General features: G+C 72.3%; 88 protein-coding genes and 1 pseudogene. 51 read left to right on the forward strand and 38 right to left on the reverse strand.

The genetic code is table 11. From position 1 onward, the window contains the following. Positions 1–21 precede the first annotated feature (21 nt). Positions 22–444, forward strand: coding sequence for an MAPEG family protein (locus K7C98_RS21595; protein ID WP_224193609.1), 423 nt, complete (start codon positions 22–24; stop codon positions 442–444). Between the two features lie 191 nt (positions 445–635). Here the strand turns inward: K7C98_RS21595 and K7C98_RS21600 are convergent, their stop codons facing one another. After that, entirely contained in the window at positions 636–1022 is a 387-nt protein-coding gene (locus K7C98_RS21600) for a hypothetical protein (protein WP_224193610.1), read from the reverse strand. A gap of 380 nt (positions 1023–1402) precedes the next feature. Between K7C98_RS21600 and K7C98_RS21605 the strand changes: the two genes are divergently transcribed. From K7C98_RS21605 to K7C98_RS21625, 5 genes are all read left to right on the forward strand, one after another. Continuing rightward, complete coding sequence (locus tag K7C98_RS21605) at positions 1403–3151, forward strand: DUF1592 domain-containing protein (RefSeq protein WP_224193611.1); 1749 nt, start codon at positions 1403–1405, stop codon at positions 3149–3151. Then, positions 3148–4491: a DUF1552 domain-containing protein gene (locus K7C98_RS21610; protein WP_224193612.1), complete on the forward strand. Its 1344-nt coding sequence runs from the start codon at positions 3148–3150 to the stop codon at positions 4489–4491. Before K7C98_RS21605 ends, K7C98_RS21610 begins: the two co-directional genes overlap by 4 nt. Before the next feature lie 143 nt (positions 4492–4634). Continuing rightward, on the forward strand, positions 4635–6182 hold the full coding sequence (locus K7C98_RS21615; RefSeq protein ID WP_224193613.1) for a carboxypeptidase-like regulatory domain-containing protein: 1548 nt from the start codon (positions 4635–4637) through the stop codon (positions 6180–6182). 90 nt (positions 6183–6272) lie between these two features. Next, complete coding sequence (locus K7C98_RS21620) at positions 6273–8126, forward strand: WD40 repeat domain-containing protein (protein ID WP_224193614.1); 1854 nt, start codon at positions 6273–6275, stop codon at positions 8124–8126. 273 nt (positions 8127–8399) lie between these two features. Next, a complete protein-coding gene (locus K7C98_RS21625; RefSeq protein ID WP_224193615.1) occupies positions 8400–9368 on the forward strand; it encodes an STAS domain-containing protein in 969 nt (322 codons plus the stop codon). A gap of 264 nt (positions 9369–9632) precedes the next feature. Here the strand turns inward: K7C98_RS21625 and K7C98_RS21630 are convergent, their stop codons facing one another. After that, positions 9633–10508 (reverse strand): AraC family transcriptional regulator, encoded by an 876-nt coding sequence (locus tag K7C98_RS21630; RefSeq protein WP_224193616.1) that lies wholly within the window; start codon positions 10506–10508, stop codon positions 9633–9635. Between the two features lie 123 nt (positions 10509–10631). On the opposite strand from K7C98_RS21630, the gene K7C98_RS21635 reads away from it, so the two are divergent. From K7C98_RS21635 to K7C98_RS21645, 3 genes are all read left to right on the forward strand, one after another. After that, complete coding sequence (locus K7C98_RS21635) at positions 10632–11234, forward strand: ATP-dependent Clp protease proteolytic subunit (RefSeq protein WP_224193617.1); 603 nt, start codon at positions 10632–10634, stop codon at positions 11232–11234. A 299-nt stretch (positions 11235–11533) separates the two neighbouring features. Next, positions 11534–12787 (forward strand): polyhydroxyalkanoate depolymerase, encoded by a 1254-nt coding sequence (gene phaZ / locus K7C98_RS21640; RefSeq protein ID WP_224193618.1) that lies wholly within the window; start codon positions 11534–11536, stop codon positions 12785–12787. Beyond that, positions 12784–13572, forward strand: coding sequence for a 3-hydroxybutyrate dehydrogenase (locus tag K7C98_RS21645; protein WP_224193619.1), 789 nt, complete (start codon positions 12784–12786; stop codon positions 13570–13572). The genes phaZ and K7C98_RS21645 overlap by 4 nt, the downstream gene beginning before the upstream one ends. Positions 13573–13625: 53 nt before the next feature. Here K7C98_RS21645 and K7C98_RS21650 read toward each other — a convergent pair whose 3' ends face one another. Continuing rightward, complete coding sequence (locus tag K7C98_RS21650; RefSeq protein ID WP_224193620.1) at positions 13626–14165, reverse strand: hypothetical protein; 540 nt, start codon at positions 14163–14165, stop codon at positions 13626–13628. Between the two features lie 1013 nt (positions 14166–15178). Here K7C98_RS21650 and K7C98_RS21655 point away from each other — a divergent pair. Together K7C98_RS21655 and K7C98_RS21660 are read left to right on the forward strand one after the other, a co-directional pair. Further along, complete coding sequence (locus K7C98_RS21655; RefSeq protein WP_224193621.1) at positions 15179–15607, forward strand: hypothetical protein; 429 nt, start codon at positions 15179–15181, stop codon at positions 15605–15607. 209 nt (positions 15608–15816) lie between these two features. Further along, positions 15817–17298: a hydroxymethylglutaryl-CoA synthase gene (locus K7C98_RS21660; protein ID WP_224193622.1), complete on the forward strand. Its 1482-nt coding sequence runs from the start codon at positions 15817–15819 to the stop codon at positions 17296–17298. A gap of 92 nt (positions 17299–17390) precedes the next feature. Here K7C98_RS21660 and K7C98_RS21665 read toward each other — a convergent pair whose 3' ends face one another. After that, the gene (locus K7C98_RS21665) at positions 17391–18635 is read right to left on the reverse strand and encodes a PQQ-binding-like beta-propeller repeat protein (RefSeq protein ID WP_224193623.1); all 1245 of its coding nucleotides are present in this window, start codon (positions 18633–18635) and stop codon (positions 17391–17393) included. Between the two features lie 389 nt (positions 18636–19024). Here K7C98_RS21665 and K7C98_RS21670 point away from each other — a divergent pair, with 389 nt between their 5' ends. After that, a complete protein-coding gene (locus K7C98_RS21670) occupies positions 19025–20605 on the forward strand; it encodes a DUF4419 domain-containing protein (RefSeq protein WP_224193624.1) in 1581 nt (526 codons plus the stop codon). A 60-nt stretch (positions 20606–20665) separates the two neighbouring features. Here the strand turns inward: K7C98_RS21670 and K7C98_RS21675 are convergent, their stop codons facing one another. From K7C98_RS21675 to K7C98_RS21690, 4 genes are all read right to left on the reverse strand, one after another. Then, positions 20666–21076, reverse strand: a complete 411-nt coding sequence (locus K7C98_RS21675; RefSeq protein WP_224193625.1) for a VOC family protein — start codon at positions 21074–21076, stop codon at positions 20666–20668. A gap of 156 nt (positions 21077–21232) precedes the next feature. After that, positions 21233–22168 carry a MopE-related protein gene (locus K7C98_RS21680; protein ID WP_224193626.1) on the reverse strand — a complete coding sequence of 312 codons (936 nt, stop codon included), beginning with the start codon at positions 22166–22168 and terminating at the stop codon, positions 21233–21235. 71 nt (positions 22169–22239) lie between these two features. Then, a complete protein-coding gene (locus tag K7C98_RS21685; protein ID WP_224193627.1) occupies positions 22240–24015 on the reverse strand; it encodes a hypothetical protein in 1776 nt (591 codons plus the stop codon). A 221-nt stretch (positions 24016–24236) separates the two neighbouring features. Then, a complete protein-coding gene (locus tag K7C98_RS21690) occupies positions 24237–26453 on the reverse strand; it encodes an ATP-binding protein (RefSeq protein ID WP_224193628.1) in 2217 nt (738 codons plus the stop codon). A gap of 532 nt (positions 26454–26985) precedes the next feature. Between K7C98_RS21690 and K7C98_RS21695 the strand changes: the two genes are divergently transcribed. The 5 genes from K7C98_RS21695 to K7C98_RS21715 all read left to right on the forward strand — a co-directional run bounded on the left by K7C98_RS21695 (position 26986) and on the right by K7C98_RS21715 (position 32695). Continuing rightward, the gene (locus K7C98_RS21695) at positions 26986–27345 is read left to right on the forward strand and encodes a hypothetical protein (RefSeq protein WP_224193629.1); all 360 of its coding nucleotides are present in this window, start codon (positions 26986–26988) and stop codon (positions 27343–27345) included. A gap of 401 nt (positions 27346–27746) precedes the next feature. Further along, complete coding sequence (locus K7C98_RS21700; protein WP_224193630.1) at positions 27747–29000, forward strand: PAS domain-containing protein; 1254 nt, start codon at positions 27747–27749, stop codon at positions 28998–29000. A 30-nt stretch (positions 29001–29030) separates the two neighbouring features. Then, the gene (locus K7C98_RS21705) at positions 29031–30032 is read left to right on the forward strand and encodes an isopenicillin N synthase family dioxygenase (RefSeq protein WP_224193631.1); all 1002 of its coding nucleotides are present in this window, start codon (positions 29031–29033) and stop codon (positions 30030–30032) included. Positions 30033–30220: 188 nt separating this feature from the next. After that, positions 30221–31435, forward strand: a complete 1215-nt coding sequence (locus K7C98_RS21710) for a patatin-like phospholipase family protein (protein ID WP_224193632.1) — start codon at positions 30221–30223, stop codon at positions 31433–31435. 285 nt (positions 31436–31720) lie between these two features. Beyond that, complete coding sequence (locus tag K7C98_RS21715) at positions 31721–32695, forward strand: Na/Pi cotransporter family protein (RefSeq protein ID WP_224193633.1); 975 nt, start codon at positions 31721–31723, stop codon at positions 32693–32695. Between the two features lie 113 nt (positions 32696–32808). Here K7C98_RS21715 and K7C98_RS21720 read toward each other — a convergent pair whose 3' ends face one another. The 3 genes from K7C98_RS21720 to K7C98_RS21730 all read right to left on the reverse strand — a co-directional run bounded on the left by K7C98_RS21720 (position 32809) and on the right by K7C98_RS21730 (position 35964). Then, positions 32809–34458 (reverse strand): hypothetical protein, encoded by a 1650-nt coding sequence (locus tag K7C98_RS21720; protein ID WP_224193634.1) that lies wholly within the window; start codon positions 34456–34458, stop codon positions 32809–32811. Positions 34459–34722: 264 nt separating this feature from the next. Then, positions 34723–35148 (reverse strand): hypothetical protein, encoded by a 426-nt coding sequence (locus K7C98_RS21725; RefSeq protein ID WP_224193635.1) that lies wholly within the window; start codon positions 35146–35148, stop codon positions 34723–34725. A 267-nt stretch (positions 35149–35415) separates the two neighbouring features. Next, complete coding sequence (locus K7C98_RS21730) at positions 35416–35964, reverse strand: hypothetical protein (protein WP_224193636.1); 549 nt, start codon at positions 35962–35964, stop codon at positions 35416–35418. A 390-nt stretch (positions 35965–36354) separates the two neighbouring features. Here K7C98_RS21730 and K7C98_RS21735 point away from each other — a divergent pair, with 390 nt between their 5' ends. Further along, positions 36355–37329 carry a hypothetical protein gene (locus tag K7C98_RS21735; RefSeq protein ID WP_224193637.1) on the forward strand — a complete coding sequence of 325 codons (975 nt, stop codon included), beginning with the start codon at positions 36355–36357 and terminating at the stop codon, positions 37327–37329. Positions 37330–37387: 58 nt separating this feature from the next. Here the strand turns inward: K7C98_RS21735 and K7C98_RS21740 are convergent, their stop codons facing one another. The 4 genes from K7C98_RS21740 to K7C98_RS21755 form a co-directional block, all read right to left on the reverse strand. Next, entirely contained in the window at positions 37388–38341 is a 954-nt protein-coding gene (locus tag K7C98_RS21740; RefSeq protein ID WP_224193638.1) for a DUF4215 domain-containing protein, read from the reverse strand. Positions 38342–38358: 17 nt separating this feature from the next. Further along, positions 38359–39153, reverse strand: a complete 795-nt coding sequence (locus K7C98_RS21745; RefSeq protein WP_224193639.1) for a hypothetical protein — start codon at positions 39151–39153, stop codon at positions 38359–38361. 383 nt (positions 39154–39536) lie between these two features. Beyond that, entirely contained in the window at positions 39537–40406 is an 870-nt protein-coding gene (gene sigJ / locus K7C98_RS21750; protein WP_224193640.1) for an RNA polymerase sigma factor SigJ, read from the reverse strand. A gap of 5 nt (positions 40407–40411) precedes the next feature. Beyond that, entirely contained in the window at positions 40412–41077 is a 666-nt protein-coding gene (locus tag K7C98_RS21755; RefSeq protein ID WP_224193641.1) for an FMN-dependent NADH-azoreductase, read from the reverse strand. Positions 41078–41217: 140 nt separating this feature from the next. On the opposite strand from K7C98_RS21755, the gene K7C98_RS21760 reads away from it, so the two are divergent. Further along, positions 41218–41862, forward strand: coding sequence for a hypothetical protein (locus tag K7C98_RS21760; protein WP_224193642.1), 645 nt, complete (start codon positions 41218–41220; stop codon positions 41860–41862). An 81-nt stretch (positions 41863–41943) separates the two neighbouring features. On the opposite strand, the gene K7C98_RS21765 is transcribed toward K7C98_RS21760, so the two are convergent. Beyond that, entirely contained in the window at positions 41944–42699 is a 756-nt protein-coding gene (locus K7C98_RS21765; protein ID WP_224193643.1) for a dienelactone hydrolase family protein, read from the reverse strand. Positions 42700–43330: 631 nt separating this feature from the next. Between K7C98_RS21765 and K7C98_RS21770 the strand changes: the two genes are divergently transcribed. The 3 genes from K7C98_RS21770 (at position 43331) to K7C98_RS21780 (ending at position 46506) form a co-directional block, all read left to right on the forward strand. Further along, complete coding sequence (locus K7C98_RS21770; RefSeq protein WP_224193644.1) at positions 43331–44362, forward strand: GNAT family N-acetyltransferase; 1032 nt, start codon at positions 43331–43333, stop codon at positions 44360–44362. Positions 44363–44565: 203 nt separating this feature from the next. Continuing rightward, complete coding sequence (locus K7C98_RS21775) at positions 44566–45432, forward strand: hypothetical protein (RefSeq protein ID WP_224193645.1); 867 nt, start codon at positions 44566–44568, stop codon at positions 45430–45432. A 63-nt stretch (positions 45433–45495) separates the two neighbouring features. Next, positions 45496–46506 (forward strand): DUF2804 domain-containing protein, encoded by a 1011-nt coding sequence (locus K7C98_RS21780; RefSeq protein ID WP_224193646.1) that lies wholly within the window; start codon positions 45496–45498, stop codon positions 46504–46506. Positions 46507–46527: 21 nt separating this feature from the next. Here K7C98_RS21780 and K7C98_RS21785 read toward each other — a convergent pair whose 3' ends face one another. The 4 genes from K7C98_RS21785 to K7C98_RS21800 form a co-directional block, all read right to left on the reverse strand. Continuing rightward, positions 46528–49164 carry a hypothetical protein gene (locus K7C98_RS21785; protein WP_224193647.1) on the reverse strand — a complete coding sequence of 879 codons (2637 nt, stop codon included), beginning with the start codon at positions 49162–49164 and terminating at the stop codon, positions 46528–46530. Positions 49165–49715: 551 nt separating this feature from the next. Beyond that, the gene (locus K7C98_RS21790; RefSeq protein WP_224193648.1) at positions 49716–52430 is read right to left on the reverse strand and encodes a serine/threonine-protein kinase; all 2715 of its coding nucleotides are present in this window, start codon (positions 52428–52430) and stop codon (positions 49716–49718) included. 480 nt (positions 52431–52910) lie between these two features. Next, a complete protein-coding gene (locus tag K7C98_RS21795; protein ID WP_224193649.1) occupies positions 52911–53474 on the reverse strand; it encodes a hypothetical protein in 564 nt (187 codons plus the stop codon). A 592-nt stretch (positions 53475–54066) separates the two neighbouring features. Then, positions 54067–54774, reverse strand: coding sequence for a hypothetical protein (locus K7C98_RS21800; RefSeq protein WP_224193650.1), 708 nt, complete (start codon positions 54772–54774; stop codon positions 54067–54069). A 432-nt stretch (positions 54775–55206) separates the two neighbouring features. Between K7C98_RS21800 and K7C98_RS21805 the strand changes: the two genes are divergently transcribed. Beyond that, the gene (locus tag K7C98_RS21805) at positions 55207–57504 is read left to right on the forward strand and encodes a membrane dipeptidase (protein WP_224193651.1); all 2298 of its coding nucleotides are present in this window, start codon (positions 55207–55209) and stop codon (positions 57502–57504) included. A gap of 341 nt (positions 57505–57845) precedes the next feature. Next, positions 57846–60083, forward strand: a complete 2238-nt coding sequence (locus K7C98_RS44940; RefSeq protein ID WP_224193652.1) for a redoxin domain-containing protein — start codon at positions 57846–57848, stop codon at positions 60081–60083. Between the two features lie 52 nt (positions 60084–60135). Here K7C98_RS44940 and K7C98_RS21815 read toward each other — a convergent pair whose 3' ends face one another. Next, positions 60136–60618: a tetratricopeptide repeat protein gene (locus tag K7C98_RS21815; RefSeq protein ID WP_224193653.1), complete on the reverse strand. Its 483-nt coding sequence runs from the start codon at positions 60616–60618 to the stop codon at positions 60136–60138. A gap of 110 nt (positions 60619–60728) precedes the next feature. Here K7C98_RS21815 and K7C98_RS21820 point away from each other — a divergent pair, with 110 nt between their 5' ends. After that, entirely contained in the window at positions 60729–62024 is a 1296-nt protein-coding gene (locus K7C98_RS21820; RefSeq protein ID WP_224193654.1) for an FG-GAP repeat domain-containing protein, read from the forward strand. A gap of 252 nt (positions 62025–62276) precedes the next feature. After that, complete coding sequence (locus K7C98_RS21825) at positions 62277–63263, forward strand: WD40/YVTN/BNR-like repeat-containing protein (RefSeq protein WP_224193655.1); 987 nt, start codon at positions 62277–62279, stop codon at positions 63261–63263. 136 nt (positions 63264–63399) lie between these two features. On the opposite strand, the gene K7C98_RS21830 is transcribed toward K7C98_RS21825, so the two are convergent. Together K7C98_RS21830 and K7C98_RS21835 are read right to left on the reverse strand one after the other, a co-directional pair. Further along, positions 63400–66333 (reverse strand): serine/threonine-protein kinase, encoded by a 2934-nt coding sequence (locus K7C98_RS21830; RefSeq protein ID WP_224193656.1) that lies wholly within the window; start codon positions 66331–66333, stop codon positions 63400–63402. 709 nt (positions 66334–67042) lie between these two features. Then, positions 67043–67564, reverse strand: a complete 522-nt coding sequence (locus K7C98_RS21835) for a nuclear transport factor 2 family protein (RefSeq protein ID WP_224193657.1) — start codon at positions 67562–67564, stop codon at positions 67043–67045. A gap of 713 nt (positions 67565–68277) precedes the next feature. Here K7C98_RS21835 and K7C98_RS21840 point away from each other — a divergent pair. From K7C98_RS21840 to K7C98_RS21855, 4 genes are all read left to right on the forward strand, one after another. Next, positions 68278–68796 (forward strand): hypothetical protein, encoded by a 519-nt coding sequence (locus tag K7C98_RS21840; RefSeq protein WP_224193658.1) that lies wholly within the window; start codon positions 68278–68280, stop codon positions 68794–68796. A 436-nt stretch (positions 68797–69232) separates the two neighbouring features. Beyond that, the gene (locus K7C98_RS21845) at positions 69233–70573 is read left to right on the forward strand and encodes a sensor histidine kinase (protein ID WP_224193659.1); all 1341 of its coding nucleotides are present in this window, start codon (positions 69233–69235) and stop codon (positions 70571–70573) included. 235 nt (positions 70574–70808) lie between these two features. Continuing rightward, entirely contained in the window at positions 70809–72143 is a 1335-nt protein-coding gene (locus K7C98_RS21850; RefSeq protein WP_224193660.1) for a choice-of-anchor L domain-containing protein, read from the forward strand. A gap of 229 nt (positions 72144–72372) precedes the next feature. Beyond that, a complete protein-coding gene (locus K7C98_RS21855; protein WP_224193661.1) occupies positions 72373–72894 on the forward strand; it encodes a hypothetical protein in 522 nt (173 codons plus the stop codon). Between the two features lie 77 nt (positions 72895–72971). Here K7C98_RS21855 and K7C98_RS21860 read toward each other — a convergent pair whose 3' ends face one another. From K7C98_RS21860 to K7C98_RS21870, 3 genes are read right to left on the reverse strand one after another with little or no spacing between them, the layout of a single operon-like run. After that, positions 72972–73643 (reverse strand): hypothetical protein, encoded by a 672-nt coding sequence (locus K7C98_RS21860; protein WP_224193662.1) that lies wholly within the window; start codon positions 73641–73643, stop codon positions 72972–72974. Positions 73644–73689: 46 nt separating this feature from the next. Next, positions 73690–74928 carry an RNA polymerase sigma factor gene (locus K7C98_RS21865; protein ID WP_224193663.1) on the reverse strand — a complete coding sequence of 413 codons (1239 nt, stop codon included), beginning with the start codon at positions 74926–74928 and terminating at the stop codon, positions 73690–73692. 13 nt (positions 74929–74941) lie between these two features. Further along, positions 74942–76117, reverse strand: coding sequence for a hypothetical protein (locus tag K7C98_RS21870; protein ID WP_224193664.1), 1176 nt, complete (start codon positions 76115–76117; stop codon positions 74942–74944). Between the two features lie 196 nt (positions 76118–76313). On the opposite strand from K7C98_RS21870, the gene K7C98_RS21875 reads away from it, so the two are divergent. Both K7C98_RS21875 and K7C98_RS21880 read left to right on the forward strand, forming a co-directional pair. Continuing rightward, a complete protein-coding gene (locus tag K7C98_RS21875; protein ID WP_224193665.1) occupies positions 76314–77486 on the forward strand; it encodes a sigma-70 family RNA polymerase sigma factor in 1173 nt (390 codons plus the stop codon). 424 nt (positions 77487–77910) lie between these two features. Beyond that, positions 77911–78894: a hypothetical protein gene (locus tag K7C98_RS21880; RefSeq protein WP_224193666.1), complete on the forward strand. Its 984-nt coding sequence runs from the start codon at positions 77911–77913 to the stop codon at positions 78892–78894. Between the two features lie 116 nt (positions 78895–79010). On the opposite strand, the gene K7C98_RS21885 is transcribed toward K7C98_RS21880, so the two are convergent. Further along, the gene (locus K7C98_RS21885; RefSeq protein ID WP_224193667.1) at positions 79011–80060 is read right to left on the reverse strand and encodes an AraC family transcriptional regulator; all 1050 of its coding nucleotides are present in this window, start codon (positions 80058–80060) and stop codon (positions 79011–79013) included. A 55-nt stretch (positions 80061–80115) separates the two neighbouring features. Here K7C98_RS21885 and K7C98_RS21890 point away from each other — a divergent pair, with 55 nt between their 5' ends. Beyond that, positions 80116–80520, forward strand: coding sequence for a hypothetical protein (locus K7C98_RS21890; RefSeq protein ID WP_224193668.1), 405 nt, complete (start codon positions 80116–80118; stop codon positions 80518–80520). A 16-nt stretch (positions 80521–80536) separates the two neighbouring features. Next, positions 80537–81160: an antibiotic biosynthesis monooxygenase family protein gene (locus tag K7C98_RS21895; protein ID WP_224193669.1), complete on the forward strand. Its 624-nt coding sequence runs from the start codon at positions 80537–80539 to the stop codon at positions 81158–81160. Positions 81161–81232: 72 nt separating this feature from the next. Here the strand turns inward: K7C98_RS21895 and K7C98_RS21900 are convergent, their stop codons facing one another. Next, the gene (locus tag K7C98_RS21900; protein ID WP_224193670.1) at positions 81233–81676 is read right to left on the reverse strand and encodes a hypothetical protein; all 444 of its coding nucleotides are present in this window, start codon (positions 81674–81676) and stop codon (positions 81233–81235) included. A gap of 842 nt (positions 81677–82518) precedes the next feature. On the opposite strand from K7C98_RS21900, the gene K7C98_RS21905 reads away from it, so the two are divergent. From K7C98_RS21905 to K7C98_RS21915, 3 genes and pseudogenes are all read left to right on the forward strand, one after another. After that, on the forward strand, positions 82519–84429 hold the full coding sequence (locus K7C98_RS21905; RefSeq protein WP_224193671.1) for a thioester reductase domain-containing protein: 1911 nt from the start codon (positions 82519–82521) through the stop codon (positions 84427–84429). Between the two features lie 250 nt (positions 84430–84679). Next, a pseudogene (locus K7C98_RS44945) lies at positions 84680–84937 on the forward strand (molybdopterin-dependent oxidoreductase); the annotation flags it as partial. Between the two features lie 178 nt (positions 84938–85115). Then, on the forward strand, positions 85116–85403 hold the full coding sequence (locus K7C98_RS21915) for a hypothetical protein (protein WP_224193995.1): 288 nt from the start codon (positions 85116–85118) through the stop codon (positions 85401–85403). Positions 85404–85503: 100 nt separating this feature from the next. Here the strand turns inward: K7C98_RS21915 and K7C98_RS21920 are convergent, their stop codons facing one another. The 3 genes from K7C98_RS21920 to K7C98_RS21930 form a co-directional block, all read right to left on the reverse strand. Beyond that, on the reverse strand, positions 85504–87384 hold the full coding sequence (locus K7C98_RS21920) for a DUF4215 domain-containing protein (RefSeq protein ID WP_224193672.1): 1881 nt from the start codon (positions 87382–87384) through the stop codon (positions 85504–85506). 302 nt (positions 87385–87686) lie between these two features. Then, the gene (locus tag K7C98_RS21925) at positions 87687–89081 is read right to left on the reverse strand and encodes a DUF1552 domain-containing protein (protein WP_224193673.1); all 1395 of its coding nucleotides are present in this window, start codon (positions 89079–89081) and stop codon (positions 87687–87689) included. Between the two features lie 294 nt (positions 89082–89375). Next, the gene (locus K7C98_RS21930) at positions 89376–90569 is read right to left on the reverse strand and encodes a hypothetical protein (RefSeq protein ID WP_224193674.1); all 1194 of its coding nucleotides are present in this window, start codon (positions 90567–90569) and stop codon (positions 89376–89378) included. Positions 90570–90730: 161 nt separating this feature from the next. On the opposite strand from K7C98_RS21930, the gene K7C98_RS21935 reads away from it, so the two are divergent. Both K7C98_RS21935 and K7C98_RS21940 read left to right on the forward strand, forming a co-directional pair. After that, positions 90731–91168 (forward strand): nuclear transport factor 2 family protein, encoded by a 438-nt coding sequence (locus tag K7C98_RS21935; RefSeq protein ID WP_224193675.1) that lies wholly within the window; start codon positions 90731–90733, stop codon positions 91166–91168. Between the two features lie 10 nt (positions 91169–91178). After that, on the forward strand, positions 91179–91910 hold the full coding sequence (locus K7C98_RS21940; RefSeq protein ID WP_224193676.1) for a helix-turn-helix domain-containing protein: 732 nt from the start codon (positions 91179–91181) through the stop codon (positions 91908–91910). A 121-nt stretch (positions 91911–92031) separates the two neighbouring features. Here K7C98_RS21940 and polA read toward each other — a convergent pair whose 3' ends face one another. Then, complete coding sequence (gene polA / locus K7C98_RS21945) at positions 92032–94701, reverse strand: DNA polymerase I (protein ID WP_224193677.1); 2670 nt, start codon at positions 94699–94701, stop codon at positions 92032–92034. A 556-nt stretch (positions 94702–95257) separates the two neighbouring features. Between polA and K7C98_RS21950 the strand changes: the two genes are divergently transcribed. Continuing rightward, positions 95258–97525 (forward strand): MopE-related protein, encoded by a 2268-nt coding sequence (locus tag K7C98_RS21950; protein ID WP_224193678.1) that lies wholly within the window; start codon positions 95258–95260, stop codon positions 97523–97525. Between the two features lie 42 nt (positions 97526–97567). On the opposite strand, the gene K7C98_RS21955 is transcribed toward K7C98_RS21950, so the two are convergent. The 4 genes from K7C98_RS21955 to K7C98_RS21970 all read right to left on the reverse strand — a co-directional run bounded on the left by K7C98_RS21955 (position 97568) and on the right by K7C98_RS21970 (position 102574). Further along, positions 97568–98791 carry a hypothetical protein gene (locus tag K7C98_RS21955; protein WP_224193679.1) on the reverse strand — a complete coding sequence of 408 codons (1224 nt, stop codon included), beginning with the start codon at positions 98789–98791 and terminating at the stop codon, positions 97568–97570. 681 nt (positions 98792–99472) lie between these two features. After that, positions 99473–100591: a Type 1 glutamine amidotransferase-like domain-containing protein gene (locus K7C98_RS21960; RefSeq protein WP_224193680.1), complete on the reverse strand. Its 1119-nt coding sequence runs from the start codon at positions 100589–100591 to the stop codon at positions 99473–99475. Between the two features lie 159 nt (positions 100592–100750). Continuing rightward, positions 100751–101380 carry a hypothetical protein gene (locus tag K7C98_RS21965; protein ID WP_224193681.1) on the reverse strand — a complete coding sequence of 210 codons (630 nt, stop codon included), beginning with the start codon at positions 101378–101380 and terminating at the stop codon, positions 100751–100753. A 417-nt stretch (positions 101381–101797) separates the two neighbouring features. Next, entirely contained in the window at positions 101798–102574 is a 777-nt protein-coding gene (locus tag K7C98_RS21970) for an AgmX/PglI C-terminal domain-containing protein (RefSeq protein ID WP_224193682.1), read from the reverse strand. A 10-nt stretch (positions 102575–102584) separates the two neighbouring features. Here K7C98_RS21970 and K7C98_RS43820 point away from each other — a divergent pair, with 10 nt between their 5' ends. Further along, positions 102585–102713 carry a hypothetical protein gene (locus tag K7C98_RS43820; RefSeq protein ID WP_263429709.1) on the forward strand — a complete coding sequence of 43 codons (129 nt, stop codon included), beginning with the start codon at positions 102585–102587 and terminating at the stop codon, positions 102711–102713. Between the two features lie 227 nt (positions 102714–102940). Here the strand turns inward: K7C98_RS43820 and K7C98_RS21975 are convergent, their stop codons facing one another. After that, entirely contained in the window at positions 102941–103741 is an 801-nt protein-coding gene (locus K7C98_RS21975) for an OmpA/MotB family protein (protein WP_224193683.1), read from the reverse strand. Positions 103742–104440: 699 nt separating this feature from the next. Here K7C98_RS21975 and K7C98_RS21980 point away from each other — a divergent pair. The 5 genes from K7C98_RS21980 to K7C98_RS22000 all read left to right on the forward strand — a co-directional run bounded on the left by K7C98_RS21980 (position 104441) and on the right by K7C98_RS22000 (position 109799). Beyond that, entirely contained in the window at positions 104441–104662 is a 222-nt protein-coding gene (locus K7C98_RS21980) for a hypothetical protein (RefSeq protein WP_224193684.1), read from the forward strand. Between the two features lie 89 nt (positions 104663–104751). After that, positions 104752–105687, forward strand: a complete 936-nt coding sequence (locus tag K7C98_RS21985; protein WP_224193685.1) for an ATP-grasp domain-containing protein — start codon at positions 104752–104754, stop codon at positions 105685–105687. A gap of 28 nt (positions 105688–105715) precedes the next feature. Then, a complete protein-coding gene (locus K7C98_RS21990; protein ID WP_224193686.1) occupies positions 105716–106681 on the forward strand; it encodes an HlyD family efflux transporter periplasmic adaptor subunit in 966 nt (321 codons plus the stop codon). 14 nt (positions 106682–106695) lie between these two features. Next, positions 106696–108906: a peptidase domain-containing ABC transporter gene (locus tag K7C98_RS21995; protein ID WP_224193687.1), complete on the forward strand. Its 2211-nt coding sequence runs from the start codon at positions 106696–106698 to the stop codon at positions 108904–108906. 32 nt (positions 108907–108938) lie between these two features. After that, positions 108939–109799, forward strand: a complete 861-nt coding sequence (locus K7C98_RS22000) for an efflux RND transporter periplasmic adaptor subunit (RefSeq protein ID WP_224193688.1) — start codon at positions 108939–108941, stop codon at positions 109797–109799. A gap of 114 nt (positions 109800–109913) precedes the next feature. Here K7C98_RS22000 and K7C98_RS22005 read toward each other — a convergent pair whose 3' ends face one another. After that, complete coding sequence (locus K7C98_RS22005; protein WP_224193689.1) at positions 109914–110480, reverse strand: DUF4215 domain-containing protein; 567 nt, start codon at positions 110478–110480, stop codon at positions 109914–109916. 107 nt (positions 110481–110587) lie between these two features. Between K7C98_RS22005 and K7C98_RS22010 the strand changes: the two genes are divergently transcribed. The 5 genes from K7C98_RS22010 (at position 110588) to K7C98_RS22030 (ending at position 115286) form a co-directional block, all read left to right on the forward strand. Further along, the gene (locus tag K7C98_RS22010) at positions 110588–111127 is read left to right on the forward strand and encodes a HEAT repeat domain-containing protein (protein ID WP_224193690.1); all 540 of its coding nucleotides are present in this window, start codon (positions 110588–110590) and stop codon (positions 111125–111127) included. Between the two features lie 308 nt (positions 111128–111435). Next, a complete protein-coding gene (locus K7C98_RS22015) occupies positions 111436–111663 on the forward strand; it encodes a dodecin family protein (RefSeq protein WP_224193691.1) in 228 nt (75 codons plus the stop codon). Positions 111664–112031: 368 nt separating this feature from the next. Continuing rightward, positions 112032–112997 carry a hypothetical protein gene (locus K7C98_RS22020; RefSeq protein WP_224193692.1) on the forward strand — a complete coding sequence of 322 codons (966 nt, stop codon included), beginning with the start codon at positions 112032–112034 and terminating at the stop codon, positions 112995–112997. 251 nt (positions 112998–113248) lie between these two features. After that, on the forward strand, positions 113249–114238 hold the full coding sequence (locus tag K7C98_RS22025; protein ID WP_224193693.1) for a hypothetical protein: 990 nt from the start codon (positions 113249–113251) through the stop codon (positions 114236–114238). Positions 114239–114317: 79 nt separating this feature from the next. Beyond that, the gene (locus tag K7C98_RS22030) at positions 114318–115286 is read left to right on the forward strand and encodes a hypothetical protein (protein ID WP_224193694.1); all 969 of its coding nucleotides are present in this window, start codon (positions 114318–114320) and stop codon (positions 115284–115286) included. Positions 115287–115343: the final 57 nt, after the last annotated feature.

The raw sequence follows: 115343 nt of genomic DNA on the forward strand, positions 1-115343 counted from the left end.
CCCGGCGTGGTAGCATCCGGCATGGCCAACCGAGAACTGCTGCTCCCCGTCATCGCGCTGGTGGGCTGGACCTTCGTGATGTGGACGTGGATGTACGCGACCCGCATCCCGGCGATCCAGCGCTCCCGCATGAAGCTCGACCCATACGCGCCGCGCGGCCAACAGATGTCCGAGCTCCCGCCCGAGGTGCGCTGGAAGGCCGACAATTACAACCACCTGATGGAGCAGCCGACGCAGTTCTACGCGGTCGCGCTGGTGCTCGCGCTCGTCGCCGGCACGACCTCCGTCGACGTCAACCTCGCGTGGACCTACGTGGTCCTGCGAGTGGTACACAGCCTCGTGCAGTCGCTCGTCAACATCATCGAGCTGCGCTTCGCCCTGTTCCTGCTGTCGTCGCTGGTGCTGCTGGCGATGACCGTGCGCGCGGGCCTGCTGCTGTTGTGATTCGCGCGGCGTGACAGCTCGCGCCTGACCTGCGGCCCGCGGGAATGTCCCTCACGGCAGGCCCTCGCCGCAATCGACCTCCTCTGCGTGTCCCGGCCGACCGCGTGGAGCGCGGCTTGCGGACCACCCTTGCGCGTCGAGGCCCGCGCGGCGGGATCACCCGCCGTGACGGTACGTGACGTTCGCTGCGCTCAGCGCGGCTGCTGTCGCGACTCTTTGGCTTCCGCATCGGACCTCGCGGCCCCGGTCGTGTCGGTGTCCGTCGTGCCGGTGCCCGTCGTCGGCGCGGTCGTCCCGGTCGGCTCCGTGCTCGTCGCTTCCGTCGATGCCTCCGTCGTCGTCGCCTCCGTCGTCGTCGCCTCCGTCGCCGACCCGGTCGAGTCGGTCAGCGGGACGCCGTATTCAGGCTCCCCCGCGCAGCCGGCGACCGCGAACGCCGCGGCCAGCGCGACCAGCGAGGTCGCTCGCTCGGCACGCGCCCGTGGGGCCCCGCAGTGTGGGCATGCTGGATCGGCGACGCGGACCAGCTCCTCGCACGCGGGGCAGCGGGACAGGGGGGTCTCGGGGATCAAGGCCATGGGTGATCCTTCCTCGCCGGATCGGCGGTGTCAACACCGGGCCGGCGGCCGATCCTCGGAGGATCGCCGAGGACCCGGGCCCGTGGGCCGCGGCCGAGCTGTCCTTTCAGACATGCGATGGCTCCGTCATCCCGGCTCGCCGTCGATCGACATGTCCCGAGAGACAGACAACCAATACACGCACCCGTCGGCTCTACGTCCACGCGTGCGGGTCGCGGGCCCCACCGCGGGCGTGCACGGGCGAATCCCCGACCCCAAATCGCGCACCGCCGTGCCGGCCTCGTCATCGACCCGTGGGCGCATTGACGGGCGAGCGCGGCCGGGGCTACGGTGCTCGCGCGTCCTCGTTCGCGTGCGCGAAGCGGGCGCTCTGGAGGTCCATGACACGCGGCGCTCCGCAACGATTCGCTGTCCTGCTCGCGGCGCTGCTCGGCGCCTCGGCCTGTTCCCGGGGCGACAGCGCGAACGCCGACGGCAGCGCCGGCACCACCACCGAATCGGCCACCGGCGACGCCACCGGCGGCGGCGCGCCGACGACCGGCACGGGCAGCGACACCGGCGAACCCGAGGCTCCTGCGTCCGTCCCCGGGCCGATGCTGCGGCGCCTCACCGCCTCGGAATTCACGCACAGCATGCACGACCTCCTCGGGCCGGTGAAGCTCGGCGCGGTCGAGGCCGACTCGCTGCAGGACGGGTTTTTCGCCGTCGGGGCGTCGCGCGTCGCCCTGTCGCCGGCCGGCGTGGCCCAATACGAGCAGGCGATCGGCGACGCGACCGCGGAGGCGTTCGCCGACCCCGCGCGCGTGGCCCAGATCCTCCACTGCGTGCCGGCGCAGGCGACCGACGTCACATGTATCCGCGACGCCCTGGCCACCTTCGGCCGGCGGGCCTGGCGGCGGCCGCTCACCGGCGTCGAGCTCGAGCGCCACGTCGGCATCGCCGGCGCCGTCGCCGACGAGACCGGCGACGTCGTCGTCGGCCTGCGCCACGCGGTGTGGGCGTTGCTGCAGGCCCCCTACTTCCTCTACCGCGTCGAGCTCGGCCTGCCCTCGCCGGAGGACGACGGCCGCCTCAAGTTCACCTCGTACGAGATGGCCTCGCGGCTGGCCTTCACGCTGTGGAACACCTTGCCCGACGAGGCGCTGCTCGACGCCGCCGAGGCCGACCTGCTGGCCGACGGCCCCGGGGTCACCGAGCAGGCGCTGCGCATGCTCGCCGACCCGCGCGCGCGCCAGGGCGTGCACAACTTCGTCGCCGAGCTGTACGGATTGTGGGCGCTCGGCGAGAAGGTCAAGGACGACACGCTCTACCCGCAGTGGACCCCGACGCTCAAGGCGGTGATGCGCGACGAATTGCTCGCGCGCGTCGAGGACGTCGTGTTCGACCAGCCGGGCGACTTCTTCAGCCTGTACGACGGACAAAAAGTGTTCGTCAACAACGAGCTGGCGGCGATCTACGGCCTCGACCCGGTCGAGCCCGACGTCTTCCGCGCCGCCGTGCTCCCGGCCGACAGCCCGCGCCGCGGCCTCATCGGCAGCGCGCTGATGCTGGCGATGAACTCGTTGCCCGCCCGCACCTCGCCGACCGAGCGCGGGCAGTTCATCGCCGAGTCGCTGCTGTGCCGCACCGTCCCGCCGCCGCCGCCCAACGTCGACACCAACCTCGACGACGGCGTGATGGAGAACGACGGCCCGCAGACGATGCGCGAGAAGCTCGAGCCGCACCGCGCCGACCCGGCCTGCGCCGGCTGTCACGACATCACGGATCCGCTGGGCCTCGCGCTCGAGCACTTCGACACCATCGGCCGCTTCCGCGCGACCGACCAGGGTCTGACGATCGACGCCGGCGGCGACCTCGACGGCCAGCCGTTCAGCGACGCCGGCGAGCTGGCGCTGCTGCTGCGCCAGCACCCGGTCGTCGGCGCCTGCCTGGTGCGCAAGCTCTACACCTACGCCGGCGGCCGCCTGCCGCTGTCGCGCGAGGCCGACACCCTGGCCGAGATCGAGGACGAGCTCGCGCTGTCGGGCAACCGCTTCGACAGGCTGCTGATCAGCCTCGTCACCCACGACGACTTCCGCTTCGCCCACCCCGCGGGCACCGTCGTCGCCAGCGAAGGAGACAAGCCGTGAGCCGACCGATCCCGCGCCGCACCGTCCTCCGCGGCATGCTCGCCGGCGTCGCCGTGGCCCTGCCGCTGCCGCGCCTGGCCGGCATGCTCGACGGCAACGGCACCGCGTACGCCGACGGCACCCCGCTCCTGCCGCGCTACCTGACGTGGTTCTTCGGCAACGGCATCGACCCCGCGCAGTGGGTGCCGGCGGCCGTCGGTCAGGGCGCCGCGTGGAGCGTCAGCCCCTCGCTCGTGCCGCTGGCCGACTACAAGGCGTGGCTGTCGGTCCTGTCGGGCTACGAGGTCAAGATCCCCGCGCTCTACGCCCACAAGTCCGCGCCCGCCGCCGTGCTCACCGGGGCGCAGGCGGCCATGAACGGCGACGTCACCGCGCCCTCGATCGACCAGAAGATCGCCGACCTCGTCAACAAGGACACCGCCTTCCCCAGCGGGATCCACGTCGGCATCAGCAACGTCACCGGCGCCGGCGCGCTCGACTTCAACATCTCGTTCAGCGGCCCCAACGCGCCCAACCCGCCCAACTACAGCCCCGCCGCGCTGTTCGCCACCCTGCTCGGCCTCTCGGGCGCGCAGGAGCCCGACCCCGCGCTGTTCCGCCGCAAGAACATCCTCGACGCCGTCGCCGAGGAGGCCAAGGCGCTGCAGGGCCGGCTCGGCGCCGAGGACCGCATGCGCCTCGATCGCCACCTCGAGGGCATCGGCGAGCTGCAGACCCAGATCGACGCCACCATCGCGTCGGCCGACTGCGGCGTCCCGATCGATCCCGACGTCGCCTACCCCGACCGCGGCGAGGACGGCTCGATCTCGATCGCCCGCTGCCAGGCCTTCGCCGACCTGCTCGCCTTCGCCTTCTCGTGCGAGCTCACCCGCGTCGCCTCGTTCGTGTTCTCGTGCGCCGCCTGCCACGCGCCCTACACCGAGGCCGGCCTCGGCACCGTCACCTTCCACGAGGACTTCGGCCACCGCCTCAGCCCGATGGGCATCGACTACGCGACGAATGGCTTCCACACCGGCGTCGCCTACGCGATGACCGGCCTCGCCGAGCTGCTGAAGCGCTTCCGCGACACGCCCGACGGCGCCGGCAACCTGCTCGACAACGCCGTCATCTACACCACCTCCTGCGTCGCCCAGCCGTGGGACCACCGCATGGACGACTTCCCCCTGCTGGTGATTGGCAAGGGCGGCGGCCTGCTGCGCGGCGACCTGCACCACCGCGCCGCCGGCGACAACGCCAGCAAGGTGCCGTTCTCCCTGCTCAAGCTGTTCGGCAGCCAGGAGCCGTCGTTCGGGGTCACCGAGGGCCTCGTCAGCGACACGATCCCCGAGCTGCTGGCCTGAGCCTTTCTCCGGATTGTCCTTCGGACATGTCATCAAAGACATGTCCCATAAGACATTTCATCAACCGACGAGCGTGACCCGTCCGCCGCCCCGAGCGTGCGTCCGCCTTTTCACCGTCGCCCGCGTCGGGCACGATGAGCGCGATGGCGACGCCCGACGCGCGGTGGATCGGCAACCTGCTCCTCGTGGCGCTGGCGGCCTGTCCCGCGCCTGCCGGCGACGACGGCCACTCGCCGACCACGGGCGGCGTGAGCACCACGCCCGCGACCACGACCACGACCACCGGCAGCGAGCCCGAGCCCACCACCGCGAGTCTTACGAGCTCGACGACGTCGACCGCGACCACCGCGGTGCTCACGACCACGAGCACCACGAGCACCGGCGACACGACCGGCCCCGGCGACGGCCTCGTGGCCCTGCACATCGAGCCGCCGCAGCTCCACGTCCTCGTCACCAGCGGCTGGTCGTTCCCGGCCCAGTTCACGGCCACCGGGGAGGACGCCCACGGCGTGACGAACGCGGTCGAGGCCGAGTGGAGCCTCGACGATCCGGCCCTCGGCACGATCACGCGCCACGGCGGCACCTTCCAGGCCAGCAACAGCGCGGCGGGCGTCGCCACGATCACCGCCGGCGCGGCGGACCTGCAGGCCAGCGTCGAGGTCACGATCGAGATCGCCGACGATCATCCCGTCTGTCCCCCGCGTCCGCCGCTCGTCGCCGGCGAGCCGGCGCCGGGCGCGTTCGTCAAGGTCGTCGCGCCCGAGTACGAGGGCACCGGCGTCTATCACGGCCTCTACTTGCCGCCCGACTGGCAGCCCGGCCGGCGTTATCCGATGGTCGTCGAATCGCCGTGCAACAAGTACGGCGAATTCACCGGCGAGGTCGACGACGCCACTCTCGGCTATTACCTCGCCGGCTGTCGTCACCACGTCTGGTTGGTCCTGCCGTACCTCGAGAACGGCGCCAACCTCGACTACGGCTGGGGTGACGTGCCGGCGACGATCGCCTACTGGCAGACCAACCTCGCGCGGACGATCGAGACCTGGGGCATCGACCCCGGCGCGGTGGTCGTCAGCGGCTTCTCGCGCGGGGCGATCGGCGCCAGCTTCGTCGGCCTCCACGACGACGCGATCGCCGACGCCTGGCTCGGCTTCTTCATGCACAGCCACGCCGACGTGCTCACGAACCTCACTCCCGATCAGGGCGCCGGCGCGGCCACGCGGATGGGCCGCGTGCGCGGGCGGGCTGCCCTGTTGTCGTGGGGCGCGGCCGGCGACGGCGGCGCAGCCAACAGCCTCGAGGGCGTCGAGCTGCTCACCTCGTTCGGCCATCCTCCCGCCACCCTCGCGGTCCCCGGCGTCGGCCACACCGACGCCTGGCTGGCCGACGACGCGGCCTCGCGCCAGGTGGCCCAGCAGTGGCTGTTCTCGACCGTGGCCGCCCGCCCGGGCACCCACGCGATCCGCGGCCGCGTGGTCGACGGCGAGGGCCACGGCGTCGCCGACGCGCGGCTCGCCGCCGGCGCGCACGTCACCCGCACCGACGCCCACGGCTACTACGCGCTCCTCGGCCTGGTCCCCGGGGTGCGCGAGGTGGCCTGCACGCACGCGATCCTCACCTGCTCGAACGACCAGATGGTCGACCTCACCGCCGCCGACGCGCAGGGCGTCGACTTCGTCGCCTCGCCATGACCCGGCGAGGCGTCGGGTCGCCCCCTCCGCAGTCCCCGGATGTCCTTTAAAACATGTTCGCGTGGGCGGGCGGGCGGTTATCCTGCGCGCGTGGACATCACGCGGAGCACCCTCGAGCAGATCGTCGGCGACTTGAAAGGGCGGGAGGCGTTCCGCCTGCGCGGGCGCAACCTCAACGGGCCGTACGACCAGTTCGACGTGTTCCCCGCGCTCGCCGACGCCGAGGTCGCCGAGTTCTCGCCGACCGACGAGGGCGAGGCGCCGGCGTTCCTGCTGTGGAGCCGCAAGGCCGACAAGGCGTTCGCCGGCGACGGGGCGCTGACGCGGCCGTTGACGGCGTGGTGGGGCGGCGACCGCAACGCGCTGCAGATGGCGTTCGCGCGCCGCGGCCTGACGGTCCGGCTCACCCGCGACGAGGCGGCGCGCGAGCGCTACGCCGAGAGCGGGACGCTCGTGCTGAGCCCGCGCTCGGCGGCCCAGACGTGCGACCTGCGGCGCCTGCTGGCGGCCTTCGACGCGCTCGCGGAGCGCGGCGTGCTCGCCCTGGCCTGCGCCGGCTCGACCCAGAGCGCCGGCTGGGAGCAGATCACCGAGACGCAGCGCGACCCGGAGCAGACCGCCGTGTTCTGGCACGACCAGTCGCACGACGCGTTCGACGATCTCGGCCAGCTGGCGCACGCGCTGTCGCTGTACTGGCGCGGCGACGCCGGGCTGGTGTGCGACGAACTCGAGCGGGCCGGCTTCGCGGTGGTCCGCCCGCGCTCGGAGGACGTGGCGATCGAGGTGTCGCCCTCGCGTGGCCCGGCGCCCGACATCGAGGCGTTCGCGGCGGCGCACGAGGCCAACGTCGTCGCCGCCCCGCGCAAGCCTCGCAAGCCGCGCGCGCCCGCCGGGCCGTACACCGAGCTGCACCGCTTCCGCGCGCCGAATCGCGGCTTGCGGGTGCATCGCCTCGCGTTCGACCCGACCGGCCCCGCGCTGGCCGTGACGCAGGAGCCCGACCTGCGCGGCGGCCCCGAACACGCGCTGTATCGCGTCGAGTCGGCGACCGGCGCGGTGACGCGGGTCTTCACCGGCCACGGCGCCAGCGGCAGCTGCGGCGGCTGCGAGTTCCTGCCCGACGGCCGCCTGGTGTATTCGCTCTACGACTTCGACCCCGCGAAGTCGCTGATGACGGCTGGGGGGATCGTCCGCCTGCTGGTGTGGGAGCCCGAGGGCGACGTCGTGCGCGAGCTGGCGGTGCACCCGATCGAGCACATCTCCAATTATTCGCTGTCGACCCTCGACGCGGCCGGCGAGCGCGTCGCGGTGGTCACCGCCACCGGAGTGTCGCTCCTCGCGGTCGGGCCGGCCGGCGCGACGAGCTGGCAGGAGCAGGCGCGCGTCGGCGGCCCGGCCGTCAATGCCTACCCGCTGGCGGCGCTGTCGCGCGACGGTCGCCACGTCGCGTGGACGGCCACCATCGGCAACGACGTCCGCTGCGTCGACACCGGCAAGGGCACCACGCTCTGGCGCGAGGACCTCTTCCCCGACCACAGCGGCGGCCACGGCGTCCGCCGGCTCGGCTTCGACCCGCGCGGCGAGCACTTGGTCGCGCTGTGCCAGCGCAGCCTCTACGGGCCCGAGCGTGACGGCAAGATCGAGGTCCGGCAGGACCGCCGCCTGCAGTTCCTCGCGCTCGCCGACGGGAAGCGGACCCTGAGCGCGCTCGAGGACGCGACCGTCGGCCTCACGGCGATAGCCTGGCACCCCGACGGCCGGCGACTCGCCATCGGCAACGAGAGCGGCGAGCTCGAGCTGCGCGACTACCCGGGCGGCGAGCTGCTGGCGACGCACAAGGTGTTCGCCAAGGGCGGCCTGACCGCGATCGCGTTCGATCGCAGCGGCGCGCACGCGGCGGTCGGCAGCGAGAAAGGCGAGATCGCCGTGCTCGCGCTGCGTTGATCGGCGAAGCTCCCGAATCCTCCGACGATCGCGCGCCGGTGCAGACGAGAGCGAAGCGAGGTTCGCAGGTCTGCAGCGCCCATCGCCGGCGCCGACCGCGAATCGAGATCGGCCTCGGGTCTCACGATTGAGCGCGACGTGAACTCGACAGCGCTCGAGCGCATCGGCCCGCGACGCGCGGGCGCGCAGCGAGTCCCGCTCGGGATCGCGCGCTCGCCTGCACGCGTCGAGCTACCTGCGAGGACAGCGCTCGGCTATGGTCGCGCGCCCATCATGGAAGACCCGACCCTCGCCGACCTGCGCGCCGAGAACCAGCGACTCCGCGACGACATCGCCCGCCTCGAGCGCGAGGCCACGGAGGCGCAGCGAACGGTCGAGGACCGGCTCAAGCTGGCGACGGCGCTCGAGACCATCTACCGGGCCGTGCCGGACCTGTTCTTCCAGCTCCGCCTGGACGGCACGATCACGAATTACATCGCCAGCCCGACCAGCTCGCTCTACGTCCCGTCCGAGGTGTTCCTCGGCAAGCGCATGCAGGACGTCCTGCCGCCCGACGTCGCCGCGCTCACCGTCCAGGCGCTGGCGGAGACGGCGGGGCCGGCGGGCAAGGCCCGCATGGAGTACTCGCTCGACCTCGGCAGCAGCATCGAATGGTACGAGGCGCGGCTGATCCGCACCGGCGACGACGAGCTGATCATCGTCGTCCGCAACATGACCGAGCAGCACGACCACCGCGAGGCGGTGATGCGCCTCAACCACGAGCTCGAGGCGCGGGTGCACGAGCGGACCGTCGCGCTCGAGCTCGCCGCGGCCGAGACCGCCGCGCTGCAGCAGCAGGTCATCGACGCCCAGAGCGCGACGCTGCAGGCGCTGTCGACCCCGCTGGTGCCGATCGCCCGCCACGTGGTCGCCGTCCCGCTGATCGGCGACGTCGACGCCGACCGGGCCGGCCGCATGCTCGAGGCGATCCTCGCCGGCGTGCAGGAGCGGCGGGCCGCGTTCGTGCTGCTCGACGTCACCGGCGTGCCGCGGGTCGACACCGTCGCCGCGCGGGCCCTGGGGGACGTCGCCCGCGCCGTCAAGCTGCTCGGCGCGGAGCTGGTGCTCACCGGCATCGGCCCCGACGTCGCCCGCACGATCGTCGACCTCGGGGCCGACTTCGGCGGCGCGCGCACGCTGCCGAGCCTCGAGCACGGCATCGCCTACGCGATGCAGTCGGCCTCGAAGACCCGCCGCGCCTGACGTCGCCCGCATGCTCGCGTGCGCTGCGACGTGGGCGCGGCCGCGTGAATTCGTCGGCGCGAATGCTCACACCGCGCTCGCGCTCCACGTGCATCGCTGCGCGGCTCAGGGAGACGAATGTGGCGACCACGACGGTGACCGTGCAATGGGAGGCCGGCACCGCGACGACCGCGGGCAGCGTGCTCGTGCTCGCGGTCAGCACCCAGACCACGCACGACAGCTCTGGCTGCCGCCAAGCGCTGCCTGTGGCGAAGGGAGCCGGCGCTACGCCGCCGCGCAGACGACCGGGAGGGCGTGCGGCCCGCCTTGCGCGCTGCAGCGGCGGCGGAACGCGGCCGGGGCTTCGCCCATGTGGCGCTTGAAGGCGCGGCTGAACGCGAACTCCGAGTCGTATCCGACCTCGGCTGCGACGGCGGCCAGCGAGTCGTCGCTCTCGGCCAGACGTTTCGCTGCGCGCTGCATGCGGATCGCCGTCAGGTGGCGCAGCGGTGGGACGCCGAGTTCGGCGAGGAAGCGCCGGGCGAATGCCGCACGGGACAGGCCGGCCGCCTTGGCGAGCGCCGCGACGGTCCAGCGCTCGGTCGGCTTCGCCTGCATGAGCTGGAGCGCGCGGGTGATTCGCCGATCGACGGTTCGGGTGGCCGCGAGCGCGCGGCGGTGGCTGTGCAGCGTGTATGCGAGCAGCGGCTGCAGCAGCGACCGGGCCAGCGCCTCCTGCCCCGCGCCGGCGTTTGCCAGCGCAGCGCGCAGCAGGCTCACGATCGCCAGGAGGCCCGGCGAAGCGCGCGTGTCCGCGGCCGGGAGGTGGACGACGGGCGGCAGCGCCGGCAGCTCCGCGGACGCGGCGGCGTACGTGGCCGAGAGCAGCTCGGCCTGCGCGGAGCGAGCCCCGGGCGGCGACGGGAGGCAGCGCAAGCGCTGCTCGCGGGGCGCCGAGCCGGGTGGCCCGGCGCCGACGAGGACGAGGTCGCCCGGCGCGAGCTCGAGGACCCGCTGCTCATGTTGCACGAGGTGGAACGAGCCCTCCACGACGACGTGCAGGCTCGGTCGCTCGCCCGCGTCCACCTGCCAGGGCGGCTCCCCATGACGCCGGGACACCGCCACGCCGCGAGGAAGCTGCTCGTCGAGCTCGTCCGTCATGACCGGATGGTGACTCGCGCGGGGCCAGCCTGTCCAGCGGCCGCACGCGATCGAGACGATCGGGCATGACGACGCGCCTGCGGGACATGGCGGGCAGGTCGCGGCTGCCGGACGCTAGGGACCATGCTGGACCCGGATTCGGACCCGAACGAGCCGCAAGACGACCGACCGCGCGCCCCCGCCCTGGCCGACGAGGTGCGCCGGAGCCTGCTGAAGAGCCGGACGGTGCTGATCTTCGGGGAGATTACCAGCGAGCTCGCGCAGGCGACCACGGCGCAGCTGCTCGCGCTGGCGAGCGAGAGCGAGGCGCCGATCCGGATCGTCATCCACTCGCCGGGCGGCCACGTCGAGTCGGGCGACACGATCCACGACGTGATTCGCTTCATCCGTCCCGAGGTCACGATGATCGGCAGCGGGTGGGTCGCCAGCGCGGGCGCGCTGATCTTCGTCGCAGCCCGGCGAGAGAACCGCATCGCGCTGCCGAACACGCGCTTTCTCCTGCACCAGCCGAGCGGCGGCCTGCGCGGAGCCGCGGCCGACATCGAGATCGAGGCGGTGCAGATCGCGGCGATGCGGGCGCGGCTCAACCGCATCTTCGCCGCCGCGACCGGCCAGGACCTCGCCAAGCTCACGCGGGAGACCGAGCGCAACCTGTGGATGAGCGCGCGCGAGGCCCAGGCCTACGGCCTCGTGCATCGCGTGATCGAGAGCGTGGAGGAGGTTTGAGCACCCGAGAACCTACGCGGCGAAGGCCGGCATCAACCAGCGGACGCTGACGTGGTGGAAGTCGAAGCTGGTGGGCGCTGGCGAGGCGACCGCGGAGATCCAGCAAATCGCCGCCGACCTCCACGAGCTCGTCACAGGCGACATCGGCAGGCGGAGGCCCGCACTCGCGGAGGCCGTGTCGGCACCCCGCGACTTGTGCGGCGCAGCATGCCTATCCTGGCCCGCGGCTCAGGAAGGCGCCCATCTCCGACGTTCCATGTTGCAGCGCAGCAAAAGTCGCGGCATGCTCCCGAGCCTGCATGCTCTACGAGCTCCACGCCCTGCAACGCCGCTGGCTGCGACCGATCGCCGGGCTGTCCCGGTTGAACGCCGAGCTGCTCCGCCTCGCGCCCGGGGGCCTCGGGCGGCCCGCCGCGGCCGGCTGGGAATTGCTGCAGCGCATCACGAAGGACCACCCGCGGCCGGCCTTCGCCATCGACTCGGTGGTCGCGCACGGCCGGCCGGTCGCGGTCCGCGAGGAGGTCGTGACGCACACGCCGTGGTGTCGCCTGGTCCGCTTCGCCCGCCGCAGCGACGACCCGCGGGTCGCCGAGCGCCTGGCCGCCGACCCGCGCGTGCTGCTGTGCGCGCCGCTGTCGGGCCACTTCGCCACGCTGCTGCGCGACACCGTGCGCTCGCTGGCCGCCGATCACGACGTGTACGTCACCGACTGGTCCGATGCGCGTGAGGTGCCGCTGTCGGCCGGCTTCTTCGGGCTCGACGACTACGTGCTGCACCTCGAGCGATTCCTGCGCGCGCTCGGTCCCCGGCGCACGCACGTGGTCGCGGTGTGCCAGCCCGCGGTCCCGGCCCTGGCCGCGGCGGCGCGCATGGCCTCGGCCGGCCAGCCCACGCCGGCGTCGCTGGTGCTGATGGGCGGCCCCGTCGACGGGCGCATCAGTCCGACGCAGGTCAATCGCCTGGCCACCGAGCGGCCGCTGACGTGGTTCGAGAAGCACCTGATCCACCGCGTGCCCGCGGGCTTCCCCGGCGAGGGCCGGCGGGTCTACCCGGGCTTTTTGCAGCTGGCCGCGTTCGTGTCGATGAACCCGCGGCGCCACTTCGCGTCGTACCGCGACTACTGGCTCGACCGGGTGCGCGGCCGCGACGACGAGGCCGCCGCGCACGAGCGCTTCTACGACGAATACAACGCGGTCCTCGACATGGACGCGCTCTACTACCTCGAGACGGTGCGGCTGGTGTTCCAGGAGCACGCGCTCGCGCGCGGCACCTGGCAGGTCGCGGGCGAGCTCGTGCGCCCCGCCGACCTGCGCGACACGGCGCTGCTCACCGTCGAGGGCGCCGAGGACGACATCACCGGCGCCGGCCAGACCCACGCCACGCACGACCTGTGCAGCGGCCTGCCCGACGCGGCCAGGCAGCGGCTCACGGTTCCGGGCGCCGGCCACTACGGCATCTTCTCCGGCGGCCGCTGGCGCGCATCGATCTACCCGCAGATCCGCGAATTCGTGCGCGCGCACGACCCGACATCGGCAGGAGGACATTCGTCATGACGCAATTCTCGGGCAAGACGGCGCTCGTCACCGGCTCGACGAGCGGGATCGGCCTCGGCATCGCCGGCGCCCTCGCGGCCCGCGGCGCCAACGTGCTGCTCAACGGCTTCGGCGACGCCGAGAGCGCGCTGGCGGCGGTCCGCGACGCGGCCGCGAGCCGGGGCGGCCGGGTGGCCCACCACGGCGCCGACGTGTCGCAGCCGGCCGAGGTCGAGGCGATGATGCGCTACGCCGACGACGTGTTCGGCGGGGTCGACATCCTGGTCAACAACGCGGGGATCCAGCACGTGGCGCCGGTCGAAGAATTCGCGCCGGAGCGCTGGGACGCGGTGCTGGCGATCAACCTCAGCTCGGCGTTCCACACCACGCGGCTGGCGCTGCCGCGGATGCGCCGCAAGGGCTGGGGCCGGATCGTCAACGTCGCCTCGGTGCACGGCCTGGTCGCCTCGGCCCACAAGTCGGCCTACGTGGCGGCCAAGCACGGCCTGGTCGGCCTCACCAAGGTCGTGGCGCTCGAGACGGCGCGCACCAACATCACCTGCAACGCGGTCTGCCCCGGCTGGGTGCTCACGCCGCTGGTGCAGGCGCAGGTCGAGGCCCGCGCGGTCTCGGGCGGCCTCGCCCTCGACGTCGCCCGCGACGAATTGCTGGCCGAGAAGCAGCCCTCCGGCCAATTCGTCACCCCCGAGCAGCTCGCCGAGCTGGTCTGCTTCCTCAGCAGCGACGCCGCCGCCCAGGTCCGCGGCGTGGCGTGGACGATGGACGGCGCCTGGACGGCGCAATGACCCGAGATGCTCCAATCGTATGGAGCAGCCGCAGCCTTCAGGTCCTCCCGCGATCAGAACTCGAGCGCTTCGGCGTCGAGCACGTCGCCCGCCGGATCGGTCGCCAGCGTCTTGGCGGGCGGGGCCGCGACGTCGTTCTCGACCCAGTCGACCAGGTAGAGGAACGCGCGCTCGGCGTAGGGCTGCATCAGCGTGAAGCGGTCGGCGACGCCCTCCTCGCCGTTCGTGCCGTCGAAGTCGAAGTCGAGCGCGAGGCCGTCGCTGTGAGCGTCGACGTGGCCGCCATGGGCGACGACGTACAGCCGGTGCAGCGACGGCGTGCCGAACGCGGACACGGCGGCGCGGTAGCTCAGCGCGTGGGCCCCGAGGCCGTTGAGGCCGTCGCCGTCGCCGTGCACGCTGATCAGCGGGGCCGAGAATTCGCCGGTGGTCGCGTTGACCAGCGCCCACTCCACGTGCTCGGCCGTGAACCCGGCGTCCTGCGCCTGCGCCAGCCACTCGTACATGGCGGGCGGCTCGTCGTTCGGCCCGGTGTAGCACGAGTAGGCCGCGGCCTCGGCGGCGTCGTGGCCCATCAGCTCGGCGCGAAACACATAGCCGGTGAAGTTGTAATAGCCGACCCCCTTGAATTGCGGCAGGCCGAACCCCTTGAGGTAATCGAAGGCCGTGTTTGTAGGCGCCCCAGATCGGCGCCGAGGCCGGGTCGAAGCCGGCGGCCTGCATCCCCGCCTGCGCGCCCTGGTACGGCGGGATCTCGGCGAACTTCGCCGGCGTCGTCTCGGTCAGCGGATCGTACGCGTAGCGCATCGTCAGCGCCGCCGCCTCGTTGGTGCGGATCAGGTGGTCGCCCGCGGCCAGCTCGGCCGGGCTCACGACGTCGTCGGCGTCCTGGTCGAGCACCCGCGCGTCGGGCCAGTACACGCCGGCCCAGTCGAGGCCGCCGGCGAACAGCGCCGGCTCGCCCGCGAGCACGCGCAGGCGATCGAGCTCGAGCGCGCGGCGGACCTGATACCCGCCGTTCGACAGCCCCGCCGCGTAGATGGCCGCGGGCGCCTCGCCGTGGGCCGCCGCCAGCCGCTCGCCGGCCCACTGACCGAGGTCGAGCACCATCGCGCCCCAGTGCTGCGACGGGTGCTGCTTGTTGAGCATCGTCGCGTTGCCGTCGGCGCCGCCGTTGGTCATGCCCTTGTTGCCGACCACCACCGCGTAGCCGCGCGCCACCAGCCACGCCAGCAGCACGCCGTGGCTCGACCACTGGTCGCGCGTGCCCGGGGTGCCGAGCACCACCAGGCGCCCGTTGTAGTCGGTCGGCACCGCGAGCACGAGCTCCTGCGCGCGCGCCTCCACCGTCAGCGTCCCCGTCACCTCCACGCCCGGCGTCTCGCTGGTCGGCACCCGCTGCGCGCTGTGCAGGATGCTGGCCTTCATCGCGTCGACCTTCTTCTGCTCGGCCGGCGGCAGCGCGTCGTACTCGGCGCTGCCCTTCACGAGCCCCCAGTAGGTGCTGTGCTCGATGCCGCCGTCGCCGCCGCCGACGTAATCGACCCGCACCGCGCCCTCGAGGCCGACGACCAGCGCGTCGAGGTCGGGCGGCAGGTCGCCGGTCGTGCTCGTGTCGGTCGTCTCGGTCGACGTGTCGGTCGTCGTCGAAGTCGTATCCGTCGAGGTCGACGTCGTCGTCGTCTCGCCGGTGTCGCTCGTCGTGTCGGCCGGCTCGCCGGTCGTCGTCGTCGTCTCGTCGGTCGTCGTCTCGCCGGTCGTCGTCGGCTCGCCGGTGGTCGGCGGCTCGACCGTGGTCGCGGTCGTCGACGTGTCGGTCGTGCCGGTCGACGTGTCGGTGTCGGTCTCGCTGGTCGTCACGGCCGAGTCGCCGCAGGCGATCAGCAAGGCGAAGGAAGTCGGAAGCGCGCTGCGAATGTGCATAGCGGAGCTGACCACATGGACCCGTGAAAGCAAAGCGCCGATCGTCCGCGGCCGGGAGCCCGCTGCGAGAATCACCGCAGCGGCGCTCGCTCGTGCCGCCGCCGTGCATTGACGTGAGTGAGGACCGGGCCGCGCTCGCCCGATCTCCCGCGTCGTCGGCGGCGATCGTCGTGCGTGACGCCCTGCGCTCGCGATCGATCTCATGGCTCCCCCGACGTGAATCGTCGTGAGCAGCGAAATCGCCGCACGCGACGTGGCGCGGCGCACAGGGGCCGCGAGGCCGGCGGTCGCGGCGCCGCGGACTCGCGTATGGTCCGCGCCATGTCCGACGTCCTCGCTCCCGCGAATCCGGGCCTCTCGGGGCTCTCGTTGTACGTACCACGACCGCGCGTCGCCCTGACCGCCTTCGCCGGGTGGACCGGCGCCGAGCCGGCCAAGCTCGCGGCGGTGGTCGGCGACGCGTTCCGCGTGCCGCAGCCCGACGAGGACGTCTATACGATGGCGGCCGCGGCGGTGCTGCGCCTGCTGCGACAGCACGACGTCGATCCGGCGCGGGTCGGCATGCTCGCGCTCGGCACCGAGTCGAGCCTCGACAACGCCGTCGGCGCGGTGATCGTGCGCGGCATGGTCGACGACGCGCTGCGCAGCGCGGGCCGGGCCCCGCTGCCGCGCGACGTCGAGGTCCCGGAGGTCAAGCACGCCTGCCTGGGCGGGATGTACGCGCTCAAGGCGGCGCTGCGCTACGTGCAGACCGACGGCGCCGATCGGGTCGCCGTGGTGGTCGCCGCCGACATCGCGCAGTACGAGCGCGGCAGCTCGGGCGAGCCGACCCAGGGGGCCGGCGCGGTGGCGATGCTGGTCGAGCCGCGGGCGCGCCTGCTCGCGCTCGACCTGCGCACCGCCGGCAGCTCGTCCGACGAGCGCGGCTGGGACTTCCGCAAGCCGGTCGCGCGCCACTTCATGTCCGAGTACCCCGCGAGCTGCCGCGGCGAGCGCGACTTTCCGGTGTTCAACGGCAAGTACTCGACGGTCTGCTACGTCGAGGCGGTCGTGCGCGCGCTGCAGTCGGCCCACGCGCGCGGCGGCGGCGACCCGCGGGCGCTCCTGTGCGAGCCGGCGGCCCTGCTGCTGCACCGCCCCTACGACCGCATGCCGGTCGCGGCTCTCGGCGCCGCGTGGGTGTGGGCCTGCGTCCGCGCCGGCGACCGCGACGCCCTCGACGCCGCGTGTCGTGCCGCCGACGTGTCCTTCGACGCCCTCGCCGCCGAGCTCGCCGGGGACAGCCGCGCGCGCGACGGCGTGCGCGCCCACGGGCCCGAGTTCGATCCGCTGGCCCGCACCCAGGCCGTCGCCAGGCACGCGACGAAGGACCCCGCGTTCGCGCGCGTGCTCGCGGCGACCGAGCCCGGCCGCGCCGTCGTCAGGCAGCTCGGCAACCTCTACACCGCGTCGCTGCCGGCGTGGATCGCCGCCGCCTTCGCCGACGCCGGCGCGCGCGCGCTGCCGTGGGACGGCGCCGCCGTGACGCTGATCGGCTACGGCAGCGGCGACGCGGCCGAGGTGTGGTCGGGCCGCGTCGCGCCCGGCTGGCGCGAGGCCGCCGCTCGCAGCGACCTCGCCGGGGCGCTCGCCGGCGCCGTCGACCTCGCCCGCGACGAGTACGAGGCCCTGCACGACCGCCGCGCCCCCGCCCGCGAGCTGCCCGCCCCGCGCCCGTTCGCCGTCGCCGGCCGCGGCCGCACCTACGAGCGCAACTGGCAGGACGTCGGCGTCGCCCACTACCGGGTCGTCGAGCCCGGCTGAGCGCGCATGTCTGCATGATCATGTCCGATCAAACATGCCCACGCAGACATTTCATTAAGGACATGTCCCCGGCGGCATGTCCTTGAATAACATCAATCGAGCGCGAACCGCCGGACCCACCAGCGAACCACCGGATCGGTGCCGGCACCCGCGTGCGAGAAGCCGGTGACGACCAGGAAGTCGGGGCCGAAAGCGGCGCCTCTCGTGGTCTCGACATTCGCATCGTCGTGAACGAACTGTGACGACCACAGCACGACCCCGGCGCTGTCGTGGAGGCGGACGAGGCTGCCGTGCTCGATGGGCCGGCTCCCGGCCACGGCGACTCGTCCGCCGGGTCCCACGGCGAGGCGCTCGGGCTTCGAGGGCTGGGGACCCGGGGTGACGCTGGTCCACTTCTCGGTCAGGTCGGGGCCGACGCGGCGGACGAGGAGTCCGGGCGCCTCGCCGCCGTCGCCGGCGACCACGAGGCCGCCGTCATCCGCGGCGGCGGCCGCGGTCCACTGGTGGCTCATCCCGTCCTCGAGCGCGAACGGCAGCAGCTCGCCGCTCGTGGTGAACACGGCGGCCATCGCTCGCAGCGCCGGCTCCTCCGTGCTCCTGGTTCCCACCGCGTAGACCCGGTCGCCGACCACCGTGAGGTCCAGGGCGTGGAACTGTTCGCCCGCCGGCGTCAGCGTCTCCCACACGATCTCGCCGCTGTCGCCGTCGACGCCGCGCACGGTGAGCCGCTCGGAGTCCTCGTACGTGGCGATGTAGACGTGCTCCTCGTCGGCGTCGATGCCTCTGGCGTCGAGCGGCTTGCCGCCGGGGAGAAATTCCCACCGGTCGGCGCCATCGGCCTCGTACGAGAGCACGCCGTCATGGCTCGACAGCACGAAGATCCGCCCCTCCGCGTCCACGGCGATCTCGCCGAACGACTTCACGTCCCGGGTCCACAGCTCGCTGCCGTCGGGCGCGAAGGCGGTGAGGAACGGGGTCGAATCCACGCCGCAGGCGATGATGGTCCCGTCGGGCGCGACGGCGAGGTCGAGGAGTTCGCCCGGCCCCTCGACGGTCCACACGACCTCGCCGGTGACGTTGCAGTCGGCGTCGCAGCCGTCGTTCGGCTCGTCGTTGCCGTCGTCGCAGGCCTCGTCGGCGGCGACGATACCGTCACCGCACACGGCCGGCCCCGGCTCGCCGGTGGCCGTGGTGGTCGGTTCGCTCGTCGCGTCGGGCGGGCCCTCGCTCGAGCTCGGAGCCTGTCTCGTCCTGGGGCTGGTCGCCGACCACGATCGACGGGACGCAGCCAGCCAGGGCGAGGGTGGCGAGGGCGTGGTGCGGGCGGAAAAGTTCAAGGGCGGTTACCTCCACCGGGGCTCGTCCCCGCGGACCCTGGTTTCCGTCATCGCTCGCGCAGAACCCGTGCCGCGGCGACGAACCCGCGTCCAGGCGCCCCCGACCAGGGCACCGGCGTGGGGGCACGGATGCGCCCCGCCCTGCGCACCGTCCGACCGCCGTCGGACGTCCACCGGCATGTCGCGCCGATGAGCCCGCGCGTCACAGCTCCCGCCACGGATGGACCGTGAACCGGTCGCAGAAGCACACGAACTCCACGCATACGTCGTCCTCCCCTGGCGGACGTCCGCCGCCATCTCGAGGAGGCGGACGATAGGGGCCTTCGATCCGCGGCCCGGCGACCGCTCCTGAGGCGCTCGCGCGCGCCCGCGAGTGATAAGGTCAACGGATGACGAGCACCTTCGAGTTGTGCGACGTGCCACGAGCCCGGACGATGCTCGCGGAGGTCGACGCGCGAGAGGCGATCGAAACGATCACCGGCGGTGAGGTCGAGGCGTGTGGCGGGGACGTCGCGCAACTGTGCGGGGTGCGGCACAACGCGGTGCTGACCGCGGTGTGGTACGCCTTCGGCGAGCACCGGCCGCTGGTGCTGACGCCCGACGCGGTGTGGCTGTGCCTCGCGCAGGGCTTCGCGGCGCACATGAGCCTGCACGCCGAGGCATTGCGCGATCGGTTCGTCCGCCACGAGGGGAGGCAGCGGCTCGTCGTGCGGCGCGACGATCTCAGAAAGGGCTCGCCGGACAACCCGTGGCCGGAGGTGTTCGCGGAGTTCTCGCAGCAGATCGCGGGGCACATCGGCCGCCAGCGCGACCTGGTCGTGTGCGACTTCTCGACGACCGGGGCGATCGAGCGCGCGGCGTCCGAGCTGGTGTTGATGGACGCGATGCAGCAGTACTTCTCGTACGAGTTGAACACGCTGTGCGGCATCCCCGAGGTGACGCTGACCGGCACGGTCGACGACTGGGTGCGGTTGCGCCACAAGGCGCTGGCCCTCGCGGAATATGGGCTCGAATGGTGGACGAGGCTGCTGGCGCCGGTGCTCGACGAATTCGTCGCGGCGGCGCGCGGCCGGCCGGACGTCGAGTTCTGGCACCACCTGTTCAAGGAGCGTCACGGCTCCGGGGGGACGAAGATCCGCGGATGGATCCATGTACTGTTTCCGTATGTCACCGACGGGGGGCCGCAGGCGAAGCTGCGCGAGAACTGGGTGCTGCGCGCTGCGGGCGGCGTCAGCCCGATCCGCGACCGAGGGGGGCCCGCTGCGTGGGTCGTCGAACGCGAGATGTCGCCCGATTGCATCCCGCTCGGGCTCGCGCGCGCGCCGCTCTCGTGGAATTACTTCGGCGAGGTGCTGGCGATGGAGTTGGTCGGCGGATTCGTCGGCGTGGCGCAAGATCCCGCGAGCCTCGCGGTGCGGCCGGCGATCGGGTGGGCGATCCGCGAGGAGGGGCCGGCGGTCGTCCAGCACGTCGACAGGACGCCGGAGCCGCGTTCGCGGCCGATTCGGGAGGAGCTCGACAGGGAGCAGGCCGACAGGATCTTCCTGGCGTGCGAGGGGGTGCGATGCTCATGGACGAACACGCCGATCGGTCGGCTGATCCTCGCGGGCGACGGGCTGTACTTCATCCCCGCGCCGTCGTCCGGGGCGATATCTCATCACGAGGGGTGGATCGTCGCGGCGCTGCACGATGACGAGGAGGGCAGCGAACTGTCGCCGGCGATGCGGGAGTATTTGCAATTGGCGCGGATGAGCCCCTCCTATCAGGAGGGAGTGGTCGAGGGCTCGATTCATGTCACCAGCGACGAGCTCGCGGTGTTCACGGTGGAACACCGGGTGACCCGCGATGGTACGCTCATCCTGACGATCCACCAGCCGCGGCGGCAGGCGCTGGAGTTCGCGCTCGCCGACTCGTCGGCGACGATGCTGCAGGGCTGGTTGAGGCGGATGGGCAAATCCTGGAGAGCGTAGTGCCGTCGCGAGCACCCTCGACAGGAAATGTGTCGCGGCAGGCGTTCCGATCGCCCGGCCTCACCGCATGTATCGCTCCCAGAAGCCCGGCTGCGGCTCGATCTGCTCGACCACGTCGACCGCGATCCCCGACGGATCGCGGACCATGAAGCGCCGCTGGCCCCACGCGGCCTCGTGGAGCGGATGGGCGATCGCCACCCCGCGCTCGCGCAGGCGCGCGTGCCAGCGCGCGGCGTCCTCGACCTGCACGGTGAGGATCATGCCGACGCCGCCGAACACCTCGGGGCCGGGCGGGCTCGACGGGTGGTCGCTGCTCATCAGGCCGAGGGCGATGCCGTCCTTGCCTGCCGGCGCCAGCATGACGATCCAGCTGGCCTCGAAGACGACCTGCATGTCGAACTGCTCGACGAAGAATTCGCGGCTGTCCGCGAGGCGAGCGACGGTGAAGAGCGGATAGGTGTCGACGATCATGGCGGCGGAGGCTAGCCCGCCGCGCTCGCCGCGTCACCCCGGCGGGCGGCCAACGGCCCCTGCGTCCTCGCGGCCGTTCGCGGCTCGCGCAGGGCGATCCGCGAGACATGTCGATCGAGACCTGTCTTGAAAGACATCCCGATCGAGCGCGCCGCGTCAGCGGTCCGGCGCCCGCGGGGCCTTGCACACGTGCCCGACGCTGACCTCGTCGCAGAAGCGGTCGTTGTACTCGCCGGTCGCGGGGTCGGCGGCCTCGACGCAGTTCTCGCGCGGGCAAGCGGCGTCGGCGACTCCCCCGGCCGCGCACAGCGGGTCGCACATCTCGTTGTCGGGCTCGCCCGCCCGCCAGACGAGGTAGTCGATCGACCCGCCGGTGGCCGAGACCCAGTCGACGACGTCGGCGTGCAGCTCGCAGCTGTCCCACAGCGCCGGCGCGCGCTGGATGCCGAGCCAGAAGTGCAGCTCGGCCGGCACGTCGCCGAGCAGATCGAGGATCGCGTCGCGGACGTGGCCGAGCTCCGCCCCGTTGACCGGGTCGGCCAGGTGGACCGCCTCGCCGCGCGACTGACACCAGGTCTCGGCGTGGGCGAAGCTGCTGGGCAGCAGGCAGGTCCAGAACACGGCCGGGCCGAACTCCGACAGCTTGCACGGGCCGCACTCGAGGTTGGCGAGCGAGTACTCGTCGCGCAGCCCGTCGCAGTCGTCGTCGACGAGCTCGTTGCACAGCTCCGACGCGTCGGGGTTGACCTCCGGATCCGCGTCGTCGCAATCGCCGCCGACCTCGACCGCCCCCGCGGGCGCCTCGCAGCCGACGATCGCCGGCTCCGCGCCGAAGCTGTCGCCGTCGCCGTCGACGTACCAGGACTGCACCTGTCCCGTCGGACATGTCGCCGTCGTACCGGTCGTCGAGCTCGTCGGCGCCTCCTCGGCGGTCGAGCCCGCGTCCGTCCCCGTCGTCGCCGCCGTCGAGCCGGCCGCGGAGGCGTCGTCGCCGCTCGCCGCCGGGCCCGCGCCGGTCAGCTCCGGCGGGTCGTCGGAGAAGCAGCCCGCGAGGGCGCAGAACGCGAGGAGAACGCCGGCGGGGCGCACCATACGGCGAGGATACCACGAGCCCCGGGACGGGCGTCCACCTGTCCCCGGGGCCATCTCGCGCGCCTTGACGCTCACGGCGTCGGCGGGAACACGAGCATGTACGCGACGGGCTCGTCCGGCTCGGAGATCTGGACCGCCTTCTCGGGCCCGTCGTCCGGCAGCGCGGCCATGAACAGCGGGCTCGAATAGAAATCGGGGCTGGCCTGGAAGAACGCCCGCTGGCCGTCGCTGCTGAACTGGAACCACGGCAACACCTGATCGCCGGGCGCGAGCGGCGGGTTGACCTTCGCCGGCGACGTCGGCGCGCCGCCCAGGTCCTGGATTACGAACAGCTCCTCGATGTTCGCCGACTCCTGCCTGCCCACGTAGAGGAGCCGCGTCGAATCACGCGACCAGCGAGACATCGTGATCCCGCCCGAGGGCGGCAGCGGCAGGCTCACCTTCGTCGCCACGCCCGGCGCCGTCAGCTCGGCCAGGAACAGCTCGGGCTGCTCGCCCTGCACCGACGCGAGGAACGACAGCCGCGACGCGTCCGGCGCGAACTCGATCTCCTCGATCGTACCACCGGCGGGCAGCGGCCCGCTCCGCTTGACCGGCGCCTCCGCGCCCGCCCCGTCGACCACGTACAGGGCGTCCGTCCCGGGCACCTCGTGGTCGGTGACGAACGCCGCGCGGCTGCCGTCGTCCGCCCAGCGGAAGCGCCGGTTCTTGGCCCGCCCCGGCCCCGCCTCGTTGAGCCACACCGGCTCGCCCAGGCTGGTCCCTTCGAGCGGCACGAGGTACAGGTCGCCGTTCGAGCCCTGCCCGTCCCACATCAAGATCGCGTGCAGGTCGGGCGCCAGCAGGCCGTACGGCGCCTCCTCCATCGGCAGGTCGAGCGACTGGGCCACCAGCGGCTGCTGCGACAGATCGACGGCGAAGAAGTCGACGCGGTCGAGGTCCGAGTCGGCGAGGCCGACGTACAGGAACTGCTCGTCGGCGGTGAACGCCGCCACCCGCATCGTCATCGCCGGGCTCAGGAACGACAGCACCTTGCTCGCCACCCCCGGCGTGTCGACGCGCCCGACCATGATGTCGAGCCCGCCGTTGTCGCCGTCGACGCTGTACACCAGCCAGGTGTTCCCGCTCGACATCGCGAACGGCGAGTACGACTCGATCGTCCCCGCGCCCGCGAGCGGCGGGTTCATCAGCCCCGGCGTGCAGCTCGCGGGCCCGACCTCGCACACGTACATGTCCCGCTTGGACTCGGTGCCGCCGCTGATCATCAGCCGCGAGCCGTCGGGCGAGAAGCTCATCGTGTCGATCGCGTCGATCGCCGGCGGCAGCTCGAGCTCGCTCGTCTCCGCCGTCGCCGTGTCGACGAACCACATCTTCGGACCGCCCGGCCCGCCGGCGCGCAGCGCCAGCGTCTGCTGCCCGTCGGCCACCGACGTGCCGATCTCGTCCGCGGCCGGGCCCATGTCGACCACCGTCACGGGCGCGGACGCCACCCCGTCGACGACCTCCACCAGGCGGAAGAACCGCGGCAGGCCGTCCGGGCCGGCCGAATAATACACCCGCGCCGGCCCGACGGCGCTCGGCGTCCCCGTCGTCTCGGTGTCGCCGTCGGTCTCCGTCCCGGAGGTCGTCGTCTCCGTCGTCGTCGTCCCCTCGGTGGGCGTGCTCCCGTCGGTCGTCGTGTCCCCGGAGGTCGGCGTCTCGCCGCTCGTGGACGTCGTCGAGGCGTCCGACGTGTCGGTCGCCGGATCCGTCGGCCCCGGATCGGTGTCGGTCGTCGACGCCGCGGGCGGCGGACATGCGGTCATTGTGATGAGGGCGGTGACGATTGTGATGCGTGCGTATGTCATGACGATCCTGCGATGACCCCTGCGACGCCGCGCCGCCGAGCGCGCGGGCGAGCCGAGGACATGTGTGGTGGTGGAGTCGCCGCACGGACCGGAAAAATTGCGGCGTTCGACATGACCTGCTTGCGAGTCCCTGGCCCCCAGCGCTGGGGTTTGCAGACGCCGGTCCGGCGCGCGCTTGCGTCGAGGCGTGATTCGACGCCCGTGAGCACACCGGCGCCGCGTCAGGCCGCCGGCAGCGAGAAGTAGAACGTCGAGCCGCGACCGACCTCGCTGTCCACCCATGCGCGCCCGCCGTGAGCCTCGACGATGCCGCGCACGACGAACAGCCCGAGGCCCACGCCGGTCACGCCCGCGCGGTCTGCCTGCCAGTGTCGCTCGAAGATCACCGCGCGCTGGTCCTCGGGGATCCCGGGCCCCGTGTCGCGGACGAAGAACCACACCTGCTCGTCGTGCGGCGCCGCGCCGATCGTGATCGTGCCGCCCTCCGCCGTGAACTTGATCGCGTTGCCGATGAGGTTCGAGACCACCTGAAAGATCCGCTCGCGATCCATGCGCACCTGCAGGCCCGGCGCCGCGACGACCGGCGAGATCCGGATCTGCTTCGGCTCCGCGAGCGGACGGAGCATCCCGACCGACTCGTCGATGAACGACTTCGCGTCCTCGACCCGCACCGTCAGCTCGAAGCGGCCGGCCTCGATCCTGGCCACGTCGAGCAGCTCGTCGATGAGGTTGCTCATCCGTGCCACCGAGCGCTGGATCCGGTCGATCGCCGTCGTCATGCGCTCCGCCTCGCGCCCGGACCCGGACCGGCCGAGCCCGCGGCTGATCACCGCGCCTGCCATCTCGATGACGCCGAGCGGGTTACGCAGATCGTGCGACACCACCGCGACGAGGTCGTCGCGCAGGCGGACTGCCTTTTGGGCCAGCTCGACCTGGCGCGCGAGATCGATCTCGAGCGCGCGGCGTCGCAGGTCCTCCGCCGCCTCGAGCTCGTCCGCCTGCCACGGCGCCGCCGTCTCGCGCACGATCTCCTGCCACAGCGCGAACGACCGCCGCGGGTGCAGCCGCTCCGTCGGTCCGGGCTCGACCGGCTTGTCGGGGTTGCCGCCCCAGTGCACCGTGTGCACGCGCTCGGGGCGGAACCAGAGCACGTAATTCGGCTGCGGCCGGGGCAGCCGCACCGCGAGCAACCCGCTGGCGATGTCGGTGAATCCGCGGCCGCCGGGGTACGACCTCGGCAGCGACGCCGTGGCGAAGATCGGCGCGCTGCTGGTCGCGGCCAGCCAGGCGACGAGCGGCTCGATGGCGCTCAGCGGCGGCGCCCGGCCGACCGCCACGCGGCCGCCGTCGCTCCAGATCGCCGCGCCCTCGGCGAGGACCAGCTCGAGCAGGGCCGACTCGCGCGCGGCGAGACCGACGAGCACGTCGTCGCCGGCGCCGCGCATGCCCTCGTCGAGGCTGGCGAGGATCGTCTGCCGCGCCTCGCGAGAGCAGCGGGCCGCGAGCTCGACCATGGCGACGATCTGCAGCGAGGCGACGCGGCCGAGCACCTCGCACACGGCGCGCAGCGAGTACGGCAAGGGGCGCGGGCCGTGGTGGTGCGCGCAGAGCAGCCCCCACAGCTCGCCGCGATGCACCAGCGACACGCTCATCGACGCCCCGAGCCCCATGTTGTGCAGGTACTCGACGTGGATCGGCGACACGCTGCGGAGGACCGAGAAGCTGAGGTCGAGCGGCTCGCCGATGTCGGGCCGCAGCGGCGGTACGAGCGGCACGGGCCGGTAGTGCGTGTCCGGGACGATGCGCAGCCAATTCAGCGTGTAGAGGCGCCGGGCCTGGCGCGGGATGTCGGACGCGGGGTAGCGCTGGCCCATGTACGATTCGACGCCCTCGCCGCGCGACTCGGCGATGACCTCGCCGTGGCCCGCCTCGTCGAATCGATAGACCAGCACGCGATCGAAGCCGGTCAATCGCCGCACCTCGCGGGTGAGCGCATCGACGAGCACGTCGAGCGAGCGCGCGGCCTGGATCCTCGCCAGGGCGGAGCCCAGCAGGTGGCGCAACGACGGCTCGGACCGGGATGGATCGATCCGCTCGAGCTCGAGCAGGAGCACGCCCTGGTGGCGGTGGAGCAGCCCGTCGAACTCGCCGCCGTGGGTCGCCACGTGCAGCGGGCACACCTCCGGGCCGCGCAGCGAGCGGACGCAGGCGCGGAACGACAGGAACGAGGCCTCGTCGAGCAATTCGGAGACCGGACGGCCGAGCACGGCCCCGGGCGCCTCGCCCAGGAAATCGGCGGAGTTGGCGCTGACCTGCAGCACGACCAGCGCCGGCTCGTCCAGCACGAGCAACAGGCCGAACGGCTGGATCGAGCCGGGGACATGGATCGGCTCGCTATCACAGTTGTCCAGATTCACGCTCTGCGGCGGCGCCGACATCGTCGACGTCCTCTTACCACCGCGCCCGCGGTTGTAAATTCGCCCCGCCGCGCCTGCGAGCTCAGCCACGCCCGGCCGCTTCGCCGCGGTCCTCCGCCGTGCCCCTGCGCGGCGAGACGATCGTGGGGCCGACGCGGTCCGTCACCGCCGACCACGCGGCGACACTCGCCTGCGCGACGCTCTCCCGCGCCAGCGGGCCCGGCGCCGCGAGACACCGCAGCCGGCGCCGCGAACCTGGCCCTCGCGGGCCCGCACGACCTGTCCCGGGGGCATGTGCTTCACCAGCGACATGGCCCGCGCGTACCAGGCGACGGGCGGCCCTCGACGTCACGCGCGCCGACGTCCCGCGGACGCTCGTGCTCTCGCGTGCGCGATCGCGCCGCCGTATGCGACGTGTCGCGTCTATCACCGGACTGTCGGACACGCGCGACCACGAGGGCGAGGGTCCTTCTCTGGAGAGCGTTGACCCTCCGCAGTGATTTCTCTACAGTCCGAAATCGATGTCGATCGCCAAGGGCACGCGGCGCTGACCATGCCGATCGCCTTCCAGGAGCTCGTGACGCCGCGCGGCCGCCCCTACGTGCGCGTGGCCGTGTCCGGCGAATTCGATCTCGCGGAGGCCGAGGCGTTCGTAGGCAGCTTCGGTCGCGCGGGCCCTTACTTCATGAAGCCCGCGATCTCCGTGGTCCCGCGCGGCACCGAGTACACCTCCGCGGCGCGCAAGCACCTGCTCACGATGGGCGACGCCGCTCCGATGGCGACGGTGACCGGGAGCCCGCTGGTGCGCGCCGCCATCAATTTGATGCTGCGCTTCAGCGGCAAGACCGGCCAGCTGCGCATGTTCGCCAGCGAGGCCGAGGCCCTGACCTGGCTCGACACCCAGCTCGGCTGAGCCCCGCGCTCACGCCTGCAGCGGCCACGAACACTGCAGCGGGTGGAGTACGGGCAATCTGCTCTTGCCCGATTGGCATGATTTGATCGCCGACCTCGCCGCGCTCACCACCCTCGTGCTGCGCCACACCGACGCCCGCGTCATTCGGGCCGTCGATCTGCCCGTCCTGCGATTCGCGCATCAGGCGGGTCCCGGCGCGAGCCACGCCGACATCCGCACACACCGACGCGCTGGGCTGTGCGCCGCAATTCACCCGTTACTCGCATTGTTCAGGCTACTCTCGCCGATTTTATGGATTGTCGGAGAGATGGGGTCTACAACCCCCATGCAAGCTCCCATTTCCACGGACGCAGTGCGGCGATCGCTCGCCTGCACCATGTGCTCAAGTCGTTCGAACGCCGATGAGTGAGAACGCCGAAATCGCGCGCCTGCGAGCGGAGAACGCCGTCCTCCGCCGCCGCGTCGCCGAGCAGGACGTCGAGCGGGAGCGGCTCGAGCGGCTGCTGCAGGCGACCATCGATCACGTCGACGCGGTGATCTACCTGCGGGATGCCGACGGCATCTTCACGCACATCAATGACACGTACGTGCGATTGACGACGCTCTCGCGCGAATTCGTGATCGGCAAGCGCGACTCGGACGTGTTCCCGAAGGAGGTCTACGAGGCCTTCCGCGTCGCCGATCGGGAGGTCGTCGAGACCTTGAAGACCTTCACGCAGGAGGAGCTGCTCCCGCAGGACGACGGGATGCACTTCTATCGCTCGTACAAGTTCCCGGTGCTCGACGGCGAGGGCAAGCTGATCGCCCAGGGCGGCATCTCGACCGATTTGACGGCTCAGCGGCGCGCCGAGGAGACGCTGCGGGCCACCAGGTCGGTTTTGCAGGCGATCGTCGAGAACGCGCCACTGGCGATACTGGCCACCGACGCCGCGCACCGCTACGTATTGGTCAGTCACGAGGCCGCGCGCCAGGTCGGGCGCACGCCCTCGGACGTGATGGGGAAGCTGATCTCGGACATCTTGCCGCCGGGCGCGGCCGAGGCGATGGAGTCGACGACCGACCAGGTGCTGCACAGCGGCAAGACCCTGGTGCTCGAGCAGACCGTGCCGTGGGAGGGCGACAGCAAGGTGTTCCTCACCCACATGTTCCCGATCCGCGACTCCGCCGGCGACATCACCGCGGTCGGCACCATCGCCACCGACGTCACCGAGATGCGCCGCTCCGAGAACGAGTACGCGCGGCTGCAGCAGGAGGTCATCCAGGCCCAGCGCACCGCCCTGCTCGAGCTGTCGACGCCGGTCGTCCCGATCGCCGACGGCGTGCTGGCCGTGCCGCTGATCGGCGCGATCGACCACGAGCGCAACCAGCAGATCGCCAACGCCCTGCTGGAGCGGGTCGCGGCGACCCGCACCAGGGTCGTCATCCTCGACCTCACCGGCGTCCGCCAGGTCGAGCCCGAGATCGTCGACGCGCTGCTGCAGACCGTCCGGGCGGTCCGCTTGCTCGGCACCGAGGCGGTGGTCACGGGCATCTCGCCGGACGTGGCGAGCATGCTGGCCGGGCTCGACGCGCCGCTGCGCCAGCTCACCGTCCGCCAGACGCTTCAGCACGGGGTCGAGCACGCGCTCACGCGCACCCGCGCCCGCAGGTCGTAAGCCGCCGCCTCGCGGCAGGAGAGGAGTCGTATGAGTCAGTCCATCCCCTCGGAGATCCCCGTCATCGACCTGCGCCCGTTCGTCGAGGGCGACGAGGCCGGCGCGCGCGCCGTCGCGGCCGAGTTCGACCGCGCCTGCCGCGACCTCGGCTTCGTCGTCGTGGTCGGACACGGCGTGCCGCAGGAGGTGATCGAGGCGGCGCACCGGACCTCGCGCGCGTTCTTCGACCTCGACCTCGCGACCCGCGAACGCTACGCGGCCCCGCCGGGCGGCTTCGTCGGCTATCGCGGCCTGGGCGCCGAGGGCCTGGCCTATTCGCTCGACCAGGAGTCGGTCCCCGACCTCAAGGAGACCTACACCGTCGGCCGCATCGACCGCGGCGACGACCCCTACTTCACCTCGCCGGTGGGCCGCATGTACATGCCCGACCCGATCTGGCCGACCGAGGTGCCCGGGTTCGCCGACGCGTGGACCGAGTTCTATCGCGCGATGGATCGCGTGGCCACGGAGCTGATGCGCGCCTTCGCCGTCTCGCTCGCGCTCCCGCGCGGCTTCTTCGACGACAAGATCGATCGCAGCATCAGCTGCGTGCGGGCGCTGAACTACCCGCATCAGTCGACCGCGGCGCAGCCGAACCAGCTCCGCGCCGGCGCCCACACCGACTACGGCAGCCTGACGCTCCTCAGCATGGACGACGCCCCCGGCGGCCTCGAGGTCCAGCGCGGCGACGGCTCGTGGGCGGCTGTCCGCGTGCCGCCCGACGCGTTCGTGATGAACGTCGGCGACCTCATGGCCCAGTGGACCAATGACCACTGGCGCTCGACCATGCACCGGGTCACAAACCCGCCGCCCGACGCCCGGGGCAGCACGCGCCGCCAGTCGCTGGTGTTCTTTCACCAGCCCAACTACGACGCCGAGGTCGTGCCGCTGCCGAGCTGCTGCGGCCCCGACGACCCGCCCAAGTACGCCCGCACCACCTCCGGCGAGCACCTGTTCATGAAGATGACGAAGGCCAAGAACCTCAACGTCTGAGCGCCTCGATCACACCACATGCCTCTCGGGACATGTGCGTGACCGCGCGGCGACGCCCGCGCCGACTGCCATGATTCGCCGGCCGGGCCTCGCGGCGGCTCGCCGGCGCCACGCCGTTGTGACCTCGACGATCGCACGGCCGGGCGCCCCCCGCGCGAATGACATACTGTGCGCGATCGGGGGCGCTCATGCCGAAGCAAGGGAAGCAGACCGCGCTGGTCCTGACCGCCGGCGGCGTGCGAGGCGCCTACCAGGTCGGCGTGCTCGCGGGCATCGTCGACGTGCTCGGCCTGCGCGGCAAGGCCGGGCCGCCGCTGTTCGACGTGTTCGCCGGCACCTCCGTCGGGGCCCTCAACGCCGCCTTCCTGGCCGCCAACGCCGACCGCGCCGATCATGCCATCGATCGCCTGGCCGAGGTGTGGAGCGACATGCGGCTGCGCGAGACCCTGCACGTGTGGCCGCTGTCGCTGTGGGGCTGGCCGCACCTGCGCCTTCCTGGTCGCCACGAGCGGCTCGCGGCCCGGCGCTCGCGCTACGTCGGCCGCGCGCTGTTCGACTGCTCCCGCGTCGAGGCGCTCATCGAGCGGGTCGTCGCCTGGGATCGCCTGCATCAACACATCGACGCGTCGCTGGTGCGCGCGGTCGTCATCGCCGCGCTCGACGTGTGCGACGGTCGGACCACCCTGTTCGCCGAGCTGGCGCCCGGCGTCGAGCTGCGGCCGTGCCACGCCAAGCGCCGCACTCTGCTGACCCCGATCAGCGCCGCGCAGGTCATGGCCTCGGCCGCGCTGCCGTTCGTCTATCCTGCGCGCAACATCGACGGCCGCTATTACATGGACGGCGCCCTCCGCTTCGGCACCCCGATCGGCCCCGCCCTGCGCGCCGGCGCCGATCGGGTGGTCGCCATCACGCTGCTCGACCGCCCCGACAACCCGCACCCGGCCTCGGCCCCCGACTACCCCAATTTCAGGTACCTGCTCGGCAAGGTCCTCGCCGCCCTGCTGCTCGACCCGGTGTCGCACGACCTCGACAACCTGCAGCGCATCAATCGCATGTTCGAGGTGATCGAGGAGACCCTCGGCGACGCCGACGAGAAGCAGGTGAAGGCCGCCCTCGAGGCCGAGGGCGAATTGCCGTACCGCGACGTCCCGACGCTGGTGTTCCGGCCGAGCGAGGACCTCGGCGTCCTGACCGCCGCGTTCATCCGCGAGGACCTCGTCGGCGCGCCCATCGATCCGCTGCGCCGGGCCCTCATTCGCTGGATCAGCCGCTCGAGCATCGGCCGGCAGACCGAGCTCGCCTCGATCCTGCTGCTCGACGGCAGCCTCGCCCGCCGCCTCATCGACCTCGGCCGCGCCGACGCCCACGCCGCGTCCGACCGGATCGAGGCGTTCTTCGCCTGACCCCGGTCACCGCTGCTCTGGGGCCTGCGTCCGACCGTACGTCGGGCCGTCAGCGCGCGATCGACGAGCCCGTCGCCGTCGAGCTCGGCAGTGCACGTCGCTGCTCGCGCACCGGTTCAGCCGACCTGACGGCAACGCGACCCACCGCCCACGGACGGGCGCCGGACGTCATGCCCCGGACGTCGGCGATACCGGTCGCCTCCACTGTCTTTCCGACGCTGCCGGCTCGCGCGCTGCGGACGTTCCGCCGTCGTGCATCCGTCGATTCGGGTGCCATGGAGGACCATGGTCTCGACGGTCGCCTTGCAGCTCGTCGCGGCGCTGGCGCTGTTTCTTCTCGGTCTCGAGGAGCTCTCGCGGACCCTGCGCGCGCTCGAGTCGGTCCGGGTCCGCGAATGGCTCGCCCGCCTCTCGGGAGCGCCATGGCTCGCGCTGCTGACCGGCCTGTGGGTGACGGCCCTGCTCGACTCGTCGTCAGCGGTGATCGTGCTGCTGATCGCGCTCGTCGACTCGCGGACGCTCGCCTTCGAGAACGCGCTGGGCATCGTGCTCGGGACCAACATCGGGACCACGGTCTCGAGCCAGATCATCGCCCTGAACGTGGGCAGACTCGCACCGGTGCTGCTCCTCGTCGGGGTGATCGGCCAGCTGCTGGTGCGCTCGGAGCGGGCGGCGCTGCGCTTTCGCGTGGCGATCGGCGTCGGCCTGATCTTCACCGGCCTCGAGCAGCTCGAAGCCGCCCTGCAGCCGCTGCGCGAGGTCCCCGCCGTGCTCGCCTGGCTCGACTCGCTGACGGACCCCGCGCGCGGGATCTTCGCCGGCGGGCTCCTCACGCTCGTCATCCAGAGCTCGTCGGCCACGCTCGGGGTGGCGATCCAGCTGTGCATCGCCGGGCTCATGTCCCTCCCGGCCGGCGTCGCGGTCATGCTCGGCGCGGAGCTCGGCACGTGCGGCGACACCCTGATCGCCAGCCTCGGCCGGAGCCGGGCCGCCCTGCGCGTGGCCGTGTTCCACCTGCTGTTCAACGTCGTCTCCGTCGGGCTCGGGGCGCTCTGCATCGGCTCGCTCGTCGCCGCCGCGACGGCCCTCAGCCCCGCCGCCGGACCCGGCCGCCAGCTGGCCAACGCCCACACCCTGTTCAACACGGTCGCGGCCGTCCTCGTGTTGCCGCTGCTGCCGTGGGTCGCGAAGGCGCTGCGCCGCGCGATCCCCGATGGCGGCGAGCCCCAGTCCTCGTGCGCCGCATCGTCGAAATCATAATACATGTCCCTTGGGTCATGGATGACGACACGGACAACACCCGGCCGCACGACCTGCAAACCACGCGTGGAGTGACCGGGCGCAGCAATCGCCGGCGGAGCTCGTCGCCGCGCTCATCGCTCGCGCCGGCCCTCGCGCGCGTCGAGCCAGGCGTAGGCGCGCTCGAGCAGGACGCGGTGATACTGTGAATAGTTGGTCGCGGTCAGCGGCACGCGCTCGGCGACCTGCGCCGGGTTCCCCTCGAGGATCTCGCCGTTCGGGCGGATCGTGTGCCCGATCGACCACATGAACTCGACCAGCGGCCGCCGGCTGCCCGGCAGCGTCAGCACCTCCGACCACTCCCAGGTGTTGCTGTACCCGCCGGTCGGCATGCCGATCGTGTGACCGAGGTCGTTGTCGACGATGATGGCCGCGAACTGGTCGAGGTGGGAGCCGCCGCCGGGCCCGAAGAAGCACACCAGCGGCCCCTCGAAGTGGACCGGCGCCGGCTTCACCACCCCGTCGGAGTCCGCGGGCAGGTGCGCCAGCTTGAACGGCACCGCGTCGCTGTAGGAGCGCCCGGCCGCCAGGTCCGGCAGCACCGAGCCCTCGAGCCAGGCCAGGAGCCGCGCCCCGCCGTCGTCGCTCTCGACCACCCCGCCGTCGGTCAGCCCGCCCTCGGCGGCCTCGGCCCGCACCTTGACGACGAACGGCTCGACCACGTCGCTCAGGCGAATGTCGCCGAGCGTGCCCTTGAACGGCCGCCCCGTCATTCGCTGCAGCGCGTACACCCCCATCGACCCGCCGCGCGAGCCGGTCGCGTCGACCACGAGCGCGTGGCCGAGCAGCCCCTCCTTCTCCGCGTGGGCCATGAGCCGCTGCACGTCGGCCACGAGCGTCTCTTTGAAGCCGAACCAGCGCAGCAGCACCACCTTGCGCCCGCCGGTGTGGCGATAGAGCTCGTACGTCTCGGTCGCGAACTCGAGCCGCATGTCGGGGTATTCGGGCCGCCCCGGCCCGGACCAGTCAATGGTGGCAGGCGAGAGCCACGGCAGCGAGACCTCGTAGGTCGCGCCGTCCCCGGCCATCAGGCCGTAGGTGACGCGCTCCGAGTAGCGTGAGGGCGGCAGCAGCCCGCTGCGCACGCCCAGCGTGGCCGACACCTGCCACCAGAAGTTCTCGCGCGTCGAATAGGCGTAGTACGGCTCGACCGCCGCGACGTACTCGGCCAGCGGTCGCCCGTCGACCGCGATCACCCGGTCGCCGCGCCGCGGCACCCGCTGGAATCGCCCGCGCGCGAAGAACCCCTCGTCGAGGTCGGCGACGAACACCCCGTACGCCGCCCCGTCGCCGTAGTCGGTGGCGAACCGCAGCGGCGCCTCGGCGCGCTCCTGCCAGCCCGGGACCACCAACCCGCCGTCCACCGGCCGCACCCGCAGGTGCCGGTCCTTGCGCGCGTTGCTGACCTTCACCAGCGCGTAGAACAGCTCGACGTCGGTCCGCGCCGCCAGCAGCTCGGGCGCGAAGGTCTCCATCGCCGCGCGCACGTCCAGCGCCAGCCGCTGGTTCTTGACCGGCGAGAACGCCTCGCGCCGGGCCGTCTTGTCCCAGATCTCCGCGAACAGCTGCGCCCGCTCCTCGGCGGTGCCGAGGGTCGACGCCTGCGCCGGCGCGGCCGCCTCCTGCTCGGGAGTGCCGGGTGTCACGGTGGCGGCGCCCTCACGTTTGCACGCCAGCGCGACCAGAGCGAAGACGACCGTCGAAGCTGCCGGGAGACGCGACATCGCCGGCGAGCATAGAGTCGACGGTGGCAGCGCCGCGAGCCCGCGCTCCGACCGCCGAATCACGCAGCGCCGCCGCCGCCGCGCCTTTGGTCATTTCTGCGGCCGGTACCCGCAATGCCGCGCAATTCGGCGGCCGCGCCGCCCTTCTCGCCGAGCCGCGTGCCGGGGGATCTGCACCCCCGGCGACCGAACGCTGCTCCCTAGAACATGCTCCCATGGACATGCTCCATTCGCCATGTCCCTTCAGGCGCTCATGTCCGTGTCTCAGGCGTCCTCGCGCTCGGGGCTGTCGAGGCGGAAGAAGTTGCTCTGTTCGCCGCCGGCCTTGTGCTCCTGGTAGAGGAACACCAGCTGACGCTGGTCGAACGGCTCGAACCACTCGTCCCACTCGATCTCCAGCAGGTCCTCGCCGCCGAAGCCGGGGAAATTGAAGCGGAGGACCCGGACCTGCCCCTCCTCGCTGTCGACGGTCGCCGGCGTGGCCCCGCGCTCCTCCGCCCACTGGCAGATCACGTCGTGGTCGCGCGTCGCCAGCGTCTGCCCCGGCCGGTCCTCGTGTTCGTCCACCGAGTGGATCCACTTGGCCCGCTGGGTCGACTTCGACAGGCCCTCCCTGTGCTCCTCGACGAACCGTTCGTCCGCCTTCCGCGACTGTTCGGCCGCCTTGCGCTCCTTGTCTTGCCTGGGCATGGTGAGTCCTCGCTGCGAATGAGTGGAGATCCGTGGCGACGAGCGGACGCCGCCGTCCCGCCGACCGGCGGCGGGGCGACGGAGCCGATTGTCATGCGTGGATCCGTAGCATCGAGCATTCGCGCGTCAAGCAGGCGCGGCCTCGCGTCGAGGGACGAATCGCCGCAGGAGCGGCCTCCTCGGTCGCCTCGCCGTTGGGAATTACCCCGGCGCCCACGCGTGCCCGGCTCGCTGCCGGTCTCCGGCGACCGATGCCGGGCGGCATCGTCACCGGGCCCGGGCCTTGCGTCGGTCGCGGCTCTGCGTCTGGTTCGACTCCGGCGCCGGACCGCGAATGCGCGGGGCCGACGTCACCTCCTGCTCCTGCCGGTTCGTCCGACCGCGCGGCGCGACCTTCTTCGCCCGCCGCGCGGGGGCCACCTCCTTCGCCTGCCGCTTCGTCGGGCCGCCCGGAGCGGCCTTCTTCGCCGCCGCGGCGCGGGCGGCTTTCTTCTTGGCCGCGGCGGCCCGGTCGGCGTTGCGCTTGGCCGGCGGTGGGGCCTTTGCCGCCTTCCTGGCGGCGATCCGCGGGCTCGCGGCCTTCTGCTGCGCGACCGTCTCCTCGCCGCGCTTGACGCCCGAGCCGGCCTGCTTCCCCTTGGTCTTCTTGCTCACCGCCTTCTTGCTGGCCTTCTTGCGCGTGCCGGCCTCCTCGACCCGGGTGCTCGTCAGCTTGCTGGGGGCCTTCGAGCGAGTGGTCGTCGCCTTCTTCTTGGTGCTGCGACGCGGCCCGGGTTCGGCGGGTGTCGGCGCTCTCCTGGTCGTGCGAGGTGGCATGGCTCTCCGTTCCTGGCTGTCCAGACAGCCAGAGACAGTGTGGAAACCGGGCCGCGATCGACAACTCGCCCGGGTCTTTCGGCCCCGGGCGAGGCGGGCGCGACGATCGACGCCCGCAGCGACGACAGTGCGCGGCCGCCGAGTCGGGCTCTGCCGCCGGTCGCCCGGCCTGCTCGGCCCGCTCCCGCGCGATCGAGGCAGCGCACAGAGACATGTCCATCAGGACATGCCGTTATGAACATGCTGTCTATCAGGACATGTCCTTATCGCCACCCGACGGCCCCGGCGAGCGTGCCTTCTCCGGGACGCGCCGGACGCGAGCGAGATCGGGACGCGCTGGCGCACGCCGGGCCCCGGGAACGCGACGCCTGCCCGCGTGTCCGAGGCCCCATGCCCCGACGACTCGTCCTCGGCATCCTCCTGCTCGCGAGCCTCGCGGCGCCCCGTCCGGCGGCCGCCGCCCCGTGCGAGCTGCAGGGGAGCCCCCACCGCGCGCGGATCCGCGTCCCCGTCCCCGGCGGCGCGCCGCTCGAGCTCGAGCTTACCGGCGCGCCGCTCGTCGCCCGCTTCGCCGCCGGGCCGCGCGCGCAGGTCGAGACGCTGGGCGCCCTGCAGATCGCCGGGACCGCGCTCGAGCTGCCGCTCGCGCTCGCGCGACCGGTGGACGCGGCGGGCGGCGCCGTGCACCTGTCGAGCGAGGTCGAGGTCGTGCAGGCGCGGCCGCATCGGGCGGGGCTCAACCTCGTCGTCGAGCTCGCCCCGCGCACGACGACCGGCGCGGTGCTCTCCCCGGTCGTGGTCGCCTGTGACGCCATGACGCTGCGCGCCGAGGCAGCGCCCACCGGGCACGCCGCGCCGGCGAACTACCCGTCCTGGCTCGCGCGTGGTCGCTCGCTGGCCCTGCGCCAGCGCGCCGACGGGCCGCCGCGCCTGCAGCTGCGAGCAAGCGAGCCGCGGAGCCTGCACCTCGACGAGGTCGCGCGCCGCGGCGACCGGATCCGCGTGCGCGCCGAGTGGGACGACGGCTCCACGGTCGAGGGCTGGGCCGAACGCGCCGCGCTGGTGCCAGCCCCTCGCGACGGCATCGGCCACGGCGGGTGGGCGCCCGCTGGTCAGGCTGTCTGCTCGCGTACCTCAGGACATGTCCGTAAAGCCATGTTGAACACCGGCGCGAGGGTCCACGCCGCCCCGGGGCGCGGTGCATGGGCCGAGGCCCGCGAGGCCGTCGAGCTCGACGTCGAGGCGACGAGCATCGACGGGTGGGTCCGCGTCGTGCGCGTGCCCGGCGTCGCCGAGGTCGGCGCGTGCGGCCAGCTCGACCACGCCTGGGTCGCGCGCACCGACCTCACGTTCCCGGCCCCGTGACCGCGAGAGCGTCGACGCTCCTAAAAGACAAGGCCGCGTCGTTCTTCGTCTCGGAGCTTTACGCCGCACACTTGAAGGCGAGGATCGGGCAGTTCCCACTGCAACATTCGGCGCCCGACTCACAAGACACTCCATTCGCCTTACAACAGCCCGCGACATCGAACGTGCACGTGGCGGTGCATGCGAGGGCGCCACCTGCGTAAGGACCGAAATCCGTGCACTTTTTGCCGTCGAGATCGGTACCATCACAAGCTTCGCCGCCTTCGGCCAGGTTATTGCCACAACCCGGGACTGAACAGAGATTCGAGCACCCGTCTCCGTCGACATCGTTTCCGTCGTCGCACTGTTCCATCCCCTCGTGTACGATGCCGTCGCCGCAGGATGCCGGGCGGCAGCCGTTCGTGCAAGCGTCCGTGTCGATGTCGTTGCCGTCGTCGCAGGCCTCTTCGCCGGCCCACACCGCTCCGTCGCCGCAGGATGCCGGCTGGCAGCTGTTCGTGCAATCGTCCGTGTCGATGTCGTTGCCGTCGTCGCAGACCTCACCCGGGCCGATGTCGCCGTCGCCGCAAGAATTTATCACGCACGTGGCACCGCACGCGTTTCCGGGTCCGTTGTCCGGCCCGTCGTCGCACTCCTCCTCGCCGCTCCACACGATGCCGTCTCCGCAGGTCGCCCACGTGCAGGCGTTGGTACATGCGTCGGTGTCGACCCGATTTCCGTCGTCGCACGGCTCCCCCTCTTCCGTGGCCCCGTTGCCGCAGAACGGCTCGGAGCAGTCCTCGGGGCAGCTCATCATCGACTCATGCGTCCCACAGACCATGTCACCACAGACACAGGAACCGCCGTCGCACGGCTCCCCGGCCGTCACGGTGAGAACCGGGACACTCGACGCGCTCGTGCTCGACGTCGTCCCGGTCGGCGCCGCGTCCCCGTCGCTGTCCACGGGATTGAAGAAGCAGCCCGACGCGCCGAGCCAGGCGCACATCGCCGCGATGATGGTCCTCTTGGACATCAGCCCCTCCGTGTCTCCTAGAAGCGAAGCGACCAGGTGGCGCCGACCATCCGCGCGCCGAATGACGGCGTCCAGGCGTGCCGCGAGCTCTTCCGCCTCGCGGCGATCAGCAGCATGGCCATACCCGCCCCGAGCAGCAGCGGGCCGGTGATCAAGCTCGTGACGGCGAGCCGATCGCTCGTCACCCCACGCGAATAGATCTGCTCGCAGACGCCGACGGGCTGGTCCAGATCGCAACGGTTGGCCTGGAACTCGTCCTCGCGCTTGCTGGTCTGGGCGATGCTCGTCCCGAGGAGCACGAACATTCCGGCGCTCGCCGCTGTGACGATCCCTCCCGCGATCAGCAAGCCCTTCTTCTGCTCGTCTCGCCTCCGCAGCTCCGGGCCGGGCTGCGATGGCGCTGGAACGCTCGGTCCAGCGTCGGGTCGATCGGCGGCTGTCGCCCTCTGCGCCGCAGCGAGGCGAGCGCGGAGCGTCGTGCGGGCCCGCATCACGATATCCGGCAGCTTGTGGCCCGGGTCCACGGCCGCGGCGTACGCATCGAGCACCCGTAAACCTTCCTGGATGAGCTTCAGGTCGTCGTGCTCCGCGACCGCCTTCTCATAGGCGTCGGCGATGTACTCGTAGATCGCCGTGCGATTGTCGCTGTGCTCGCCGACATCGGGCAGGAGCTCGACCGCCTGTTGCCAGTGTCGCGCCGCCAGCGCAAATTCTCGCCGGTTGTATGCTTCTTGACCCTGCCGGACGTGGTCATCCACCAGCTGGAGATTGGGCTCTCCCGGACCGGCAGACGCTGCGGAGGGCACCAGCATGGAGGCGACGAGAACCCACGAAAGCGCCGGCCGAGCAGCTCTCCGCCCATTTCGCTCACATCCCCTCGCCCCGACCATGAAACGACGATACTACAGCGGAGCCGGCCTTGAACATCGGACCTCGCCGACCCGAAACCGCGCGTCAGCGCCGGCCACCGTCGACCTCAGGAGCTCACCGGCGGCGCTCTTTACGTCCATCGAGCACAGGAGCACGGGCAGATCCGCACGGGCCGCAATAACCCGGCCTATTGCAGGTGGTCGGCGAGGCGCTGCTCGCCGCGCGAAGCAGCAAGCCCGTCGGCCGCCGCGAGCTCGATGGTCTCGTCCCTGCGCCCACGATCGCGCATTCCGCGAATTCATCCACGCCGCGGCGAATCACGCCCTCACCCCGCGAACAACGCCAGCTTGTCCGGATTGCGATGCCCGTAGACCCGGCGAATCACCCCACCCTCGATGCTCAGCGCCAGCGCCGTCGCCGGCGCCCCGTCCTCGACGATGAGCACCCCGGGCGAGCCGTTGAACCACGTCGGCACCACGGTGTGAGAGCTCGTGCTCGCCAACAACCGGCGCCACACGCGGACGAGGAACGTGACCACCGCGTCCGGCCCGTGGAGCACCACCGCCACCGCATCGGCCTTGCCGCCGCCGTCGGCGTACAGCTCCACGCTCTCGGCCAGCAGCCCGCGCAGCGCGTCCGCCCTCCCCTCGCGCGCGGCGTCGACGAACGCGGTCATCAGCCGGCGGTGCTCGGCCGCCGACGCCGTGAACTTCGGCCGCGCGTCGCGGACCCGCGCCCGCGCCCGCGAGGCCAGCTTGCGGCACGCCGCCGACTGCTTGCCGAGGATCCCGGCGATCTCGTCGAAGTCGTGGCCGAACACGTCGTGCAGCAGGAACGCCGCGCGCTCGGACGGCGTCAATCGCTCGAGCGCCAGCATCAACGCCACCGACACCGTCTCGTCGGTCTGCAGGTCGTCCTCGGGCCCGGGCACGGCGACGAACGGCTCGGGCAACCACGTGCCGACATACAGCTCACGCCGAGAGCGCGCCGATTGCAGCGTGTTGAGCCCGATCCGGGTGCACACCGTGACGAGCCACGCACGAGGGTCACGGACCTGATCGATGTCGACCTGGTTCCATTTGATAAATGTCTCCTGCACCACGTCGAGGGCGTCGGCGCGGGTGCCCAGCATGCGATAGGCCAGCCCCTCGAGGATCGGGCGGTGGCTCTCGAACAGGCGCGTTCGCGGGTCCATGGTCGTCACGCGGAGTCGCTGGCGTGGAGAGTATCGCGCTCGCGCCGCGCCGGCTCGGGGGGCGTCGTCGTGAAGAGGCGATCGATCTGCGCCTGCGCCTGCGCCAGCCGCTGCGCGCGCACGGCCTCCTCCTGGGCCATCCCGTCGACCGCGATCACCTCGACGCCGGCGATGCCGATGAACGCGAGGATCGCCCGCAGGTAGGGGATCTGAAAGTCGTCGGCGAGGGTCGGCGAGGCGATGGCGCCGCGCGTGGCCACGAGGGTGGCCGAGGTGTGGCCGAGCAGTCCGACGAAGCGCCCGTCCTCGACGACGAAGGTGTGGCCGCGCCGGACCACGTGATCGACGTACGCCTTGAGCGGGGACGGCGGCCCCAGGTTGTACATCGGGCAGGCGATCAGCAGGTGATCGGCCGCGCGCAGCTCGGCGATCAGGACATCGGACAGCGCCACGCCCGCGGGCGGCGCGGCGTCGGCGGGCGCCGGCACTCCGCAAAACGCCGCCATGGTGGCGTCGTCGAGGTGCGGCACCGGGCTGTGTGCGAGGTCGCGGACGACCACGCGGCCGCGCGGGTGTTTGGCCGTCCAGCGGGCCTGAAAGCGATCTGCGAGCTGCCGCGAGCACGACCCGCGCCGGCGGGCGCTCGCGTCGATCCTGAGCAAGGTCTTCATGGTGTTCTCTCCGGCTCTTTGCCAAGGACAGGGCAGCCGCCGGAAATGTGACCGACGAAGCGAAGGAGCGTGGTTCGCCGCGCGGCGCTCGCCGCGAGTGTCGTGGCGGCCGACGTCTCCCTCATGGTCTGGCGCTGGCCTTGACCGCGCCGAAGGCTCCTGATATGCGTGGGATCGTTCTCATGTTTGTGCGCGCCGGCCGGCTCGTCGCGGTGTGTTCGGCGCTCGCTTTGGGCGCCGGGTGCATCGTCGTGGTCAAGGACGAGGCGATCGCGGCCGAGCCCGCCCATGAGATCGTCTGCACCGATCGGCTATCGGTGTTCCCGGCGCTGTCGGTGACCGTCACCGGCGTCACCGTCAGCGATCGCAAGCTGCAGGAGTCGATCGCCAGGACCCACCACGCGATCGTCAAGCGCATCGACGCCCACCCTTGCATGGAGGTGAGCCCGTACCCGGTCACCGCCGATCGCGTCCTCGACATACGGTCGCACGAGCGCGTCAATCCCCGGCTGTGGCTGGCGTTCCTGTCGGGGCTGACGCTCACGCTGCTGCCGACGGTCGCCAGCATCGAGAGCACGATGACAGTCACGGTGATGCACGGCGACCGCGTCCAGGCCTCTCGTCACTGGTACAGCCGCGCGCAGCTGTGGTTCGAACTGTTCCTCGTGTTCGCCATGCCGTCCGCCGGACCGAAGCCGTCCGACGCGAAGCAGCGCGAAGCGATGGCCGAAGCCGTCGTCGGAGTCGTCGAATCGGTCCTGCTCAATCCCATGGGCATGCAGTGATCGCTGCCCGCATCCTCGCTCCCGCGGCCGGCTGAGGCCCTCGCACGAGCGAGGGCCGCTCGACAGGGCCGGATCGGGGCGCTACGCCGGCACGACGGGCCCCAGCACCTCGGCGAGGAACGCCTCGATCGCCAGCCCCGCGCGGCGGGCCGCGTTCGGGTCGTACTGCAGGCCGCGCTCGGGCATCTGCGCCCCGGGAAAGGTGAATGCGTGCATCGCGTGGCCGTACGCGTGCAGCTGCCAGTCGGCGCCGGCGGCGGTCAGCTCGCGGGCGAGCGCGAGCACGTCCTCGGGCGGCGCGATCGGGTCTTCCCAGCCGTGCAGGACCAGGATCTTGGCCGAGATCCGCGGCAGATCGGCGAGCCCCGGCGGCCGCAGCACGCCGTGGATCGAGACCACGCCGCGCACCCCCGGGAGGGCGCTGCGAGCCGCGTCGAGGGCACACAGCCCGCCGAAGCACCAGCCGATCACGACCAGGTTGTCGGGGTCGAGCAGCGGGTGCTGGCGCGCGGCCGCGATGCCGGCGGCGAGGCGGTCGCGCAGGAGGCCGCGGTCTTGCAGCAGCGGCGCCATCAGCCGCGTGTTGTCGCCGGTCTCCTCGCCGCGCACGCCCTTGCCGTAGAGATCGAGGGCGAAGGCGACGCGCCCCTGGGCCGCGAACTGCTCGGCGTGCGCGCGCATGGAGCCGTTCTGGCCGTCCCACGCGTGGGCCAGGACCACGCCGGGGCGCGGCCGCGCCGTCGCGCCGTCATGGGCGACGTAGGCCTCGCACACCAGGTCGCCCGCGGGATAGTCGATGAACTCGGAGACGATCGATCGGCTCGATGCTGCGCTCATGCTCATCCCGTTTATTCGCACGCGCGCGCGCGATCGACAAGTCGGCAAGGATGGCACATGTCCATGCGGACAGGTTCATCGATTGCGGACGATCCGCGGGCGCCCGGTGAACGGGGCCTGTGCGAGCGATCATGACATCGGCCCTCGCCCGCCCTCGGCCCTCGCGTGCATCGTCGGCGCGTGCCTCGCCGCCCCCCGGGACCCACGCACCCGCCGCCTTCGACCTCGCAGAGGATCGGCCGTGAGCGCCGCAAGGGCTCCGTTGGGCCCACCGACGCCTACGTGTCGACCACCAAGGCGATCGCCAAAATTTGACCGGCGACCTGTGGCTCGTGACCATGCGGGCCCTGCTCGCGCGCCAGGGCGGGGCGCCGTACGGCGAGCAGATCGCGACCGTGGCCGCGCAGAAGCGGGTGTCCCGCGAGGTGCTCGCCGATGTCGGCGTGGTCGTGCGATCGGCAATGTCGACACCGCGAAATCTCGGCATCGCTGCGCGGCCGCGGCGCGGCGCCGCGTCTCGCTCCGGACGCTCATTCGCGCCCCTGCGCGCGGATGAGCATCGCGCGGTGCGGAGCGGATGCAGCGTCGCAGCCGGCTCTCCGCTATCGTGGCCCACCGAGCCGAGGCCGCCATGTCGACCGCACCCGACAGCATGGACATCGACGCCACGCGGAACCCCCGGCTCGTCCCCACCGAGCTGCTCCGGCGCGCCTATGTCCACTACGAGGAGTCCCGCAACCCCTCGGCGCGCAGCTACGTCTCCCTGGACGACGGCCTCGAGGTCGGGATCGTCTCCAGCGCCGTCCCGGCGATCGCCCGGGCGATCTCGTCGATGCTGACCCGCTCCCTCGACGACGCGCGCAACGATCGCGGCGGGCATCTCCCGTCCGACGTCGTCGAGCGCGTGCAGCGGGAGATCATCTCGCCTCACGGCGTCGCCGACCTGTGGGGGACCACCGGCCACCGCTTCGTCCTCGCGCGCCACCAGGGCGACCGGCGCAGCGAGCTCCTGGCGACGATCCTCGTCGGACAGAGCAAGGACACCCTCTTCTTCTTCACCGGCCGCTACAACAACCTGCGGCACTCGACGATCGCCGACGACGTCGACTTCTCCCAGCCCGACGCCGACGACCCCGCGCAGCGGTGGTTCGCCCGGTTCGCGTTCCCCGACCTCGTCCGCTTCAAGCCGCGGGCCTATCATCAGATCGCCAACTTCGTGGTCGCCCGCGAGCACCGCGGTCAGGGCTTCGCCAGGCTGCTCCTCGACACCATCGTCGCCAGGTACTCGCGGGACCACATCGAGCGGCGCGGCGCCGGCATCGAGCACTCGCAGCACCTGCTGTGCGGCCGCGGCCTGTGGCAGATCGGCGACCCGCCGTGGCTCTCGCGGATGCAGGGGCTCGGCTTCTACCTGCGGTGGGGCGCGGAGAGCTTCTTCATCGAGCACGACTGGGCCCCGCTGCCGCCGATCTTCGAGCGCGGCAGGCGGATCTCCAGCGTCGAATACAACGAGTCGTTCGGCCTGCCGCGGCGCTACCTCGAGGAGCAGCCCCCGCCGCACTCCCCGGAGCACCTCGTCGATCGTGTCCCCGAGGTCATTCGCCTGTCTCGCGACCCGCGTGCGAAGCTGCAGTACTTCCAGACGATGTTCGATTTCCCATGACGACCTACCTCCGACAGGCCCGGACGAGCGCGGCCCAGCAGGTCGCGCCCTTCACCGGCGAGGGCGCCTACCACGGGTCCACCCGGCCGCGCGCCGAGCCCCTGCGCCAGGCCCCCGCTCCGCCGCTCGTCGAGGAATTGCGGCCGCGGACCCTGGAGCAGTACGCCGCCGAGGACCGCCGCGAGATCGGCGAATTCGCGGCCGTGTTCCCCAACCACCACGCCGTGGTGGAGACGCTGCCGATCCCGACCCAGGAGGCGATCGAGAGCGACGGCGTATCGTTCTGCTGGTGCCCGATCGACGACGCCGTCCGCGAGGCGGGTCCGTTGACCCGACGTGTCCTCGAGGCCATGAATGCGCACGTCGGCGGCGGCAAGCGGCACGTCTATATCGACTCCAAGATCCAGTACTTCGCGCGCGGCGACGTGCCCGTCGACAGCCAGCACTGGCACGTCGACGGCTCGATCGTCGCCCGCGACGAGCGGGCGCGGCGGCTGGGCCACGCGCTCCTCCACGACATGAGGGCGCGGCTCCAGGCGCCCGCGGCGGGGCCGAGGTACCTCGCCTACCAGTCCTCCGGGCACTGCGCCACGCTGTTCGCCGCCGCACCGGTGACGCTGACGCTGCCCGAGCTGATCCCCAACTTCGACGAGCTCGATCGGCGCGTGCGCGCGCTCGCTCCCCCGGCCATGGCGCAGCCTCCCGCGTCGATCGTCCGCTTCGACGGCCTCTCCCTCCACCGGGCGGGCCGCGCTCGAGCGCTGCCCGAAGGACCTCTACGGCCAGCCCGAACCGGCGTGCGCCACCGCCGCCCGCGACCGGGCCGATCGGCAGACCGCCCACTGTCGGTTTGTGCTCAACGCCGCGTTCTCCTCCATCGCCCGGCCGTGACGGCAATCGTGACCTCGATGCGCTGTTATGAAAGACATGTCTATTCGAGCATGATTATATCAACATACCTTCTTCAGCATGTTCCATCGTTTATGTCCAATCGGACAGCCGATGGCCTCACCGCGCCTGGGCAGGACCGGCTCCGGCGAGGTCGCCTATCATCCGCCCATGCCGTGTGACCTCGTCGCGTCCCACGCCCGCGGCGCGGCGAGCCCGTCGACAATGTCGTGAGGAGCCGGTGCATGAGCAACGTCATCGAACGAGAGATCGTCGCCGCGGTCGAGCTCTGCCGGCCCGACGGGACCCTGAACCCCGCCGCGATCGGCTGGTCGCGGAGACCGCTGCTGCGCACCCGCCTGCCGCGGGGCCTCGGCGCGTGGGGCCGCAACAAGCGCTGGGAGTACTGGGGCATCACCACGCCGACGCACGTGGTCGCCCTGACCGTGTCCTCGCTCGACTACGCGGCCCTGCATCAGGTGTGGCTGCTCGACCGGGTCCGGCGGACGGCGATCGACGAGGTCGCGATCGTGCCGTTCGCCGCCGGCGTCGAGCTGCCCGAGAGCCTCGGCGACGGCCCGACGCGGGCTCGCGGTCGGCGGCTGAGCATCACCATCGACGCGGACGAGCGCGGCGCCGTGCTCACGGCGAGGACCCCGCGCGTCGCCGTCGACCTGCAGATCGATCGACCCCCCGGGCACGAGTGCCTCGCCGTCGTCGTGCCGTGGAGCGCGCGGCGCTATCAATATACGGTGAAGGACCTGGCGCTGCCGGCCAGCGGGCGGCTCGTGGTCGACGGCGAGGAGATCATCGTACCCGCGGGCGACAGCTGGGCCGTGCTCGACCACGGCCGCGGGCGCTGGCCGTATGCGATGACCTGGAACTGGGGCGTCGGCTCCGGTCGCGTGGCCGGGCAGATCGTCGGCCTGCAGGTCGGCGGCAAGTGGACCGACGGCACCGGGTCGACCGAGAACGCCCTGTTCGTCGCCGGCCAGGCCCACAAGCTCGGCGAGGCGCTGGTCTGGGACTACGATCGCCGCGACTTCACCGCGCCGTGGCGGGTCCGCGGCGAGCGTGCCGACCTGTCCTTCGAGCCATATTATGAACGCGCGGCGCGGACCGACCTCGGGCTGCTGTTCAACGAGACGCACCAGTGCTTCGGCACCTGGAGCGGCTGGGTCGCCGACGACCACGGCCAGCGCGTCCGCGTCGACGGCCTCGAGGGCTGGGCGGAAGAAGTACGCAATCGCTGGTGAGCGACCCGTCGCGACCGCGAATCACGCCAGCGTGGTGGCGACCTCGACCAATACGTCGCACGCCTGGACGAGCGCCGGCGCGCCGCCCAGCTCCTGCAGCGTGTCGAGGAACACCCCGCCGAGCCGGCCCTTGAGCGGCGGCAGCACCTCGCGCGACTCGTCGAGCGACCGGCCCAGCCAGCGCGCCCACAGCGGCACGCGCTCCTCGGCCGGCAGGCAGCGCGAGGCCAGGCACGCCGCCTCGAGCTCCTCGGCCGGCGGCGACGCTTCGGCCAGCAGATCCTTGACGACCTCGCGCACGCGCGCCACGGCCAGCGGCCCCTCGAGGTCCGCGCTCTCGAACAGCACGAGCAGGAGGCGACGCCGCGTCGCGCCGCGCGTGCCCCGGTGGATCGCCGCGGTCCACGGCGTCAGCGAGGCGCCGGCCGGCAGCGACCCGATCACGGCCGCGAGCGCCGCGGCGCGGCTGTCCTCGTCGCCGAGCATGCTGACGCGCGCCAGCAATTCGCCGGCGACGTCGGGCCGCACGATGACCTCGGAGCCGCCGAGCTCGCGCGCGAACGCCTGCACGTAGAGGAGGCGGTGCCGGTCCGTCGTGAGCGCGGTGTCCACCGGGCCGATCGCGCTCTCGCCCCGGCGCGCCGACAGACCCGCCATGCGACCGAGCTCGCGCGCGCCGGCCTCGCCGTCGTGGATCCCGCGGATCATCGCCACGGCCTCCCCGCAGTGACCGAGCTCGAGCAGCCGCCCGGCCAGCTCGCTCACCAGCTCGAGCCGCTCCTCGTGCGGGTCGTCCTGCCGCAAGACCCACGCGACGACGCGCCGGACCTGCCCCGGCTCGAGCACGCCCGCGTGGCCGGACAGCGTCTCCAGCGGCAGCGGCGGGTGGGCCATCTCGATCGCGTCCAGCCCGCGGTCGACCACCGCGCTCCGCTCGGGCTCGTCGAGCACCTTCGCGTATTGCAGCAACAATTCGCCGGGCACCTGCCCGTTGCGCCGCTCCTCGGCCTCGATCCGCTCGTTCCACAACTCGCGATCGAGCGCCCACACCGGGAAGCTCAGGATCTCCTCGGACAGCGCGAACTCGGTCCCCTGCACGCGGCGGTAGAGGTCGCGCAGCTTCTCGTCGTCTTGCCTGAACAGCGACTTGAGGTCGGCCCAGCGGGCGTCGCGATCGCGCAGCTCGAACGCCGCGTAGAGGAGGCGATCGGCGTCTTGCTGCGATGCTGCCCCCCTCGCCGCGAGCGTCGCCCGGCTCTCCTCGTCGGGCTCCTGACCCAGCGCCTCGGCCGCCCTCGCGCGCGTGCCGGGCGGCAGCGCGTCGAGGCACGCGGCCCCTCGCAGGAGCACGGCCCCGCGCTCCGACTCCGGCAGCCGCCGGGCCCAGGCCCGCAGGACGTCGACGAAGGCGCCGTGGGCGTACCCGGGGCCAGGCGGGTCGTCGATGAACGGCTGCTCGCGCAGCAACGCTGCCACGCGACCGCCGTGATCGGCCGCCGGCAACAGCAGCCGCGCCTCGAACTCGGCGCTCCAGTGGCCCTCGCAGGCGGCGAGCACCACCCCGGCTGCGGCGCTGCGCCCCGGCTCCGGCGCGCCGTGGGCCAGCTCGAGCAACGAGGACCACCCCGATTCGCCGAGCCCCGCCGCCACGTACTCCGCCAGCAGCGGCGCGAGGTCACGACCCGGGTCGTTGCAGGCCAGCCGGATGCGGGCCTGCAGCGCCTGCCCCGGCGGCATGCCCTCGACCGCCTCGGGCCACAGACTGGCCGGCACGCCCACGCTGAGGAAATGCAGGAAATACGGCCAGCGGGTGAGGCCTCGCCGCACGAGCGCGAGCCAGCGGCGCGAGTCCGCCGGCGTCACGTACGGGCCGAGGAAACGCAGGTGCACGCACAAGTACTCGAGGTCGCGACCTTCCGCCTCCTCCGCGGCCTGAAACGCGCGCTCGAGCTCGGCGTCGACCCACGCGCGCAGGTCGAGCCCGCCGTCGCCGACCGGCACGGCGAAGCGCCGCGCGAGCGCGGCTCGCTCCTCGGCGGAGCAGGCCGCGAGCAGCCCGCGCAACAGGCGGAGCTGCTCGAGCCGTCCGCCCAGCTCGAGCAGGCCCGCGTGCACTTCGGCCAGCGCCTCCTCTCGCCTCGCGGCGGTGAGCGCCGGCAGCAGCTCGACGAGCAACCGGCTGCGCGTGGGCTCGGGGGCCCGGCGGGCCTGCGCCAGCGCCTGGTCCTGCCAATCGTCGCCGGCGGCCGTCCGCAGCGCCGGGCCGAGCTCCCGGTCGTCCAGGAATATCTCCTCGCCCCACCCCAGCCGCTGCAGCGCCTCGCGCAAGGCCGCCGGCGGCAGTCGGCGCCACACGTGGCGCAGCACCTCGTGATAGCCGTGGCCCCCTGCCGCGTGCGCCAGCGCCTCCTCGGCGGTGGTCCGGCCCGTCATCACCATCAACGCCAGCAAGCCGCCGTCGACGCGTCGCGTCTGCACCCAGCGCAGGTGCCCGAGCACCAGCCCCTCGCGGAGCCGTCGCAGCAGCTGCGCGACCGGCTCCGCGTCACCCGCGGTCGCCATGGCCGCCACGACCTCGGCCTCGGCCTGTCGCAGCAGATCCAGGCGCAACGGATCGCCGCGGTACTCTCGCCAGAGCTCGCCGATGTCGCGCTGCACCGCACGATTTCATCACCGGACGCCCACGAGATCAACCGGACGCCGGGCGACGCGTGCGCGGCCGCATTGTCGCCTGCGCAAGATCGCTCACGGTGCTGAAATCGACGTACCGGCCCCGCCGGAGACGCCCGGGAACGTGTCGGGGAAATTCTCGCGCGCGCGTCGGCGTATCGGAGGTCTGCGGCGTGCCGTGCGGTTCGAGCGCGGCGCGACGCAGCGGCGAATTCGGCGATCCGCCGCTCGCGCGCGCGAGGCCGTGAACGCCGCGGAGCGTGCGCGAGCCGCAGCGCCGCGCGGGGCGATGATTCGCCCGCTCCCATCAATGACGGCAGTGTACGCCCCTGGACGAGTCGCGAGGTGCGAGGCCGGCAGGCCGCGCACGACCTCACGCCGCGCGCAGTGAACGGCGCCGCGGCCGGCGAGCGCGCGCCCGTGTGCGACGAATGGCCACCACGCGCCGCCGCGGCATCTTCACCCCGGACACGCCCGCCGCGAATCGCGGCCTCGTGATCGAATCACAACATGCACTTCAGAACATGTCCGAAGAGACATTAATCGGTCTCGGCCAGCCACGCGTCGATCTGGGCCCGGTCGGCCGCGGCGCCGAGCGCCGTCAATTCCTCCGCGGCGGCGAGGGCGAGCGCGCGGGCCTCGGCGCGGGTCGCCTTCTTGAGCCAGCGGGCGCGCGCCAGGGCGAAGCGGGCCTTGGCCGCGTCGCGCGGGCGTTCGTTGGCGGCGAACAGCTGCTCGGCGCGCTCGAACCGGCGGGTGGCCTCGGCGGCCCGGCCGCGGATCAGGGCGATCTCGCCGAGGCCGGTGATGGCCCAGGCGTTGTCGAGGTGGTCGAGCCCGCGGGAGGCCTCGAGGATCCCGAGCGCGCGGGTGTAGAAGCGCTGGGCCTTCTCGAGGTCGCGACGCTCGAGGTGCAGGTCGCCGAGGCTGAGCAGCGCGAACGCCACCTCGGGGTGCTCGGAGCCCAGCGCCTTGGCCGTGCTGACCGCCGCCCGCTCGAGCAGCTCGAGCGCCTTGGCCGCCTCGCCGCGGGCCAGGTACACGTTGCCGAGGTCCTGCTGGGCCCACGCCGCCTCGACGCTCTCGGGTCCGGCGGTCTGCTCGCGGATCGCCAGCGCCCGCAGGCTGTAGCGCTCGGCGTCGTCGAGGGCGTCGCGGCTGAGGGACACGCGCGCCAGGTTGCCGAGCGCGAGCGCCACGTCCGGGTGCTCGGGGCCGAGGATCCGCTCGAACGTGGCCAGCGCGCGCTCGTAGCTGAGGCGCGCGTCGTCGAGGCGGTCGCGGCGCGAGTACACGTTGCCGAGGTTGTTGAGCGTGCCGGCGATCGCCAGGTCGTCGGCCCCGAGCTCGCGCATGTCGATCTCGAGCATCTTCTGCAGCAGCCGCTCGGCCTCGTCGAGCTGGCCGCGGTCGAGGTTCAGCAGCGCGAGCACGTTGAGCGTCGGGGTCCCGCGGGTCGACTCGGCGTCGCCCTGCGCGACCACCATCGCCTGCGCCAGCTTGCCCCACCGCGCGCCCTCCTCGTGGCGCGCCTGCCGGACCCCGACCACGTCGGTCAGGTTGGTGACGATGCCGGCGAGCAGCGCGTCCTGGCCGGTCTCCGCCGCCAGCACCATCGCCTCCTCGAGCCAGACCCGCGCCAGCTCGAGGTCCCCGGTGTCCCCGGCGAAGCGGGCCGCGTCGAAGCGGGCCAGCGCCGCGAGCGGACGCCAGCCGAGCGTATCTGCCTCTTCGACCAGGTGACGGATCTCCGCCAGGCCCTCCTTGAAGCGCCCGGTCGCGCCGAGCGTGCGGACCTGTCGCAGCGCCTGGCGCATGCGCAGCACCTCGGCGCGCAGCTGCTCGTCGGCCGGCGGCGGCGGCTGACGGGCGAGGTACGCCGGATCGACGCACGGCCCCGGCAGCGGCAGCGCCGACGCGGCCACGATCGCGTGCTGGATCGCTCGCCCGTCGATCGCGGCGAAGCGCCCCAGCGTGCTCTCGAGCGACGAGCGCGTCTCCACCAGGCACTCGTCGGCGCGCGCCACCAGCTCCGGCGTCCAGCGGGCGTCGATGTGCGGCAGCATGCACAGCTTCGAGCGCGCCGCGGCCCAGTCGGCGGCGAAGCGCTCGACGAACGCCGTCGCGCGCGCGAAGGTCCGCCCCCCGCCGTCCGGGTCGGTGGCGACGAACGCGGCCTCGATCCCGGGCCGCGCCGCCTCCCACTGCGTCACGACCTCCTGCCCCGCCGCGTGGCACGCGTCGGCCTGCCACTGCGCGCGCCAGCCGTCGTACACCCGGCTGCCCGCGATCACGCCCGCGACCCCGAGCAGCGCCGCCGCGGCGAAGCGCCGCCGCCGGCGCGGCGTCCCGCTCTCGAGCTCGGCCAGCAGCGCCGCCATCGACGGCCAGCGCTGCGCCGGGTCGCCGCTCATCCCGCGCTCGAGCACCTGGCGCAGCCACGACGGCACCTTCGCCCCCGCCGGCGGCTCGCGCCGGCGGTTGCCGAGGATCGCCGCGCGAAAGTCCTCGGTGGTCTTGCCGGCGTACGGCCGCTCGCCGTAGACCCCCTCCCACAGCGCCACGCAGAACGCGAACTGGTCGGTGCGCGCGTCGACGGCCTCGCCGTTCCAGTGCTCCGGCGCCATGTAGGCCGGCGTGCCCATCAGCGAGCCGGCCTCGGTCACGCCGCTCCACAGCACCGCCGTCGCCGACCGCATCACCGTGTTCTCCTCCGGGCTGCGCGTCGCCAGCTCGCCGCGGGCCAGCCCGAAGTCCATCACGCGCACGCGGCCGTCCTTGCCGATCATCGCGTTGAGCGGCTTGAAGTCGCGGTGCACCAGGCCCGCGCTGTGGGCCGCCGCCAGCCCGCGCCCGGCCTGCAGGTACACGCCGACGATCTCGCGCAGCCCGTGCTGCTTGACCCACGCGTGCAGCGTCGAGCCCGACACGTACTCCATCGCCAGGAACAGGGTGTCCGCGTACTCGCCGACCTCGTAGACCTGGACGACGTTGGGGTGCGACAGCAGCGCGAGCGCCTGCGCCTCGCGCCGCATGCGGTCGCGCTCCTCGGCCCCGCCGCTGCCGCGCAGCAGCTTGATCGCCACCCGGCGGTTCAGGTCGGCGTCGTAGCCGAGCAGCACGCGCCCCTGCGCCCCGGCGCCGAGCCGCCCCAGCACGTGAAAACGACCGATCCGTCGCGGCAGGTCGCTGTCGCGGTCGTCCCGCGGCGGGGCCTCCACGCGGGTCTTGTCGTCCTGCGGCGCGCCGGGCATTGCTCGCTGCCGGCCACAGGATAACCGGGTCGGTCGGCCCGCGGATCGCTCCTCGGCAACCTCCCCGCGCGGACGCCCCCCGACCTGCGATCGCAGCACGGGGCCAGCCCGACCGCCCTGCGGCCCCCGTGCAAGCCGGATCGCAACCGCACCGGCGGGTTCGCGCTCCACTCGCGCCACATCGCGTCCCACGGCGAGCGCTCGACGACGGCGACGCGATGCAGTGCGTCGTCGGTGCGCGTGACGGGGATTCGTCCGGCGCCGGAGCCCTCGCTGCCGACCTCCCCGGCGAACAGCACGCGGTCGATGAATTTCGGCCACGGCCAGGGCGAGCCGGCCGGCAGATCCTCGGGCAAGAGGACGCGCGGCCTCACCCGGCGCGTGCGGCCCTGCCGGACCCCGCGCGCCGTGCTCCCTGAAGATCAGGCCACCAGACCTTCAGAGCATGTCCCTTCAGACATTCATCACAGTGCGCCGCGCTCACGAGCCCGGCGCGCTGCTCGGGGGCGGCGTCGCGGCCACGCGCGCCACCTGCTCGCAGTTGAGCTCGCACGTCGCCCGGTCGGTCGGGCGCACCCCCTCCTGCAGGTGGCACGACTGCAGGCACGACGCGAGCTCGTCGAGCACCTGGCTCGACGGGGCCGAGGCGGCTCCGCTCGCCGTCGTCTTGCACTCCGACAGGCACGTCTCGGTCGGGCCGTCGGCCCCCTGACAGCGGCTCAGGCAGCTCGCCGCGCGGGCGATCGCGTCGTCGGCCTGCGCCGTGGCGGCGCTGCCACGGGCCTCCGCGCCGTAGGCCGTCTCACAGTTGAGCCGGCAGGTCGTGCGGTCGGTCCGGCTGGCTGCCGACCCGTCGCACGAGCTCAGGCACTCGGACAGGCTGCCGACCTGCCCCGAGACCGCCGGCGTCTCGCCCGGCGACTTGTCGGCGCGCACTGCCGCCCCGGCGGTCTTCGTCGCGACCGCGCCGCCCTTGGCGGGTACCAGCGTGTCGCACCCCACCGCCAGCACGAGGGTGAAGAACAGGGTCGTCGCGTGATTCATGGCGTCATTCCTTTGCCTCGTGTCCTGCATATCACTCGACCGGCGATCGCGGCGGCCGGCCGGCCGAATCACCGGTCAAGCGACAATGTCGCTTGCGAGACTGCGATGATTCGGCGGACCGGCCGTCACGGCGCAGAAGGCGCAAACCGCGACCGAACGCAGCCGTGACCCCTCTGCCGCCGAGACCGGTCCTCCTCACCCGACCTGGAAGACGCCCCCGAAAGCTCGCCCACCGCGCCGATGGCCCGCCCGACGACATCGATCATACCGGATTCATGTCGCACACCGCCTGTATGCATCGAGACGCCTGGTCGCCCGTCAGGAGTGCGAACACCCCTCGACCGCCGATCGAAGATCCGCAGCCGAAACCACCGGTCGAAGATCCGCGGCCCGAGCCGCCGCCGAAGATCGAGCCGCCCGCGCCGGAGCGACCGCCGGAGATCGATCCGCCGCCCAGGACCCCGCCGAAGATCGATCCGCCCCCGGGCAAGCCGGACATCCGCGACCCGCCGCCCGGGCAGGACGCGCTGGCCTGCCGCGCGCTGTCCGATCGATGTCTCTGGCGACATGTCCTCGCAGACAGCCGCCGACATCACCCGTCGACCGGCACGTCGCCCCAGTGGCCGGCCATCGACCACGCCTCGCCCGCCGACTCGTCCGCGCGGGCCTCGTGAAGCACCGCGATCCAGCCGCGCGGCGCGGCGCCGAACTCGGCGTACACCTCGCCCGATGAACCCGCCCGGGTCGGCCGGAGCCCGCCGCGCAACTCCTCGAACGCGAAGGGCACGCGGATCCACGGCACACCCGGCCGCTCCGCGCCGAACACGAGGTCGCCGGCGAACTCGTCCTGCAGCGCCGCGTCGCTGGTCGTGATCGACAGGCGAACCGGCACGTACAGGCTCGCTCCGCAGGCGCTGGCCTGTTCGGTGCTCCCGACCTGCTCGGTGACGACGTGGCGGACCTCCCCCGCCGCGCGCTCGACCGCCACCGCCACCATCAGCATCGCCCCGGGGTCGCCGTTCGTCGGGTTCTGCCCGTCGGGCGTCAGGTCCCAGGTGAACGCGCCCGTGTGCGCCATCGCCAGCCCCAGCACCTCCGACGCGCTCGTGCCCTGCGGCGACTTCTCCGCGTCGGCGAGGGTCCTCGTCTCGACCACCCGGCACTCGCTCGTGTCGGCGCAACCCGCCCCCGCGGACGCCAGCACGACTGCGGCGACGGCCGTGATTCGCCGCAGCATCACCGGCCGGCCAATGTCGACATGCTCGCGCGGCTCCGCGGTCGGGCGCTGACGATCACGCACCTCGCGATCTTACGCCACCGCGCGGCCGACCTGCGACCTCCGCGATCCTCCGATCCAGCCCCGGTGGACGAAGGGGGGCCAGAGCCCACTGGGTCCGCGACATGCTACCGCGGCGGGCTGCGAGATCTGCCCCGTGCCTGCGGCGACTCGCAGTTCCGTCGTTCGCGACCCGTGCGCGCTGGCGACCCCTCGATGTCGTCTGCGCGCCCACTGGCCTGAACGCGCCTTCATCCCCCGCGACGATCGGCGCTCCACGCCCTCGTCCATCCCCTTACCGGACGAAGAGAGTCGAATGGCAACAGTGCCGGGCGCACCTCGGTCTGCGTGCCCGGCCGCATGATCCGACCTCACGGGCTGCAGCGACCGGCGCTCACCCTGTCTGGCCGCCGTCGGATATAGTCGACGACCGTGCGGATAGCCTGCTTCGTTCCCTTGACCCTCGCTGCTCTCACTGGTTGCCCCTCCGATCCTGCCGCCGGCACCGAGAGCGGCACGCAGGATACGACCAGCGAGAGCGGCGTGACGACCACCGACACCGCGGGCACCGTGCCGACGACGAGCACCGGCGACGAGCCCACCGGGACCACCGGCGAGCCGCCGACGCTCGACACCTACAGCTTCGCCAACGGCTGCTACTCGCTGCGCAGCGGCGACGTCTATCTCGCCGCCGGCGGCGACGCGTTCTCGTTCGGCGCCGACAAGGCCGGGGCCGCGCGCTTCTTCATGAAGGCCGCCGACCTCGGCACCTACCTCCTCTACGACCAGGACGGCGGCTATCTCGTCGCCGAGGACGGCCCGCTGGTGCGCCAGACCACGCTCGTCTCGGACGTCACGCTGATCGACGACACCTACGTCTCGGGCGCCGAGTGGACGCTCGAGACCTCGGTGGTCGACTGGTCGCAGTACCAGCTGCGCAACCGGCGGAACGACCAGTTGCTCGGCAGCGACGCGCTCGCGGCCGAGGGCGTGCCCGTCACCTTCGAGCCGGCCGAGGGCTGCACCTCGCCCCCCGAGCTCACCCTCGACGCCGCCGGCCAGGTCACCCGCACCATGTTCGACGACGGCGATCTCTACGGCATCGTCGACACCCACTCGCACATCCACTCGAACTACGCGTTCGGCGGCGGCGGCCTGTTCCACGGCGGCGCCTACCACCGCCTCGGCGTCGCGCACGCCCTGCCCGACTGCTCGATCTCCCACGGCGAGATGGGGCGCAAGGACTTCTTCGGCTACATCTTCGACGCCTCCGGCAACGAGGAGGCCGACCTCGCCAGCCTCCTGCCCGACCTCGTCGCCAAGCAATTGAGCGAGGACAACCACGCCACCGCCGGCTGGCCCGAGTTCACCGAGTGGCCCGACGGCCCGCGGCGCTCGACGCATCAGACCCAGTACTGGGTGTGGCTGCAGCGGGCCTACCTCGCCGGCCTGCGCCTGGTCGTCCAGCACGCCACGACCAACGCGATCATCTGCGACTTCATGATCGGCGAGGGCATCCAGAACAGCCGCTACGGCTGCGACGACATGACCGCGGTCGACCGCATCATCGACGAGACCTACGCCATGGAGCGCTACATCGACGCGCAGTCGGGCGGGCCGGGGCTCGGCTGGTTCCGCGTCGTGCACACCCCGGCCGAGGCGCGCGAGGTGATCGCCGGCGGCAAGCTGGCGGTGGTCCTCGGCATCGAGACCTCCAACCTGTTCGACTGCAAGCTCACCCCGGGCGCCGGCGACCCGACCTGCGACGAGGCCTATGTCGAGGCCCAGCTCGACCATTACTACGACCTCGGCGTGCGGGCGCTCTTCCCGGTCCACAAGTACGACAACAAGTTCTCGCCCGGCGACGGCGACCGCGCCTTCATCGAGCTCGGCAACTTCGCCAACAGCGGCCACTGGTCCAACTTCACGCTCGACTGCCCGGACCCGCAGGTGGGCGGGTTCGACAGCGGCAACGTCAACTTCGGCGGCCTCAACATGCCGCGCGACGTCTACGACTCCGCCCCGCCGAACGACAACAGCAAGTTCCCGACCGCCCCGCTCACCACCACCACCATGTACCTCGGCCAGATCCTCGAGCCCGCGCTCGAGGGCGCCTACTGCCAGAACGCCACCCTCACCGCGCTCGGCGAGCACATGATCCGGCAGATGATGGCGCGCGGCATGCTCATCGAGGTCGACCACCTGCCGCAGTGGTCCTACGTGCGCGCCTACGAGATGCTGCAGGAGGCCGACTACCCGGCCGTCGGCAGCCACGGGCGCAACAACAACGGCCTGATCTACGAGCTCGGCGGCACCTCGGCCACCGGCTTCCCCCACTGCCGCACCGACGTGCCCGGCTCCACGGTGCAGGGCTTCAAGGACAAGATCCAGCTCATCATGGACAACGGCGGCTACCCGGCCGAGGGCTTCGGCTTCGACCTCAACGGCTTCGCCGGCGCCCGCCGCCCGCGCTTCGGCGACGGCGCCTGCCCGACCCCGCAGACCGACCCCGTCACCTACCCCTTCTCGTCCTTCGGCGGCGACATCGAATTCACCCAGCCGGTCGTCGGCAACCGCCAGCTCGACTTCAACACCGAGGGCCTCACCCACATCGGCCTGCTGCCCGAGCTGATCGAGGACGCCCGCCGCGACGCCGTCGACGAGGCCGACCTCGAGCCGCTGTTCCGCTCGGCAGAGGGCTACATCCGCACGTGGGAGCGCGCCGAGGCTCGCGCCGCCGAGCTCGGCCGCTGAGGCCGCGTCACGAATTCGACTCGCATCATTCGCGCCCCCAAGCGGATGATGCGACAGTCGCGATCCCGCGATACGCCCTTCAGGACATGTTGAAAAAGACATGAGGCCCGACCAGCCGACGCGCCAGCGTTCAGGTTCGGCCCGATGGCCGCCGGACCCCCCATGCACGAAAGTCGTCCGGCGCAGGCCCGATCGGCTCGTGGCGCGTTCGGCCGGCGCGACGAGTAGACATGTCCAGCCCGCACCGCTCTCGACGACCCTCCCCTCGCCCTCTGATTTGGACCGCAGGCCTGGCCCTGCTCCTCAGCGCCGCCGCCGGCTGCGAGCGCCGCGGCGGACCCGTGATCCTCGCCCGCGCGCAGGCGCCGGCCGCCGCGGAAGATCCGGCCGAAACGGCCGCGGTCAAGCAGGTGCGCCGCGGCTACCTGGGCCGCGATTGGTCGGGGTGCGCGCAGGACGGGGCGGCCCTGCGGGCGAAATACCCCGACAGCGCGCGGCTCCAGGCGTGGACCATCCTGTGCGACGCCCGCGCGGGAGGCGACGCGCTCGCGCAGGCGGAGGCGATGCTGGCCGAACGGCCAGATGACCCGTGGGCCCTGTTCGCCCGCGCCGGCGCGCTGCTCGACCACCCGTCGCGCGGCAAGCAGGAGGCCATCCCGGCGGCGCGGGCGGCGATGGCGGCCCTCGACGAGCACCCCGACGCGGTGTGGCAGCTCGGCCGGGCGCTGATCGTCCACGCGCCGCGCGTCGAGACGTTGCAATTCTTCGGCGAGCGCGGCGGCGCGACCCCCGATCTGCTGGCGCTCGAGCTGGCGTTCCTGATCCAGTCGTCGGAGGCGACCGAGGCGCAGGTGCTCGAGCTGGCCGCGAAGACCCGGGCCGCCGACCCGACCAACGTCGACGCCGACTACGCCGCGGCGGTGTGGCTGATGAACCGCCGCCGCGCCGACCAGGCGGGCCCGTTGCTGGTCCGCGCGCTCGAGCATTCGCCGCACGCGACGGCGCTCCACACCCAGCTGTGGGAGGCGCTGCTGCAGGCGAGCGATCCGGCCGCGACCGGCGACGGCAAGGCGACCGCGGTCGAGGCTCCCCTGGTGCGCGAGCGCGACGACGACGCCGATCCGTCGCCGTCGTGGGAGGCGCTGCTGCAGGCGAGCCGGCGCGGGCCGGAGGCGCGGCGGGCGACGCTCGACGCCGCGGTGGCGTCGCTGCTGCGCGCGCGCCCGGACTCGCCGGGGGCGTTGAAGGCGGCAGCGGACGTGTACGAGACGCTCGCGCCCGAGCTGCACGCGAAGTACGAGGCCGAGCTCCTCGAGCGCTTCCCCGACAGCCGCACTGCGGAGAGACTCCGAAACGAGCAGATTTACCGGCTGACGCGGGCACGCCACGAACGCCAGACGAAGAACACGCCCGACCCCGCCGCCGACGCGCTGCTGGCGGAGCGGATCGACACGCTGCTGCGCGAGCGACCGCCGACGCTGCCGCCCCTGCGCGCCGAGCTGTACATGGAGCGGTACTTCCTGCTGAAGGACGACCCGAAGGCCGCGCCGGAGCTGCTGCTGTCGACGGTGCAGGCCTGGGTCGAGGTCGAGCAGCGCAACTTCCACATCCTGGCCGACGCGGCGCTCGCGCTCGCCGAGCGCACCCCGTACAAGCGCGAGGCCGAGGCGGTCCTCCGGCGGACGATGACGCAGGCCGAGGCGATGCTGCGCGAGGACCGGGCGCAGGGGTTCCCGCAGGAGATCGTCGACGAGAACGCGAACTGGTTCGAGGGCCAGCTGAGCAGCGCGCTGGGCTCCGTGCTGCTCGCGCAGGGCCGGCGCGACGAGGCCCGCGAGCCGTTCGCGCGGGTCCAGGCGCTGACGAAGAAATCACCGGACGCGATGGTGCGGCTGGCCGCCTTCGCCGAGGCCGAGGGGCGGATCGCGGACGCCGAGCTGCTGCTGGTCGAGGGCCTCGCCCTGTGGCGCGGCGAGAAGTCGTGCGAGGAGGCGCTGCGCGGGCTCTACCGCCGCCAGCACGGCAGCGAACGCGGCTACGCCCGCCACCGCGCTCGCCTCGAGGACGGCGCCCGGGCCCAGCGGCGCGCGCAGGTGCTGGCGACCGCGCTCGCCGAGCCGAAGCCGCTGCCGCCGTTCTCGCTGCCGCGCCTCGGCGACGAGGAGCTGCGCAGCGAGGCGCTGCGCGGCCGCGTCGCGGTTCTCAACCTGTGGACGACGTGGTGCACCCCGTGCGTGAGCGAGATGCCGGCGCTGCAGCAGCTCGCCGACGCGTACGCGAAGGACCCCGACGTCGCCATCCTGACGATCAACGCCGAGCCGCGCACCGACGAGCTCGCGGCGTGGCTGGCCGAGCACGAGTTCGACCTCGAGGTGCTGCTCGGCGCGCGCTGGGCGACGGACAACGGCTACAACACCCTGCCGACGACGCTGTTCCTCGACCGCGAGGGCCAGGTCGTGTTCTCGCACGAGGGCGCGTCGGAGCGGCTGGTCGAGGAGTTCACCTGGCGCATCGAGGCGCTCCGCGACAAGAACAGCCCGACGCGGCGGCCGCAGGTCGAGCGGCCGGCGTCGGGATAAATATCCACACATTCACGGGACCGCGTCGGAGCGGCCGCTCGCGTCGAGGACCTCAGCGTCGGACCATCTCGCGCTGATACCCGGTCAACGCGCGCTCGTACCCGTCGAACGCGTCCGGCCGCGCGACCGCGAGCGTACAACCGAGCAAGGCCGCGAGCGCCTCGTGCGAACGACCGGCGGCGTCGAGGGCCAGGGCGAGGAAGGCCGCGAAGGGCGGATAATCCGGGTCCTGCGCGACCGCCTCGGCGAACACCGCGATCGCATCGGCGTGGCGGCCGACGTTTCGCAGGGTCGAGCCGAGGCCGACCGTGAAGGGCCGGCGCTCGCTCGCCGGCACCCCGAGGCGGCGGGCAGCCTCGTAATGGACGATCGCGCGCTGCTCCTCGCCGGCCCGGTCGAGGCCGTACGCCGCCTCGAGCTGGGCCGCGACGTCGGCCGGTGTCGCCGCGACCAGCGCGCACGCGGCCGCGCGGTGCTCCTCGTGCCGCCCGGCCAGGCGCAGCGCCTGTACTCTCGTGACCTCGTCGTCGCTCACCGATCTCTCCTCGTCCGCGTCGGACAATTTCCGCGACCGGCGGCGGCCGTCAAGCCGCGTGACATCTGATACCCTGGCTTCCCACGGGGACGCGCCCCGAGAGACACGACATGCAGCGACTCCACGGCATCCTTCGGCTCTCCTGGTGTGTCCTCGCCGGCGCGTGTGGCCCGGGTCCGGGCGGAGACACCGACCCGACGACCGACTCGCCGGCGACGACGACGACGAGCACGACCTCGTCCGCGAGCGACACCGACCCGACCACCGGCCCCGTCATCACCGGCACCGACACGACGAGCCCCGCGACGAGCACCTCGACCACCGGCGCGTCGGACACCGCCGATTCGAGCACCACGGAGGACAGCACCACCGCCGGCCCTGACGGCCTCCCGCTGTGTGGATTCGCCGACCTGCCGATCCGCGGCCTCGCCGGCCAGGCGTTCGTCGCCGGCGACTTCGACGGCGACGGCGCCGTCGACCTGGCGGTCAAGCCCGACGGCGGGAACGCGCAGCTGCGCATCAACACCGGCAGCGGCGTCGCCTTCACCGCCGGGGACGTGCACGACATCTCCAACGGCGGCAAGATGGCGACCGGCGACTTCGACGGCGACGGCCGCCTCGACCTGCTGCACTACGACTTCTCGATCGCCGAGCAGATCCAGCTGCAGCTCAACCTCGGGGCCGAGCTCGGCGCGCCGCAGTCGATCCCGCTGGACGCGCTCTTCTACACGCTCCGCGTCGCCGACGTCGACGGCGACGGCGACAGCGACGTGAGCTTCGGCGGCCGCCACTCCGACCCGGTCCGCGTGCTGCTCGCCGACGCCGGCACGCTGACCGAGGCGCATCAGCTGCCGGTGTCCGCGTGCTACGCGACCGGCAGCGACTGGGCCGACTTCGACGGCGACGGCGACCTCGACTTCGCGGTCATCGGCGACTGCAACGCGGTCCTCGGCACCCCGCCGATCGCCGTGCACCTGCGCGAGGGCGACGGCTACGTCGCGCTCCCCGACGTCGGTCAGGCCGACGCGGGGGACCCGTCGGTGCTCGCGGCCGGCGACTTCGACGGCGACGGCGTGATCGACATCGTCACCCAGGGCTTTCATCAAATGCCCCACTTCGACCGCCACCGCGGCCTCGGCGACGCGGCCTTCGACGCGCGCGAGGCGTTCGACGTGCCGGTCGACCGGTGGGTCCGCGAGGCGCTCGACGTCGACGCCGACGGCCTCACCGACCTCCTCGCCGACGGCGACGGCGCGGTCGTCCTCTATCGCAGCACCGGCCCGGGCTTCGAGCCGTGCTTCGTCGGCGCCGGCGACCTCGTCGCCGCGGCCGACTTCGACGGCGACGGCCGCACCGACGTCATCGTCAAGGACGGCCAGACCTTCACGCTCGCGCAGGCGCAGTAGCCCGCGACCCGTCGTGCCTCCGGCCCCTCGCGCCTCACTGCGCCGGGACCACCGGGGTGGTGCTCGAAGGCGACGAGCGCGAGTTCGTACGCCGCGATCATTGCACGTACTCCGCCGCGCCCGCTCGGCGCGACGCGACGACGGCCGGCCATCACCCCGCCGCTTTTTGCCCGCCCGGGCAATTCGCGACATGGATACAAGTTACTCCACGCGGGTGCGGCTCCCCACCCGAGCCCCCGGCGAGACACGACGATGCAGCCCTCCCCCCGCTCCCCGCTCCGTTCGACCGCCACCCTCACGCTCGCGCTCGCGTCGGGCGCGGCGGCGGCCCTGCCGGGGTCGACCGCCTGTTCGCGCTGCGATCTGTACTACTACCCGCTCGAGCTGAGCCTCGAGGAGAGCCCGGTCGACGTCGACCTGTTCGCCGTCGCCGCGGCGAAGGAGGTCGCGCTCGCGGTCGGCGAGTCCGGCACGATCCTGCGGCGGTTCGACAGCGCCTGGACGGCGCAGACGAGCGGCACCGAGGCGGCGCTGCGCGGGGTCGAGGTCACCGGGTCGGGGGTCGCGCTCGCGGTCGGCGACGGCGGCACGATCCTGCGCTCGGCCGACGCCGGCGTCACCTGGGCGGCCGTCGACGCCGGCGTCACCGCCGGGCTGGCAGCCGTGCGCTGCCGCAAGGACGGCACGTGCGTCGCCGTCGGCGACGACACGCTGCTCGTCAGCCTCGACGTCGGCGCGACCTGGGCCACCCCCGGGGCCGCGCCGCCCGAGCCCGGCGCCCTCCGGGCCGTCGCCATCGACCCGTGGGCCTACCATTCGTTCATCGCGGTCGGGCTCGCCGGCACGGTCGTCATCAGCGACGACGGACGCACCTGGACGTCGGTGCCCGGCAGCACCGCCGACTACGCCGCCGTGACCGGCAGCGGCAGCGACTGGGCGCTCGCCGGGGCCGGCGGCGCGCTGTTCATCCTCGTCAACGGCGAGTTCTTCGACGAGTCGCTGTTCGACGACGCCGCCGTCACCGGGATGTCGCGCGACGGCCAGTGGATGGTCCGCGACGACGGCTCGCTGAGGCACGGCGAGCCGCTGTGGCAGGAAGGGGCCAACGTGCTCGATGACGCGGCCAGGCGCCCGTTGTTCGCCGTCGCCGCGATCGGCGACCAGGCGATCGTCGTCGGCGCCGGCGGGCTCGTCGGCCGCGCCCGCGTCGCCGACGGGATGGAGTGCGTCCCCCACTGAGACGAACGCCGCCCGCGAGGCGCGACTCCGAATACACACACATGTCTCAAGAGACATGTATCGTGATAACGGACGCGAGCCGCGATTGCCGCACCGATCGGCGGTCATGAGCATTCACCGGCGGGCGACGCACGCGTCACCCCGCCGGGTGCTGCGCCAGCCACTCGCGGACCCGGCTCGCCGCCGCGACGGTCGCGGCGAGCGCCGCGTACGTCTCGCCGGCCTGCTCGGCGAGGACGCGGGCGCGGGCGCGGTCGGCGTCCCACAGCGCCCGGGCCAGGGCGAAGCGGGCCTCGGCGAGCTCCTCGGGCTGGACCTGCGCCGCCTCGCGGAGGGCCAGGGCGCGGGCCAGCGGGCCGAGGGCCTCGGCGGCGCGGCCGAGCGCGAGCAGGGCGTCGCCGGAGCCGATCAGCGGGTGCGCGAGGTTGGGGTGGTCCGGGCCGAGGACGCGCTCCTGGATCGCCAGGGCGCGGGCGAACAGCCGCAGCGCCTCGTCGTGCCGGCCGGTGGCGTGGGCGACGAGGCCGAGGCCGGAGATGCTGCTGGCGGTAAACGGGTGATTCTCGCCGAACTTGTGCTCGTAGATGGCGAGCGCGCGGCCGAGGAGCCGGCCCGACTCGGCGTGATCGCCGGTGTCGAAGCGGACGGTCGCGAGGTTGTGCAGCGTGTCGGCGACCTGCGGGTGGTCGGCGCCGAGGGCCTTCTCCTGGATCGCCAGGGCGCGCAGGAACAGCCGCGTGGCCTCGTCGTAGTCGCCGGCGGCCTCGCGCACGAGCGCGAGGTTGCAGAGGGTGGTGGCGACGAGCGGGTGATCCGCGCCGAGGCCGGCCTCGCGCAGCGCGAGGGCGCGGGTGAGGACCGTGACCGCCTCGTCGTAGGCGCCGACGGCCTCGTGGACCAGGGCGAGGTTGTTGAGGCTGGCGGCCACCTGCGGGTGCGATTCGCCGAACACCTGCTCGTAGATCGCCAGCGAGCGGGCGTAGAGGCCGGCGGCATCGTCCATGGCGCCGGCGGCGAAGCGCACGCTCGCGAGGTTGTTGAGGCTGTCGGCGACGCGCGGGTGGCCCTCGCCGAGGCCCGCCTCGCGGGCCGCGAGGACGCGGGCGTACAGCCGGGCGGCCTCGCCGACCTCGCCGGCGACGTAGTGGACGCCGGCGAGGTGGCTGTCGAGGTCGGCCTGCTCGAGCGGGTGGGCGCCCGCGAGCAGCGCCAGCTGGGTCCGAGCCGACTCGGCCCACACCTTGCCCTCGGCGTGGCGGGCGGAGCGGTAGCCGACGACGTACACCAGATCGGTGCTGGCCTGGAGCGCCAGGCGGGCGGAGCGGGCCTCGCGGGCCGCGGCGAGGGCCCGCCGCAAGCCGGCCTCGGCGGCCTCGTAGACCCCCGTCTGCTCGGCCAGCGCGGCGACGCGGAGCTCGGCCTGGGCGACGAGGGGCGGCCAGCCGAGGGCCGTGGCGGCGTACAGGGCCTCGCGCGCGACCGGCAGGCCCTCGGCGTAGCGGCCGGCGGCGGCGAGCGACGCGGCCCGGGCCAGGCCCTGGCGCACCGCGGCGATCCGGCCGCGCTCCACGGAGCGCATCAGCGGTCGCTCGCGCAGGTGCGCCGGATCGACGCAGGCCTCGGCCGGCGCGAGCGCGGCGGCGGCCCGCGTGGCCTCGGGGAGCGCCTTCGCGTCGGCCCGCGCCAGCTCGCCGACGAGCGCCGCGAAGTTGCCGCGCGCCTCGGCCAGGCAGTCGACGGCGCGGGCGTACAGCTCGCCGTCCCAGCCGCCGTCGATCCGGTGCGCGCGGCAGGCGGTGCCGGCCACGTCCTGCCACCCGGCGGCCCAGCGGTCGAACCACGGCGCGGTGCGGGCGAAGATCGTCGCCGCATGGGGCGCGCCGGTGGCGAGGAACGCCTGCTCGAGCCCCGCTCGCGCCGCCTCGTTCCAGTCGGCGCGGACCGCCGCGGCCTCGGCCTCGCAGGCGGCGATCGTGCGCCGCTCCGCGACCTCCCACGCGCCGGCCCCGGCGAGCGTGACGGCCAACAGACCGGCGACGGCGGCGAGGGCCCGGCGGCGCGGCGTGGGATCGGCCCGCAACGCCCGCAGCAGGGCCCGCAGGTCGGGGAAGCGGGCGGCGGGGTCGCGCGCCAGCCCGCGTTCGAGCACCCGGCGCAGCCACGGCGGGACCTTGTTGCGCGGCGGCGGGGTCAGGACGCCGGCGGTGACGCTGGCCATCAGCGTCGTCAGGTCGTCGCCCGCGAACGGCCGCTGGCCGAACAGCGCCTCCCAGGCGGTCGCGCACAGGGCGAACTGGTCGGAGCGGGCGTCGCCGCCCTCGCCGAGGAACTGCTCCGGCGCCATGAAGGCCGGCGTGCCCATCACGGCCCCGGTCCGCGTGAGCGCCACCGACGACATCCCGGCCCCGCGCGGGACCGCGGCCGGCCGCAGCGTCGGGCCCTCGGCGCGCGCGAGCCCGAAGTCCATCAGCCGCACGCGCCCGTCGACGCCGACCATGATGTTGTCCGGCTTGATGTCGCGATGGACCAGGCCCTTGGCGTGCGCCGCGGCCAGGCCCTCGCCGGCCGCCAGCAGGACCCCGAGGATCTCCCGCCACGAGCGCGGCGCCGCGGCCAGCCAGGCGCCGAGGGTCTGGCCCTCGACGAATTCCATCGCCAGGTAGACCCGCTCCTCGAAGGTCCCCACGTCGTGGACCGCGACCACGTTGGGGTGATCGAGGCGGGCCAGCGCCTGGGCCTCGCGCAGCAGCCGGACCTGCGCGTCTCCCGGAGCGCCGCCCGCGGCGTGGTTCAGCAGCTTGACCGCGACCTTGCGGTCGAGCAGGTCGTCGTAGCAGGCGTAGACCACCCCCATGGCCCCCTTGCCGACCTGGCCCAGCATGGTGAAGCGGCCGATCCGCAGCGGTCCGGCGCGACGGGGGAACAGCGCCTGCTTCACGAGCTGCTTGTCGAGCGACGTGCCCGCGGCCGGCGGAGCCGCCGCCGCCAGGTCGAACTGCCCGGACTGCGCCGATCTCGCCTGCCCGGGCACGGCCAGGGTGGCGTCCAGGCTGTCGTACTCGCCACTCATCGGCCGGAGGATCAGTGTCGACGGGCGCCCGGTCAATTGCTGGAATTCGCCGGGCGGCGCCGCCGCAGCGCGGGCGAAGTCACACGGGCCCGCGGCCGAGGTCGTGCGCCAGCGTCGGCGAGCGCGGATCGGCGGCCGCCTCGGGGAGATGTTTTTTTCGAGCATGTCCTTCGAGACAGCCGGAGCCGATGCCCCGCCCGACGGCCGCAGCGCGGCTTCAGGACGTGTGCGGAGCGCCGGCAGCGGCAATTTCATGTCCTTCAGAGCATGTCTGACGAGACTGCCGGAACGAATGCCCCGCTTTACGGCCGCAGCGCGGGCCCCAGGTGCGCGGAGCGCCGGCGGCCGCAATGACATGTCCTTCAGAGCATGTCCTTCGAGACAGTAGGAGCGAATGCTCCGCCCTACGGCCGCAGCGCCGGCCCCAGGTGCGCGGAGCGCCGGTGTCGCAATGAGATTTCATTCAGAGCATGTCCGTCGAGACAGCCGGAGCCGATGCTTCGCCCGACAATCACAGCGTGGGCTTCAGGACGTGCGCCGAGCGCCGGCGTCGCAATGAGATGTCCTTCAGAGCATATCCATCGCGACAGCCGGAGCGGACGTCCCGCCCGACGGCCACAGCGCGGGCCGCCAAACCGTCCTCGTGCACACGCGCGCCGGCAGCCGCGTCGACATGTCTGTTGGAGACATTTCAGCGAGCCGGCGGCGATCAGGCGTCGGGGTGGCGCTCGTGCAAGAAGCGCAGGTCCCCGGCCGCGGCGACCTGATGCAGCGACGTGATCGGGACCACGACCTCCTGGCCGGGCGTCGTCTGCAGCACCACCGGGTTGCCGCCGGCCCAGGTGATCCGGCTGATCCGGTGCTGGATCCACCATTTCCCGTGGACCTTGACCAGCCGGTCGTCGTAGTAGCCCTGGCCCTCCCAGAAGTCGCCGCCGGGCGTGCCGGGTTTGATGAGGCGGAAATGCCCGTAGGTGACCGCGAACCCCTCGTTGCCCCGGAATTCCCACACCGTGTTCGTCATCGTGTGCTGCGTCCCGCTGTAGACCGCGTGGATGACCGCGAACACCTGCTTGAACGTGGCGAGGCCGGTCCACACCGCGCCCTCGCCGTAGTCGGCGATCACGTCGTCGGTGAACACCTCGTCGAACAGGTCCCACTGCAGCGTGTCGATCGCCAGGGCGTAGAGGTTGACCAGGTTCAGGATCGTCTCAGCTTCGTTCTTTGCCATGTATCGTCCTCTCGCGGGCCGTATTGCGGGCGAACAACGAGCGCACCGGGCCGCGACGCGACAACCTATCACGGCAGGCGGACCCCGCCGGGCGGCTCGCCGCGGGGCGTTCGAGGCTTCTCGCACTGGCCGACGTCGCCCGGGTCGGTCGCGGATCATGATCGGCCCGAGTCGCCGCGCGGACTGTCGACTCGGTGCAATCACGCGCGCGGGTGCGGCCGTCCGCTCGGCGCGAATCGGCGGGCCCGCGGCCGTCCGTCCGGTCGCCGCCTCGGCGCGGCTGGCGGCCTGGGACCGCGCGCCGCCGGCGGACCATGACGATGGATCGGACGTCGATCCGCGGCGCCGGGCGATCGCGGCGGCGCGGGCCCCCGTCGACCGCGGCCTGTGACCGAGCCGCCTCGACGGCGGACTGTGGCGAATGCATGGACCGCGATCGGCGAGCCCGGCGCCGGCCGTCGCGTGGACGCGGCCCGCGCCGCGCCGGCGAGAGCGACCTCGGCGGGCTGCTCGCGCTCGCTGCATGTGCATCGAACGCCGCGCGCGTCGTCTGCGCTGCCGCGATTGTGCGCAGGGCATTCGATCGATATCGCGCCACCTGCCAATTCCGCGAGCGCCGTTCCTCGCGCTCTCGCGGCGATCGGACGCGTCATGTCGTCACTGGGGTGATTTTTTCGCGTGACCTCCCGGGCGCGAAAGGTCAGGGAACGGGCATGCGTACCGCGCACTCAACCCTCGCCTGGATCGCACTCACGCTTGCCGCCTGCCTCGCCTGCGATCAAGATCCGGTCGACCTGCGAAAGTCCGAGCTCCCTGAATTCATCCCCTGCCAGGGGCCTTACGACCTGCAATGCCCCGAAGGGCTGGTCTGCGTCGACGACGGGGGCGACGACTGCGACTTCGAGGACGGCGACGATTGTCCCGGCCATTGCCAGCCGAGCGACCCCGTCCCGTGCGGCGGGATCGCCGGCTTCGCCTGTCCCGGCGGACAGCTCTGCCTCGACGACCCCGGCGACGACTGCGACCCCGCGAACGGCGGCGCCGACTGCCTGGGCATCTGCCAGCCGCCGCCGCTGGTCCACTGCGGCGGGGGCCTCGGGTTCGGCTGCCCGAACGGACAGATCTGCGTCGACGACCCGTACGACGACTGCGACCCCGCCCACGACGACTTCGGCTGCATCGGCGTGTGCGAGCCGATGCCGGTCCTCGGCGGTCCTACGGGCGAGCGCTGAGCGCCGGGTGTCATCATTCGTCCGCGCCGCGCCCCAACCACGTCTTCGAGAGCGGGACCGACAGGCCGGCGGCCCCCCGCGCCCGCAGCGCTCGCCGCCGTGCATGCGCCGAAGCGCGCCAGCGGCCGCGGCCATCACGCCGGCGCCGGTCCGCCGCGACCGGCCTGGCAATGCTCCGACGCCCCCGTCGAGGATTGTAGGCACCGCGACGACGGCTCGCGTCCTCGCCGCCGCCCGCAGCGCTGTCTTCGAAAGCGGAGGCGGCGCGGACAACGCCGGGCAATGTCGGCAGTGTGCCGCGGTAGCCGGGGCGGTGGGCTTCGAGCCGCGAATGATCGGCAGTGTCCTCGCGGCAGGTATCGTGGCACTCTCTCCTCCGGAGATGCCCGATCCTCCCTCCTCCGGCTCCTCACCGCTGCTGCGGAGGCTTCTGGCCGTGCGGAGCCTGGACGACGACGTCGTGCGTCGCGCGCGCTCCTTCATCGCGCTGTGCATCACGTTCGCAGCAATCACCGCACTGTTGGCGATCCCGATCGCGCTCGCGGACCCTGCCGGCGACCTGGCGATGAGCCTCGTCGTGCTCACCGCGGCGATCGGCAATTACACGTTGGGGGCGTTCCTCGCGCGGCGCGGATGGGTCGATCTGGCCGGCGTCCTCGTCGGCGCGAACCTCAGCCTGAGCGTCGCCTGCGCCATCCTATTCCGCTTCCGCGAACTCAACGACGGCATTTGGTTCATGGCGCTGGGCGTGATCATCTCCGGGCTCGCGCTGCGGCCGCGGTGGATCTGGGGGATGCTCGCGCTCAACCTGGGCCTCACCAGCCTGATGCTCGCGTTCGTCCCGGCGAATGCGCAGGGTGCGTATCACAACTTCGGCAAGATCATGATCCTCGACGCCTTGCTCGTGACCGTGGCGATCGCGGCGTTCATCGACGCCACGCGCAGCCGGGACCTGTTTCGCCGCCAGGGCCGCGTGGTCGAGGAGCTGAAGGTCGCCCGCACCCGCGCCGAGCTGGCCAACAACGCCAAGAGCGTGTTCCTCGCCAACATGTCGCACGAGCTGCGGACCCCGCTCAACGCCATCATCGGCTTCTCCGAGATGCTGCAGGAGGACGCCGACGACCCGGGCGTGCGCGCGGACCTCGCCAGGATCCACGGCGCCGGCCATCACTTGCTCGCGATCATCAGCGATATCCTCGACCTGTCGAAGGTCGAGGTCGGCAAGTTCGAGGTGCGCGCGGAGTGGTTCGACCTCGCGGAATTCTTCGCCCGCCTGCGCGGGCTCGTCACCCCGCTCGCCGCCGGGAATCACAACACCTTCGTGCTCGACAGCAGGGTCGACGGCGCGGCCTTCACCGACGAGGTCCGGCTGCGCCAGGCCCTGCTCAACCTGCTCGGCAATGCCTGCAAATTCACCGAGCGCGGCTCGATGAGCTTGACGGTGGGCGAGCGCGTCGTCGGCGGCGAGGTCGTGCTCGAATTCCAGATCGCCGACACCGGCATCGGGATCTCGGCGGATGACCTCGACCGGATCTTCCTGCCCTTCGTGCAGGTCGACGACTCACCGACGCGTCGTCAGGGCGGCACGGGCCTCGGTCTCACCCTCACCCGCGAGATCGTGGTGCTGCTCGGCGGCACCATCGCGGTCGACAGCGCCATCGGCGAGGGCACCACCTTCACCGTCGTGGTCCCCCGCCGCTGGTCGCGCTCCGCTCCTGCCTCACCGCGCGGCGAAGACGTCTCGACCCGGCTGGCGGCGCCGGTGACCACGACGTGACGATCGCGCCGCGAGCGTCGAACGCCGCCGCGCAAAGGATGCAGGAGGGCCCGCCGGCGAGGCATCGCGCTCGGAACCGCGCCCTCCTCGAGCGTGACGGCCGGGGGGCCCGGCGGCTTTGGGGCGCCGGGGAGGCCACGCGAGATCGCACATCTCTCCCCACGCGTCCCCGTCGCTCCCTCTCATACCCCAATGGTCCGAGGCGCGCGAGCACGTCGACCGGTATGTTCCGACGATGACACAGTCCCTTTCACTTCGCCTCCTCTGCCTCGCCTCTGTCTCCGGCCTCGCCTGTAGCACCGCCGACACCGGTCTTACCGGGGGGGTGTCGGCCACCGACTCCGACTCGGGTCAGACCTCCCTCACCACCGGGGAAGACAGCCCGACCACCCAGGCCCAGCCCACCGGCGACACGAATCTCACCGACGACGGCACCATGTCGGCCGGCGAGACGACGGGTACCACCGGCGTGCCGGACACCACGAGCAGCGACACCACCGATACCCCGGTGACCAGCACGACGGGCGACGACACCACCGGCAGCGACACCACCACGACGGGTGACGACACGACGACGGGCACCACCGGCGACGACACCACCACGACCAATGGCACGACCGGCGACGTCGACCCGAACTGTCAGGCGCCGGCGACCCAGCCGCCGTGCGACGAGGCCGCGGACGACATCTTCAAGGCCATCGGCCTCAACTGTTCCGACGACAAGTCGATGGCGATCCCGATCACCAACCCGGTGATCACCGCCCCCGATCCGGCCAGCTACCGCATCGTCTCGCACTTCGGCAGCGCCATGGATCCGATGGACCCGGCGCAGTTCGCCTGGCGGCCCCACGAGGGCTCGCGCATGCTGGCGATCACCACCGGTCGGTTCCCCGCCCTGCAGCCCGACGGCGGCCTCGTCGAGCCGAACAACAGCGACTCCGAGGGCAACAACAACCCCGACAACCTGCCGAACCTGCCCGGCGTGATGCACTGGGAGAAGGGCAGCAACAACGGCCAGGGCGGCACGCCGTTCATGAACTGCGACGGCGTCAACGACTGCTCCGACTCGCTCGATCCGCAGTGGAACATCGCCCCCTTCAACGTCGCCAACGACGTGTTCTACATGTCGTTCGACCTCGAGACCCCGCTCGGCACCCACGGCTACCTGTTCGACTTCGCCTACTTCTCCGAGGAGTGGCCGAATTACGTCGGCGACTCGTTCAACGACATGCTCGTGGTCTGGTCGACCAGCGAGACCTTCACCGGCAACGTCACCTTCATCAACGACCAGCCGCTGACCGTCACCGCCCTCGACCCGTACATGATGCACCTGCCCGGCGATCCGCTGCTCGCCGGCACCGGCTTCCCCGGCGACGGCGAGGGCGCCGGCACCGGTTGGTTCACCGCCAAGGGCTCCGCCGCCCCCGGCGAGAAGTTCACCATCGCCATCTCGATCTTCGACATGAGCGACACGGTGTGGGACACCACCGGCCTCATCGACAAGTTCCGCTGGGACTGCGAGGGTTGCATCCCCAGCGAGGTCATGAGCTGCGGCATCGAGCCGCAGTGATCGGCTCCGGCGCCGCGGCGTCGGGCGCGACGTATCGCGCAATTGCGACCCGTGAACGGAGCCCGCGAGCCCCTGGAGCTCGCGGGCTCGCGAATGGCGCCAGCCGCGACGCCGCCGTCCGGTCGCAGCGTCGCCGATGTCGTGAGCCTTCGAGGTCGACCGCGCTCTCGGCGGATTTCGCCGTTTTTGGACCGCCGCGACGTGGCGCGTGCCTTGCAGCAATCCCCTCATGCGCGCGCTCGGCCTCCTCGTCGCCCTCCCCGTCCTCGTCCACTGCGGTCCCAAGCTGCCCGAGCAGGACAGCGGGGGCAGCGAGTCGGACGGCACCATCACCACCACGACCACGACCACGGACACCGACTCGAGCAGCACCACGACCACGGGCTCCGGCACCGCCACCAGCGGCCCCCTCACCACCGGCCCCGACACGGTATCCACCACCCACGCCACCACGGCGTCGGGCGAATGTGGCGGGCTCGAGGCCGGCCACGTGTGGACCTGCCAGTGCACGACCGTCCTGGGCCCGTGGATCCCCTTCAACGAGGCCTGCGACAAGCAGGAGAGCGGCGCCGTCGAATGGGTGGAGTGGCTCTGCGAGAATTACGCCGACGAGGAGCAGACCACCACCGACGCCGGCACCACCGCGGACGACCCGCGCGAGAGCACCAGCACCGGCGACGACACGGGCTCGCTCGGCTGCGAATGCACGTGCCAGGTCGTCGACGAGTGCTGCGACGATTCGAAGCCCTAAAGGGCCTCTCGGGCCGACGCAGCCAGCCGGCTTGTGTTCGCCGCCACGCCTCGGCGGCGGCGAACAGGCACCCGCCTTCACGGCAGGTACTTGTCGCGCAGCGATTGGGCCATCTCGCGCGCCGCGTCCACCGGCGGCAGGCTGCAGCCCGTCGTGTTCTTGTTGAACACTTGCCCGTCGATGGCGACATCCATGGACTCGTAGATGTCGGCCGGCGGGTTGCACATCGGCGGCGGGCCCTGGATGATCTCCACGAGCTCGGGATCGGTGAACACTGCCACCGCCGCGAGGTAATCCTCCTCGCTGACCTCGGCCTCGACCACCGGGTCGCCGACCGCGCCGAACTCCTCGACCTGCAAGCTCCGTGACTGACTCAGCCTGATCTCGCCGTCGCAGTCCGACTCGGGCGGGCACGGCCCCGCCCACGTCCGCAGCACGAAGAAGCCGAACCCGCCGTTGCCGTCCGTGGTGTCGCCGGTGCCCTCCGTGTCCCCGCTGGCGCTCGTCGTGTCGGCGGTCGTGAAGCCGACGGAGTCGTCGCTGGTGGTCGTGGTGCCGGTCGTCCCCTCGTCGCCGGTGGACGGATCATCACCGCTCTGGCTCGAGTGCCCGTCGGTCTCGTCGCCGGCGGAGGCGCTCGATTCGTCGCCCGAATCGAGGGTGTCGCCGATGTTCTTCGAGAAGGGCGTGCAGCCCGGCATGAGAGTGAACGTGAAGATGCAAGGAAGGAGCAAGCGTCGGAAGTGCATGGTGAACTCTCTTCTGCTCCTGAGTGCCCGGGTGCTCGGGGCGCCATCACGGCGCCGGTGATTTTTTTTCGGCGGGCGGGTCGACCTCCGCCGCGAGGTCGCAGCTCTGCCGCACGCGGGCCGCGAGCGCGCTGTCCGGGTGGTCGCGCAGAAACGCCTCGGCCTCGCGCTCGCCCTCGCCCGCGCGATCGGCCCGGCACAGGGCGATCGCACGCAGGCCGAGGCGCTCGCGCTGCAACACGCCGTCGGGGAACTCGCGCTGGTGCCGGCGCGACCCGGCGAGCGCGTCGTCGATGCGGCCGGCGTCGATCGCCGCCCGCACCTCGGCGATGAGCTCGGCCTCGGCCGCGAGTCGATCGCCCGCGGCGCCGCTCGCTCCGCCGCGACGCCGCGCCGGGGGTTCGACGGTGACGGCGGGCGGCGTGGCGGCAGCGACGGGCTCGTCGGTCGCCTCGGGCGTCGCGATCGACGCGGCCTCGGGGATCGGTGCGGAGATCGGCGCAGCCCGGGGCGGCGAGAGCGGCTCGGGTGCTGGCGGCGCGGCGGCGACGACCACGATCCCCGCGGCTGCCACCAGGCCGAGCGACCACGCGAGGGCCTGGTGACCGGCCGCGGCGGCCCCGTGCGCGAGCGCGGCGCCCGGGGCCGCCGCCGTCGCGCCGCTGCCGACGACGAGGAGCAGCGCGGCCCAGACGCGGGCCTGCGCCCCGTGAGGCGCGGCCTCCGGGGTCCTGGCGACGCGCAGGGCCGCCGGAGCGGCGCTCGCAAAGGTGCGATCGAACTGCTCGCGGACCAGGCGGATCCGCGAATACACGGTGTTGACATTCACGCCGAGGGTCTGCGCAATCTCCGGCGCCGACATCTCTTCATACAAGTGCAGCACGAACACCGCGCGCCGGTCGTCGTCGAGGCCGTCGAGGAACTCCGCGAGGCGGCGGCGAGCCTCGCGGCGCACCACCTCGTCCTCGTCGACGGCGAGCGGCTCGGCGGCGGTGACCGCGGCCAGCCGCGCGTGCCGTCGCTGGCGCCGCGCCTCGGTGCGGCGGTGGCGAGCCGCGACGCGGCGGGCGACCCCGAAGATCCACGTCTTGAGGCTCGAGCGGCCGGCGAACTCGGGCAGGCGGCGATGGATGACCAGGAACAGGTCCTGGAGCGCGTCCTCCTGGGCCTCCGGGGGGACCCCGAGGCGGCGCAGGCAGGCCCACGCGTACTCGAAGTGGTCCTGATAGAGGTCGGGGAACGAGGGCGAGGTCGGGCCGCTCACGGTGTCCCTGGGTGCCCGCATGCCGGACCATCCATCACGGGAAACGGAGCTCGAGCCCGGCCATCGGCCGCAACCCGACCCGCTCGCCGCGCGCGAGTTCGCCCAGGGAGGTGACGTGGAAGCCGGGACGCCGCAGCCCCACCAGGACGTCGACGCCGAGGGTCACGGCGAGGAAGCGCCGGGGCACCCAGGCGAGGCCGGGGCTCAGCTGGGCGGCGATCCACAGGTCGCTGGCGGGCTGCGGATCGGTCACGCCGCGCGCGACGGCGCGCACGTACCCGAGCTCGACCCCGGCGCAGATCGGGAACTCCAGCCGGCGCCAGCGCGGGACGCCGCAGCCGCGCAGCGCCCCGGCCGCGACGAGCATCCGCCCGCCGACCGCCGCCGGCTCGGGGTACGTCAGGGCGCGCGCGGCGTAGGTGCCCGCGAGCTCGACCCGCCACGCCCCGCGGAACACGGCGACGGCGAGCCCGCCGGCCGGGCTCCACGCCGGGATCGCGCCGACCTCGCCGCCGGCGCCGAGCCGCACCGCCGCGCGCACGGGCGCCCTCGCGCGCGGCGGGGCGGCCGGATCGGGCGCGAGCTCGGATTCGCGCGGCTCCGACGGGTCGAGCGCGGCGTCGTCGACGGGCGGGACGACCACGAGGCCGGTCGGCGGCGAGGCGCGGCCCTCCGGCACCGGCGGCACGCCGGGGTTCGGCGCGTTCGCGCGCGTGGTCGCGTCCAGAGACGGCTCGGGCACGACCCCGGGCGGCTCGCTCTCGCGCACGGAGGCGTCCGTCGCCGTCGCCGGCGGCGCCGGCACGCCCGGGGGAGGCGCGCCGGCGCGCACGGAGGCGTCCGGCGCTCCGGGTCCGGACGCGGCGGGGACCGCCCGCCCGGCCACCTCCTCCGGCGCGATGGCGAGGGCGATCAGCAGGGCCGTGACGTCCGCCAGGACGCGGCAGTCGCGGGCCTCGATCACGCGCCGGTCGTCGAGCCCGGGCCCGCGCAACGCCAGCCGCAAGCGCCAGCCCGCCCCGGCGCCCCGCCTCGCCACGTCCGCCTCGGCGCGCACCACCGGGCCGGCCGGCGGTTCGGGCGCGAGGGCGCGCAGGCGCTCATGGACGGCGCCGGCGTCGGGGCAGGCGGCCGGCGCCTGCCAGGTCAGCTCGACCCGCGGCACGGCCGGGGGCGAGGCGAACACGACGAGCAGGCCTGCGAGCGCCACGACCACCGGCCCATTCTACGCCGCCCGCGGGCCCGCGGGACCTGAACGAACTCGGCCCCCTCCCCTCGAGGCGCACGCGCTCACCCGCGGGGCAGCCCTCGTCCCGAAGGCCCCCACAGGCCGCCCCGGGCTCGCCGAAAAAACCTGTCGCCCTCGTGTAGGGTTCTCCTGGCTGGCGACACTCGAGCCGTCCGCGATGACCGAGCTGCTGACCATCGACATCTTCTTCCTCCTCGGCGGCACCTCCGCCGTCGTGGTCTTCACGACGGCGTTGCTCACCCTGCTGGTGCTGCCGATGCGCCTGGCGGCCCAGCTCGTCGCCGCGGCACGATGGCTCGCGCGCACCGCGCCGGGGCAGCTGCACCGCCACGCGATCGACGGCGAGACCTGGCGCCCGCTCAGCATCCGCGGGCTGTCCACGCCGCTGTCGCGGATGATCCAGCAGACCCGCACGCTCGCGCTCGAGCTCCGCCGCGCGAGCGCCGAGACAGCCGACTGGCCGGCCGAGTCGGCCCCGGAGCCGTCGCCCGGCGGCTGGCGCGAATCGCTGCTGGGGACCGGCGCGGACGCGCCGCTGACGGCGATCCGCAGCGACGTGTTCGCGTGGATCGGCCTGGTCGAGGCGCTGCCGCCCGCCGACCGCGAGGTGCTGGCCGGGCTCGGCGTCGACGTCGAGGCGGTGCGCCACGCGTTGACCGGAGAGTGTGCGCCCGCCGAGGTGGTGCGCGCGCTCGCAGGGCTGCTGTGGAGCATCGACGAGCGGCTCTCCGCCGCGGGCGGGTTCGGGTACCGGGCCAGCGGGGTCGAGCGGGCCGCGGGCACCGGCGTGAGCGCGGGGCCGTGGACGAACGGGGACGCGAGCGCCGGCGAAGACGAGGAGCAGACCCGCCGCGGGCGCTGGGCCGGGACGGTCGCGGAGCACGGCGCCGGGCTGTCGCGCATGGCGGCCAGCTACACCCGCGGCGCCGAGCGCGAGGACCTCGAGCAGGACATCGCGCTCGCGCTGTGGCGCGCGCTGCCGCTGTTCCGCGGCGAGTCGTCGCTGAAGACCTTCGCCTACCGGGTCGCCCGCTACTGTTGCTTCCGTCACGTCCGCCGGCGCAAGGAGGCGGACGCGACGCTCGACCCGGCCGGCCTCGCCGACCCGTCGACGTGCATCGAATCGGCGATCCTCCACGCCGAACAGCGGGCGCAGATCGAGCAAGCGCTGACCGAGCTGCCCGACAACCTCGAGTCGGTGCTGACGCTGCACCTCACCGGGCACTCGTACGCGCAGATCGCCGAGACCCTGGGGATCACCGAGCGCAACGTGTCGGTCCGGCTGTCCCGCGCGCGCCCCCGCCTGCGCCGCCAGCTCGTCGCGGCCTGAGACGCGAGCCGTCGCGGCGGAATCGCAGTCGCAGTCGGAGAAATCGTGAAAGAGATGACCGCCCTGTTCGCCGCCCACGCGGTCCAGGCAATCATGTGACCTCCGCATCAAGCCGGGAGCACGGCGCCCGCTGCGCTGGCCGGCCGGGCGCGAACCCGGGTACTTCCATTCGCCCGAATACAGTTGTCATCCGATGCACGGATGGCACGACGTGCGACCGCCATCAGCCTGGGTGCCGGTTACCATGCCACGTCTCACCATTCTGATTGGAAGTCTCCTCTCCTTCTCTCCAGCCTGCCCATGGTCCGGGCCAGAATTCTCGCGTGACCACGATAACCGGGACAACGACGACGACGACGATGACGACGACGACGACGACGATGACGATGACGACGACCCGGGCGCCGCCGTATGCGGCGATGGCGTGGTCGACCCGGCCGAGGAGTGCGACCTCGGCCCGGACAACACCGACGATGGCGCCTGCACGTCGGCCTGCCTGCTCGCGGCCTGCGGCGACGGCCTCGTCCAGGCCGGCGTCGAGCAATGCGACGACGCCGGGGCCAACGACGGTTGCAGCGACACGTGTACGACCGAGGGCTGCACCTGGGATGTGGCCCGCGGCACATTCCCCATCGACGTGTGGACGGGCCAGGCCGTGCTCGGCGAGATCGCCTTCGACGGCGATTGCGACCTCATCGTCGGTGGCGGCGAGGAGACCGCGAACATCTACCGCGTCAGCAAGGACAGTGGGTCCGTCTCGCTCGTGGTCCAGGGACTGCCTCACACCCTGGTCTCGGGCATCACCCACCGCGCGAGCGACGACCGCGTCTACTTCGCGGCCGGCATCCCCGATCATCTCTACGCCCTCGATGCCCAGGATCAGGTCGAATCGATCATGGCGCTGGAAGATCCCGTCCTCAGTTTGACCGTCGCGCCGCCGGGCTTCGGGGAATTCGGCGACCAGCTCATCGCCGTCGCCTACGGGCCCTCGCGGCTGCTGGCGATCGACGTCGACAACCACGTGATCACTCCCTTCGCGCAGTCCGCCTCGCTGCTCAGCGTGGCGACGTTCAGCGGCGACGGCACGCTCTACGTGGCCGACTGGGGCAGCGATCGCATCCTCACGGTCACCGCCGAGGGCGTCTTCACGCCGTTCTACACCGGCGTCGACGCCCCCGACGGCCTGGCGATCGCGCCCGACGGCACCCGCATGTTCGTCGCGCACCTGAGCGGTACCGGCCGCATCGACCAGATCTCGATCCCCGGCGCGACGCTGACTCCGGGCGTCGCGTTCGAGCTCGGCACCGGCGCGGCGCCGACCGGCATCGTCGTCGACGGCGCCGATCACGTGCTGTACGAGGCGCCGCTCGCCGACCACGCGGTCATCGACGTGTTCGCCGCGCCCTGATCGCGGATCGTCAGTCGCATGGCTCGCTGCAGTGCCGCGCGCGCGTCGAACCCTACGGCGAGGGACACGATTGTTGCGCGCCGGTGCGCCGCCGACCGAACCGACCGCCGAGGTCCTCACGCCGCGCGCGTGCGCCAGGACTGCGGCGAGTGGCCGGTCCAGCGCTTGAATGCGCGGTGGAACGCGCTCGGCTCGGAGAACCCGAGCAGATAGGCGACCTCGGAGATCGACAAGCGACGATCGGCGAGGTAACCGCGGGCGAGCTCGCAGCGCAGCTCGGCGAGCTGCTGCTGGAAGCTGGTGCCCTCGCTCTGCAAGCGGCGGTTCAGGGTGCGCACGCCGATCGCCAGGCGGCGGGCGACCTGCTCGCAGGTCGGGACGCCGCCGCGGAGCTCCTCGCTCAGCGCCTGCCGCAGCTGCTGCGTCAATTCGCTGGCGGGAGGCAGGCGGGCGAGCACGGCCGCGGCGGCGCGCTCGAGCACGAGGCGCAGGCGCGCGTCGGCGCGCGGCTGCGGGAGCGCCAGCACGGCGCGCGAGAAGCGGACCATCGTCTCGTCGGCGTCGAAGCGCAGCGGGCACGCGAACACCCGCTCGTACTCGGCGAGGTGGCCGGGCGCGGAATAACAGAAGCTGGCCTCGGTCGGCGCGAAGTGCTCGCCGACGACCCAGCGGAAGCGGGTGAGGATGCAGCCGAGCGTGAACTCGGTGGCGTACGACACGACCAGGCCGAAGCTCGGCGGCAGCTCGAGCCAGAGGCGGCCCTCGTCGTCCTCCTCCTCGAAGCGGAGGCGGAAGTCGGCGCGGACGATGCGAAAGTAGCGAGCCAGCGCGGCGATGCCCTCGCCGAGGGTCGGCGCCTCGCTGGCCACGTAGTCGACGACGTCGAATTGGCCGAACGGGATGGCCTCGGCGGCGTGGAGGGCCAGCGCGGGGTCGCGGCTGCGCTGCAGCGATTCGCGCCACAGCGCGGCCCGCAGCGCCGGCGCGAGGGTGAGGTCGGCGTCGTCGGCGGCGCGGCGATCGATGCCCACGTCGGCGAGCAGGGCCTCGACGTCGACCCCGGCCAGGGCCGCGCCGACCAGCGGCGGGCACACTGCCGTGTTGAGCGGCACCTCGAACTCGGGCGCCGGGCGCGACAGGACGGCGGCTTTGTCGGACTCGGTCAAGTCTTTGACGCGGTCGGTCATCGCTGGCTGGCCCGCGGCTGGCTACGGTATCAGCATGCCCACGACCGATCCAGCCGTCGCTCGCGCTCACGCCGGGCGTCACTCCCTCGTGCTCGCGCTCGCGCTCGCGTTCGCGATCGACATGGCCGGCTGCGGCGTCGCCGATGCCAGCCCGCAGCACCAGGCGCCCGCGGCCGCGGCGAACCCGTTCGCCGGCGCGCAGCCGTCGAAGCAGCCGCAAGCGCTCGCCGGGCGCATCGAGGAGCGGCTGGTCGCCGGCTCCTACGTCTACCTGGCTGTCCGCGGCGACGACGGCGAGCTGCGCTGGGCCGTCGTCATGGGCGCCGCGCCGCCCGTGGGCGCCGACGTCGCGCTCACCAGCACGGCCCGGCGCACCGACTTTCACTCACCGCGGCTCGGACGCGAATTCGCCGAGCTGCACTTCGCGGTCATCCGCTGAGCTCAGGAGCATCACCATGTCGATCTGCACATACGCCCGATCCGTCACCTTCACCCTCCCCCTCGCGTTCACGGCGTGCGCCGGCCAGCCGGGGTCCGACAGCGAGCCCGACAGCGTGGGCTCCAGCACCGCAGACACGCTCGATTCGACCGGGACCGGCGAGCCGACCGGGACCGGCGATTCGACCGGGACCGGCGAGCCGGCCTGCGTCGAGGACGACCTGATGCCGATGCCCTTCGCCGGGCCCGGCTACGACCCCGCCAACGGCGGCCTGCAGGAGCCGCTGCAGGACAAGTACGTCGCGAGCACGACCTTCCTCGTGCTGCGGCCCGAGACGGCGCAGGAGTTCCTCGCGACGGTGGAGCCGATGATCCCGGTGCTGATGGCCAACCAGGGCCTGGTCGGCTTCTCCACCGCCACCTCGGCGAAGTGCGGAACGGCGCGGACGCTGACGGTGTGGCGCGACCAGATGGCGATGATGGACTTCGTCGCCTCCGACGAGCACGTGGCCGGCATGACGCGCGCCACGGAGTTCAGCACGACCGGCACGGTCACCTCGTGGGAGGTGACGCGCGCGGAGCTGCCACTCGCCTGGGAGACGGCGATGGCCCGGGCCAGCGCGGCGACGCCGTCCTATTGAGTTCGACGCAGCGACGCGATCCTGTCGCTGCGCCTCGATGTTCTCCTGTGATTCGCAATCCAGCGACGCAGCTCACAGCTGGCCCTCGACCATGTGGCAGTTGGTGCACGAGAAACCGTCGGGGGCGGTCTTCGGGTCGTAGGCCGGCACCCCGAGCAGGTCGGCCATCTCGGGCCAGACCTTCTCGCCCATGAACACGCCCCACCGCGCGTGCTCGGGGTCCTCGAGGTACTCGAAGAACGCCTCCTCGCTGGCGGGGATCACGGGGAGCTGCGGGCTCGGCATCGCGAACGAGCCGTCGCTCGCGCCGTCGCCGTGGCAGGTCGCGCAGCTCATGTTCTCGTACGTCGCGTCGAACTCGACGAACAGCTCCTTCATCTGCGGCAGGACGACCTCGCTCATGAAGGCGTGGCGCTGCGTGAAATTCATGTCTTCGTACGCGGTCGGCTCGCCCTGCCCGCCGTCGCACGCGGCGAGCAGCAAGCAGGCTGCGATCGAGATGTGCTTCAGGACCATGTCTCTCCTCCTTGCCCGGTTCCACCAGCACGTCGAACGGCGGCCCGTGGGATCGACACGGCTCGCAGATTTTCTTGGCGACCGCCGAGGCGCGAAAATTGTCGGCCTCCGCGGACCCGCGAGCGGCGCTCGCTCTCGCGCCCGACGGGCCGGCGCTGCAGGGGCGCCGCCGACGCGCAGTCTACTGTGAGTCACGTCGCAGATGCGGGGCGCAAATGCTGCCTCCGGCCGACTCGTAGGAGACCGGCGCCGGGCGAACGCCGCCACCCGCGAGCATGCAGATCGAGACGTCACGGAACGTCGGTTGGATGGACCGATGAATCGTAGGAGTGTGTGAACCGGGGCACATGGCGAGCACCGGCGCCGGCGGACGCGCGAGCGGCGACCGATCGGCGTCTGGCCCTCGGGTCATCACAACGACAAAATCGTGACAGAGCGGGTCCGGCGCCGAGGTTCGCCGGCTGGTGGATCGCCGGGCCCCCGCTGGGCTCGGAATGGGGTCCGTGGGCCTCGCGTCCCGCGTACGCGGGCTCGGTCGATGGATGTGACAGTATTGGTGCGCACGTGTGGCCAATGTCGAAGACTGACGACGTTATGTTTGTTCTACCGGGGGGCGCCGGATTCGCAATCCGCGGGCTGCGCACCCACACCCGCGCCGGCGGTGGCAGTCGCTGTTTTTTGTGCCCGCAAGGAAATTGTCTCTACCTTTATTGGATCCGCTGTGTATAATCATAGACAACGAGGAGCGCAGCCACCGCCGCTGGGGGCGTCCGGGTGCTCGTCTGCCAAACAATTCGTCGGCCGTCCGGGCCCGCGATCGCCGCTGAGAAAAGGAGGACAGGATGACGAGGTCGAGCGGTTCCTTCATCGATTCGGTCTGGCGTTCGCCCTCCGGCGGCGACGAGGTCGACGACCTGCGCGGCGCGGTGGCGGAGCTCGAGGTGGCGCTGCTCGCCAGCGGGCTGCTCGTCGGCGCGGCCGTGACGGTGCACGAGGGCTCGCAGGGCGGCAGGATCCTCGTCGCCCACGTCGTGCCCTGCGCCCCCGCCGACTTCCGCCCGGCCGCGCTGCTCGAGCACCTGCACGCCGCGCTGCCGGGCCACCCGATCCCCTCGCGCTTCGTCCTGGTCGACGAGCTGCCGCTCGATCGGGACGGCGAGGTCGACCGCAAGGCCCTCGTCGAGGCGCAGCCGCAGTCGGGCGTGTTCAGCTCGGCGGCCCTGATCGCGGCGACGTACGACCCGCTCACGGCCCAGCTGGCGGCGATCTGGGCCGACGTCCTCGAGGTCGCGGTGGTGCTGCCGGAGGACGACTTCTTCGACCTCGGCGGCGACTCGTCGCGAGCCGCGCGCCTGGCCCTGCGAATCGGCGACGTCTATCGCGTCCAGTTCCCCGTCCACGCGCTCTACGAGGCTCGCACGCTGCGCGCGTGCGCGACGGTGGTGCGCCGGGCGCAGGGCGGTGAAGATGCGCTGAGCGGCACGGGACCCGAGCGCTGGCAGGCCGACGCGCGTCTGCCGGCGGACATCCGCGCGACGATCGAGGGCACCGCGGCGCGTGAGCGCGCGCCGGCCGGCGCGTGGCGCTCGGGGGAGGTCTTCCTCACCGGGGCGACCGGCTTCCTCGGCGCGTTCATGCTGCGCGACCTGCTCACGTCGACCGCGGCGTGCGTCCATTGTCTGGTGCGAGCCGACAATCATCAGGTCGGCGTGCTCCGGCTGCGGCAGGCGCTCCGCAAGTACGGCCTGTGGCAGGAGGAGTTCGCGCGGCGGATCCGCGTCGTCCCCGGCGACCTCCGGCGGCCCCGCTTCGGGCTCGACGCCGCGGCGTTCGAGCGGCTCGCCTACACGGTCGACGTCCTGTTCCACGCCGGCGACCGCGTCAACTTCGTCGAGCCGTACCTGAGCCATCGCGCGACCAACGTCGGCGGCACCGCCGAGGTGCTGCGCCTGGCGGCCACGGGTCTGCCGAAGCCGGTCCATCACGTCTCGTCGATCGCGGTGTTCGGGCCGAGCGGGTTCTTCGGCGGCGCGCGCCGGGTCCACGAGGACGACGACCTCGCCGACTACCTGCAATACCTGAGCTTCGACCTCGGCCACGCGGCGAGCAAGTGGGTCGCAGAATCGATGGTGTGGGAGGCCGCGCGCGCGGGGCTGCCGGTGACGGTGTACCGCCCCGGGCTCCTCGTCGGAGACAGCCGGACCGGGGCCGGCGACTCCGACGACTTCATCGCCCGCCTGGTGCGCGGCGCCATCCAGATCGGGGCATTCCCCGACCTGCCGCGCCAGCGCATGGAGTTCGTGCCGGTGGACCACGTCAGCCGGGCGATCCTGCATATCGCCGGACAGGCCGATCATCAGGATCGGGCCCACCACCTGGTACCGCCCGAGCCGCGGCTGTCCATCGACCTCAACGACTTCTTCGCGCTGATCGCCAGCTTCGGCTACCGGCTGTCGCGCTGGCCCTACCGGCAATGGCTCGAGCGCACCAGCCAGGACTGCCGCGAGCGCGACAACCCGCTGTACCCGCTGCTGCCGATGCTGTCCGAGCGCGTGTACAAGGACGAGCTCACCCGCTGGGAGCTCCACGAGGACACGCCCGCCTACGACACGGCGAACGCCCTGTGGGCGCTGTCGAGCAGCGACCTCGAGTTCCCGGCGATCGATCGGCCGCTGCTCGAGAAGTACCTCCGTCGCTGGCTCGACGCCGATCGCCTGCCGCCGGTCCGCGCGGCCGCGGCCGGCCGCCGGTGACCGCTAGCCCCGGCCCTCGCAAGGTGCTCCCGGGTCCACGAGCCGTGCACCGGCGTCCGGTCCCCGAGGGCGAGAGCAGCCGGGCTGCGGCCGCCTCGCCGCCCCGAGCAACACGAGCGGTCCGGGGCGCCGCGTCGGGCGAGCGCCATCGACCGTCGAATTCGACCGCCGTCACCCCGAGCGCCTGTCGGCCCCGACGACGATTGCTGCGATTCACTCCGGTGATACGCTGTCGGGTCGTCGCGCGTTCGTGCGATCGTTCGCCACCGCGGGTCCTCCATTCCGAGCGGTCGACGTGCGATTCACCAGCCTCGACGCCATCGCCACCGACATCGGCGAATTGCCGTACGCGCAGGTCGTCCCGCTGGCCAAGGCGATCGCCGACGACACCCTGCTGGTGTACGAGATGAACGGCCAGCCGCTGCCGATCGATCACGGCTATCCGCTGCGCGTGCTGTTCTCCGGCTGGGGCGGCAACACGGCCGTCAAGTGGCTCGGGAGCATCGAGGCCGCCGGCGAACCCCTGCCCGTCTCGCACTTCCAGATCAACCAGGTGATGAACGGGCCGGATCACCCCGAGCCGATGCTCGGCACCGTCGCCCCGGTGCGCAGCGCGCTCGAGCTCGACGAGGATCTCACGCTCGAACCCGGCCTGGTCGGGCGCAGGCGCGATCGACCACGTCGACGTGTGCATCGAGCAGGAGGTCGCACCGGGCCGCTGGTTCCCGATCTGGGACCCGTCGTGGCGGACCGCCACGCTGCTCCACAAGCCCGAGCCGATGATGTGGGTGCGCTTCGAGGTCGCGTGGGAGAACGCCGCGCCCGGCCGCTATCGCCTGATGACCCGGGCGACGGACGACGCGGGGCGGACCCAGCCCCGACCGGAGGACGTGGTGTGGAACCAGCACGGCCTCGGCTACGGCGGTCACGCCCCGCTCGAGCTGTCGGTGCTGCCGCTGACGAATTTTCCGTAGCACGGACGAGGCCGCGAGCCGACGAGGCGCTCCGGCTGCACTGTCCTTCGAGACAGGTGGCTGAGACGTCGTCGCCGGCCCGCTGTTGCCGGCCGATCACTCAGGGGGTCGCGATCTCGATACAATAGAGCCGCTGCTTCGTCGAGCACGGCGACGCCTGCGCCGCGCCGGAGTTCGTCCAATTGTCGTCGGTCGCGCTGGTTCGGCCCTCGAACCCGATCATGGCCGCGCTGCCGTCGGTCCAGCCGTTGCAGTTGTCGGCCAGCGCCGCGCCGTCGATGGCGGTGCCGGTCCAGACGTCGAGCTGGCCGAGCGGCACGCCCCACTCGGTGACGTTGATCGGCGCGTCGAGCGTGCCGTCGCGGAGGTCGAGCCAGCCCTGCGCGATCTCGACGCCGTCGAGGCGGGCGTAGTGGCCGTTGCCCGGGAAGCGCCCGCCGGCGACGTCGGCCGGCACGCTGATCCACGCGTCCCACGTGCCGCCGAGGCCGGCCGCTTCGGCGCGCTGCTGGCATTTCGCCGCGGCACCGGCGACGCCGCCGAGGTCGCCGGTGTACGTCGCGCTGGTGACGAACACGCGCACCGGCAGGGTGCAGTCGGCGTTGCACCCGTCGCCGTCGAGGTTGTTGCCGTCGTCGCACGCCTCGTCCGACCAGTGCTTCATGCCGTCGCCGCACGCGGCGAGCTGACAGCCCGGCGTACAATCCCAGGACTCCAACATGTTGTCGGGCCCGCCGTCGCACTCCTCGTCGTCCGTCGGCAGGCCGTCGCCGCAGGCCGCCAGCCGGCAGCCGTCGGTACAGCCGTCCAGGGCGTAGGTGTTGCCGTCGTCGCACTCCTCGCCGGGGTCGATCTCACCGTTGCCGCACGACGGGCGGGTGCAGTCGCTCTCGCACGGCTGGCCGGGGCCGTTGTTCTCCCAGCCGTCGTCGCACTGCTCATACGGCAGCCACAGGAAGCCGTCGCCGCAGTAGGCGGGCTGGCAATTGTCTGGACACGCGCCGTGCTCGATGTCGACGGCGCCGGGCATCGTCTCGCAGGACTCGCCCGGCTGCAAGTAGCCGTCGCCGCAGAAGCCGGCCTCGCACAGGTCGTTGCAGCCGTCGTTCCAGTCGCCGTTCTTGCCGTCGTCGCACGCCTCGCCGGGGTCGACGACGGAGTTGCCGCACGGCTCGACGCTGCAACCATCGACGCAGGTGTCGCCGTCGAGCAGGTTGCCGTCGTCGCAGACCTCGCCCTCGCCGAGGTACCCGTCGCCGCACACGTTGAGCGTGCAATCGCCGCGGCAGGCCCCGCCGGCGCCGTTGTCGGGGCCGTCGTCGCAGGCCTCGGTGCCGCCGCCCTGGTCGTGCAGGAGGCCGTCGCCGCAGGTCGCGGGCGCGCACGCCGACGTGCAGTCGCCGCTGTCGTCGTTGTCGGGCCCGTCGTCGCAGCCCTCGCCGCTGTCGGGCTGGACGAACCCGTCGCCGCAGGCCGCGACGGTGCACAGGGTGGTACACGCGTCGGTCTCGAGCGCGTTGCCGTCGTCGCACGCCTCGGGCGCCTGGACCACGCCGTCGCCGCAGCTGGCCGGGACGCACTCGTTGTTGCAAGCGTCGTCGTCGACGTCGTTGCCATCGTCGCAGCCCTCGAGCGGGCCGACCAGGCCGTCGCCGCACACGTTGAAGGTACAGTCGCTCTTGCACGCGGCGTCATCGCCGTTGTCGGCGCCGTCGTCGCACTCGTCGTCGGGGCCGACGTCCCCGTCGCCGCACACGTTGAGCATACAGTTGGCGCGACAACGGGCATTCGGGCCGTTGTCGATGTCGTCGTCGCACTGCTCGGCGCCGCCGAGGTGACCGTCGCCGCAGACCTCCTCCGTCGCGGGGACGTTGACGTTGACGGTGATCTCGACCGCCGAGTCGCAGCCCGGTGCCAGCAGCGCGAACGCCACGATCCACGGGCGAATGACGTGAGAATGATGAATGGCCTCGCTGTTCATGATCTCGTGACTCCCATGCGCAATCAAAACGGTCGCCTGACCGCGGACGCTCGCGCGGCGCGACGACCCGGACGGACAACAGGGCAGCGTCGCCTCGATCAACTGCGAATCGGCCGGGCCATTCCGCCGCATCGATGCGTCGCTCGCCGACGCCTCCGCGAGCGCATCACTTCGAGTCCAAGCGGGCGCCACCGCGTGGTTTCATGCGCCGGCTCGCGTCATGCAGGACGTTCCCCGCCGGGCGAGATCGCCCGAACACAGCCGGTCGGGCGCGCGCCAGCGCGAGCTCTTCGGCCGCGCGCTCACGCCCGCAGCTCGGCGTATTCGCCCTCTTCGAGGCCCGAGCGGCCGAACTTCGTGACCGGCCCGCCGTCGTCGTCGGTGCAGCCCACGGCGTTGAGCAGGGTGATGAGCAGGCGGTTGTGCGGGTACGGCAGATCCCACGGATCTCGCCCGTCCAGGAGGTCGAGGTAATGGCCCTGCTTGAGGTAACCATCGGCCCCGCCGGCGATCACGAGCGGCAGATCGAGGTACGAGTGGACCTTGCCGTCGGACAGCTCGTTCATCCACACCACCGCCGAGCGGTCGAGCACCGTGCCGCCGCCCTCCTCGTAGGCCGACAGGCGGTCGAGCAGGTGCTTGAATTGCTCGGCGTGCCAGCGATCGATCTGCGTCAGCATGTCGAGGTGGCCGGGCACCTCGTCGCCGCTGTCGTCGTCCTCGGTGTTGCCGTGCGACAGCTTGTGGTGGTTGTATTCGTGGTCCATCCCGTCCCAGCGATAGATCGGCCCGCCCGAGCCCGAACCCCACTGAATGGTCGCCACCCGGGTCGCGCCGCAGGCGATCGCCATGGCGAGGATGTCGAGCTGCATGCGGCCGATCGCCTTGAAGTGGTCGTCGAGCAGGACCGAGTCGGGGTCGACGGCCTCGATCTCGGCGGCGCGCGCCGGGTCGAGGGCGCAGGCGACGAGGCCGTTGCCGAGCATGTCGAGCTCGAGGTCGCGGATCGAGTCGGCGTGCATCTCGAGCTTGACGCGGTCGGCCTGGCCGAGGTTCTTGGCCTTGAGGGCCTTGAACTCGTCCTCCACGAGGTCGAGCACGCTCTGGCGGCGCACGGCGATCCGCTGCTTGGCCTGCTCGTCGAGCCCGCCCAGGCCCATCAGGTCCTGGTACGTGAGCCACGGGTTGCCCTCGGGCGTGACCGGCATGCCGGGGCCGGCGTACGAGATGTGCCCGAGCCAATTGGTGTGACGCCAGCCGACCGACAGGGTCAGCGACGGTCGCCCGTCGTCGTTCAGCCGGGCGGCCGCGAACTGATCGACGGACACGCCGCGCGCGAACAGGGTGTCGGGGTCGAGCGCCTGCGCGGTGAGCTTGTGGCCCATGCCCATCGCGTGGTCGTTGCCCGCGGTGCCGGGGTCGTGGCCCCAGCCCTTCGGGACCATGTGCATGCCGCGGGGGACCAGCAGCTTGTCGGCATACGCGGTCAGCGGCTGCAGCGCCGACTCCATCAGCGAAGCCTCGGTCAACGGCCCGGGCGTCGCCGGAAAGAAGCTCTCCACGTTGACGCCGTTGCAGGTGAAGAAGACGACCAGACGCGCGCCTCCGGGCCCGGCCGCCCGCGCCGCCCCTCGCCGCCGCAGCGACTCGAGGAACGGCAACGCGACCGCGACTCCGCCCGCGCCTCGCAAGAACATCCGCCGTCGCATGATCATCACTCCGCGCGGAGCCGCCGGCCGGGCGCCGGCAGCTCCCCGATGTCAGGCCAATCCGCCGACGCAGTCCGTCGATTCGCGCGAGGACGCGGCGCGGGGCCCACGGACGATGTTGCCACAAGCGGCCGGCCGGACCCACGAATTCCAGCGACGGCGAGCCGATGTTCACGTCACGAGCCGGCGCCGACGGAACCGCGCAGCCCCGGCCAATGGACCGAGCCGGCACCAGGAGCGGCCCGGACTCCTATGATTCATGATTCGACGTTCGCAGACCGGCTAACGCCTGAACGGCCAGACCGCCGGCAAGATCAGCGCCACCGCCCGCATCTCGATCGACTTTCGCACCACCCGCTCGGCGGCCGCGCTCGCGCGGGCGCACCAGTCGGAGCGCTCGGCGGCGCGGCACAGGGCGGAGACGTCGGCGCGGCCCTCGGCGAGGACCGCCTCCATCGCGGCGATCGCCCGCGCGAGCGCGGGCGTCGCCGGCGCGCGCCAGTCGCTGCCGGCCTCGTCGGCGAGGCTGCGCGCCGCGGCGTCCTCGTCGCCGCGCCGGACGGCCGCGACGGCCGCGACGAGCTGGCGGTAACGGGCCTCGGCTCGCTCCTCGCCCGGCACGATGAACGAGCCGTGCGGGGTGCCGAGGGTCTCGAACACCCACGCGCTCGCCTCCATGTCCGAGGCGAAGTACCAGCGCTGCGCGTCGTCGTGGAGGAACGTCCAGATGTCGTTGACCCGCATGTCCTCGCCGCGCCGCAGGAACGCGTCGGTGACGAGCCCGTGGCGCAGCTGGTGGCGGCGGCGATCGAGCGAGCCGCGGTCCATCAACGCCAGCGGCCGCGTGACCTGGTCGAGCGGGATCCACACATTGACGAGGACCAGCCGCGACCGGTGATTGCGGCGATCGGGCGACTCGTGGCGGAACAGCCGCGGCGCGGCGCCGCGGAGGATCTGGCGCAGCGGCGTGCCCTCGACGTCCTGATCGGCGTGCACCGCCACGGCGGCGTCGTGGTCGTTCATGCCCTGCGTCGAGCCGCGGTCCAGCGCCATCCCGTTGGGGCCGGCGCGGCGCATGAAGAACCCCTCTCGCGCCAGGTGCAGCAGCCACAGCCGCTCGCCGCCGGGCAGCGCGAGCGCGCGGCCGAGGAGGCCGCGACGGATGGCGGCGGCGTCGCTCGCCTCGAGCCGGCCGGCGGCGCGGACGCGGGCGAGCGCGGCCTGCAGCGCGCCCCGGCCCGCGAGATCGACGCGGGCGAACCCGTGCGCGCGCAGCTCGGGCTGCAGCCCGGCGGCGGAGCAGTCGCAGACGCGACAGGTGCGGCGATCGTACAGCGACGGGTCGAAGCGGGTCGCGGGGTCGAGGGTGCGCGCGCGCAGCAGACCGCGGCGCGCGTCGTCGACGGTGACATCCTCGATCCGCGAGAACGCGAGCTCGGCGGCGACGACATGAGCGGGATCGGTGGCGAGCGACATGCGAGCTCCTGCTGGTCTCATCGTACTTCACCCGGACACGCGAGGGCGCCGCCGAAGGCCACGCGGAGGGGCGCGGGCAGCGTCGCAGACGAGCGCACGTTGCTTCAACGAGACCGCCCGCTGCCCGCGCTAAATTCGGCGCGGAGCAGGAGGAGAACCGCATGTCCGTGGCCATGCCCGTCGAACACAACACCGTCCCGTCGCTGCCCGATCTCTTCGCGCGCTATCACGTCGGCTGGGAGACCCGTGACCCCGCGCTGATCGCGTCGCTGCATGCGGAGGACAGCGTGTTCCATGTCCATGACGGGTCGGAGCCCGTGCATGGGCGCGACGCGCTGCAGCGGCACTGCGCCGAGCTGTTCGCGCGTTTCGACTTCGGCTTCGAAATGGGGCGCCGGCGCTTCGGCGCCGACCACTGGGTCTTCGAATGGACGATGCTGCTCGCGCTCGGCGAGCCCGGCGGCACCCCCTTCACCGCCCGCGTCGAGATGCTCGACGTGGTGACGGTCAATCGCGCGGGCGAGGTCGCGCGCAAGGACGTCTATATGAACGGTGCCCAGTTGCAGGCCGCGTTCGCACGCGCCGGGCTCGCACGATAGTTCGTCCAGCTTGCGTCCCCCCGGCCCAACGCCGATCCTCGCGACCATGACGGATCCGCCCTCGCCGTTCAGCAGTCCGATCTACCCGGTGGGGGTCCGGCGGCTCGCGGCCCACCCCAATCCGGCGCTGGCGCTGCTCGTCGGGCGAACCGGGCCGGTGACGGTGGCGGATGCAGGCGGGCGCGTGACCGGGGACGTGCTCGTCGTGCGGCCGGAGGTCACGCACTGCGTCTCCTTCGCCGAGCGCGGCGCCGATGTGCTCTACCTGAACGGCCTCGCCTTTCCCTTCACGGCGCCGCTGGCGGTCGCGGCCTCGGGCGCGATCGCCCGACTGGCCGCGCGCGCGATCGGGGGCGAGGCCGATGCGATCGCCGAACTGCGCGCGCGCCTGGGCCTGGCCACCGCGCCGCTGGCGAGCGGCATGGCCGCGATCGTGCGCGCGATCGAGGCCGACCCGATGATGCGGATGCCGCAGACCGAGCTGGCGCGGCGGCTCGGCATGGAGCGGACACAGGCCCTGCGCCGCTTCAAGGCCGCGACAGGTCTGACGTTTCGCGCGTTCAAGCTGTGGTCGGGGCTTCAGCACGCGGCGCGGCAGATCGAGGCGGGCGTGCTGGTGCGCACCGCGGCGATGGACGCGGGCTTCGCCGACACTGCCCATCTCTCGCGCAGCTTTCGCGCCCTGTTCGGGCTCTCGCCGAGCGCGGCGATCGCAGGGCTCGGCGAGGGCGGCCCCGCGTGACCTCCGGCCCCGATCGGCCGTGCTCGCTGTCCGGACGCACCGGCTCGCCGCGCGTGTCGTCGCGGTGGTTCGCACGCAGGCGCTCGCGTAGCCGCGCGACGCGGCCAGCAGCGACGGCACCTCAGTGCGCGTCGCCCCAGCTCTGGCCGACGCCGATGCCGACCTCGAGCGGCACGTCGAGCGGGTGCGGTCGCTCCATCACCCGCCGCGCCAGATCGGTGGTCGCCGCGACCTCGGCCTCGGGCACCTCGAACACCAGCTCGTCGTGGACCTGCAGCAGCATGCGCGCGTGCGGGGCCACCTTCGGCAGCTCGCGGTCGATCTGCAGCATCGCCAGCTTGCACAGGTCGGCCGCCGAGCCCTGGATCGGGGTGTTGGCGGCGATCCGCTCGCCGGCCGCGCGATCGGTGTCGTTGCGGCTCGACAGCTCCGGGATCCAGCGCCGCCTGCCGAGCAGCGTGGTCACGTAGCCCTTCTCGTGGGCCTCGGCGATCGTGCGGTCGAGCCAGCGGCGGACCCCGGCGTAGTACTCGAAGTAGCTCTCGATGTAGCGCTGCGCGTCCTTGCGGGCGACCCCGAGGATCTGCCCCAGCGCCGTCGCCCCCTGGCCGTAGATCGTGGCGAAGTTGACCGTCTTGCCGACGTTGCGCTGCTCCTTCGTCACGTCCTCGGGCGCGACCGAGAACAGCAGGCCGGCGGTGCGGCGGTGCAGGTCGAGCTTGTCGCGGAACGCCTCGAGCAGGCGCGGGTCCTGGCTGAAGTGCGCCAGCACCCGCAGCTCGATCTGACTCCAGTCGGCCGAAACGATCCGCAGCCCCTCCGCGGCGACGAAGGCCCGGCGGATCCGCTTGCCCTCGGGCGTGCGGATCGGCGTGCGCTGCAGGTCGGGATCGGTGGAGATGAGCCGCCCCGACACGCCGACGGTCTGCTGGAAGCTGGCGTGGATCCTCCCGGTCTCGGGCGCGATCGCCTCACGCAGCACGTCGGTGTAGGTGTTGATCAGCTTGGCCAGCTCGCGCTGGGCCAGGATCTGGCGGGCGATCTCGTGCTTGGGCGCGAGCCGCTCGAGCACCTCGGCGTCGGTCGAGTAGCCGGTCTTGTTCTTCTTGATGACCGGCAGCTTGAGCTCCTCGAACAGCACGTCGGCCAGCTGCTTGGTCGAGCCGATGTTGAACTCGTGGCCGGCGAGCGCGTAGATCCGGGCCTCGATCTCGGCCTTGCGCGCGGCGAACTCCTCGCCCATGCGCGTGAGGTCGTCGCGGTCGACGCGGATGCCGGCCAGCTCCATGCGCGCCAGCACGTACGCGAGCGGGTGCTCGACGGCCTGCCAGTGCGCCGCCTGCCCGGCCTCGGCCAGCCGCGTGTGCAGCACCGGCCCGAGCGCGAGGACGACGTCGGCCAGCTGGGCCGCGTAGGTGGCCGCGGCCGCGATCTCGACCGCGCTCGGCGGCCGCGCCGACTTGCCGCTCTTGAGCAGCGAGGTGGCGGCGGGGATCGAGCGCTGCACGTACTCGCGGGCGACCTGGTCGAGGCCGTGCGGGATGCACTTGACGGGGTCGACGAGGAACGAGGCGATCATCGTGTCGAGGATCTCGCCGCCGAGCTGGAGGCCGTGACGCCAGCAGAGGATCGCCAGCTGCTTGACGTCGTGGACGAACTTCGGCCGCGAGGCGTCGGCCAGCAGCCCGCGCAGCAGCTCGATCGCCGGCTCGCCGAGCGCCTGACCGACGCCGCGGAACGCCAGGTAGAGCGGCTTGCGCTTCGCGGTGGCGAGCGCCAGGCCGACCAGCTCCGCGTGGTGGACCCGCGCGGGCGGCTCGTACAGCGGCACGATCGCCACCGGCTGGCCCGCCGGCAGGGCGTCGATCGCCGCGCGCGCGGCCTCCGGCGTCGTCGGCACCTCGACCTCGATGTCGGGCATGTCGCCGAGCTTCGCGTCGGCGCCGCCGGTGAGCAGCGAGAAGAACTCGAGCTCGCGGTAGAGCGCGTCGAGCTCGGCGGGGTCGGGCGGCCCGAGGCGGAGCGCGTCGAGGGTGACGTCGAGCTCGGCGCGGTCGTCGACGGTCGCCAGCCGGCGGTACAACTTGGCCGCCTCGCGGTGCTCCTCGAGCGCGGCCTTCTGCTTGCCCTTGAGCTCGTCGATGTGCTCGAACACGCCGTCGAGCGAGCCGTACTTCTCGATCAGCGCGGCGGCGCCCTTCTGGCCGATGCCGGGAACGCCGGGGATGTTGTCGACGCTGTCGCCCATGAGCGCCAGCAGGTCGGGGATCCGCGCCGGCGGCACGCCCCACTTCTTGCGCACCAGCTCGGCGTCGTAGGTGACGTCGCGCATGGTGTCCTGCATGCGCACGTGCTCGCCGACCATCTGCGCCAGGTCCTTGTCGCCGGCGACGATCACGACCTCGAGCCCGGCCTCGACGCCGCGCCGCGCCAGCGTGGCGATGATGTCGTCGGCCTCGTAGCCGGGCACGCGCAGCAGCGGGAAGCGATTGGTCGCGACCACGCGATCGATCGTCGCCAGCTGCTGCCCGAGCTCGCTCGGCATCGACGGCCGCTGCGCCTTGTACTGCGGGAACTGCTTCTCGCGGTGCGTCTGCGCCGGCGAGTCGAACACCACCGCCCCGCGCTCCGGCATGCGCCCGGAGAACAGCTTGCGGAACATCGTCGCAAACCCGAAGATCGCGTTGGTCGGCAGACCCGTCTTGGTCTGCAGGTTGGCCGGGATCGCAAAAAAGGCCCGGTAAATGAGCCAGGAGCCGTCGACCAGCACGAGCCGCTCTGCCTTCGCCATGCGCGGCATGATACGCCGGTGCGAGTTCGCGCGCGAGCCCCCCGGCGCGGCCGCGACGCGGGCGCCGGCCGCGGACGCGGCCCAGCTCGCTGCGGGGCGCTTGCCACGTCGCCTCCGACGCAGTACCCGGGCGAGCCGCACGATCGGCCGTGTCCGTCGCGCCCGCGGGTGCGTCGCGGGGAGGACCCTCGCGCCGCGACATCGTCCTGCAGGCATTGATCGATCGGCGAGACGAACCGGAGCAGATTGCGAGGACGACTGTCCGCTCGGTGGCGTAGATCTCACGCGCCGCCGCGACGATCGCCGCGCGATCGATCGATGATTCACGCATTCGCATCGGGGACCGCCGGCCAGGCGCGCCCGCGCCCGCCGAGAATGTGCAATGTGCGTCGCGCCGCGCGGACCCGTCAATGCCGGCGCTGCCACAAATGTATACCGGCGGTCGGGCCGTCTCCGTCGATTCCGCGCGGGCGCGAGCTGTGCGACGGGTCGCAGGAAATATCGGTCGCCGCGCGCACATTTCATCGCCACGGAGCGAGCGATGCGGCGGGGCCGGTTGGGAGGAACGATCATCGCTGCGCTGGCCGCGAGCGCGCTGGACGGCGCCCCGGCCCGCGCGGAGCCGCTGCCGCGGGCGCAGATCGTCCAGCGCGGCGACTTCGTGCTGTTCGGCAACACCCTGGCGCACGACTGCTCGCCCAAGATCCCCGCCCCGGTCGTCGGCACGGTGGGCAATTGCGGCCAGGCGATCGCCGACGGCGGGGCGGACGTGCTTTGGCGATCCGACACGCCGATCGGCGGGGCGGCGATCGCCAGCACGGCGATCGACCACACCGAGGCGCGCAGCTCCGCGGTGCTGCTGCTGCCGCCCGGGGCCGTGGCCACGCACGCGTTCCTGTACTGGGGCGCGCAGCTGGCGATCGCCGCCGCCGACTCGACGGTGCGGCTCGAGCGGCCCGGGTTCATCGACGTCGACCTCGCGGCCGACGCCTGCTTCGTCGGCTTCGACGGCAGCTACGTGTGCACCGTGGACGTGTCGGAGCTGGTCGTGGACCGCGGGCCCGGCCTGTTCCGCGTGTCCGGCGTCGAGGTGCGCCCGTTCGCCGGACTGCTCGACGAGGAGGTGTTCGCCGGCTGGTGGATGGTGGTCGTGTTCGAGCGGCCCGGCGACCCGCTGCGCAGCATCAACATCTTCGAGGGCCTCGACCTGATCCTCCCGTGGCAGCCGCTCGAGACGACGCTGTCCGGCTTCATCGCCCCGCTGGCCGGCCTCAGCGGCAGGCTCGGCGTCGCCGCGTTCGCCGGCGACCACGAGGCCATCGGCGACCAGCTGCTGCTCGGCGACCTGCCGGTCGGCGACGGCCTCAACCCGACCGACGACTTCTTCAACGGCACCCGCTCGATGTTCGGCTTCCCGATGGCGGTCGCCGGCGACCTGCCGCGGCTGTCGGGGCTGCCGGCCAGCATGTCCGGCCTCGACCTCGACGTCTTCGACATCACCGAGTTCATCGACCCGGTGCAGACGTTCCTGCCGCTGACCGTCCTCACCGTCGAGGACGCGGTCGCCCTCGCCACGATCGTCGTGTCGGCCGAGACCGCGACGCCGCTGCTCGAGATCGTCGAGCTCGTGGTCGACCTCAACGGCGGCGCCTGCGTGCCCGGCGACGTCCTCGAGTTCAACGTCACGGTGACCAATGTCGGCACCGACGCCGCCGTCGACGCGGTGCTCACCGACGTGCTGCCGTTCGGCCTGACGTTCGTGCCGGGCACGCTCGAGATCACCGACGGCCCGCAGGCCGCGGTGCTGTCGGACGTCGAGGGCGACGACCACGGCGAGCACATCGACGGCGAGCTGACGGTGCGCCTCGGCGCCGGCGCGGACGAGCTCGCGGGCGGCGTCCTGCTGGTCGGCGAGTCGACGACGGTCCGCTTCGAGGCCGTCATCGACGACAACGCCGAGGGGATCCTCGTCCACGCGGCCGGGGTGAGCGCCGCGGGCCTGCTCGGCGGGCCGCCGTTCGTGGAGGAGCTGGAGGCCGAGGGCTTCCTGGTCGAGGAGTGCGACGAGACCACCCTGTGCCCGTTCGAGGTCCCGCTGTGCGACCTCGGGCCGACGCCGAACGTCTGCGTCGAATGCATCGACGATGGCGACTGCGGGGCATTCGAGTCCTGCGACCCGCTGTCGAGCACCTGCGTGTGCGAGCCCGCGGGCCCGGAGCTGTGCGACGGCTTCGACAACGACTGCGACGGGACCATCGACGAGGGCTTCCAGGTCGGCGGACCCTGCTCGCTCGGCCTCGGCGAGTGCGAGACGCCCGGCGCGCTCGCGTGCGACGAATTCGGCGCGGTCGTGTGCGACGGCCAGCCCGCCCTCCCCCAGTTCGAGCTGTGCGACGGCCTCGACAACGACTGCGACGGGACCATCGACGACCTGTGCCTGATCTGCCTGGCCGACAGCCACTGCGGCGGTCCCTTCAGCGGACGGGTCTGCGACGTCGACGGCTACTGCGTCGACGGCTGCCGCGCGCTCGGGAACGGCTGCGCTTTCGGCCTCGTCTGCACGTCGCTGGGCGAGGACATCGGCGAGTGCCTGTTCCCGAAGAACGACGAGGAAGCGGAGGAAGAGGACGACGAGCTCGCCGACGCGGTCGGCGATCTGATCGAATGCGATTGCCGCCCGGGCACGAGCGCCTCGGGCCCGCTGCTGCTGGCCCTGGCCGCGCTGCTCCGCCGCCGTCGCGCCGCTCGTCCGCGGCGAGGCCGTGGAGCTCGCCGCGAGGCGAACGCGCCCTCGCGGCCGAGCTCCGGCGCGGATCGTCCGTGAGGGCGCGGCGCGGTGGCCGGCGCTCGCATCACCCGTGCAGACTCATCGCTGCGAGATGGCGCTCCACACCGCCTCGCCGAAGCGCTCGCGCAGGGCGTCGCCGATGCACTCGTGGACCGCGCCGACCAGGTCGTGCTGGACGCTCTCGATCAGGCGATAACGCAGGCCGTCGACGATCTGCTCCGGGTTGAAGCCCCCGCCGAGCGTCATCTGTTCGGCGCAGACCGAGCGGAGGGCGCCGCCCAGCCGCTCGCGGAGGGTGTCCTCGAGCTTCTGCTTGACGAGCGACTCGAGGCGCTCGCGCACCGCCTCGCCCACGCGGTCGCGGACGTTCTCGATGATCCGCTCGCGGAGATGCTCCATCATGAAGCTGCCGTACTGCCCGCCGTACTGCCCGCCGTACTGCCCGCCGTAGCCGGGGTAGTACCCCATGCCGCCGCCGGGCTGGCCGCCGGTGAACCGCTCGACCAGGGCGACGCGGACCACCTCGCGCAGCCGCTCGCGGACCCCCTCCTCCATCCCGTCGCGGATGAGCTCGCGCATGCGGTCCCGCATGCCCTCGCCCAGGCGCCGCTCGAGCGTGTCGATCAGCTTGTCGCGGACGAGCATGACGATGACCTCGAAATCCCCGCCCTTCGCCTTCGCCTGCGAGATGGCCGCGTTCAGCGCCTCCGGGAGCCGCTCGCGGAAGGCCTGTTGCACGCGCTCGCGGACCGCCTCGCGCAGCCGCTCGCGGGCCATGGTGACGATGCGCTCGCGGATCTCGGGCTCGATGCGTTCGCGGATCTTGAGGGCGACGCTGTCCGTCGTGTTCCAGTCGAAGAGCTGCGCGGTCGGACCCTCGCTGAGGGTCTCACGGATCGTGTTGTGCAACCGCTCGCGGATCGCGTCGCCGACGCGCTCGCGGACGACCTCGACGAGGCGCTCGTGGACCACCTCGCTGAAGCGCTCGCTCACCCGGTTCGTGACGGTCTCGAGGTTGAAGCCGCCCGGGCCGAAACCTTCGAGGAAGGCGTTCCGAAGCTCCTGCCCGAGGCGCTGGCGCACGAGGTCGCGGACGCGATCCTTCATCGCCTCCATCAGGCGATGGTGAACGGCGTCGACCACCTTCTCGCGGATCGCCTCGCGGAGCCGATCGTGCACCACCTCGGACAACTGCTCGAACTGTGCCTCGGGGATCTGGCCGCCGAAGCCGCCGAACTGCTGCCCGAATCCGCCTTGCATCTGCTGCACGGCCGCCTGGATGGCCTGGTTGAGCATTTGCATGTCATTGTTGTCCAGCTGCTGTTTCCCCATATACCCTCACTCTCAATCGTTCTCGTGCTTCGGTCTGTGGATCTTCCGGCAACGCGAGGGCGCCCCGCCGGCCCCTCACGCCTGCGGATACCCTCGCCGATGCCGTCGATGAGCCAGCGACGCCCCATTCGGCAGTTCGTCGCCCGGTCATCCTTTTGGCCCATGACGGGCGCCGGTTAGATGGACCGGACTCAACAGACCGTCAAACACGGGCGAAAGCGGGCCGAGGGCCGGGTTCCTCGCCGCGCCTCGAACGGCGCCGAATCGCGGCGTCCGCCCGCCCGGGCCGACTCGCGCCGCCCCGGCTCCTCGACGCGCCTCTATTCATTGTTATCTCGCCGCGCGATGGGTCGACGAGCGGCTCCGCTCGCCATGGATTGGGCGATTGAACGCCATTCGTCGCCGGCGCGTGCTCTCGGCCCATTCATCGCCCGCGCGCGCGGCCGCTCGCGGGCGCCGCGCAGAGGGCTGATACCTACGAGAGGCCCCGACGACATGCGCAGCCGCCGCGGGATCGCTGCAATCGACGGGCGGATGAGACGCGCACAAACGCCCCGGCGACCGCGCTGCATGCGTGCGATCCGCCGGGGTGCGGTGACGCGATTCGCGATCGCGGGCGTATCGGGTCGCGCTCGCGCTCCGCCGGCGGCGTCACATGCGAATCACTTCGCCGCGGTGGTAGCTGAGCTTGCGGCCCTCGGGGTCGAACACGTAGACGCAGTCGTCCTCGCCGACGCTCGCGGCCTTGTGCACGCCTGGCTCGAACAGCAGGAAGGAGCGCTGGTTGAGGCCGACGCACGCGTGGTGGCGGAAGCGGCGCGCGAGGTAGGCGAGGTTGTCGGGGTCGTCGGTCTGGATCCGCTCGGTGCAGTGCGGGAACAGCTGGATGTCGCGCACGAGCGCCAGGCCGCGGTCGTACAGCTGGAAGTCGCGGCGCTTGGTGGCGAAGTCGTTGTAGATGATGACGCGCTCGCACAGCACCATCGCGCCGGCCGACATCGCCACCAGCTGGGTGCCGCGGCGGAGCGCCTCGGCGAGGACGTCGCGCAGGCGGAAGAACCGCAGGGCGTCGAGCAGGAGGTCGAGGTGACCGCCGAACAGGATGATGCTGTTGGCCGCGAGGATCCGCCGCTCGAGCCGCTCCTGCGCGGCCCGCCAGGCCGGGTCGTAGGCCAGGCCGACGGCGTCGAACGTGCGCTGCTCGATCTGGTCGAGCAGGTCGACCAGGTGATCGTCGTTGGCCTCGAGGGTGTCGAGCGCGTGCCGCAGCTCGCGCGACAGCGTGTAGCGCAGCAGCCGTCCGCCGGTGCCGTAGTGGCCCTGCGCGCCGGCCAGGCGGGCCACGGTGATCGCCGGGTCTTCGCGCTTGGCGACCGCGAGGGTCCGGCGGAACAGCGAGATCAGGTGGGCGTTGTGCTCGAGGTAGAAGGCCCGCGCCATCTCGGCGATCCGCCGCTCCTCGTGCCACGCGGCCAGCAGCCGCGGGGCCGTGCGCGCCAGCCCGCGGACCTCGTGCAGCAGCGAGAGGTTGACCAGCGTCTGGTCGTAGCCGCCCTCGTAGTGCGAGTGCAGGCCGATGTTGTTGAGCGACCGCTTGACGTGGGCCTCGTCGTGCTCGCCGTCGCCCCAGGCGGCGGTGACGAGCAGGGTGCGCCGCGAGCGGGCGACCTGGGGGTCTTCGTGCCGCGACGACAGCAGCAGCGGCGCCGCCATCTGCACCAGCACGTCGACGGTCTCGGCATTGCCATTGAACAGAACCGCGCCTCGCATGGGGCCGGGATGGTAGCGCAATTCGCCGGCCGCGAGGCCGCGCCCGCGCCGCCGGGCCCGCGCGGACCGCGACGTCGGCAAGGCCCGGACCCCTCTTTGAAGACGACGCCCGGCACTGACGATTGTCGCGTTCGTCGGCGACGCATTGGCCCCACCGGCTCAGGGCGGCGCGCCCTGGGCGATCCACGCCTCGATGAGGTCGAGGTCCCTGTCGAGCAGGAGGTCGCTCGGCGGCATGCGCTTGCCCTTGCCGCCGACCTCGTCGTGGGTGCCGGCGATCTTGTGCCACAGGTAGCTCTCGTCCGGCTGCCCGGGCTCGACCAGGGCCATCGACTTCACGTCGTCCGCGCGTTCACGAACGATACTCTCGTAGGCGCGGCCGACCCCGAGGTCGGGGGACGGATCGCCGTCGCCGTGGCAGGTGCAATAATCGGAGAAGATCGGCTGAATGTCGCTCTCGAAATCGAGGGCGTGCTCGTCGTCGTCCTCGTCCGTGGTGCCGCCCGTGGTCGTGCCGCTGGTGGTCGTACCCGTCGATGGCTCGGGCTCGACGGCGCCGGTGGTGGTGCCCGGCCCGGTCGTCTGCGGCTCGCCGGTGGAGCTCGAGGTGGCGTCGCCCGTCGCGTCGGCGGTGCCCGTGGTCGGCGCGACGATCGTCGCGGTCGTCTCCGCCGCGGTGGTCGCCATACCGGCGCCCGCCGAGACGCCGCTGCCGTCGTAGACGCAAGCGACGAGGGCGACGCCCGGGAGGACGAGCCGCGCCATGCGGATGAGGGGGAGGCGAATCATCACAGTCAACGTATCGCCGCTCGCGGGCCGCGCCAGCGCCGACCGCCGGCGCTGTGACGCGGCGCGGCGACCTCGCGGGCGCCCGCGCGCCGTCGCCGTGGTCGGGCGCACCGTCGACGGGCGCTCGCGCGATCGCCAATGTGGGCACGGCCGCGACGGTCAATCCACTGACATGTTCCGAGAGACATCTATGATGACGCGACGAGAGGGCTCGCATGGCCGGCGGACCGCGGTTCGCCGCGGACGAGGGCGGCGACAGGAGCACGCCGATCGCGACATGGCGGCATTTCGAGACCCGCCGGCCGCACGGCCCGCGCGGCTCATGACATGGCCTTCAGGACAGGAGGTGCCGCGCCGACTCACACGGCACGACATCGGCCGCGTGCCCTCGCCACGCCGCGTCGGCGGCGCCGCGTCTCAGCGCTCCGGCTCGAACTGCACGCGCCAGGGGATCACCGCCAGCTCGCCCGAGGTGGTCGGCGCGAACGCGGTGTTGCCGATGACCTCGAGCACGCAGGCGCCGACCTCGGGGGCCTCGCGGATGTTCTCGACGATCGCCGCGGCCCGCACCCGGCCGTCGCCGGAGATGGCGATCTCGAGCGCGACCCGCCCGCGCAGCGTCAGGCGCTGCGCGAGCGAGCGGCGATAGCAGTCGCGCAGGTCGTCGCGGCGGGCCGCCATCACGAGGACGACGTTCGCCTGGTCGAGCGGGTCGACGCCGGTGAGGCTGGGCTCGGGGCGCGGCCGGCACAGCGCGGGCTCGGCGGTGCAGCCCCGGCGCATGAACTCGGCCGAGTCGGGCGCGCCGACGCCGGCCGCGGCGGAGATGCACGAAGGGGCATGTCCTCCGAGACAGGCCGAGACGTAGAGCGAGGTCGCGGCGGCCGGGTCGCGCTCGAGGCCCTCGCCGCGGTCCCACGCGCGCGCCAGGGCGGCGCAGCCGAACGGGTTGGCGAGGTCGCACGCGCGCCGGAAGTACGCCGCCGCCAGCGGCAGCTCGCCGAGCTCGCGGTACTGCGTCCCCACCTCGACGCAGGCCGCCCCGTCGCCGCCGTCGCAGCGGTTTGTGAGCACGTCGTACGCGCTCGGCGGCGGCAACGGCTCGGCCTCGGACTCCATGGGCACCGCACACCCGGACACGAGCGACAGGACCGCCGTCGCCAGCGTCACCTGCCGAGAGCGCGAGCTCCACATGTTTCGCAGCATGCCACGCCTGGCCGTGGTCGGCGACGCCGTCGTCGTCATGCCGGCGCTGCGCGGCTCGCGGCCTGCGTCCGAGATCGTCGGCCCGCGCCCCCAGGAGGGTGCGCAGAGTCGCCCCCAGGTCCGATGAACGGCGCCCACGAGCAGGGTTCGCCGCGGTCCCGCATCGGTGCCGGTCCTGCAGTCCGCGCGGTCGACGCTCGCCAGCGCAGCGGACGGGCACGAGGGCCGGCGATCGGCCGCTCGAGCCCCGGCGCACGAGGCATCGGTCTGCCCGTCGAGCGGCAGCACTTCCCGGCTGCGAGGCGGTCACCCGCGGCGACGCTCGCCCGTCGCTCGCACGCCTGCCGCCCGCGATCACTTCGGCGCCAGCTTGGCCCGCGGGTACAGCACGATCTCGATGCGGCGGTTCTTCGCCTTCGACTTGCTGTTCGGGCGGTACTGGCCGAACGCGACCGCGGCCAGGCGCGCCGGATCGACCTTCGCCTCGTCCTGCAGGTAGTGCACGACGGTCAGCGCGCGCGCGGCCGACAGCTCCCAGTTGGTGATGAAGGGCAGCACCGCGTCGCTGCCGGCCGGCGGCTCCTCGGCCTTGACCTTGCCGCCCTTCTTGCCCTTCGGCGCCTCGACCTTCGGCGCGGGCGGCGGGCCCTTCGGCTTGCGCACCACGATCGGCGAGTCGTCGGTGTGGCCCTGCACCCAGATCTGCTTGTCGTCGATGTCCTTGAGCGCCGCGCCGACCTCCGCCAGCACCTTGCGGCCGTTGTCGGTGAGGTCGGCCTCGCCGACGGGGAACAGGATCTTGTCGACCAGCTCGACGCGCACCGCCCCGTCCTCGGTGGTCACGTCGCCGAACTTGCCGACGACCTCGGCGAGCTTGGTCTGCAGCGCCGCGGCCTCGTCGGCCTTGGCCTTGAGCTCCGACTCCGACTTGCGGAGCGCCTCGCTCTCCGCCTTCTGCTCGTCGAGCGCGCGCTTGGTGTCCGCCAGCTCCTGCTCGAGCTCCTGCACGCGCGGGTCCGGGCCGCGCTCCGTTTCGGGCGCGGGCCCCGGGGCCGACCCGGCTGCTCGCTGCGCGCCGGGTTGCTGCGCGCCGCAGGCGGGGACTGCCACGAATGCCGCGACGGCGATGACTGCACGGAGATGCTTGATCGGCATGCGCCGAGGGTAGCCCGAACCGCGTCTGCGGCGGGAGCCCGCGATCGTCGAACGGTCCGCGGGGCCGCGGTCGGGGTCCACGGCCCGCACACCCGAGTTCACCTGGTAGTCACTGGCAGATTCGCCGACGACGCCTCGATCGTCGACTATGGTGATTTGCGATGATCCGCCTCCTCGCACAAACCGTATGTCCGCGGACAGGCCCGATCGGACGTCCGCTCGCTGAAAACCCGCCTATGTCCGCCGACAGGCCCGCTCGGACACGCCAGCCGCAGAAATCGGGTGACGTCGATCACACCAATGATTTCCGCGAATGTGTGCTCGACGCGCGCGGGGAGATCCACGCTTCGCGTTCGCCGCACAATGCGCGGTCCCCACCATTCGAGCGGAGATACACACATAGCACTCCCGAAATTGCGCTCGATCTGCTTCCATGTGGGGGCGTAGAGCCGCAGAAAAACCGGCGTTGCGAGCGGGTCTGCGCCATCCCTGCGGCCGGATCACCGATATCGGTCGAGTCCGATGTGACCTCGGCGGACTCGACCGATGAAAAAATCATGGTGCCGCGACGCGACCGATCGTGCATTCTCAGCACCTCGCCGGCGGCGCGAATGTCGCCTCCGCGAGGGCGTGTTCGTCGCATCGCGGCGACCTGTGATTTCCTTTGTTCATTACCAGCAAATAGAGAGAGAACGAACAATGAAGAACGACAAGAAGAGCAAGAAGCAGTTGAAGGACCTGTTCATCGAGGACCTCGGCCAGGTCACCGGCGGCAAGGGCCCGATCTTCACGACTCAAGCCATCGGCGAGGAGGGCCCCGAGGCCACCACGCTCGCCATCGGCGAGGAGGAGCCGATCTACACCACCCTCGCCGTCGGCGAGGAGGACAACGCCACCACCAAGGCGCTGGGCGAGGAGTAGTCCTTCGCACCGCCGGGGGGCGGTCCGCTGCCCCCCGGCACCTCGCAATCGAGCCTTCATCTCCTCTTCCCTTCCCGAATTTTCCCGCCATGTCCGATTCCCCGATCGTCATCGTCGGCGCGCTCGCGGACCCGCACGCGCGCGCCATCTACGAGGGAGTGCGCGCGCGCGGCTGCGAGCCGGTGGTGCTCGACGCCCAGCGCTTCCCCGAGGACCTGCCGATCGCGCTGGGCGAGGCGCCCGACGCGGTCGTGATCGAGGGCCGGCGCGTGGGTCGGCCGGCGTCGGTCTACGTGCGCAGCCTCTACCAGAGCCCGGCGGCCTACGGCGTCGACGCCGACGAGGCGATGAAGGAGGACTGGCGCCGCACCACGCTGGCGTTCCGCGAGCGGTCGACGCTGCTGTCGGCGATCTTGCTGCGCTGGGAGGCGCTCGGCTCGGCGACCTACAACCCGACGTCGCTCTCGCACAACATCACCAAGCCGTTCCAGCTGACGCTGCTGCAGGCGGCCGGCCTGCCGGTGCCGGCCACCCTGTGGAGCAACGATCCCGCGGCCGTGCGCGCGTTCTGCAGCGAGCACGAGGCGGTGTACAAGCCGGTGGCCGGCGGCGCCGCCACGCGCAAGGTCGAGGCGAAGGACCTCACCGACGAGCGGCTCGGCAAGCTCCAGGCCGCTCCGGTGTGCTTCCAGGAGCTGCTGCCCGGCGACGACGTGCGCGTGTACGTGATCGACGGCCGGGTCGTGTGCGCCCTGCGGATCGTCACCGACGCGATCGACTTCCGCCAGCACGAGCAGCGCATCGAGGCGATCGCGCTCGACGACCAGGTCGCGCGCGAGTGCGTACGCGCGGCCGAGGTCATCGGCCTGCGCTACACCGGCATGGACATCAAGGCCGACCGCCACGGGCGCTACAAGATCCTCGAGCTGAACCCCTCGGCGATGTTCCTCGGGTTCGAGCAGCGCGCGGGCGTCGACATCCGCGGGCCGCTGTGCGACGCTCTCGTCGCTCATCGGTCCGCGTGAGCGACCGGCGCGGAGCGCGGGAGACACGGTGACCGAGCCCAGCACGAGCGAGGCAGCGACGACCGCGGCGGCGCGGCGCGTCATCTTCCGCGACGCGGCGCTCGAGGCCCATCGCCGCGCGTCGCGGCCGGGGCACCCGCTGCACATCGTGCCCTCGTGGACGCGCTGGGCCGTGACGGTCACGCTGGCGCTGGTCGGCGCCGGCCTGGTGTTCGCCGCCACAGTGCGCGTCGGCGAGTACGCCGAGGGCCGCGCCGTGGTCCGCCGCGAGGGCCGGCTCGTCGTCACCACCTCGGCGCCGGGCACCGTGCAGCACATCCCGGTGCGGCTCGGCCAGCGCGTCGCCGCCGGCGAGGTGCTCGTGCGCCTCGACGACGCCTCGCAACGGGCCGAGCTGCAGCGGGTCGAGCGGGAGTACGAGCAGCGCCTGGTCGAGCTGCTGCGCGAGCCGGCCGACGACACCCGGCGCGAGCGGCTGGCCGCGCTCGACGGTCAGCTGCAGCTCGCGCGCGCGCGGGCGGCCGAGCGCTCGGTGGTCGCGCCGGAGCCGGGCGTGGTGTCCGACGTGCGCGTGCGGCCGGGGCAAGCGCTCGCGCCCGGCGACGCCGTCGTCGCCGTCGAGCAGGACAGCGCCCAGACCGTCGTCGTCGGCCTGTTCCCCGGCCACTACCGGCCGCTGCTCGGCGCCGCCGAGACGCGGCTGACGCTCGCGCTCGAGGGCTTCCCCGACAGCCGCCAGGACGTCGTCGTGCGCTCGGTCGCCGACGAGGTCGTCGGCCCCGCCGAGGCCATGCGTTACCTCGGGCGCGACCGCGAGGGTGCGCTCGCGCTCGACGGTCCGGTCGTGGTCGTCGTCACCGTCTTGCCGTCCGACACCTTCGTCGCCGACGGCACCGAGTACCGCGTCTACGACGGCATGCAGGGCACGCTCGAGGCCAAGGTGCGCTCGGCGACCATCCTCGAGACCCTGGTCCCGGCCCTGCAGCACTTCTAGGATCGGCGCCCGCCATGAGCACCTCGCCCGAGCACGACCGCGCGCTGGCCAGCCGCTTCCCGGCGCTGCAGCGGCTCGGCGTGATCGGGCCGCGCGGGCAGCTCGAGCACGTGCAGCAGATGACCGCCGCCGACTGCGGCGCGGCCTGCCTGGCGATGGTGCTGCGCTACCACGGCCGCGAGGTCGGGCTCGACGAGCTCGCCGGGGCCATGGGCGCCGACCACAACGGCGTCAGCGCGCTCGGCATCCTCCGCGCCGCCCGCGGCTACGGCCTGCGCGGGCGCGGCGTCCAGGTCGAGGACCTCGACGACCTGCGGCTCGTCCCGCGCGGCGCCGTCCTGCACTGGGAGTTCAACCACTTCGTCGTGTTCGACCGCCTCGATCGCCGCGGGATCCACATCCTCGATCCTGCGCACGGGCGGCGGCGGATCTCGCCGGCCGAGTTCGACCAGGCGTTCACCGGCGTGGCCCTGCTGCTCGAGCCGGGCGAGGCGTTCGCGCCCGAGCGGCGGCGGCGACCGCTCGTGCGCCGCTACCTCGGGCGGATCCTCGCCTACCCGGCGCTGTGGAGCCGCTCGCTGTTGATGTCGGTGCTCGTGCAGCTGCTCGCGCTGGCGCTGCCGCTGATGACCACGCTGCTCGTCGACCGGATCCTCCCGCGCGGCGACCTCGGCCTGCTGCAGGTGCTCGGCTTCGGCCTGGTGATGATGGTGCTGTTCACCTTCATCAGCTCGTGGGTGCGCGCCAACCTGCTGGTCCAGCTGCGCACCCTGCTCGACGCCGACATGACGATCGGCTTCCTCGATCACCTCGTCGACCTGCCCTACGCCTTCTTTCAGCGGCGCTCGACCGGCGACCTCATGCTGCGGCTCGGCAGCAACGCCGTGGTCCGCGAGATCCTCACCTCCGGCGCGCTGTCGGCGGTGCTCGACGGCACCCTCGTCAGCCTCTACCTCGTGCTCATCTTCTGGGCCAGCCCGACCATGGGCGCCGTCGTCGTCGCGCTCGGGGCGGTGCAGCTGTCGCTCTACTGGGCCACGCGCCGGGTCCAGCGCGAGCTGATGAGCGAGGGCCTGGCCGCGCAGGCCAAGACCTCGAGCTACGAGGTCGAGATGCTCGGCGGCATCGAGACGCTCAAGAGCATGGGCGCCGAGTTCCGCGCCGTCGACCGCTGGTCCAACCTGTTCGTCGACGCGCTCAACGTCTCGCTGCGGCGCGGTCGCCTCGACGCGCTGATCGGCGCCTTGCTCGGCAGCTTCGCCATGGCCGCGCCGCTCGTGATCCTCGGCACCGGCGCGATGCTGGTGCTCGCCGGCGATCTCAGCCTCGGCGCCATGCTCGGCCTGTCGGCGCTCGGCGCCGGCTTCCTCGGCCCGCTGTCCGCGCTGGTCGCGGTCACGCTCAAGTTCCAGCTGCTCGGCAGCTACCTCGAGCGCATCGAGGACGTCATGCAGTCCGAGCCCGAGCAGGACCCAGTGCGGGTCAAGCGGGCCCCGCCGCTGTCGGGCCGGATCCAGACCGAGGCGGTCGGCTTCCGCTACTCCGACAGCGTGCCGCCGGCGGTCGTCGACGTCACGGTCGACATCGCCCCGGGTCAGTTCGTCGCGGTCGTCGGCGCCTCCGGGGCCGGCAAGTCGACCCTCGCCAAGCTGCTGGTCGGCCTCTACCGCCCGCAGCAGGGCCGCGTGCTCTACGACGGCCTCGACCTCGCCGGCCTCGACCTCCGCAGCGTGCGCGAGCAGCTCGGCGTCGTCACCCAGCGCGGCGAATTGTTCGGCGTGTCGATCCGCGAGAACATCGCCCTCGGCCACCCCGAGATGACGCTCGAGGAGGTCGTCGCCGCCGCCCGCGCCGCCTCGATCCACGACGCGATCGCGGCCCTGCCGATGGGCTACGAGACGATCCTCGCCGACGGCGGCGCCTCGCTGTCCGGCGGGCAGCGGCAGCGCCTCGCCCTCGCCCGCGCGCTGGCCGGCCGCCCCGCGATCCTCCTGCTCGACGAGGCCACCAGCAACCTCGACACCGTCAGCGAGGCGGCCATCCAGCGCTCGCTCGCCGCCCTCCGCTGCACCCGCATCGTCATCGCCCACCGCCTCAGCACCGTGATCGACGCCGACGTGATCCTGGTGATGGACCAGGCCCGCCTGGTCGACGCCGGCCGCCACGCCGAGCTGCTCGCGCGCTGCCCACAATACCGCCGCCTGTACGACCGGGAGGCGCCGTGACGTCTCCATTCACAAAACATGCTCTAAAGGGCATGTCCGTTCGGGCATTGTGGGTAGCGGCGCTGGCGTCCGCCTGCGGCGAGGCCCCGCCGGCCCCCGCCGCGGCGCTCGACCCGGCCCCCGCGCCTGCCCCCGCGCCGTCGCCGGCCCCGGCCCCCGCGCCGATGGTCGGCGTGCTCGTGCCCGAGGCCGAGGTCGTGCTGGTGTCGTCGGGCTTCTCGCGGCTCGCGCGGCTCGACCTCGAGGTCGGCGATCACGTGAACGAGGGCGACGTGGTCGCCGCGATGGACGTGCGCGGCGATCGCAACGAGCTGGCGGCCGCGACCGCCGCGTGGAAGGCCTCGACCGCCGAGCTCGAGCGGCTCACGCTCGAGCTCGAGCGGGCCAGGATGACGCGGGCCGACGTCGAGCAGCTCGAGGACTACGTCTCGCGCGCCGAGCTCCGCGAGCAGCGCTACGCCGAGAAGCTGGCCGCCGCGCGCAAGCGCAGCGCCGGCGCCTCGCAGTCGCAGCAGCGCAGCAAGATGGACGAGGCCACCGCGCGGATCGCCGAGTCCGAGCTGCGCGCCCCGTTCGCCGGCGTGATCGCCAGCCGCCACGTCGACGCCGGCGCCACCCTGACCGCCGGCGAGCCCGTCGTGCGCCTGATCTCCGACGCCCGCGTGCTCCGCTTCGCCGTCCCCGAGGCCCGCAGCCACGCCCTGCGCCTCGGCGCTCCCGTCACGGTGACCTTCGCCGACGGCCCCGCGATCGCCGGCGAGGTCATCACCGTCGCCCCGGAGATCGAGGTCGGCACGCGCCTCATCTTCGCCGAGGCCCGCCTGATGGACGGCGAGCCGGCCACGTCGCTGCGGATCGGCACCGTCGCGCAGGTGCGGTTCGCCGGCGAGTGAGACCACCTGTCCCCTGCGACAGATGAGCCCTTCTCATTCGTCGTCACTATACTCATGAATCTTGCGCACCCGTGCCGCGGCGCGCACGGCAGGATGTGGACAGCGAACCATCGCTCAGGCCGCGCTCGCCGACATCACCACGTCCGTCAGCCGGCGCGCTTGAGGTCGCGTCTCACTCGCCCTCGAAGCCGTAGAGCCGCAGGTTGGCAAGACAACTGGTCGGGTTGACCGCCGGATCGGGGTGTGAAAGGTCCAGCTCCCGTCGACCACGCCGCTGCTGCCGTAGTGGCCCTGGAACAGGAACTGCTCGAAGTTCTCTGCGATCACCACCCCGTCGCGCCGCCGGTAGCGACCCAACCCGGCGAAGATCCGCTCCCCCGCGCTCTCGTGAGAGTCGCTCAGCCACGCCCGGTACGACTGCCAGTTGTCGCCCAGCCCCGCCTGCAGGGCCAGCTGCGCGCACAGGCTGTCCGCGCCGGCCAGCCCCCCGATCAGCTCCGGCGACAGCAGCATGCTCGTGGCGAACACCCACCTGGCCCGAAGGCAAGACGCGCAGTTGTCGTCCGGATCGGCGTTGCCGTCGTCGCACTCCTCGGGCGCCTCCACGATCCCGTCGCCGCACACCGCCGTCGCGCCCGTCGAGCTGCTGCTCTCGCCGGACAGCGACGAGGTGGAGGACAACCCCTCGCCGCCGGTCGAGCTCAGCCCCGGACGGCGCGTGGAGCGAGAAGCTGCGCCGACTGCGAGAGAGCCCCTCGCTCGTCGGTCCGGTCGATCGAGCGCGCCTCGTGCCCTTCCTCGTCGCGCACCCGGACCCGCGGGTGCGCGGCGCGTGCGGGCACCTGCTCGCCGCGTGGGGCGAGCACGACGCGCTGCTCCGGCTCGCCGGCGACCCGCGATACGGCGTGATGCAGGCCGCGATGCACGCCCTCGGCAAGACGACGCCGAACGCCGCCGCTGCGCAGTGCGCCCGCACATGCCTCGCGCATCCGCGTGTCACGGGCGCGTGCGCCGAGGAGACGCTGGCGACCTACGTGGCCCACGCTCCGCCCGCCGAGGCCATCCCGCTCCTGGCCCGGCTCGTGGCCGACGACCCGCGCCAGACGGTCCGCCGGCGCGCCGTGCACGCGCTGATCGAGCTGCACGCCGCCCGCGAGCTCGCGGAGCTCCTCCCGCTCCTGGAAGCGCCCCCACGGGTCCACTGGGGCGTGCACCTCGCCCTCCTCGAGGGGTGTCGCAAGCTCGGCCTCGACGGCTCGCGCGGCGCGGACATGCTGCGCGAGGTCGACGACATCCACGTGCAAGGCGCCCTGGCGCGGTTGACGTGAGACAAGACCGCGAGGACATGTCCTAGCAGACATTCATTGCACCTGCGGTCCATCGACATGCCTCAAAGGATATGTCCTAGCAGACATTCATTGCACCCACGATCCATCGACGTGTCTCGAAGGACATGTCCTTGCGGCGACGACAGCCCGGCCTGGCGGCAGCGTCGCCGCGGCGCGCCCGGGCCGCTCGCCCGCCGGGCGCCGACCGGCGCGAGCCGGCCGTGCAGGTCGAGCCGCGACGACGCTCGCCGAGGCCGCTCGACCCGGCGACGAATCGGCCCATGCTTCGTGGCCCGGAGGAACCAAGCATGCCGAACGCTCGCGCCGAGAACAGTGTCGCCAAGATCGTCGAGATCACCTCACAATCGACCAGCAGCTTCCAGGACGCCATCGACCGCGGCATCGAGCGCGCGTCCAGGACGATCAAGGACATCCGCGGCGCGTGGGTCCAGGACCAGGAGCTCGTGTGTGACAACGGCGAGATCGCCGCCTACCGCGTCGTCATGAAGGTGACCTTCGTGCTCGAGGAGGAGTAATTGCCACCAGTGCCGCCACCCCTGAGTGACGTGATTCCATCGCTCTCGGCAATCGCCGCACGATGATCGATCGCGGCCGCGTGTGAAGAGAAGCCACGCCGCGGCCCCGATCGCTCGATTTTGCTCCCCTGCGAAGGCCGCGGTTGCTTCACCCGCGATGCGAACGCCAGCGGGCCGGAGAGACCGGAGTGGCGGGGCGGCAAGCGCCGTGTTCGAGCCCGACCTGCGACTTCAGCTTCCACCGCGAGCTCGAGCGGCTCGGCGGCCGCCAGGCGCTCCCCGGCGGCCGGCGCCGCTGTAATGGACCTGTAATCGTCCCGTCGATCGCCCTGCGTCCTCCAGGCTGCGGGGCTTGGTAGAGTCGCGCGATGAGCCGCGGCAAAATTGGTTCCTTGTGGAGTATCAGCGTGCTGACTCTGTGGTTGGCCGGATGCGGAAACGCCGGCGACGACGAGTGCACGCCCGGCGCCGAGGGGTGTGCGTGTGCCCAGGGCACGCAGTGCCTGGGAGGGTTGAGCTGCTTCTCCAACATCTGCGTCCAGAGCCCCTCCTCGCCGACGACGAACGATCCGTCCAATCCTCCGACCACCAGCGATGGCTCGTCCTCCACCGGCGACAATCCCGGCCCGACCACCGGCACGACCCCGGGCTGCCCGCAGGGCCTCACGCAGTGCGAGGACGGCTGCGCGGATCTGGCTGGCGACGCGGCCCACTGCGGCGGCTGCGGCAACGCCTGCGCCACCGGCGAGGTGTGCCAGGACTCGGAGTGCGTCGTCGTCGAGAACTGCACGCCGATGAGCTGCCCAGGGCTCAGCTATTGCTCCCTGGACACCAAACAATGCGTGCCTGGCTGTCAATTCTCCGATCAGTGCCCGATCAAGGAGGTCTGCGACACCGTCACGCACAAATGTGTGTGCGGCGAGGGATATCACCTGAAGGACGGTATCTGTCAGCCGTGCAAGGAGGCCGCCGCCTGCGGCAACAGCTGCACGGTGTGCCCGGCGGTCGCCAACGGGTCACCGGCCTGCATCGACGGCAAGTGCGGCGCGACCTGCGACGACGGCTACCAGGAGTGCGGCGGCCAGTGCTTCGTCGACTACCCGCCGATCTGCGGGGAGAACCGCGACAACTGCACGCCATGCGAAGAGCCGGAGGGCGGGACCGTGACCTGCGAGGGCTCGAAGTGCACCAACGTGTGCCCGCCGGGGACCGTCGACTGCACCCTCAGCTGCAAGAAGGGCAAGGGCTACCTCTGCAACAACGACGATGAGTGCTGCTCGGGCATCTGCGAGTACGACGCGCAGCTGAATTACTTCGCGTGCTACTCGTTCTGAGCCGGCGCCGCGCTCGCCCGCCCGCGGCGGGCGAGGAGATCGCCCGCCGCGCGGGGCTCGGCGCGAACCCAGGACAGCGACGGAGCACCGTCGATTCCGGCGGCACGAAGTCGGTCGCGCTCGCGCGGACTGGCGTGACTTGGTATTGCCATTCGACGGGCGCACGCGACCGGCGAAAAGACCCGCCAGGCCGCGCGCGGGCGGCGATTTTTGTACCGCTGGCCGGAGGGCCGGCGTAAGCTGGCGGCGCTATGCGGTCGTCCTCGTGGTTGCGTCAGTACATCTTGTTCGTCGGGCTATTCGGGCCTCTCGGCTGTGGCGGCGGCGAAGCCGACGAATGCCCCCAGGACGGCCTGGAGGGCTGCCCATGCGCGAACGGGCTCTGCTTCAACGGTTTGCAGTGCCTGTCGAACTACTGCGTCGGCAGCGGCGCCAGCGGGGCGGCCGATCCGAGCAACGCCGCGCAAGCGACCGCCGAGCCGACCGACGGCGGCCCGGCGGACACCGGCGACGACACCGGCGGCGGGCCGGAGTGCGCGGCGGGCCTGAAGCGCTGCGCGGGCGATTGCGTCGACGTGCAGGAGCACCCGGAGCACTGCGGCGAGTGCGACAAGGTCTGCGCGGGCGGCGGGGTGTGCATCGCCGGCGAGTGCGCGGCCGCGGTGGATTGCAGCAAAGACCCGTGCCCCGGCTTCACGTACTGCGATCCGGCCACCAAGAAGTGCCTGCCGGGCTGCGACTTCAACCCGCAGTGCGGCACCGGCGCGAAGTGCGACACGACCACGCACGATTGCGTGTGCAACCCCGGCTTCCACGAGTGCGGCGGCGTCTGCGTGCTCGACAGCGACCCGACGGCCTGCGGCGCGGGCTGCGAGGTGTGCCCGGTGGTGGCCCACGGCGAGCCGGCCTGCATCGACGGCGCGTGCGGGGCGACCTGCTCCCTCGGCTATCACGAGTGCGGCGGCAACTGCTACTCGGACCAGGAAGAGGTCATCTGCGAGTCCAACCGCCCGACCTGCACCGTGTGCCCGAACGCGATGGGCGAACCCTATCCGGCCTGCGACCAGAACGACAAGTGCACCTACCGGTGCCAGGCCACCGGCCACATCCCCTGCGGCGACCTCGAGTGCAAGATCGAGGAGGGCTATTTCTGCGACGTCGACGAGGACTGTTGTCAGTTGTACGGTCCTCTCACGTGTCAATACACCGGCAACGACTACTGGCAGTGCCTGAAGCCGTAGACCACTCACCGAGAAGAACGAGAAGAACGCGGAGAGAAGGTAAAGCGCGATGAAACAACGAACACTCTGGTTACACCAGTTGACCGCAGTCCTCCTCGGGGCGACGGTGCCGGCCTGCGGCGACAGCTCGGCCAAGGATTGCACCCCGGGGAGCGTCGGTTGCGAGTGCGCGACCGGCGGCCAGTGCTTCGCAGGGCTGCAGTGTCTCTCGAATTTCTGCGTCGACGCCCCCGGCACCGCCTCGGCTTCGGCGTCCGCCTCGAACACCAACGATCCGGACACCAGCGGCGAGCCGACGTCGACCTCGACGCCGACGAGCGACGGTCCGGACAGCGAGGGCCACGAGGCCGGCGGGCCGCAGATCCTGCAGTTTCTCACCAACGTCAACACGATCACGGAGGCCGAGTCCGTGACCTTCACGGCGGTGGTGACCGACCCGGACGGCGTCGCGGACGTGATCGGCGGCAGCTTGACCAGCCCGGACGGCTCGATCTCGTTCGGCGCCTTCGCCACCTCCGGCGAGGAAGGCGCCTATTCGCTCGCCCTCTCCTGGTCGCAGATCCACCAGGCCGACTCGATCGAGTTCGAGAGCCCGTCGATCGTCCGGACCTTCCGCGCCGAGTTCTTCGATCAGAGCGGCAAGAGCGCGTGGAAGACGGTCGACATCACGCTCAGCTGCGACGACGGCGTCCGGATCACCCCGGCGTCCTGCGACGCGGTGTGCACCGACCTCGACAGCGACGACCTCAACTGCTCGCACTGCGCGATCGAGTGCAAGGTGTGGAAGGAGAGCTCGGACGTGGGGAGGTGCATCAACAGCGCCTGCTCCCCGACCTACTACGGCTGCGTGAATTTCATGGAATTCGTCAATTGCAACGAGACGTGCGCGGCGGAAGGCGAGGCCTGCGTGGTCGGCGGCTGCGAGGGCCAGACCTCGATCGACTCGTCCGGGTCCTGCAGCAGCAATAGCAGTGGCAACGGCGCGCACGCGTGCACGGACGACCCGAGCAGCACGAACACCAGCTGCTGCTGCACGCAGACGATCTGACGGCGCCGGCGCGGTCGGGAGCGACTCGACGCCGCTCGCGCCCGTCGCGGCGCCGTC

Origin of the sequence: Nannocystis pusilla, from assembly GCF_020073745.1 — a bacterium.
In the GTDB taxonomy this organism is placed as follows: Bacteria; Myxococcota_A; Polyangia; order Nannocystales; family Nannocystaceae; genus Nannocystis; species Nannocystis radixulma.

Excerpts from the sequence above, each read along its gene's own strand:
- K7C98_RS21740 (WP_224193638.1), bottom strand. The coding sequence starts at position 38,341 with ATGTCCAAGAGGACCATCATCGCGGCGATGTGCGCCTGGCTCGGCGCG.
- K7C98_RS21930 (WP_224193674.1), bottom strand. The coding sequence starts at position 90,569 with ATGTCGCTCGCCACCGATCCCGCTCATGTCGTCGCCGCCGAGCTCGCG.
- K7C98_RS21700 (WP_224193630.1), top strand. The coding sequence starts at position 27,747 with ATGAGTGAGAACGCCGAAATCGCGCGCCTGCGAGCGGAGAACGCCGTC.
- K7C98_RS21735 (WP_224193637.1), top strand. The coding sequence starts at position 36,355 with ATGCCCCGACGACTCGTCCTCGGCATCCTCCTGCTCGCGAGCCTCGCG.
- K7C98_RS21765 (WP_224193643.1), bottom strand. The coding sequence starts at position 42,699 with ATGAGCGCAGCATCGAGCCGATCGATCGTCTCCGAGTTCATCGACTAT.
- K7C98_RS21960 (WP_224193680.1), bottom strand. The coding sequence starts at position 100,591 with ATGCGAGGCGCGGTTCTGTTCAATGGCAATGCCGAGACCGTCGACGTG.
- K7C98_RS21675 (WP_224193625.1), bottom strand. The coding sequence starts at position 21,076 with ATGATCGTCGACACCTATCCGCTCTTCACCGTCGCTCGCCTCGCGGAC.
- polA (WP_224193677.1), bottom strand. The coding sequence starts at position 94,701 with ATGGCGAAGGCAGAGCGGCTCGTGCTGGTCGACGGCTCCTGGCTCATT.
- K7C98_RS21975 (WP_224193683.1), bottom strand. The coding sequence starts at position 103,741 with ATGCCGATCAAGCATCTCCGTGCAGTCATCGCCGTCGCGGCATTCGTG.
- K7C98_RS21965 (WP_224193681.1), bottom strand. The coding sequence starts at position 101,380 with ATGATTCGCCTCCCCCTCATCCGCATGGCGCGGCTCGTCCTCCCGGGC.
- K7C98_RS21600 (WP_224193610.1), bottom strand. The coding sequence starts at position 1,022 with ATGGCCTTGATCCCCGAGACCCCCCTGTCCCGCTGCCCCGCGTGCGAG.
- K7C98_RS21850 (WP_224193660.1), top strand. The coding sequence starts at position 70,809 with ATGACACAGTCCCTTTCACTTCGCCTCCTCTGCCTCGCCTCTGTCTCC.
- K7C98_RS21935 (WP_224193675.1), top strand. The coding sequence starts at position 90,731 with ATGTCCGTGGCCATGCCCGTCGAACACAACACCGTCCCGTCGCTGCCC.
- K7C98_RS21825 (WP_224193655.1), top strand. The coding sequence starts at position 62,277 with ATGCAGCCCTCCCCCCGCTCCCCGCTCCGTTCGACCGCCACCCTCACG.
- K7C98_RS21865 (WP_224193663.1), bottom strand. The coding sequence starts at position 74,928 with ATGCGGGCACCCAGGGACACCGTGAGCGGCCCGACCTCGCCCTCGTTC.
- K7C98_RS21860 (WP_224193662.1), bottom strand. The coding sequence starts at position 73,643 with ATGCACTTCCGACGCTTGCTCCTTCCTTGCATCTTCACGTTCACTCTC.
- K7C98_RS21835 (WP_224193657.1), bottom strand. The coding sequence starts at position 67,564 with ATGGCAAAGAACGAAGCTGAGACGATCCTGAACCTGGTCAACCTCTAC.
- K7C98_RS21795 (WP_224193649.1), bottom strand. The coding sequence starts at position 53,474 with ATGAATCACGCGACGACCCTGTTCTTCACCCTCGTGCTGGCGGTGGGG.
- K7C98_RS21710 (WP_224193632.1), top strand. The coding sequence starts at position 30,221 with ATGCCGAAGCAAGGGAAGCAGACCGCGCTGGTCCTGACCGCCGGCGGC.
- K7C98_RS21625 (WP_224193615.1), top strand. The coding sequence starts at position 8,400 with ATGGAAGACCCGACCCTCGCCGACCTGCGCGCCGAGAACCAGCGACTC.
- K7C98_RS22025 (WP_224193693.1), top strand. The coding sequence starts at position 113,249 with ATGCGGTCGTCCTCGTGGTTGCGTCAGTACATCTTGTTCGTCGGGCTA.
- K7C98_RS22020 (WP_224193692.1), top strand. The coding sequence starts at position 112,032 with ATGAGCCGCGGCAAAATTGGTTCCTTGTGGAGTATCAGCGTGCTGACT.
- K7C98_RS21995 (WP_224193687.1), top strand. The coding sequence starts at position 106,696 with ATGAGCACCTCGCCCGAGCACGACCGCGCGCTGGCCAGCCGCTTCCCG.
- K7C98_RS21820 (WP_224193654.1), top strand. The coding sequence starts at position 60,729 with ATGCAGCGACTCCACGGCATCCTTCGGCTCTCCTGGTGTGTCCTCGCC.
- K7C98_RS21720 (WP_224193634.1), bottom strand. The coding sequence starts at position 34,458 with ATGTCGCGTCTCCCGGCAGCTTCGACGGTCGTCTTCGCTCTGGTCGCG.
- K7C98_RS21605 (WP_224193611.1), top strand. The coding sequence starts at position 1,403 with ATGACACGCGGCGCTCCGCAACGATTCGCTGTCCTGCTCGCGGCGCTG.
- K7C98_RS21725 (WP_224193635.1), bottom strand. The coding sequence starts at position 35,148 with ATGCCCAGGCAAGACAAGGAGCGCAAGGCGGCCGAACAGTCGCGGAAG.
- K7C98_RS21670 (WP_224193624.1), top strand. The coding sequence starts at position 19,025 with ATGACGAGCACCTTCGAGTTGTGCGACGTGCCACGAGCCCGGACGATG.
- K7C98_RS21705 (WP_224193631.1), top strand. The coding sequence starts at position 29,031 with ATGAGTCAGTCCATCCCCTCGGAGATCCCCGTCATCGACCTGCGCCCG.
- K7C98_RS21970 (WP_224193682.1), bottom strand. The coding sequence starts at position 102,574 with ATGTGGAGCTCGCGCTCTCGGCAGGTGACGCTGGCGACGGCGGTCCTG.
- K7C98_RS21895 (WP_224193669.1), top strand. The coding sequence starts at position 80,537 with ATGTCGATCTGCACATACGCCCGATCCGTCACCTTCACCCTCCCCCTC.
- K7C98_RS21730 (WP_224193636.1), bottom strand. The coding sequence starts at position 35,964 with ATGCCACCTCGCACGACCAGGAGAGCGCCGACACCCGCCGAACCCGGG.
- K7C98_RS21890 (WP_224193668.1), top strand. The coding sequence starts at position 80,116 with ATGCCCACGACCGATCCAGCCGTCGCTCGCGCTCACGCCGGGCGTCAC.
- K7C98_RS21985 (WP_224193685.1), top strand. The coding sequence starts at position 104,752 with ATGTCCGATTCCCCGATCGTCATCGTCGGCGCGCTCGCGGACCCGCAC.
- K7C98_RS21595 (WP_224193609.1), top strand. The coding sequence starts at position 22 with ATGGCCAACCGAGAACTGCTGCTCCCCGTCATCGCGCTGGTGGGCTGG.
- K7C98_RS21920 (WP_224193672.1), bottom strand. The coding sequence starts at position 87,384 with ATGAACAGCGAGGCCATTCATCATTCTCACGTCATTCGCCCGTGGATC.
- K7C98_RS21695 (WP_224193629.1), top strand. The coding sequence starts at position 26,986 with ATGCCGATCGCCTTCCAGGAGCTCGTGACGCCGCGCGGCCGCCCCTAC.
- K7C98_RS21780 (WP_224193646.1), top strand. The coding sequence starts at position 45,496 with ATGAGCAACGTCATCGAACGAGAGATCGTCGCCGCGGTCGAGCTCTGC.
- K7C98_RS21955 (WP_224193679.1), bottom strand. The coding sequence starts at position 98,791 with ATGCAAATGCTCAACCAGGCCATCCAGGCGGCCGTGCAGCAGATGCAA.
- K7C98_RS21790 (WP_224193648.1), bottom strand. The coding sequence starts at position 52,430 with ATGCCCGGCGCGCCGCAGGACGACAAGACCCGCGTGGAGGCCCCGCCG.
- K7C98_RS21830 (WP_224193656.1), bottom strand. The coding sequence starts at position 66,333 with ATGAGTGGCGAGTACGACAGCCTGGACGCCACCCTGGCCGTGCCCGGG.
- K7C98_RS21875 (WP_224193665.1), top strand. The coding sequence starts at position 76,314 with ATGACCGAGCTGCTGACCATCGACATCTTCTTCCTCCTCGGCGGCACC.
- K7C98_RS21715 (WP_224193633.1), top strand. The coding sequence starts at position 31,721 with ATGGTCTCGACGGTCGCCTTGCAGCTCGTCGCGGCGCTGGCGCTGTTT.
- K7C98_RS22015 (WP_224193691.1), top strand. The coding sequence starts at position 111,436 with ATGCCGAACGCTCGCGCCGAGAACAGTGTCGCCAAGATCGTCGAGATC.
- K7C98_RS43820 (WP_263429709.1), top strand. The coding sequence starts at position 102,585 with ATGCCACGCCTGGCCGTGGTCGGCGACGCCGTCGTCGTCATGCCGGCG.
- K7C98_RS21755 (WP_224193641.1), bottom strand. The coding sequence starts at position 41,077 with ATGAAGACCTTGCTCAGGATCGACGCGAGCGCCCGCCGGCGCGGGTCG.
- K7C98_RS21905 (WP_224193671.1), top strand. The coding sequence starts at position 82,519 with ATGACGAGGTCGAGCGGTTCCTTCATCGATTCGGTCTGGCGTTCGCCC.
- K7C98_RS21745 (WP_224193639.1), bottom strand. The coding sequence starts at position 39,153 with ATGCTGGTGCCCTCCGCAGCGTCTGCCGGTCCGGGAGAGCCCAATCTC.
- K7C98_RS21645 (WP_224193619.1), top strand. The coding sequence starts at position 12,784 with ATGACGCAATTCTCGGGCAAGACGGCGCTCGTCACCGGCTCGACGAGC.
- sigJ (WP_224193640.1), bottom strand. The coding sequence starts at position 40,406 with ATGGACCCGCGAACGCGCCTGTTCGAGAGCCACCGCCCGATCCTCGAG.
- K7C98_RS21630 (WP_224193616.1), bottom strand. The coding sequence starts at position 10,508 with ATGACGGACGAGCTCGACGAGCAGCTTCCTCGCGGCGTGGCGGTGTCC.
- K7C98_RS22000 (WP_224193688.1), top strand. The coding sequence starts at position 108,939 with ATGTCCGTTCGGGCATTGTGGGTAGCGGCGCTGGCGTCCGCCTGCGGC.
- K7C98_RS21840 (WP_224193658.1), top strand. The coding sequence starts at position 68,278 with ATGCGTACCGCGCACTCAACCCTCGCCTGGATCGCACTCACGCTTGCC.
- K7C98_RS21770 (WP_224193644.1), top strand. The coding sequence starts at position 43,331 with ATGTCGACCGCACCCGACAGCATGGACATCGACGCCACGCGGAACCCC.
- K7C98_RS21685 (WP_224193627.1), bottom strand. The coding sequence starts at position 24,015 with ATGACATACGCACGCATCACAATCGTCACCGCCCTCATCACAATGACC.
- K7C98_RS21660 (WP_224193622.1), top strand. The coding sequence starts at position 15,817 with ATGTCCGACGTCCTCGCTCCCGCGAATCCGGGCCTCTCGGGGCTCTCG.
- K7C98_RS21855 (WP_224193661.1), top strand. The coding sequence starts at position 72,373 with ATGCGCGCGCTCGGCCTCCTCGTCGCCCTCCCCGTCCTCGTCCACTGC.
- K7C98_RS21690 (WP_224193628.1), bottom strand. The coding sequence starts at position 26,453 with ATGTCGGCGCCGCCGCAGAGCGTGAATCTGGACAACTGTGATAGCGAG.
- K7C98_RS21925 (WP_224193673.1), bottom strand. The coding sequence starts at position 89,081 with ATGTTCTTGCGAGGCGCGGGCGGAGTCGCGGTCGCGTTGCCGTTCCTC.
- phaZ (WP_224193618.1), top strand. The coding sequence starts at position 11,534 with ATGCTCTACGAGCTCCACGCCCTGCAACGCCGCTGGCTGCGACCGATC.
- K7C98_RS21900 (WP_224193670.1), bottom strand. The coding sequence starts at position 81,676 with ATGGTCCTGAAGCACATCTCGATCGCAGCCTGCTTGCTGCTCGCCGCG.
- K7C98_RS21635 (WP_224193617.1), top strand. The coding sequence starts at position 10,632 with ATGCTGGACCCGGATTCGGACCCGAACGAGCCGCAAGACGACCGACCG.
- K7C98_RS21680 (WP_224193626.1), bottom strand. The coding sequence starts at position 22,168 with ATGGTGCGCCCCGCCGGCGTTCTCCTCGCGTTCTGCGCCCTCGCGGGC.
- K7C98_RS21615 (WP_224193613.1), top strand. The coding sequence starts at position 4,635 with ATGGCGACGCCCGACGCGCGGTGGATCGGCAACCTGCTCCTCGTGGCG.
- K7C98_RS21980 (WP_224193684.1), top strand. The coding sequence starts at position 104,441 with ATGAAGAACGACAAGAAGAGCAAGAAGCAGTTGAAGGACCTGTTCATC.